Source organism: Pseudoalteromonas sp. RB2-MNA-CIBAN-0110 (assembly GCF_040309305.1).
GTDB classification, from domain to species: domain Bacteria; phylum Pseudomonadota; class Gammaproteobacteria; order Enterobacterales; family Alteromonadaceae; genus Pseudoalteromonas; species Pseudoalteromonas arctica.
Map to the genome: position 1 here is coordinate 115344 of NZ_JBEOOQ010000001.1, position 115343 is coordinate 230686.

At 38.4% G+C, this 115343-nt stretch carries 101 protein-coding genes and 1 pseudogene (2 of these 102 cut by a window edge); 24 read left to right on the top strand and 78 right to left on the bottom strand.

The window, feature by feature from the left end:
- Positions 1 to 210, top strand: partial view of a BCCT family transporter gene (locus AAEY68_RS00480; protein ID WP_024592192.1) — the end only. Its footprint begins 1008 nt before the window's first position; the window shows 210 of its 1218 coding nt (coding positions 1009-1218); its start codon lies off the left edge, out of view; the stop codon is at positions 208 to 210.
- Between the two features lie 9 nt (positions 211 to 219).
- Complete coding sequence (locus tag AAEY68_RS00485; protein WP_007580783.1) at positions 220 to 924, top strand: TorF family putative porin; 705 nt, start codon at positions 220 to 222, stop codon at positions 922 to 924.
- 111 nt (positions 925 to 1035) lie between these two features.
- On the opposite strand, the gene AAEY68_RS00490 is transcribed toward AAEY68_RS00485, so the two are convergent.
- The 4 genes from AAEY68_RS00490 to fdxA all read right to left on the bottom strand — a co-directional run bounded on the left by AAEY68_RS00490 (position 1036) and on the right by fdxA (position 6346).
- Positions 1036 to 2790 carry a putative bifunctional diguanylate cyclase/phosphodiesterase gene (locus tag AAEY68_RS00490; protein WP_425595331.1) on the bottom strand — a complete coding sequence of 585 codons (1755 nt, stop codon included), beginning with the start codon at positions 2788 to 2790 and terminating at the stop codon, positions 1036 to 1038.
- Positions 2791 to 3157: 367 nt separating this feature from the next.
- The gene (locus tag AAEY68_RS00495; protein ID WP_007580787.1) at positions 3158 to 3616 is read right to left on the bottom strand and encodes an Sbal_3080 family lipoprotein; all 459 of its coding nucleotides are present in this window, start codon (positions 3614 to 3616) and stop codon (positions 3158 to 3160) included.
- A 26-nt stretch (positions 3617 to 3642) separates the two neighbouring features.
- Positions 3643 to 5886, bottom strand: a complete 2244-nt coding sequence (locus AAEY68_RS00500) for a carbohydrate binding family 9 domain-containing protein (protein ID WP_350585330.1) — start codon at positions 5884 to 5886, stop codon at positions 3643 to 3645.
- 136 nt (positions 5887 to 6022) lie between these two features.
- Positions 6023 to 6346, bottom strand: a complete 324-nt coding sequence (fdxA, locus tag AAEY68_RS00505) for a ferredoxin FdxA (protein WP_002958626.1) — start codon at positions 6344 to 6346, stop codon at positions 6023 to 6025.
- A gap of 194 nt (positions 6347 to 6540) precedes the next feature.
- On the opposite strand from fdxA, the gene AAEY68_RS00510 reads away from it, so the two are divergent.
- The gene (locus AAEY68_RS00510) at positions 6541 to 8148 is read left to right on the top strand and encodes an NAD(P)/FAD-dependent oxidoreductase (protein ID WP_024593013.1); all 1608 of its coding nucleotides are present in this window, start codon (positions 6541 to 6543) and stop codon (positions 8146 to 8148) included.
- Between the two features lie 95 nt (positions 8149 to 8243).
- The gene (locus AAEY68_RS00515) at positions 8244 to 9743 is read left to right on the top strand and encodes an amidase family protein (protein WP_350585331.1); all 1500 of its coding nucleotides are present in this window, start codon (positions 8244 to 8246) and stop codon (positions 9741 to 9743) included.
- 31 nt (positions 9744 to 9774) lie between these two features.
- Here AAEY68_RS00515 and AAEY68_RS00520 read toward each other — a convergent pair whose 3' ends face one another.
- The 21 genes from AAEY68_RS00520 to dapA all read right to left on the bottom strand — a co-directional run bounded on the left by AAEY68_RS00520 (position 9775) and on the right by dapA (position 28323).
- Positions 9775 to 11079, bottom strand: a complete 1305-nt coding sequence (locus tag AAEY68_RS00520) for a DEAD/DEAH box helicase (protein ID WP_002958629.1) — start codon at positions 11077 to 11079, stop codon at positions 9775 to 9777.
- A gap of 90 nt (positions 11080 to 11169) precedes the next feature.
- A complete protein-coding gene (locus tag AAEY68_RS00525; protein ID WP_197113120.1) occupies positions 11170 to 12399 on the bottom strand; it encodes a beta-ketoacyl-ACP synthase in 1230 nt (409 codons plus the stop codon).
- On the bottom strand, positions 12399 to 13124 hold the full coding sequence (fabG, locus tag AAEY68_RS00530; RefSeq protein WP_007580797.1) for a 3-oxoacyl-ACP reductase FabG: 726 nt from the start codon (positions 13122 to 13124) through the stop codon (positions 12399 to 12401). The genes AAEY68_RS00525 and fabG overlap by 1 nt, the downstream gene beginning before the upstream one ends.
- Positions 13121 to 13576: a hotdog family protein gene (locus AAEY68_RS00535; protein WP_350585332.1), complete on the bottom strand. Its 456-nt coding sequence runs from the start codon at positions 13574 to 13576 to the stop codon at positions 13121 to 13123. Before AAEY68_RS00535 ends, fabG begins: the two co-directional genes overlap by 4 nt.
- Complete coding sequence (locus AAEY68_RS00540) at positions 13569 to 14738, bottom strand: beta-ketoacyl-ACP synthase (protein ID WP_350585333.1); 1170 nt, start codon at positions 14736 to 14738, stop codon at positions 13569 to 13571. Before AAEY68_RS00540 ends, AAEY68_RS00535 begins: the two co-directional genes overlap by 8 nt.
- A complete protein-coding gene (locus tag AAEY68_RS00545; protein WP_121954592.1) occupies positions 14735 to 15295 on the bottom strand; it encodes a DUF3261 domain-containing protein in 561 nt (186 codons plus the stop codon). Before AAEY68_RS00545 ends, AAEY68_RS00540 begins: the two co-directional genes overlap by 4 nt.
- Positions 15283 to 16521, bottom strand: coding sequence for an NAD(P)/FAD-dependent oxidoreductase (locus tag AAEY68_RS00550; RefSeq protein WP_350585334.1), 1239 nt, complete (start codon positions 16519 to 16521; stop codon positions 15283 to 15285). Before AAEY68_RS00550 ends, AAEY68_RS00545 begins: the two co-directional genes overlap by 13 nt.
- Before the next feature lies 1 nt (position 16522).
- On the bottom strand, positions 16523 to 18763 hold the full coding sequence (locus AAEY68_RS00555; protein WP_350585335.1) for an MMPL family transporter: 2241 nt from the start codon (positions 18761 to 18763) through the stop codon (positions 16523 to 16525).
- Positions 18764 to 18809: 46 nt separating this feature from the next.
- Entirely contained in the window at positions 18810 to 19319 is a 510-nt protein-coding gene (locus AAEY68_RS00560; protein WP_024593019.1) for an outer membrane lipoprotein carrier protein LolA, read from the bottom strand.
- Between the two features lie 23 nt (positions 19320 to 19342).
- Positions 19343 to 19771 carry an acyl-CoA thioesterase gene (locus AAEY68_RS00565; protein WP_007580812.1) on the bottom strand — a complete coding sequence of 143 codons (429 nt, stop codon included), beginning with the start codon at positions 19769 to 19771 and terminating at the stop codon, positions 19343 to 19345.
- Positions 19764 to 21308, bottom strand: a complete 1545-nt coding sequence (locus tag AAEY68_RS00570; RefSeq protein ID WP_024593020.1) for an HAL/PAL/TAL family ammonia-lyase — start codon at positions 21306 to 21308, stop codon at positions 19764 to 19766. Before AAEY68_RS00570 ends, AAEY68_RS00565 begins: the two co-directional genes overlap by 8 nt.
- Positions 21301 to 22269, bottom strand: coding sequence for a lysophospholipid acyltransferase family protein (locus AAEY68_RS00575; protein ID WP_024593021.1), 969 nt, complete (start codon positions 22267 to 22269; stop codon positions 21301 to 21303). The genes AAEY68_RS00570 and AAEY68_RS00575 overlap by 8 nt, the downstream gene beginning before the upstream one ends.
- A complete protein-coding gene (locus AAEY68_RS00580; protein WP_024593022.1) occupies positions 22259 to 23008 on the bottom strand; it encodes a glycosyltransferase family 2 protein in 750 nt (249 codons plus the stop codon). The genes AAEY68_RS00575 and AAEY68_RS00580 overlap by 11 nt, the downstream gene beginning before the upstream one ends.
- Positions 23001 to 23366, bottom strand: coding sequence for an ApeI family dehydratase (locus AAEY68_RS00585; protein ID WP_024593023.1), 366 nt, complete (start codon positions 23364 to 23366; stop codon positions 23001 to 23003). Before AAEY68_RS00585 ends, AAEY68_RS00580 begins: the two co-directional genes overlap by 8 nt.
- The gene (locus AAEY68_RS00590; RefSeq protein WP_024593024.1) at positions 23350 to 24714 is read right to left on the bottom strand and encodes an AMP-binding protein; all 1365 of its coding nucleotides are present in this window, start codon (positions 24712 to 24714) and stop codon (positions 23350 to 23352) included. Before AAEY68_RS00590 ends, AAEY68_RS00585 begins: the two co-directional genes overlap by 17 nt.
- The gene (locus AAEY68_RS00595; protein ID WP_350585336.1) at positions 24707 to 25123 is read right to left on the bottom strand and encodes a COG4648 family protein; all 417 of its coding nucleotides are present in this window, start codon (positions 25121 to 25123) and stop codon (positions 24707 to 24709) included. The genes AAEY68_RS00590 and AAEY68_RS00595 overlap by 8 nt, the downstream gene beginning before the upstream one ends.
- Positions 25124 to 25277: 154 nt before the next feature.
- Entirely contained in the window at positions 25278 to 25523 is a 246-nt protein-coding gene (locus AAEY68_RS00600; protein WP_002958648.1) for an acyl carrier protein, read from the bottom strand.
- Positions 25524 to 25544: 21 nt separating this feature from the next.
- On the bottom strand, positions 25545 to 25802 hold the full coding sequence (locus AAEY68_RS00605) for a phosphopantetheine-binding protein (protein ID WP_007580830.1): 258 nt from the start codon (positions 25800 to 25802) through the stop codon (positions 25545 to 25547).
- Positions 25799 to 26581 carry a lysophospholipid acyltransferase family protein gene (locus AAEY68_RS00610; protein ID WP_024593026.1) on the bottom strand — a complete coding sequence of 261 codons (783 nt, stop codon included), beginning with the start codon at positions 26579 to 26581 and terminating at the stop codon, positions 25799 to 25801. Before AAEY68_RS00610 ends, AAEY68_RS00605 begins: the two co-directional genes overlap by 4 nt.
- Entirely contained in the window at positions 26574 to 27287 is a 714-nt protein-coding gene (locus AAEY68_RS00615) for a beta-ketoacyl synthase chain length factor (protein WP_173585785.1), read from the bottom strand. The genes AAEY68_RS00610 and AAEY68_RS00615 overlap by 8 nt, the downstream gene beginning before the upstream one ends.
- A 118-nt stretch (positions 27288 to 27405) precedes the next feature.
- On the bottom strand, positions 27406 to 28323 hold the full coding sequence (gene dapA, locus AAEY68_RS00620; RefSeq protein WP_024593027.1) for a 4-hydroxy-tetrahydrodipicolinate synthase: 918 nt from the start codon (positions 28321 to 28323) through the stop codon (positions 27406 to 27408).
- 171 nt (positions 28324 to 28494) lie between these two features.
- Here dapA and AAEY68_RS00625 point away from each other — a divergent pair, with 171 nt between their 5' ends.
- Both AAEY68_RS00625 and AAEY68_RS00630 read left to right on the top strand, forming a co-directional pair.
- Complete coding sequence (locus AAEY68_RS00625) at positions 28495 to 29148, top strand: DUF6058 family natural product biosynthesis protein (protein WP_024591738.1); 654 nt, start codon at positions 28495 to 28497, stop codon at positions 29146 to 29148.
- A gap of 103 nt (positions 29149 to 29251) precedes the next feature.
- Positions 29252 to 30112 carry a delta-class carbonic anhydrase gene (locus AAEY68_RS00630; RefSeq protein WP_081707857.1) on the top strand — a complete coding sequence of 287 codons (861 nt, stop codon included), beginning with the start codon at positions 29252 to 29254 and terminating at the stop codon, positions 30110 to 30112.
- Positions 30113 to 30188: 76 nt separating this feature from the next.
- Here the strand turns inward: AAEY68_RS00630 and AAEY68_RS00635 are convergent, their stop codons facing one another.
- The 7 genes from AAEY68_RS00635 to AAEY68_RS00665 all read right to left on the bottom strand — a co-directional run bounded on the left by AAEY68_RS00635 (position 30189) and on the right by AAEY68_RS00665 (position 35419).
- Entirely contained in the window at positions 30189 to 30953 is a 765-nt protein-coding gene (locus tag AAEY68_RS00635; protein ID WP_024593029.1) for a 2-keto-4-pentenoate hydratase, read from the bottom strand.
- Between the two features lie 138 nt (positions 30954 to 31091).
- Entirely contained in the window at positions 31092 to 31496 is a 405-nt protein-coding gene (locus tag AAEY68_RS00640; RefSeq protein ID WP_002958658.1) for a hypothetical protein, read from the bottom strand.
- A gap of 109 nt (positions 31497 to 31605) precedes the next feature.
- Complete coding sequence (locus AAEY68_RS00645) at positions 31606 to 31764, bottom strand: hypothetical protein (RefSeq protein ID WP_007378675.1); 159 nt, start codon at positions 31762 to 31764, stop codon at positions 31606 to 31608.
- 26 nt (positions 31765 to 31790) lie between these two features.
- Positions 31791 to 32135, bottom strand: a complete 345-nt coding sequence (locus AAEY68_RS00650) for a hypothetical protein (RefSeq protein WP_024593030.1) — start codon at positions 32133 to 32135, stop codon at positions 31791 to 31793.
- A 770-nt stretch (positions 32136 to 32905) separates the two neighbouring features.
- Complete coding sequence (locus tag AAEY68_RS00655) at positions 32906 to 33193, bottom strand: putative quinol monooxygenase (protein ID WP_002958660.1); 288 nt, start codon at positions 33191 to 33193, stop codon at positions 32906 to 32908.
- Positions 33194 to 33272: 79 nt separating this feature from the next.
- Complete coding sequence (gene dkgB / locus AAEY68_RS00660; RefSeq protein ID WP_024593032.1) at positions 33273 to 34088, bottom strand: 2,5-didehydrogluconate reductase DkgB; 816 nt, start codon at positions 34086 to 34088, stop codon at positions 33273 to 33275.
- 158 nt (positions 34089 to 34246) lie between these two features.
- Positions 34247 to 35419, bottom strand: coding sequence for an MFS transporter (locus tag AAEY68_RS00665; protein WP_024593033.1), 1173 nt, complete (start codon positions 35417 to 35419; stop codon positions 34247 to 34249).
- Positions 35420 to 35535: 116 nt separating this feature from the next.
- On the opposite strand from AAEY68_RS00665, the gene AAEY68_RS00670 reads away from it, so the two are divergent.
- The gene (locus AAEY68_RS00670) at positions 35536 to 36423 is read left to right on the top strand and encodes a LysR family transcriptional regulator (RefSeq protein ID WP_222714732.1); all 888 of its coding nucleotides are present in this window, start codon (positions 35536 to 35538) and stop codon (positions 36421 to 36423) included.
- Between the two features lie 22 nt (positions 36424 to 36445).
- Here AAEY68_RS00670 and AAEY68_RS00675 read toward each other — a convergent pair whose 3' ends face one another.
- Positions 36446 to 36925: a hypothetical protein gene (locus tag AAEY68_RS00675; RefSeq protein WP_024593035.1), complete on the bottom strand. Its 480-nt coding sequence runs from the start codon at positions 36923 to 36925 to the stop codon at positions 36446 to 36448.
- A gap of 169 nt (positions 36926 to 37094) precedes the next feature.
- On the opposite strand from AAEY68_RS00675, the pseudogene AAEY68_RS00680 reads away from it, so the two are divergent.
- Positions 37095 to 37342: pseudogene (locus tag AAEY68_RS00680) on the top strand (LysR family transcriptional regulator); the annotation flags it as partial.
- Between the two features lie 264 nt (positions 37343 to 37606).
- Positions 37607 to 38647 carry a metal-dependent hydrolase gene (locus AAEY68_RS00685; protein WP_024593036.1) on the top strand — a complete coding sequence of 347 codons (1041 nt, stop codon included), beginning with the start codon at positions 37607 to 37609 and terminating at the stop codon, positions 38645 to 38647.
- A gap of 74 nt (positions 38648 to 38721) precedes the next feature.
- Here the strand turns inward: AAEY68_RS00685 and AAEY68_RS00690 are convergent, their stop codons facing one another.
- Positions 38722 to 39684: a sensor domain-containing diguanylate cyclase gene (locus tag AAEY68_RS00690; RefSeq protein ID WP_024593037.1), complete on the bottom strand. Its 963-nt coding sequence runs from the start codon at positions 39682 to 39684 to the stop codon at positions 38722 to 38724.
- A 325-nt stretch (positions 39685 to 40009) separates the two neighbouring features.
- Positions 40010 to 40279 (bottom strand): hypothetical protein, encoded by a 270-nt coding sequence (locus AAEY68_RS00695; protein ID WP_007580861.1) that lies wholly within the window; start codon positions 40277 to 40279, stop codon positions 40010 to 40012.
- Positions 40280 to 40520: 241 nt separating this feature from the next.
- Here AAEY68_RS00695 and AAEY68_RS00700 point away from each other — a divergent pair, with 241 nt between their 5' ends.
- Together AAEY68_RS00700 and ykgO are read left to right on the top strand one after the other, a co-directional pair.
- Entirely contained in the window at positions 40521 to 40787 is a 267-nt protein-coding gene (locus AAEY68_RS00700; protein WP_007580864.1) for a type B 50S ribosomal protein L31, read from the top strand.
- Positions 40784 to 40918: a type B 50S ribosomal protein L36 gene (gene ykgO, locus AAEY68_RS00705; protein WP_002958669.1), complete on the top strand. Its 135-nt coding sequence runs from the start codon at positions 40784 to 40786 to the stop codon at positions 40916 to 40918. The genes AAEY68_RS00700 and ykgO overlap by 4 nt, the downstream gene beginning before the upstream one ends.
- Before the next feature lie 63 nt (positions 40919 to 40981).
- On the opposite strand, the gene AAEY68_RS00710 is transcribed toward ykgO, so the two are convergent.
- Together AAEY68_RS00710 and AAEY68_RS00715 are read right to left on the bottom strand one after the other, a co-directional pair.
- Positions 40982 to 41368 carry an OsmC family protein gene (locus tag AAEY68_RS00710; protein ID WP_024591728.1) on the bottom strand — a complete coding sequence of 129 codons (387 nt, stop codon included), beginning with the start codon at positions 41366 to 41368 and terminating at the stop codon, positions 40982 to 40984.
- A gap of 82 nt (positions 41369 to 41450) precedes the next feature.
- Entirely contained in the window at positions 41451 to 41840 is a 390-nt protein-coding gene (locus AAEY68_RS00715; RefSeq protein WP_007580869.1) for a cytochrome b562, read from the bottom strand.
- 613 nt (positions 41841 to 42453) lie between these two features.
- Between AAEY68_RS00715 and AAEY68_RS00720 the strand changes: the two genes are divergently transcribed.
- Positions 42454 to 45294, top strand: a complete 2841-nt coding sequence (locus AAEY68_RS00720; protein WP_350585337.1) for a TonB-dependent receptor domain-containing protein — start codon at positions 42454 to 42456, stop codon at positions 45292 to 45294.
- A gap of 326 nt (positions 45295 to 45620) precedes the next feature.
- On the opposite strand, the gene AAEY68_RS00725 is transcribed toward AAEY68_RS00720, so the two are convergent.
- The 15 genes from AAEY68_RS00725 to AAEY68_RS00795 form a co-directional block, all read right to left on the bottom strand.
- Positions 45621 to 47399 carry a sugar phosphorylase gene (locus tag AAEY68_RS00725; protein WP_350585338.1) on the bottom strand — a complete coding sequence of 593 codons (1779 nt, stop codon included), beginning with the start codon at positions 47397 to 47399 and terminating at the stop codon, positions 45621 to 45623.
- Positions 47400 to 47454: 55 nt separating this feature from the next.
- Entirely contained in the window at positions 47455 to 48675 is a 1221-nt protein-coding gene (locus tag AAEY68_RS00730; RefSeq protein WP_002958673.1) for a glycosyltransferase family protein, read from the bottom strand.
- Complete coding sequence (locus tag AAEY68_RS00735; RefSeq protein ID WP_350585339.1) at positions 48668 to 50413, bottom strand: HAD-IIB family hydrolase; 1746 nt, start codon at positions 50411 to 50413, stop codon at positions 48668 to 48670. Before AAEY68_RS00735 ends, AAEY68_RS00730 begins: the two co-directional genes overlap by 8 nt.
- A gap of 145 nt (positions 50414 to 50558) precedes the next feature.
- On the bottom strand, positions 50559 to 51797 hold the full coding sequence (locus AAEY68_RS00740; RefSeq protein WP_007580880.1) for a uracil-xanthine permease family protein: 1239 nt from the start codon (positions 51795 to 51797) through the stop codon (positions 50559 to 50561).
- A gap of 9 nt (positions 51798 to 51806) precedes the next feature.
- Positions 51807 to 52436 carry a uracil phosphoribosyltransferase gene (gene upp, locus AAEY68_RS00745; RefSeq protein ID WP_007580883.1) on the bottom strand — a complete coding sequence of 210 codons (630 nt, stop codon included), beginning with the start codon at positions 52434 to 52436 and terminating at the stop codon, positions 51807 to 51809.
- A gap of 203 nt (positions 52437 to 52639) precedes the next feature.
- Positions 52640 to 53539 carry a phosphotransferase gene (locus AAEY68_RS00750; RefSeq protein WP_350585340.1) on the bottom strand — a complete coding sequence of 300 codons (900 nt, stop codon included), beginning with the start codon at positions 53537 to 53539 and terminating at the stop codon, positions 52640 to 52642.
- Between the two features lie 263 nt (positions 53540 to 53802).
- Complete coding sequence (locus tag AAEY68_RS00755; RefSeq protein WP_350585341.1) at positions 53803 to 54777, bottom strand: transposase; 975 nt, start codon at positions 54775 to 54777, stop codon at positions 53803 to 53805.
- Positions 54778 to 55350: 573 nt separating this feature from the next.
- On the bottom strand, positions 55351 to 55740 hold the full coding sequence (locus AAEY68_RS00760; RefSeq protein ID WP_350585342.1) for a hypothetical protein: 390 nt from the start codon (positions 55738 to 55740) through the stop codon (positions 55351 to 55353).
- A gap of 14 nt (positions 55741 to 55754) precedes the next feature.
- Positions 55755 to 60521, bottom strand: coding sequence for an RHS repeat domain-containing protein (locus AAEY68_RS00765; protein ID WP_350585343.1), 4767 nt, complete (start codon positions 60519 to 60521; stop codon positions 55755 to 55757).
- Positions 60521 to 61327: a hypothetical protein gene (locus AAEY68_RS00770; protein ID WP_350585344.1), complete on the bottom strand. Its 807-nt coding sequence runs from the start codon at positions 61325 to 61327 to the stop codon at positions 60521 to 60523. Before AAEY68_RS00770 ends, AAEY68_RS00765 begins: the two co-directional genes overlap by 1 nt.
- 458 nt (positions 61328 to 61785) lie before the next feature.
- Complete coding sequence (locus tag AAEY68_RS00775) at positions 61786 to 64041, bottom strand: acyl-CoA dehydrogenase (protein WP_024592148.1); 2256 nt, start codon at positions 64039 to 64041, stop codon at positions 61786 to 61788.
- Positions 64042 to 64380: 339 nt separating this feature from the next.
- Positions 64381 to 65409 (bottom strand): zinc-binding dehydrogenase, encoded by a 1029-nt coding sequence (locus AAEY68_RS00780; protein ID WP_197188520.1) that lies wholly within the window; start codon positions 65407 to 65409, stop codon positions 64381 to 64383.
- A 10-nt stretch (positions 65410 to 65419) separates the two neighbouring features.
- On the bottom strand, positions 65420 to 66832 hold the full coding sequence (locus tag AAEY68_RS00785; protein WP_101217022.1) for a TolC family protein: 1413 nt from the start codon (positions 66830 to 66832) through the stop codon (positions 65420 to 65422).
- Positions 66825 to 69977, bottom strand: coding sequence for an efflux RND transporter permease subunit (locus AAEY68_RS00790; RefSeq protein ID WP_007582022.1), 3153 nt, complete (start codon positions 69975 to 69977; stop codon positions 66825 to 66827). Before AAEY68_RS00790 ends, AAEY68_RS00785 begins: the two co-directional genes overlap by 8 nt.
- Before the next feature lie 9 nt (positions 69978 to 69986).
- Positions 69987 to 71156 carry an efflux RND transporter periplasmic adaptor subunit gene (locus tag AAEY68_RS00795; protein ID WP_350585346.1) on the bottom strand — a complete coding sequence of 390 codons (1170 nt, stop codon included), beginning with the start codon at positions 71154 to 71156 and terminating at the stop codon, positions 69987 to 69989.
- Positions 71157 to 71275: 119 nt separating this feature from the next.
- Between AAEY68_RS00795 and AAEY68_RS00800 the strand changes: the two genes are divergently transcribed.
- Positions 71276 to 72214 (top strand): LysR family transcriptional regulator, encoded by a 939-nt coding sequence (locus AAEY68_RS00800; protein ID WP_350585347.1) that lies wholly within the window; start codon positions 71276 to 71278, stop codon positions 72212 to 72214.
- A gap of 10 nt (positions 72215 to 72224) precedes the next feature.
- On the opposite strand, the gene AAEY68_RS00805 is transcribed toward AAEY68_RS00800, so the two are convergent.
- The 7 genes from AAEY68_RS00805 to AAEY68_RS00835 form a co-directional block, all read right to left on the bottom strand.
- The gene (locus AAEY68_RS00805; RefSeq protein WP_350585348.1) at positions 72225 to 73262 is read right to left on the bottom strand and encodes a GGDEF domain-containing protein; all 1038 of its coding nucleotides are present in this window, start codon (positions 73260 to 73262) and stop codon (positions 72225 to 72227) included.
- 169 nt (positions 73263 to 73431) lie between these two features.
- Positions 73432 to 74403 carry a GTP 3',8-cyclase MoaA gene (moaA, locus tag AAEY68_RS00810; RefSeq protein ID WP_024593165.1) on the bottom strand — a complete coding sequence of 324 codons (972 nt, stop codon included), beginning with the start codon at positions 74401 to 74403 and terminating at the stop codon, positions 73432 to 73434.
- A 186-nt stretch (positions 74404 to 74589) separates the two neighbouring features.
- Positions 74590 to 76881 carry a xanthine dehydrogenase family protein molybdopterin-binding subunit gene (locus tag AAEY68_RS00815; RefSeq protein WP_024593164.1) on the bottom strand — a complete coding sequence of 764 codons (2292 nt, stop codon included), beginning with the start codon at positions 76879 to 76881 and terminating at the stop codon, positions 74590 to 74592.
- A 12-nt stretch (positions 76882 to 76893) separates the two neighbouring features.
- Positions 76894 to 77382, bottom strand: coding sequence for a (2Fe-2S)-binding protein (locus AAEY68_RS00820; RefSeq protein WP_007582016.1), 489 nt, complete (start codon positions 77380 to 77382; stop codon positions 76894 to 76896).
- A gap of 199 nt (positions 77383 to 77581) precedes the next feature.
- On the bottom strand, positions 77582 to 78175 hold the full coding sequence (locus AAEY68_RS00825; protein ID WP_024593163.1) for a nucleotidyltransferase family protein: 594 nt from the start codon (positions 78173 to 78175) through the stop codon (positions 77582 to 77584).
- Positions 78169 to 79197: an XdhC family protein gene (locus AAEY68_RS00830; RefSeq protein WP_024593162.1), complete on the bottom strand. Its 1029-nt coding sequence runs from the start codon at positions 79195 to 79197 to the stop codon at positions 78169 to 78171. The genes AAEY68_RS00825 and AAEY68_RS00830 overlap by 7 nt, the downstream gene beginning before the upstream one ends.
- 85 nt (positions 79198 to 79282) lie before the next feature.
- Positions 79283 to 80146, bottom strand: coding sequence for a DUF6279 family lipoprotein (locus tag AAEY68_RS00835; protein WP_024593161.1), 864 nt, complete (start codon positions 80144 to 80146; stop codon positions 79283 to 79285).
- A gap of 688 nt (positions 80147 to 80834) precedes the next feature.
- Between AAEY68_RS00835 and AAEY68_RS00840 the strand changes: the two genes are divergently transcribed.
- A complete protein-coding gene (locus AAEY68_RS00840; RefSeq protein WP_007582012.1) occupies positions 80835 to 81560 on the top strand; it encodes a tetratricopeptide repeat protein in 726 nt (241 codons plus the stop codon).
- 130 nt (positions 81561 to 81690) lie between these two features.
- On the opposite strand, the gene AAEY68_RS00845 is transcribed toward AAEY68_RS00840, so the two are convergent.
- From AAEY68_RS00845 to dnaK, 12 genes are all read right to left on the bottom strand, one after another.
- Positions 81691 to 83109 (bottom strand): coniferyl aldehyde dehydrogenase, encoded by a 1419-nt coding sequence (locus tag AAEY68_RS00845; protein WP_024593160.1) that lies wholly within the window; start codon positions 83107 to 83109, stop codon positions 81691 to 81693.
- 256 nt (positions 83110 to 83365) lie between these two features.
- Positions 83366 to 84841 carry an SLC13 family permease gene (locus AAEY68_RS00850; protein ID WP_024593159.1) on the bottom strand — a complete coding sequence of 492 codons (1476 nt, stop codon included), beginning with the start codon at positions 84839 to 84841 and terminating at the stop codon, positions 83366 to 83368.
- An 8-nt stretch (positions 84842 to 84849) separates the two neighbouring features.
- Positions 84850 to 85806 carry a porin gene (locus tag AAEY68_RS00855; protein WP_024593158.1) on the bottom strand — a complete coding sequence of 319 codons (957 nt, stop codon included), beginning with the start codon at positions 85804 to 85806 and terminating at the stop codon, positions 84850 to 84852.
- A 174-nt stretch (positions 85807 to 85980) separates the two neighbouring features.
- Positions 85981 to 87345: a sigma-54-dependent transcriptional regulator gene (locus tag AAEY68_RS00860; RefSeq protein ID WP_350585349.1), complete on the bottom strand. Its 1365-nt coding sequence runs from the start codon at positions 87343 to 87345 to the stop codon at positions 85981 to 85983.
- Positions 87338 to 89068: a sensor histidine kinase gene (locus AAEY68_RS00865; protein WP_010553936.1), complete on the bottom strand. Its 1731-nt coding sequence runs from the start codon at positions 89066 to 89068 to the stop codon at positions 87338 to 87340. The genes AAEY68_RS00860 and AAEY68_RS00865 overlap by 8 nt, the downstream gene beginning before the upstream one ends.
- 170 nt (positions 89069 to 89238) lie before the next feature.
- Positions 89239 to 89502, bottom strand: a complete 264-nt coding sequence (locus AAEY68_RS00870; RefSeq protein ID WP_010553937.1) for a CBU_0592 family membrane protein — start codon at positions 89500 to 89502, stop codon at positions 89239 to 89241.
- 203 nt (positions 89503 to 89705) lie between these two features.
- Positions 89706 to 89957, bottom strand: a complete 252-nt coding sequence (locus AAEY68_RS00875; RefSeq protein ID WP_350585350.1) for a hypothetical protein — start codon at positions 89955 to 89957, stop codon at positions 89706 to 89708.
- 146 nt (positions 89958 to 90103) lie between these two features.
- Complete coding sequence (locus AAEY68_RS00880) at positions 90104 to 90472, bottom strand: response regulator (RefSeq protein WP_010553939.1); 369 nt, start codon at positions 90470 to 90472, stop codon at positions 90104 to 90106.
- A 91-nt stretch (positions 90473 to 90563) separates the two neighbouring features.
- Positions 90564 to 90968, bottom strand: coding sequence for a DUF1761 domain-containing protein (locus AAEY68_RS00885; RefSeq protein ID WP_024591801.1), 405 nt, complete (start codon positions 90966 to 90968; stop codon positions 90564 to 90566).
- Between the two features lie 150 nt (positions 90969 to 91118).
- Complete coding sequence (gene ybaK, locus AAEY68_RS00890; RefSeq protein WP_350585351.1) at positions 91119 to 91580, bottom strand: Cys-tRNA(Pro) deacylase; 462 nt, start codon at positions 91578 to 91580, stop codon at positions 91119 to 91121.
- 98 nt (positions 91581 to 91678) lie between these two features.
- A complete protein-coding gene (gene dnaJ, locus AAEY68_RS00895; RefSeq protein ID WP_010553942.1) occupies positions 91679 to 92818 on the bottom strand; it encodes a molecular chaperone DnaJ in 1140 nt (379 codons plus the stop codon).
- Positions 92819 to 93020: 202 nt separating this feature from the next.
- Positions 93021 to 94934, bottom strand: coding sequence for a molecular chaperone DnaK (gene dnaK / locus AAEY68_RS00900; RefSeq protein ID WP_008171317.1), 1914 nt, complete (start codon positions 94932 to 94934; stop codon positions 93021 to 93023).
- Between the two features lie 242 nt (positions 94935 to 95176).
- Here dnaK and AAEY68_RS00905 point away from each other — a divergent pair, with 242 nt between their 5' ends.
- Positions 95177 to 95992: a thioesterase family protein gene (locus AAEY68_RS00905; protein WP_165724924.1), complete on the top strand. Its 816-nt coding sequence runs from the start codon at positions 95177 to 95179 to the stop codon at positions 95990 to 95992.
- Here AAEY68_RS00905 and AAEY68_RS00910 read toward each other — a convergent pair.
- The gene (locus AAEY68_RS00910; protein ID WP_350585352.1) at positions 95981 to 96727 is read right to left on the bottom strand and encodes a substrate-binding periplasmic protein; all 747 of its coding nucleotides are present in this window, start codon (positions 96725 to 96727) and stop codon (positions 95981 to 95983) included. The two genes, AAEY68_RS00905 and AAEY68_RS00910, sit on opposite strands and share 12 nt — an antisense overlap.
- A 164-nt stretch (positions 96728 to 96891) precedes the next feature.
- Between AAEY68_RS00910 and AAEY68_RS00915 the strand changes: the two genes are divergently transcribed.
- Genes AAEY68_RS00915 through AAEY68_RS00925 form a run of 3 tightly spaced genes read left to right on the top strand, consistent with a single transcriptional unit; the run spans position 96892 to position 100318 of the window.
- A complete protein-coding gene (locus AAEY68_RS00915; protein ID WP_024593151.1) occupies positions 96892 to 98058 on the top strand; it encodes a paraquat-inducible protein A in 1167 nt (388 codons plus the stop codon).
- Entirely contained in the window at positions 98055 to 99710 is a 1656-nt protein-coding gene (gene pqiB / locus AAEY68_RS00920; protein WP_350585354.1) for an intermembrane transport protein PqiB, read from the top strand. Before AAEY68_RS00915 ends, pqiB begins: the two co-directional genes overlap by 4 nt.
- Complete coding sequence (locus tag AAEY68_RS00925) at positions 99710 to 100318, top strand: PqiC family protein (protein ID WP_007582431.1); 609 nt, start codon at positions 99710 to 99712, stop codon at positions 100316 to 100318. Before pqiB ends, AAEY68_RS00925 begins: the two co-directional genes overlap by 1 nt.
- Here AAEY68_RS00925 and AAEY68_RS00930 read toward each other — a convergent pair.
- Positions 100315 to 100656, bottom strand: coding sequence for a GNAT family N-acetyltransferase (locus AAEY68_RS00930; RefSeq protein ID WP_350585389.1), 342 nt, complete (start codon positions 100654 to 100656; stop codon positions 100315 to 100317). The two genes, AAEY68_RS00925 and AAEY68_RS00930, sit on opposite strands and share 4 nt — an antisense overlap.
- Positions 100657 to 100857: 201 nt before the next feature.
- Positions 100858 to 101085, bottom strand: a complete 228-nt coding sequence (locus AAEY68_RS00935) for a hypothetical protein (protein WP_502935704.1) — start codon at positions 101083 to 101085, stop codon at positions 100858 to 100860.
- 317 nt (positions 101086 to 101402) lie between these two features.
- Between AAEY68_RS00935 and AAEY68_RS00940 the strand changes: the two genes are divergently transcribed.
- The gene (locus AAEY68_RS00940) at positions 101403 to 102785 is read left to right on the top strand and encodes a Na+/H+ antiporter NhaC family protein (protein ID WP_350585355.1); all 1383 of its coding nucleotides are present in this window, start codon (positions 101403 to 101405) and stop codon (positions 102783 to 102785) included.
- A 239-nt stretch (positions 102786 to 103024) separates the two neighbouring features.
- Here the strand turns inward: AAEY68_RS00940 and AAEY68_RS00945 are convergent, their stop codons facing one another.
- Positions 103025 to 105907 (bottom strand): insulinase family protein, encoded by a 2883-nt coding sequence (locus AAEY68_RS00945; protein WP_024593148.1) that lies wholly within the window; start codon positions 105905 to 105907, stop codon positions 103025 to 103027.
- 238 nt (positions 105908 to 106145) lie between these two features.
- Here AAEY68_RS00945 and AAEY68_RS00950 point away from each other — a divergent pair, with 238 nt between their 5' ends.
- Positions 106146 to 106562: an MAPEG family protein gene (locus AAEY68_RS00950; RefSeq protein WP_024593147.1), complete on the top strand. Its 417-nt coding sequence runs from the start codon at positions 106146 to 106148 to the stop codon at positions 106560 to 106562.
- Positions 106563 to 106626: 64 nt separating this feature from the next.
- Here the strand turns inward: AAEY68_RS00950 and AAEY68_RS00955 are convergent, their stop codons facing one another.
- On the bottom strand, positions 106627 to 107367 hold the full coding sequence (locus AAEY68_RS00955; RefSeq protein ID WP_024593146.1) for a peptidylprolyl isomerase: 741 nt from the start codon (positions 107365 to 107367) through the stop codon (positions 106627 to 106629).
- A gap of 248 nt (positions 107368 to 107615) precedes the next feature.
- Here AAEY68_RS00955 and AAEY68_RS00960 point away from each other — a divergent pair, with 248 nt between their 5' ends.
- Together AAEY68_RS00960 and ushA are read left to right on the top strand one after the other, a co-directional pair.
- The gene (locus AAEY68_RS00960) at positions 107616 to 107801 is read left to right on the top strand and encodes a hypothetical protein (RefSeq protein WP_024591811.1); all 186 of its coding nucleotides are present in this window, start codon (positions 107616 to 107618) and stop codon (positions 107799 to 107801) included.
- A gap of 87 nt (positions 107802 to 107888) precedes the next feature.
- A complete protein-coding gene (ushA, locus tag AAEY68_RS00965; RefSeq protein WP_350585357.1) occupies positions 107889 to 109520 on the top strand; it encodes a bifunctional UDP-sugar hydrolase/5'-nucleotidase UshA in 1632 nt (543 codons plus the stop codon).
- 26 nt (positions 109521 to 109546) lie between these two features.
- Here the strand turns inward: ushA and AAEY68_RS00970 are convergent, their stop codons facing one another.
- Together AAEY68_RS00970 and AAEY68_RS00975 are read right to left on the bottom strand one after the other, a co-directional pair.
- Entirely contained in the window at positions 109547 to 110491 is a 945-nt protein-coding gene (locus AAEY68_RS00970; protein WP_350585358.1) for a hypothetical protein, read from the bottom strand.
- Positions 110484 to 111350, bottom strand: coding sequence for a type 2 periplasmic-binding domain-containing protein (locus AAEY68_RS00975; RefSeq protein WP_350585360.1), 867 nt, complete (start codon positions 111348 to 111350; stop codon positions 110484 to 110486). The genes AAEY68_RS00970 and AAEY68_RS00975 overlap by 8 nt, the downstream gene beginning before the upstream one ends.
- 251 nt (positions 111351 to 111601) lie before the next feature.
- Here AAEY68_RS00975 and AAEY68_RS00980 point away from each other — a divergent pair, with 251 nt between their 5' ends.
- Positions 111602 to 112456, top strand: coding sequence for a S1/P1 nuclease (locus AAEY68_RS00980; RefSeq protein ID WP_350585361.1), 855 nt, complete (start codon positions 111602 to 111604; stop codon positions 112454 to 112456).
- Positions 112457 to 112499: 43 nt separating this feature from the next.
- A protein-coding gene (locus AAEY68_RS00985; protein WP_350585362.1) for a TonB-dependent receptor crosses the window boundary here: on the top strand, positions 112500 to 115343 show its 5' portion. It continues 384 nt past the right edge of the window; only the first 2844 of its 3228 coding nucleotides appear in the window; its start codon is at positions 112500 to 112502; its stop codon lies beyond the right edge, outside the window.

A 115343-nucleotide genomic window follows, 5' to 3' on the forward strand; every position in this document is an offset into this window, starting at 1 on the left:
ATGATCGGAAATGTTGTCGCTTTATCGTTACTTACACTATTGTTTAAATTAGAATTTTTACAAATTCAGTGGGTAGGCGCATTGGTTATTGGATTGTTCTTTATCTGTGCTGGTTTTATCGGATACAGCAAGTTTAAAACAGTTACAAACATAGACAGCTCACCAAAAGCAAACGAAATTGATTACACAAAAATAGACACAGTACACTAGGGATTAATAATGAATAACAAACTAAAACAACTTGTAGTAGCACTACCATTTGCAGTTTTATCAACAACCGCAGCTGCTGATTGGTCAACAACAATCACTGCAGCGTCTGACTACACTTTTAATGGTGTAACACAAACTGATAGCGATCCTGCAATTCAAGGCAGCTTAGACTATGCCTTTGATAGCGGTGTTTACGCCGGTGCATGGGCTTCAAACGTAGATTTTGGTGACGACACTGATTTTGAACTTGATGCTTACGTAGGTAAATATGTACAACTTGATGAGCAATTTAGCGTTGATTACGGTATCGCTTATTACACTTATCAAGGTAATAACAGCGATGGTAACTACGCTGAAGCTTACACTAAATTTGGTTATGCAAGTGAATACGGCCAAACTGAGCTTAACTTTTGGTACAGCTGGGATTACTTTGGTTACGATACAGGCCACGTTATTTCGATGATCGCTCACACTTATGAGCTAGCTCCTAATCATGCACTACGTGCAAGCTTTGATATTTCAAACTCACTTGATGGTGATAAGTTTGAGTGGGATCAAGCTAAGGGAGACAAATCGTATTATCACTACCGTCTAGCATATCAAACAAGCTACGAAGGTTTTGGTATTGAAGTAGCTGCTGAAAACACAAGCTTAGATTACGATTATGCTGATGAGCGTATTGTACTTGCTGTTTCACGCACATTTGATCTTTAATACAATAATTACTGATTAAACAAAAAATGCCACTCTACTTAGAGTGGCATTTTTATTTGTAAACTAACTAACTAACTAACTAACTAACTAACTAACTAACTAACTAACTAACTAACTAACAATATCCCAAGCACTTGTACCCGATGCTGAAAGGTTACTGGTGTTATTGCGTAATACTTTATTACCTACATTAGCTGATGACTCAGGTCGACTTACTAAATAACCCTGAACAGAACTCACACCCATTTTTTTAACAAGTTCAAACTGCCCTATTTCTTCAACGCCTTCAGCTACAATTTTAAGGCCAAGCTTTTGTCCAAGCTCACTAATTGTATTTAATATATCATTATATTTTTGGCTTTTATTAGCTTGAGCTATAAACGAGCGATCAATTTTAATAACATCTATTGGTAAATCCGCTAATGTACTTAAAGAACTAAAACCTGTACCAAAGTCATCAATAGCAATAGTGATACCCTCTTCTCTTAGCCTACTTAGCTCTTTAATAATTCTTGGACTGGCTTTAATGAATGTTGATTCTGTAATTTCAAGCATTAAAGACGTAGCGGGTAAACCGGTTTTTTTGAGCTTCTTCATTATCCAATCATAAATGTCACGGTGCTTTAATTGAATGCCCGAAACATTTACTGATATTTTTACTTTACGCATACCTGCATTGTGCCATGCAGCCATTTGCCTACATGATTCAAGCATAATCCAATCGCCAAGTTCTAATATTAAATTAGACTCCTCTGCTATTGGAATAAATTCTGAAGGGGGGATCATGCCCTCAACTGGGTGGTCCCATCGGGTAAGTGCTTCAAAATAATCAATCATACAATCTTCAACATGCACAATTGGCTGAAAAGATAAGTAAAAATCTTTACACGCGACTGCTAAACGCAGCTCTTCAAGTAAATAATGGTAACGGCGCATTTTGTTACCCATTTCTGGCGAGTAAACTTTAAATATTCCCTTACCATCACTTTTAGCTCTATACATAGCTACATCGGCTAATTGTAAAAGCGCTTGAGGCGTTGATGCACTTTCTGGGTAAGCCGCAATACCAATACTGGCACTAATTTTTACTATTTTATTGCCAAGCACAAAGTCTTTTTCAAGCTCACTTAGCACATGCTTAGCAATTTCAACGACTCTGTCGCTATCATCAAGTAATTCTATAAAAATGGAGAACTCATCCCCTCCTAACCTTGATAAGTTTTGCTCTAATTGGTTAGCACTATTTATGTTACTTAATTTATGGTGGCGTAATACATTCGCAAGTCGGCTAGCAACTTGAACTAATATTTCATCACCAAAACTGTGACCAAACGAGTCGTTTACTTGTTTAAAGCCATCAAGGTCTATAAACAGGAGCGCACACTTGAGATCTTCTTGATTAGCATGATTAATTTGTCTGTCGATATGTTCAATATATGCATGACGGTCAATTAATAACGTCAGTTTATCTTGGCATATACTGGTTTGAGTTTGTTTTACATAATTAGCCACATGCGTATTTAAACTATTTATTGATTGGCTTAAGCTGCTTACACCCAAAGGGTTCTCTGCCGATTTTACTTGCAAATTAAATGCAGTGAGTAAGCTATTGGCTTGAAGATTAAGCTCCGCTATTTGATTTTTATAATGACGCTTTCTACGCTCTCTGCGTAAGTACAGGCCAGAACCAAATATTAAGATACATAAAAGTAAAAAATTAATAGGTGATGCAAGTGTCATTATAATTAACTTACTTGAATCAGCAGCTACAAACTGGGTGTCAGTGGTTTTAATAAGCAAAAAGTCAGCAGTGGGCTGCTCAATTATATAGTGGCCATTTAAGATCGGATTATACCAAGGAGCCATATCAAGAGTGGTATTCGTTATTTCGAAATTTCGTATATCAATACTGGTACTAAATAAATTTATACGATTAATCTGATTCGTTAACTCTATGTTTATGCAAAAACAAAATAGAATTATGATTAGGAAAATAAAACCGAGCGGCTTAAGTTTACTCATAAAAAAAATCCATCTACTTTGCTTCTCCTATCAAACCTATTACCAAAAACGGATTATATCGCTTGCATTTAGTACTACGCAAGCATTGATATAATCCTAAGCCATTAGAATAACAAAAAATTGTAACAATAACGGATTAACTAATTATATTTGATATATAGTATAGGTGGGATTAACAAAAATAAACAAAAAGGTTCTAATTGTTTAAAATTTAATACATACCGTCAATAAGCTCTATAATTTTTTCTTCAGCGTCTATAAACTTATCCAATCCACCACCGGTGCGATAAGATGCTTGTGCTATTTTTTCATTCGTTTCAACGTCTTTAATCCAAATATTTGCGTATGCCATATAGAGCGCGATATCCCAACGCCAATTTGCTACGTAGTAAGCCACTGCATTACATCCTGTCGTATCTGCACCTGGTAATTCGGTCTGGTAGTCTTGGTGTTTCAATACATAATTGGCTGGAATTACCCGAGTTTCAACATCATGCTTTGCAAAACCTTTTTTCATTGCATCTATAACACCAGCTTTAACAGCCTTATGTTCAGCAATACATACTGTTTTAGGTATGTTTGTTTCAAATCGAGTAATGTCTTGCTTTGCAGCACAACCGGCCAAGGTGGCAACCATTGCTGCTGCAACTGTTATTTTTAACGTATTCATATTTATTCCTTTTTTATTTTTAATATTTAAAGCTGCCATGCATAGCTAACTTTTGTAAAAAATGTACGCTGATCTCGCTCAATATTTTTAAGAGAATCGTCTTGGTAACCTCTATCTGAGTAACCCAAATAAAACAGTGTTTGCGCATTAATTTTATATGAGTAAACAAGCTGGCTGCCATAGTCTTTATTAATTTGACTAACTTGGTAAAAGTAGGCGTTTTCGTCTCTATCAATGTCTTCAAATTGTAAAATTAATTTAAGAATTGAACGCATGCTAAATTTATAATGAAGTCTAAAATCGACCAAGTTAGCAGTAAAAACCCGCTTCCCTTGCGGGTTATCTAATTGACTGTAGTTATGCTTTACATCGAGCTGCCAGTGGTCGTTAATATCCCATATAACTTGTGTTTGAGCGTTAAACACATCACCAAGCTGTTCATTTGTATAGTCAATACGGCTTGCATATTCGGTATATAAGGTGAGCTTTAAATCTTTAGTCGGTTTGAACCCTGTGTAAATATAACCAATATTTTGATTGTAAAAATTGCCATTAAAGTTTTCATAACGGTGCACTAAACCAATTTCAAAAATAGATTGTTTTTGGCCTTTAAAGCTTAAAAAGCCTTCGTATTCTTCTTCAAGTAAGTCGCCGTTTTGCGCCCACGTTTTATCCCAGTCAGCTTCGTATGACCATGAGGTAAGTAAATCAGATTCATCTCTGTACCATGTTTGTCCGCCACCAAAGCCTACTTTTTCATAATCAACTTTAGCTTGATAACCTAAATCGGTGCGGTAGTCCTGCCCAATATTTTCATAAGATGCAAATAATTTGTAATCACGTTTATCGCGGGTAAGTTCCAGGGCATATGCTTCATCTGACTGAGTTTCAGATAAGTTATAATTTTGAATTAAAAATTCAGAGTTACGTGTATCAGCAGATGATACTTGATACAAAAGAGTATCCGATTGATTAAACCAGTAGCTACCATCCACTGATAATACAGTGTTGTGATAGTCATCACTTTCTCTGTGCGTGCTTGAAAGGCCAATAGTACCCTGCTGACCTAGGTCATATTGATAACGCCCTGCGGCCGCATTCGTTTTTTCGTTTAAGCTTGCAAAGCCAGAGCCCTGATTCGTTGGCAGTAAAATATTACTATTGTCGTCATCAGCGAGCATTAACGCATAACTATGATCACCCGTTTTACCCGTTAATTTTGCACCTAAAGTAGGCTCTGCAATTGTACGTGTATATAAAAGCTCAAATAAGCTGCTTTTAAAGTAAGAAGCTCCATCTAAAAAGAAAGGACGTTTTTCAGCATAATAAATAGAAAAGGTTGTATTTACATCGAGCTCTAAAGAGTCTGTTTCTACTTGCGAAAAATCTGGGTTGATAGTCGCATTTAAAACAGCGTCCTTGGTTAAACCCCAGCGCAAATCTAAGCCCACTTCGGTATCTATATCGCCATTATCCCAGTTACCCGGTAATTCAGATTTATTATCGTTACGAAGTGCTGTCAATGTAGGTGTTAATTGAATATTTTTACTCGATTCAATATCGCTAAAACCCACTAACTTATCAAACTGACAAAGGCTACATTTTATATTTCTATCAAATCCCATATTTGATAGCTGATATAAAACATCACGTTGGTAGTTTCTCATTACTGAAAAACCCCACGTTAGCTCTTTTTTATTTTCAGGAAAGCGCAGTGCCTTAAAAGGAATACGCATTTCAACAACGTAACCTTTCTCGTTAATTTGTCCCGCGCTATCCCAAATAGCATTCCATGAGGTATCTGAGCTCCATCCATCAGTATCGGTCATTCTTATATCGCCTTGTGCACCAAGGGGATTCACATGAAATTCATAACCACTGCGTTCATCATTAAATGTATCAATAACAAGAATGACTACGTCGTCTTCCCATAGCGTATCGCGGTCACGAAGTGATGCACGAATTTGTTCAGGGTTTGGATCCTCTGCAATGAAGGCAACATATAAGTTTGTGCCATCTTCGTAAATAAAGGCATCAGTTTTTACAGGAGGTGTGCCTTTTTCGTTAGGCTCATCTTGGTAGAGTAGAGGTATACGTGTCGCATTTTGCCAGTGCGCTTCATCCATAACACCATCAATAGTGATATTTGAATCAATACGAGATAAGGATACTTGCTGTTTACTAGCCGCTACATCAAGGCTTGAGAGTAATAAAACGAAACTTAAAAATAGGAAGGTAAATTTTTTTATTATAGTTATAAAGTACTGCATAAACATCCATTTAGACTGTAATTACTCATAGGGAGTAACTTAAGCTGGGGATTGTAATTTATCCAGGTACATTTGTTAATACTTTGAAATAAAAAATTAACTATTTAATGATAAAGGAGTAACTAATTGTTACGTATTATGTTTCGAGTAGTTTAAGTTTATCGTCTATGCCATTCCATACATCAGCGTCCTCTGGTGCAGGTTTAACCTCTGTAATGCGCGGCCAGACCAGTGCAAGTTCAGCATTCAATTCAGTAAACTCTTTTTGAGATTCTGGTAATTCATCTTCTTGGTATATAGCATCAGCTGAACACTCAGGGACACATAAACCACAATCGATACAATCAATCGGGCTAATTGCTAAAAAATTAGGGCCTTCAAAAAATGCATCTGCTGGGCACACTGATACGCAATCGGTGTACTTACATTTTATACAATTTTCGGTGACTACAAACGCCATACTATTTTAATACCTAAGATTTTAAACAACAGTTGTGGATCATACCCATCCACTCCAAAAATACAATAAATAAGTGCCATATCACCCTATTTTAACGTAAAATACGCGCCTTATGTTTGCACACCCGTTGTGCCCTGCATCCCCTTATTGTGAGCGGTAATAATACCCCGCTATGACACCTAAAAGAGATATAAATGATACGTTTAACCGAAATAAAGCTGCCACTTGATCATGACGAAGATGCAATTGGTCAAGCAATTGTAAATAAACTAAAAATCCAACCAGAACAATTGCACAGTTTTAATGTGTTTAAGCGTGGTTATGATGCACGTAAAAAATCAGCTATTTTACTGATTTATACACTCGATATAGAAGTTGATAACGAAGCCGAGCTACTCGCGGCATTTGAAAAAGACCAACATGTAAAAGTAGCGCCAGACACAAACTATAAATTTGTAGCCCAAGCCAGCGAAAATATAACAGAGCGCCCTGTTGTGATTGGTTTTGGCCCTTGTGGTTTATTTGCAGGCTTATTACTTGCTCAAATGGGCTTTAACCCCATTATATTAGAGCGCGGTAAAGAGGTACGTGAACGTACAAAAGACACGTTTGGCTTTTGGCGTAAACGCACACTTAATACCGAATCAAATGTACAATTTGGTGAAGGTGGCGCAGGTACATTCTCAGACGGTAAGTTATATAGCCAAGTAAAGGATCCAAAACATTACGGTCGTAAAGTCATTACTGAATTTGTAGAAGCAGGCGCACCCGATGAAATTTTATACGTAAGTAAGCCACACATTGGTACGTTTAAACTTGTCACCATGATTGAAAAAATGCGCGCTCGTATAATAGAACTAGGCGGCGAAATTCGCTTTAGCACACGTGTTGACGATATTCATTTAGACGACGGGCAAGTAACAGGTTTAACGCTTTCAAATGGCGAGCAACTAAACACTCGCCATGTTGTATTAGCCGTTGGTCACAGCGCACGTGACACGTTTGATATGATCCACAAAAAAGGGATTTATGTTGAAGCAAAGCCATTCTCAGTCGGTTTTAGAATCGAACATAAACAATCAATGATCGATGAATGTCGTTTTGGTACAAATGCAGGAAACCCAATTTTAGGCTCTGCCGATTATAAACTTGTTCATCATTGCGACAATGGCCGCACAGTTTACAGCTTTTGTATGTGCCCAGGCGGCACAGTAGTCGCTGCAACCTCTGAAAAGGGCCGCGTTGTTACCAACGGTATGAGCCAATATTCACGAAGTGAGCGCAACGCTAACAGCGCTATTGTGGTAGGCATATCACCAGAGCAAGATTTCCCAGGTAATCCACTTGCTGGAATAGACTTACAACGTAAACTTGAAGAGCAAGCGTATGAGCTTGGTGGTAGCAACTACGATGCACCAGCCCAGTTAATTGGCGACTTTTTGAAAGGTAAATCATCAGAAAACTTAGGTGAAGTACAACCCTCTTACACACCCGGTATTAAGTTAACTGACTTGAGTAAAGTGTTACCACAATTTGCTATTGATGCCCTTCGCGAAGCGATACCAGCGTTTAATAAACAAATTCGTGGCTTTTCAACTAACGACGGTTTACTAACCGGCGTTGAAACACGTACTTCGTCGCCTATTAGTATTAAGCGTGATAAAACATTCCAAAGTATTAACACCAAAGGGCTTTACCCTGCAGGTGAAGGCGCAGGCTACGCTGGCGGTATTTTATCAGCGGGTATTGATGGTATTAAAGCGGCTGAAGCGGTCGCACTGTCTATGTTAGAAAACGCTTAAACCTCTTTTTTAAGCTGTTTATCGAAAAGCCTCACTTTGTGAGGCTTTTTTGTGCTAAATGTATAGAAAATAATAACACCTTAAGCACCTCAATAATGATCAAAACATTTACCTTTTCGTTGCTTAGTGTATTGGCAATTTTTAACGCTAAAGCACAAGAACTAAAAACCATCGATGAAATTCACAGTGCATATAAAAATAATTCTATTAATGCACAGCAACTCACCCAAAATTATATAGACCGAATTAATAAACTTAATCCACACTATAATGCGGTTATTAGTTTAGAGCCTACAGCGATTGCTCAAGCTAAAACGTTAGATGAACTTGCCGTCAAAGGAACTTGGGCTGGGCCATTACATGGAATACCTGTACTTCTTAAAGATAATATAGAAACTAAAGGCACACTTCCCACAACGGCTGGCTCTTTAGCACTTAAAAATAACGTTACTGATAATGATGCTTTTGTTGTTAAACAACTGCGTAATGCGGGCGCTATAATTTTAGGCAAAGCTAATTTAAGTGAATGGGCAAATTTTCGTTCATCCTATTCATCTTCAGGCTGGAGTGCCGTAGGCGGACAAACACATAATGCGCACGATGTAACACGTAATCCATGTGGTTCTAGCGCAGGTTCTGCTGTTGCGGTAGCACTTAACTTTGCGCCTATAGCATTAGGGACTGAAACAGACGGTTCAATTACGTGCCCTGCCTCAGTAAATGGAGTTTATGCAATAAAACCGAGTATGGGCCAAGTATCACGCTCAGGTGTTGTGCCTCTTTCAAGTAGCCAAGATTCAGTAGGGCCGATGGCGCATTCACTTAAAGATTCGCTACTGGTTTTATCTGTTTTGCAAGGTGAGGACTCTCTTGATACGACAACTACAGGGTTTGAATTAAAAACAGGTAATCTAAAATCAAAATCATCACTTATTATTGGTGCGCTACCTAGCGATAAATTTACAATTGAAACGCAGCGCCTTTATGCCAAGCAGTTACAAGCATTAAAACAGGCTGGGCATACTGTTATTAATGTAGATATTACTGATAACTTAGATACGCTATTTGCTGATGAATACTATATTTTACTCTACGACTTTAAAGCCGAAATTAATCACTACCTCGCAAGCACTCCAACACAAGTGGCTGTTAAAAGCCTAAAAGCACTTATTAATTTTAATATTCAAAATAAAAAAACAGAAATGCCCCACTTTGAGCAAGATATCCTTGTTCAATCGCAGGCTATTGATTTAACTAACAAACAAAAATATCAGGAGACTAAAGAACGCTATCGCACTTTAGCAACGACAGCCATTGTTAATGTATATAAAAACAACAAGCTTGATATTGTTATAGCGCCTACAGTATCCCCCGCCTGGAAAACTGACTTAGTTAATGGTGATAATTTTAATGGAAGTAGTAGTTCGTTATCTGCTATTGCTGGCACAACGCACATAACCCTACCAGTCGGAAAAGTAAGTGGTTTACCGGTTGGTTTGTCCATAATAGCAAATAAAGAGGACGAGCAAGCGGCTTATTTATACGCAAATATTATTGATGAGGTGTTATCACCAGGCACAAAAAAACCTAAGTAAACTCAGGTTTTTTTAAACTAAACGGCGTTAACTATGACTTTTTAAGTGACAGTTTTTCGCCTTTTAAGCTTTTACGAACGCTTGAAATACGTGAGCGATTTACTGCTCTCGCTTCACCGGTTGCTTGTCCTGATAACTTGTTAGAACGTGTACGGCGTAAATGCGCTGGTTTTTTACCAATTTTATCAATTAGTACTTCACGGTTACTTACTTCATAACCTTCTAAATATACACGTTTGATTTTTTGGCCGATTAGCGTTTCAATTTCAAACAAAGTGTTTTCTTCTTCGCGGCTAACAAATGAGATTGCTTGGCCTTGGCGACCAGCACGACCTGTACGGCCAATACGGTGAACGTAATCTTCTGCAAGCCATGGTAAATCAATATTAATTACACGAGGTAAACCATCAATATCAATACCACGAGCAGCCACTTCTGTAGCCACTAATACGCGTACCTTGCCTTCTTTAAATTCACGTAAAGCACGACGACGGTTACCTTGAGATTTATCACCGTGGCAAACGCCTGCCGGAATACCATCAAGGTTAAGCTCTTTAACAAGCTCATCAGCTGTTTCTTTCATGTTTACGAAGACAAGCACTTGTTGCCAGTTTTTCTTACCAATCAATTCAGAAAGTAGCTCTTGCTTACGACGTTCTTCAACTGGGTAAACAACATGCTCAACGGTGCTTGCTGTACTGTTAGTTTGATCAACACGCACTATTTCAGCTTGTTTCAATACTTTAGATGCAAATTGTTTAATTGCTGCAGGGAATGTAGCAGAGAAAAGTAAAATCTGGCGCTCTTCTGCACAGCTTTTAATAACGTTTTGCATATCTTCAATAAAGCCCATATCAAGCATACGGTCAGCTTCGTCAAGAACAAGGTGCTTAACACTTGCAAGGCTTAAGTTACCTAAACGAATATGATCAAATAAACGACCTGGCGTTGCAACAACAATATCTACACCTTCTTTTAAAGCATTTGCTTGGCCGGCAGTGCTAACACCACCAAATAAGCTAACGACTTTAAGCGATGTATGCTTTGCAAAATCTCTAAAATTATTTGCAATTTGTTCTGCAAGTTCACGCGTTGGAGCAAGTACTAATGCATGAGGTGCATTAGTTGTGCTGAGTTCAGACTCAACCAATTTTTGGATGATAGGTAAAGCAAACGCGGCAGTTTTGCCGGTACCAGTTTGTGCACTGGCTAAAACGTCTTTACCTTTACGAACAGCAGGAATTGCTGCGCGCTGAATGGGCGTAAGGGTGTGATAGTTAAGTTCGTCCAACGCCTGGATGATTTCAGGAGCGAAACTAAAAGATTTAAAATTCATGCTGTATAACCTACGGCCACATTATCAAGGGTCGCAAATTATACAGTAAAAACGAGCTAACAGTTAGTCATAACTTATCTTTTAACGTGTTTAATCTACTTTATAGCGTTTAAATATTAAAGAGGTGTTAATACCACCAAACGCAAAGTTATTACTCATCACGTAATCGGTATTAATCTCACGCCCTTGATGCCTTATGTAATCAAGCTGAGCACATTCGTCATCAACGTTATCTAAATTAATTGTTGGTGCAAACCAGTTATCTGCCATCATATTAATGCTTGCCCATGCTTCTATTGCACCACAAGCACCTAATGTATGCCCCAAATAACTTTTTAACGAGCTAATAGGTTTGCTGCCCAATGCTTTAAACGTTGCGTGAGACTCGGCAATATCACCTTTATCTGTTGATGTACCATGAGCATTAACGTAACCAATTTTTTCTGGTTCTAAATTGGCATCTTGCAGTGCCATTTCTATCGCTAGTTGCATTGTTTTTGATGTTGGTTGAGTAACGTGCTGTCCATCAGAATTACAACCAAAACCAACCACCTCGGCTAATATTGTTGCTCCGCGCGCTTTTGCATGTTCGTATTCTTCTAAAATAAGTGTACCCGCGCCTTCGCCTATCACTAAGCCATCGCGATTTTTATCAAAAGGTCTTGGTGTTTGTTTTGGTGTTTCATTTTTTGTAGATGTTGCATAAAGCGTATCAAATACTGCAGCCTCTGTGATGCATAATTCCTCTGCTCCACCAGCCACCATTATTTTTTGTCGGCCAAACTTAATCGCTTCATAGGCGAAGCCTATTCCTTGAGATCCCGATGTACAAGCAGAGCTTGTTGTTATAACACGCCCTTTTAAACCAAAAAACACACCAACATTTACAGGGGCAGTATGCGCCATCATTTTAATGTAACTCGTGGCTGTTACACCTGACATCGACCCCGTTTCCATCATATTTGCAAAGGCGAGTAGTGGCTCAGTAGAGCCCGTAGATGAGCCATACGCTATGCCCGTAGAGCCATCTGTTAGACTGTCGTGTTCTAGTAGTTTGGCTTGTTCAAGTGCGCATTCAGTAGCACGAGTTGACATAAGTGACACTCGCCCCATTGAACGGATTTGTTTTCGTTTGTAATGACTTGGTCGCTCAAAGTGTTTAACTGGCGCGGCTAAACGAGTATTGAGGTCGTCAGCTATATCCCACTCTGGCATAGTAACAACCGCATTTTCGCCTTTAATTAAGGCTTGTTTGAATTCAGACCAATCATCACCCAATGCAGTGACCACCGACATCCCTGTTACAACAACGCGTTTAATCAAACCATGCCACCATTAACCGAAATCACTTGGCGTGTTATGTAAGCTGCATCATCAGACATTAAAAAAGCGACTGTTCCCGCAACTTCTTTAACGCTCCCCATGCGTTTAAGGGGTATCATTTTCATCATTTCATCAATAGGTAATTCATCAGTCATCGCGGTTTCTATTAAACCAGGTGCCACACAATTAACTGTGATTTTGCGTTTTGCCAATTCTAATGCAAGTGCTTTAGTGGCCCCAATAATACCGGCTTTTGCTGCACTATAATTTACTTGTCCTCGGTTACCTGCAATACCTGACACCGATGACATTGTAATTATTCGCCCACCTTTACGGCTTTGTACCATAGGCATTACAGTTGGGTGTACTACATTATAAAACCCATCAAGGCCTGTACGTATTACACAATCCCAGTCTTCCCCTTGCATAGCAGGAAATGCCATATCGTTAGTAATACCTGCATTACACACCACGCCATAATAAGCGCCATGCTGAGCTATATCTTCTATTATTTGTGCTTTGGCCTGCTCTCTGTCACATACATCAAATTGTAATAAACTGGTGGCTCTACCTAATGCATTAATTTCATCGCATGTTGCTTGAGCTTGCTCAACACCCGCTCTGCAATGTACGGCAATATCAAACCCTTGCTCAGCAAGTTTTAACGCAATAGCTTTACCAATACCACGGCTTGAACCCGTAACTAAAATTCTTTTTGTCATTGATTTTCTCTTATAAATTCCAACGGGTTTTCAGGCTGAAATACATTAATTTTTGCTTGGCAAAGTAGAGTTTCACACACGAGTATTTGGCATTCAAATACACTTAAACCTGACTCTTCTTGATATAGCTTTTTCACTTCAATAGTCAGCTTACTGCCGTTTTTAAAACACGGTTGATAAGTTTCATATTTTCGCGTGCCAATTAAAAAACCAATTTTTACAGGTTTATTTTCATCATTCGCTAACGCACCAGCGTAAGCGGCAATAGACTGCGCCATGTACTCAACACCAATATAGCTAGGTACGCCGTTAAATGCAGGACTAAAAAAAGGGCTTTGCTCAGAGATAGTAACGCCGCATTGAGCTTCATCTTCGCTGTGTGTTAAAAGGCTATCTATTAAAATCATAGGCGCATCATGCGGGACTACTTGCTCTATAGGGTAATTAGTCAACGTTAACTCCCAATATTAAGCTGGCATTATTACCGCCAAACGCAAATGAATTAGATAAGCAGTATTTAAGAGCGGGCTTAAACGCTTGTTTTATTATTTTTATATCAGCCAAATCACTGCCTTCTTTAATCGCGTTATACGGCAGCATATGTTGGCCGCTGTCTTTTAATAATAACCAACATATACCGGCTTCAATGGCGCCTGCAGCACCAAGTGTATGCCCTGTTAAATGCTTACTTGAGCTAAGCGGGGTATTGTTGCCAAACACGCGATTAATTGCAAGTGCTTCCATTTCGTCATTTTTTACAGTAGCCGTACCGTGAGCGTTAATATAATCAATATCACCACAGGATAATTTTGCGCTTTTTAGTGCTTTTTCCATTGAGGCTTGGGCGCCCATCCCATTAGGATCGGGGGCTGACATATGATGCGCATCTGAGCTTTCGCCACTGCCTAGTAACGTAACGCCGTTATTTGTTATTGGCTTATTATTAGTCATTACAAATAAAGCGGCCCCTTCACCAATATTAATGCCGTCTCTGGTGCTAGAAAAAGGCTGGCATAAACCCGAGCTTAAAGAAGCGAGCGAGTCAAAGCCATTAATTGTTAATTGGCACAAACTATCCGCACCACCACAAATTACCACATCGGCTAAATCAGCATTTAGCAAAGCTCGAGCGCTAATTAACGCTTTGCTACTCGACGTGCACGCAGTAGAAATACTGTAACAAGGCCCTAGAGCCCCTATTTTATGTGCAATGTAATGAGCGGGTGTTGCTAACTCTTGATCACTGTAACTAAAGTCATCAGGCCAGAGTTTTGTACTTTCATAGCTTTTACGTGCTCTTTCGCCATCATGAATACCTGATGTACTAGTACCCATTACAATTGCGATACGCGACTTATCAATATGCGAAAGTTTATCTAAGGTTGGCTTAATCTGCTCTAAAGCTAGATCAATAAATGTATTGATACGTTTATTATTTGATAAAGCAATAGACTGAACTTGCCCGACATACAGCGGGGTTTGCTCAGCACTTAAACTTTTATTTAAAGTTAATAAAGGAGTTGCAGGGTTATATTTATTTAAGCTTGTTGTGGTTGCATCTTGGCCTATGCCCATCGCACTCACAATGCCTAAATCATTCAGCCAATATGTCACTGTTCTACCTTTTTAAATGTTATTTGATACTGATGTAAAATATTGTTCAACGTTGTCGACTCATCACTATAGTCAATGGTAATAAATGTACCCTCATCGTTAAATACTTCCCGATTAGAGCCAACCTGCTCTATTAAAGCACCCTCTAACTGCTTTTGTAAAAATGCTACTGGCCAATGTACTAATGCAATATCCGCCAAGATATAATGAGGGTCTATCCCTTCTACCGCCAGCATATTTCGTGTTTTTACCGGGCCATTTAAAGGTTTTTCAAGCTCCATAATTGGAAAGCCTTGTACTGTCATTAACAATAACTTAATTGCACCTTTGTCATTTATAGCTAATTGGGCAAATACAGTATGTGTTTTTTGCTGATTCGTAATATACAAAACATGCTGCCAAGACTTATCAAACATTTGTGCTGGCACGCTATTAATATTTAATTGAATATTAGGTGATAGATACACTCTATTTTTAGATGCTGTAAAACTCGTACAGGCGCTCAATACAGCAAATATGAATACACTACACACCGCATACTTAATTAATTTTGACATAACTGAGCCAACACATTTAAACGGCGTTCACTTTGTGCAACAAATGGGTTATTTGTATCCCATGCGTAGCCCGCTAAAATAGCACTAATCATTTCTCGTACCTGAGTATTTTGCTCAGAGTAAAATATTACATCCTGAAAACGCGTATCGTACCATCCTGTTACAAATGTTCTAAAACAATCGACTCCAGCTTGTAATGGCTGTGCATAGTGAGCGTCAAAATCGACGACTTCGTTTTTTAAATAGCTATCAACAAGTGGGGCAATTAAATTTGCAGATTTGAGTGCAATTGTTACACCTGATGAAAATACCGGGTCTAAAAATTCCCCCGCATTACCCAATAAAGCAAAGTGCTTACCATATAACTTACTCACATTTGCCGAGTAGCCTTTTATATTTTTTGCTGGAGTTAATAACTCACGCTGTGCTAACAGTGTTTTTAAATAAGGGTCTTGCTCTATAAATTGATTTAGTAAATCGCTAGATTCATCATCATTAAAACGCTCTGACTGCGCCACAACCCCAATACTCGCAGTACCATCACTAAAGGGAATAAGCCAATACCACACGTCTGAATATTGTGGGTGTACGGTAATCAAAATTTTATTTCGATCGAAGCTTGTATCACTAATATTGTCTTTAAAGTGACTAAAATAAGCGCTTCGAACAGGAAAGTTAGAAGGAAGCTCTAAATCTAACAGTTTTGGTAATACACGCCCAAAGCCACTTGCGTCCAATACAAATCGGGCATTAACGCGATAAGCTTGCTGCTGCTCATTGTGTACCACTAATGATGCACCATTTGGCTCATCACAGTAGTCAACCAACGTGTGCTTATATCTGATTTCTACGCCTTGTCCTTGTGCTTTGTCTGCTAATAATTTGTCAAAGTCGGCTCTTTTCACTTGATACGTAGTGCCTGGGCCTTTAGTAAATTTTTCAGTGAAATTTATAGTTGTATTTTGCCCTGCCCGATGAAAAGCAGCGCCATCTTTAAACTGAAAACCTAAAGCCGCTGCATTGTTATGTAGTGTATCGATTAAGCCCGCGTCTTCTAAGTACGCCATACATTGCGGCAGTAAGCTTTCACCAATTGAAAAACGTGGAAACGCCTGCTGTTCAAGTACCAGTACCCGCCATCCCTTTTGAACTAAAAGACTACTAGCCAATGCACCAGAAGGCCCAGCGCCAATAACAACAACATCGTACTGCTCAAGGTTATTCAAATTATTGTTCCTTTTGAGGCTTTAAAACACTCAGCGGTGATAAAAAGTAAATAGCTAAAATCCCTACCATTACACTCAGCCCAAAGCTAAAAATAGCCGGTGTATCAGATGCACTCAACATGCCAAATACCCACATTGATGACGCAGCCGATAAGCTAATCGCTAACACATTTTTGGGCTCTAACTTATTTATTTGATAAAAAACGAGGTAATCAATTGCTAAGGCAATAACAAGTAACGCACCGAGTAAATTAAATAACGACAAGCTACCTTGAATCGCATTACATACCCAAAGCATGTTCAACACCACAACAGATAAAATGGTCACCTGCAGCAGCGCTATCTTAATCGTAAATCGCCAACTAAAAAGCAGCCAACTAATAAAACCCGCAAGCACTAGGCTTAATAGTAAATATTCACGGTAATCACTTAATAAAGCACTAATTTGTTTAGGTTTATTATAAAGGTAAATTCCATTGTTTTTTTCAACCTCATTAATTAGTTGATCAGATGAAATACCCGAAATAGACACCCACGTTATCGATTGTTCTGACTCAACAACCATTTGAGAAAGCAGTAATGGTTTAAATGTACTCGTGGCGAGTGTTTCATAAGTTAATAACGGTGCCTTTGTACTTACTAACGCTTGCCCTGTAACGCGCTCTGCAATATCCAAAGTCCCTTTGTTTTTAGCCTGTTCAAACAAGGCTTGGTTATCGCTCTGCTTTTGTAAACTAGGCAACCAATGGCTAATGCTATTATGTTTAAAATTAGGGTTTAGTTGGGTTAAGCGTTTTAAAAATTGTTCTTGTTTTTGTAAAAGCGCTTCGTCGCTATCTGCAAACATAAAAACAATTTGGCTATCCCATTGCCCAAGTAATAACAAATGCTTTTTTTCGTTTAGCATTAAATGTTCGGAGCTTGCATTTAATAGCTTTACATCGTCATTAAAACTAATAGGTTTTATTAAAAATAACGCACTTATAAGGACTAATAACGTAATGAGTATTGGTTTTTTTAAACTATTGCAGTATAAAAAAACCTTAATGAGCTTTTGACTCATCAATAAACTCGAAGGCGATAATGTGAGTGTAGATTGCCACAATGGCAAAACTAAAACTGTAAATAGCCAAGCACTCACTAAACCCGCAATAACAAACACGCCAACTTGAGATAATAACGTTAGTGGCGCACCTAGTAAGCAGCAATAACCCAACGTAGTCGTAATAAGAGACAGTAAAAGCGAAGATTGAGTCCCTTTGCTGTAGCCTTTTTCATGCTCTTTTTTGGCTAAGTCAGTCATACCATGAAATGCATAATCAATGGCAATACCAATCAAGGTAACTGCAAAAACAAGCGTTAATAAATGAATAGTCTTAAACAGCAACACCATAGCGATAGCGCCGCCAATAAGTGCACTCAGTACGGTAAAGCTTGCTAATAAAATACTGTTTAAACGCCTAAATACCCAAAATACCATAGCAATAAGGGCTAATAAGCTAATGCCACCAAACAGGCTCATCTCGTATTTAGCTTGTTTAGCATTTTCAGCCGTATGAAATAGCACACCAGAGTAAGTAATGCTTAAATCAGGGTAGGTTTTATTAAGTATATTGATCTGTTTAATTATCGCGCCAGCTAAATCAATTGATTTATTAACCCCTAAATTTTCAGGCGCTAAGTTTGCCAAAATGACACGGTATTCAACGCCTTTTAAACGTCGAGTTAAACGACCTTGTTCAAGCGTAAACAATTGACTTTGTTTTAAGTTATCTTCTATAAATGCCGCTAAGCTCAAACTTATATCTTTGCTTAAGGTAGCACTTACAAATGGGTTGCCTAACTGATTTAATTGCTCAAGGTAATAATGTTCAAACGTTGTTTTTTTGCTTAATGTTTGCTTGTAAGTATCACTTAATAACGCATGTTTGAAAGGTGAGAATGTTTGCGCTAAATCGTTAACGGACGGAAAGTTAAATGTGCTTTTAATTGCATTATCGTCAAGCCATTTTTGGAAATCATCAAATGCTTTATTTTTATTATTTCCTGCAAACGAGAACATAATACGGTTAGCATTTTGCTGAAAAAAAACATCTTCCGCATGTGCAATTTGGGAATGCGACTTTGGCAATAAGCTAAACATATCGGCGCTAAACGTTGGTTTAGACAGCCAAAAAGCTGCAGCAAAAAGTAAAATTAAACTGCTAAACCACCCTACAATAACGGTAATTCGTTTTGTCACTGCACTATTCCCTTAATTAACCACTGCATTATTTAAAAACATAATTTTATTTGGAATAAGTAAACTCAATTTTTGTGTTATTTCCTGAGTGCTCATTTAGTGTAATACTGCTCACTTGCTTAGCAGTTTCACATAAAATAAAATCACTAAATAATTGCTTTAGCATAGCTTCTTTTGGTATTAACTGTGTGCAACTGTCTTGCATTTTAGCAATGTCAAAACGTGTTTCCAGAGCACTCATATTTACGCTAAGTAAGTCACTCAGTAATCCTACAAATTGCTCGCTACCGGGTTGTGGTATTAACTCACCATTGGCATTTTGTGCAAGCACTTTGCCGTTTTCTATTATGAGCATACTCTCAACAGGCATTTTCACTTGCCAAATTAGCTTTTCGTCAATTAACGAAAAAACACCCGACGAAATAAAAGGCTTAGCAAATCCATTAAATTGCTTATATTGCTTAAACTCACCTTTAATAACTGCTGCATTTACTACAGAGCAAAACAGTAAAAAGCTAATGGCTATGCTCAATGTAAAACATTTTAAAAAATTCATTTAATCGCCTATAAAATAAAAATTTAATTCAAAACCGCTTTTAACTTATTAAATAAAATAGCGGGTGATTCAAATTGCATTTCTTTGGAGCTAACCTCAACCGCAACTTGCGTGGTTGAGGCTTTAGTAAGGCGCTTATTAGTTAGCGAGTCAGTGATTACGTAATCAATCCGTAGTCTATTCTCGTATTCTTTTAAATAAGCCGCTACTTTAATTTTTTGAGTAAATACTGCCGAGGCGACATACTTTATTTGCATATCAACAATAGGCCACGCGTAGCCCGATTCATGCATTTGTGGGTAATCATAATCAAATAAACGCAGTAACTCGCAGCGCGCTACTTCTAAGTAACGTGGGTAGTTACCATGCCATACAACATTCATTGGATCGCAGTCATGAAATGGAATTTCAATTTCTACAACATGCGTTAATAATGCACCTTTACTATTCATACAACGCCCAACGTTTAGTTTGAATATACCCTATTGTTTGCCTTAGCACGGCTTCCATTGGTCTATCCTCAGTGAGGTTTTCAAAGTAATCAGTTATATCGGTATACATGTTTTGCATATCTTGCGTTAAAGTCGAAAACTCAAGATCGCCTTGTTTTATACGCAATCTAACACCTTGAATACTTGCTAATAACGTACTTGCTAACACTTGTTCTGTTAGCTGTAAAATACGTAAACAATCGCGAGACGCAATAGTCCCCATACTCACTTTATCTTGATTATGACACTCTGTAGAGCGAGAAAAAACGCTGGCCGGCATGGTTAGCTTTAATGCTTCAGCAGTGTAAGCACTACAGCCAATTTGAACCGCTTTAAAACCATGATTAATATAACGGCGCTCTGGTGCACTATCAGACAAGTTTGAAGGTAACCCATTGTTGTACTTAGTATCAACCAAAGAAGCGATTTGTCTGTCTGCTAAATCAGCAAGGTTTGCAACGGCTGTTTTCATGCTATCCATTGCCATTGCAATGTGGCCTCCGTAAAAATGCCCGCCGTGTAATACATGCTCACCTTGGCCGTCAATTATTGGGTTATCGTTTGCTGAATTAAGCTCGTTTTCTATCATGTGCCTAAAAAACGGCAGACTGTCTTGCAGAACACCAATAACATGGGGTGCACAACGGATTGAATACCTATCTTGAAGTCTGTCTGCATTACGAGGGTGATCGTGATGGTTTAAATCGTCTCTTATCCAACGTGCAATTTGCTGCTGCCCAGGATGTGGCTTAACTGAAAATAATATCTCATCAAAATGATGGCTATTTCCTTTAAGCGCTAAGCTTGATAATGCAGTAATACGGCTCGCCAGTTTAGCTAAGTAATTAGCCCTATCAAACGCTAAACACGCTAATGCAGTCATTACCGCTGTGCCATTCATAACGGCAAGACCTTCTTTTGGCCTTAGTGTTAGTGGTTCTAAGCCAACTTCTTTCATAACTTCTGCACTGTTACGTACTTGGTCTTTGTAAAACACATCACGCTCACCTACCATCGCACCTGCAACGTAAGATAACGGTGTTAAATCGCCACTGGCACCTACGGACCCTTCTTGCGGGATCACAGGCACTATATCGTTATTTAAGTAATCTTTAAGTAGGTGCAGCATTTCCCAGCTAATACCAGAGTAGCCCTGTGAAAGTGATGTTAAGCGGGTCGCTAAAATTGCACGCCCTTGCACTTTATTAAATACATCCCCGAGTCCACAGCCGTGAAAGCGAGTTAAATGCAGAGGTAATTCATCAACTAAATCAAGGGGTACAGCCACCGTTACAGAATCACCGTAACCAGTAGTAACGCCGTAAATCACGCCATCTTCTTTTAAAAGTGTGTCTAAAAAACGCAAAGCGCTATTAATTTTAACGCTAAAAGTTTCACAGCTATTTAATTGCACTTGTGTTTCATTAAAGGCAACTCGAACAATATCTTCAATTGATAATCGCTGATTGCCAAAAAGCTGTATATTTTGTTCAGTCACACTTGTTCTCCATTGATTGATCGCGCACTACCTGCTGATCACTTTTCCAAAAATCGTAAAAATTAAACCACTGATAAGGATATAAAGCTGCGTAATAACTCAAACGCTGTGCATAGTCAGTAATAATAAGTGTTAGCGCCTGCTGTCGCTCTCGTCGAGGCATTTTTAATGATTGGCTGTAATGTTCAAATATCACTTGATACTTTTTGCTTTTTTTATCTTTTAAACAAAACAAAAAGTAAACAGGGCAATCAAGCAGCGCGGCTAATATAAAAGGCCCCTGTGAAAATGGGGCATTTTTGCCTAAAAATGGTACCTGTACCGACCGAGAAGCCGTTGTTGTGCTTGTTCTGTCGCCAACAATAACGATTATTTCTCCCTGCTCTACTTTTTCTTTTAGTAAAATAGCTAAGTCAGGCCCCATATCAGTCACTTGTATTAAATTAACCGACACATCTGAATTAATCTTTTTAAGCATTTTATTAAATTCAACAGCGTGATGGGTAAACACTAGTACATTTATTTTTTTACTGCTGCGGTGCTGGCTAAGTGCCCTGCACACTTCTAAATTCCCCAAGTGGGAACCTATAAAAATAGCCCCTTGGTTTTGCTCATCTAACTCAGCAAATAAATGCTCATTAGTGTATTTAATATCACGTTGGGTTATTCGCCCAAGCCAAGCATCAATTTTATCTAATGCGCTATCTGCAAAACTACAAAAGTGCGTTAATTGCATTTTAAACGTAACAGGTTGTTTGCGGCCTTGGTAAACATTAACTTGATCTAAAAACGCTTTAGATGCTACACGCGCTACTTTTCCTGTTAAAAAAAGATAAAAAACGACAGGAAACAAAACAATCCACAGCCCTTTTCTACCCAGTAATTTATGAGCAAATAACAGTATTTGAATACCTAAGAAATTACCGCGCTCTTGCATTTTAGACCAGTGTTTAGCGGCCATAACGCCTCTTTAATTTATGCCAAATTAACACAGGAGAGCGAATCAACATTCCAAAAAACAAGCGGGTGTGTAACCACGAAATACGCACGTTGTCGTGTAATGGCTGAAAATGAGAAAGCCCATTTTCGGGGTAAATTACTTGGCTAGGTAAAAATACAAAAGGCACATTGCGCCAATATAAACGCACTAAAATTTCGGGGTCAAAATCCATGCGTTTTCCAAGCGATACCTCATCAATTAGCTTTGTACTTTGCTCAAGTGGATACACTCTAAAGCCACACATCGAATCTACAATTGTAAAACTTAACGTTTCAATCCATACCCACACATGCGTTAAATAACGTGCTAAATAACGGTGTTTAGGCACTGAATCGTCATATATTGGGCAACAGCTTATAAGCGCTTTAGGCTGAGCGTTTGAAAGCGCTATTAGTTTTTTAATATCAGATAAGTCATGCTGCCCATCTGCATCAATCTGTATCGCATGCGAAAAACCTAGCTTATGTGCCTGCTTTAAGCCTGTTTGTACCGCGCCGCCTTTGCCTTGATTATCGTCGTGGGCAACTACACTCAACTGCGCGTGTTTTGCATCAAGCTTACTGAACACATTTTTAGCTTCGGCGTTGCTTGCGTCATCAACCATAATAATAGGAAGATTAAATGACGATAATTGGCTCAGTACATCATCAATAACCGTAACGTGATTATAATTTGGGATAACAATACAAAAGTTATTCATTTATCAGGCTATCAAAAACAACACGGCCAGATGCATGCTGTCCTTTGTTTGAATTATACGAAAAGGTATATTTATTCTCTGCTTTTTGCTCAAGCAATAATTCGATTGTTATACCTGGGGTAATCACTACCTGAAATTTTAATACTTCAACATTTTTAACAGGTTGCAGAACATTATAATATTTACAAATTGCAGCCACAGCCCAGTCTAATTGCACAACACCTGCGAGTATTGGGCCATCCGTAAAATGTCCTTTGAAATAATCTAAATCATGAGGAACTAGTAAGCTTAATTTATACTTTTGCTCTGCTTTTTCACAAGACAGTAAATCAGGCTGTGTTTTAGTCAACTTTTGCAAAAAGACTCTCCAATGCTTTTAAATTTAACTTTGCCTGTGAGTTGTATGGTAATTGCTCTACAAAACGCCACTTTTTAGGGATACAAATTCGCTCAAAGCGCGCTAATGCATGCGCTTTTAATAAATTATTTGTAGCTAACTTACCGTCACCATTAAAAAACATCTGCCCTTTATGCGTAAGCACAACAATAGCGCCTACAATTAATCGCTCACCAGGCAAGGCGATTACTTTAGCTTCACTTACCCACTCACTAGTACACAAATGTTGTTCTAGCTCATCTAAACTTAATCGCTTTTCTTCTAATTTTATAATTCGGTCGAATCGGCCTAATAGTCTAAATTGACCATTTTTAAGTACTTCGCCTCTATCATCTAAAGGGTAATTTTTGTCGCGAACGAGCGGTGAGTTTAAAATTAAACGCTGATCGTCCAAAGCCCGTACTTTAATACCCGAAAAAGGTTGCCAAAGGCTAACCTTTTCAAGTGAAGTAACTTGTCGATATGCAATACCACCGGTTTCGGTACTACCAAAAACTTGTGTAACTGGTTTATTTAATTGCGTAAACAACGATACAGCATCTTCGTTTAATAGCGGTCCACCTGATGAAAAAATCCATTGTAAATGAGACTTATCATCCACTAAAACATTATCAATACATAACCGTTTTAACTGCGCTGGGCTTGAAACAAACACTACTTTTTTAAATAACTTGAGCTTTGTAGCTATATGTTCTGGGTAATGCAATAGCTCTGTATTTACAACCTTTCCTGCACGTAATGGCCACAATAATCTAAACAATAAGCCGTATATATGCTGATGCGAAACACTCGCTATAAAAATAGGATTATCAATCAGTGCGTAGCTATTAATTAATGTACTTAATTCTTTATTTATTACCTGCCACGTTTTTACAATTGGCTTTGCTTTACCCGACGAGCCCGACGTGTAAAAAACAATTGTGCCTTCTTGAGGCCATTTAATTGTTTCAATAGATACAAAGTGAGGTTGATTGACTAAGGTTCCTATATCTAAAAAATCAGCCTCTAAATCGGCTACTAATTCAGACTCACCAATAAAAAAAGGTGTTTGTTTAAGCAAGGAGTTTAACGTTGCAGGTTGCCCATTAGGCGGCAAAATCACTGTGTTTCCGTGTAGTGCCAAAGCAAATAAGTACACGGCAAATTTGTAGGTGTCTGTGGTGTATAAAACAACCGATGATTTAGCATTTAACGTTGATAGCTTTGCTAAAACTTCGTTTATATCACTAACAAACTGACGCTCCGAAATATCATTATCAGTATGATTAAAACATGTTCTTATCGCATTACTTTGAAAAGCATTAAACACCGGCGTTCCTTTTTACTTTTTGTCTGACTAGCCACTCTATAGCAAACAATGTGCCCATAGCTAAGTAAGCAATAAAACCATTATAAAAAGCCCAGGTTTCTAGGCTACTAAAAATACTGGTGTACAGGGCAATGCCACCGTTTAATACAAAAAAAACACACCACACTAGCGTTACTTTTTTTGTATAAATTACACCGTTTTCATCAAGTGAGGGCTCAGTAATGCGCGCAAAGGTTTCAATAATAGAAGGCCCTTTATACAAAGAATACGCAAACACAACTAACATAACTAAATTAATGATTACAGGATACAAACGCAGCCCTAAGTTGCTATCCATTACCTTGGAAATCAAAATAGTAATCGCTGCTAAAAATGTAGCGGGCTTTAACCACGGCATTTTATCAAACAAGGCTCTGCTTAACCAAAGTCTAAGCCCGAGTAAAAATAGCAGTAATACTGTAATAATCTGACTATTAAAACGCGTAAGGCCTACGTACACAATAATAGGGTAGCAAGCCAAGCAAATCATAATTAACGTTGTTAAAACTGCTTTTAACATCGTATTAGTTAACTAACTTTTCTATTTCGGTGACTATGTCTTGCACTGTGCGCACAAGTTTAAAGGCATCAGGCTCAATTTTTTTACCTGTGATTTCTCTTAATTTCACAACTAAGTCAACTGCATCAATACTGTCTAAATCAAGATCTTGGTACAGGTTAGCCTCTAAGCTAATATCTTCTGGGTCTATTTCAAATTCGTTTTCTAAAATGCCGTGTAATACATCATAAATTTCAGCAGCGGTTTTCATCTTTCTTCCTACTTTTATATATTAAGAACGTGCTTGTTCAATAAATTTTGCTAAAGAATTAACTGAGGCAAAGTGCGCTTTAGTTTGATCAGAGTTTGCATCTATTTTCACATCAAATTGCTTCTTTATCGCAAGTCCAAGCTCTAATGCATCTATGCTGTCTAGCCCTAGGCCATCTACAAATAAAGCGTCATCATCTTGAATGTCAGCAGTGGTCATGTCTTCAAGGTCAAGGCTTGAGATAATCAGTTGTTTTATTTGTTCTTTTAATTCGCTCATATATTTTTTAGCTCTTGTGTAAAATAATGTTGTAAATCTTTAGTCAATTGGCGTGATTGCATCGCAGGCATATCGCTGTCGTACGTTGCACAATTAAACTGCTGGCTCGCAAGCCCCATTGTAAAATGCGCCTGATATGGCGCGACCTTATACCAAGGTGTGCCTTTGGTTAAAGTGTTTGGCTTCATTTTAATTAAAAAAGTAGTAATGGGCGCATGACATCTAATTGCAATATTTGCAGCGCCTCGTTTAAACTTTAATGTTTTGTGAGGCTCTGTCCGTGTCCCTTCAGGAAATACAATTAAGTTATTACCCTTTTGCAAACTGCGCTCGCACTCTCGTAATAGCTCCTGCGGATCGTCATTACTTATATAGCCGGTGCTTTTAATAACGCCGCGCATAAAAGGATTTTTAAATAAATGTGCCTTTACTACGCAATCTGCATTTTTTACTACCGAAATTAAAACAACAACATCAATTAAAGAAGGATGGTTTGCTAATATCAGTTGCCCTTTTAAGCCTTCAATTTTTGCTTTATCGTTAATATGAAATCGAATAACGCCCGTTACATGCATTAAACTAACAAACAATTTGAAGCTGTAATGTACTGTTTTTCGAGCCTTAATCTTTTGTTTAACTGAGTCACTTTGAAATAGGCGCTGAGCAGGAAAAACAATAAAGGCTAATACTAAACCACCCATTCCAAAAACTGAAAAGCAAAATGCAGTAGCAATAATCCGCCAAATCAACCCACATAGCCTTTGTATATTTTTAAGCATGGTATGTAAGCTGCCAGTCGTGCTCAAGCGTGTTATGAACAAGTAATGTATTGCTTCGCTCATACAAAGCTTTAGCGCATTGAATACTCATTGGTAAGTCGCTTTTTTCCATGCCCGTATTAAATACTTTGTTTAAACTAAAATGGGGTTCGCCTTTTTGCGGCGCTCTTATTATTAAACCAATAGAGTGTGCTATTTGCTGTTCATCGGCGTACTGAGCGTAAATATCGGGGAGAGTCTCATCGGTATGAACTATTAACATGTGTTGCTGATCGTTATCAGCAAGTCTTACAAAGCCATCTACGAGTGCATAAATAAAGCTTTCGGCTCCTGCAGCAATAGCATTTGTAGCACTTGTATTACCCTGTATTATCCCAAAAAGTCCCGATGCGGCATTATGCACACTTAACCCAAAACCAGTGGGCGACAGTGGCTGATCATTTACTACATCAATAAGTAAGTTAGACGTTTTGTGAAAATCACCGTGGCGAGAAGAAAAAACACTCGGTAAATTAACATAGTTACCTTGAGTGCTTACTTGATGAGCACTAAAGAGTGCCATTTTAATAAAGGAAGTCATTCGGCGTCGCTGCATAGCAGGCACCCAACTAAGATTTAATACGGAGGAATCAAACCAATTACTCTCTTTTATTTGTCGCTGTTCGGGCTTTATCCATATAGCGAGTTCTTCAACAACAAATTTCACAGCTCTGCATATTTTATAAGATATAAGGGAAGGAATTTTACCGATTTTAGCAATAGAAGTAAATAATCATTAACAAAAAGCACTGAACTAACACTTTGTTCAGTGCTTGCTCATATTGCTAGGAAAGGAGGGCTATATCGTCCTGCTTTATACACTTAGCTGTGCCGCCAACAACATCGTTGTTATTTAACTCATTAATTAACACTTCGCCTTGGGCTTGCTGCTCATCACTAAGCGGTAAATACGGTAATCTAAATACTGGGTTTACTGCGCCAGTCATCATCAATGCGGTATTAATAGCAATCGGGTTTGGTTCACAGAACAACCAGTTCATCAATGGTTGTAACGACGCATTTAGCTCGCTACTTGGCGTATCCATTAACTGACGGAACAAACCAGGTATAAGGTTAGAAGTAACCGAAATAACACCGTGCGCTTTATGTGTGTGGCGCGCATCATGACTTTCGTCATCGTTACCCGACCAACATGCAATACCTTGTTGTTCATAATGGGCAATACGTTCATTACCGCCACACTCTTTTACACCAATAAAATATTCATGTTTAGCGAGTGGCTCAATAATATCAGGTGTTAGGTCTTGACCTGTTCGCCCTGCTACGTTGTAAATAAAGGCAGGTCCAATATCTAACACGCGTTTAAAGTGCTCTTTAACACCCGCAATAGACGTACGTCCGTAGTATGGATTAATTTGCAGTGCTGCATCCATACCGCTGGCAAAGCCATATTTAGTTGCTTTAATCGCTTCACGGGTGTTGTTACTACCGGTATTACCAACAATAACCAGTTTGTCACCATACTTGTTTGCACTGTGCGCTATAAGCATTAAATGCTCTTCCCAGTTCATTAACTGGCCTTCGCCTGTTGTGCCACCAACTACAATGCCGTCAACGCCTGCTGCAATTTGTATTTCTACGAGTTCATCGTACTTTGCTAGGTCTATTTCACCGTTTGCTAAGTATGGCGTTTTAATAGCTGTAATAAGGCTTGCTTGTTTAATTTGGTCTAGGGTGCGCATAAAAAATCATTATTTATAAAACTTGCGCTATTTGTAACATAATTGCCGGTACTTTTGGAGGTGTAAGCCCACATTTAATTATAAAATCTCTTGTGTTATTAAGTTTGGTAATACAAAATGAACAACTGTATATATGAACAGTATTTTATTTTTAACGATACCAGAGGCTTTATGCGTTTATCTGACTACTTAGCAACTCATTTTTATAACACCGATGAACTGTGCCAAGCATTAAATATAGATGCAGATACACTTTTAGCTTGGCAAGAGCGAAGTGTTTTCCCAAAACCAAGTTACTGTATTAAAAGTCAACTTAGCTGCAGCTCATATTCAGGTTTGTATGAATGCGAAGAGTATGACGACTATTACCCGCGCGGCTGTGTTAATTGGGGTCAAGGTCTTTTAAAACAAAAAATAGAATCATCAAGCCATGCTTTTAATTATTTTGCACAGCAATATACTGCAAGCCTAACTAAACTCGCTCAGCAAGGGTTTACGTTTAGCGAAGAGCTATTTGGCTGCGAAATAGACGAGCACTTGCAGCAAATTTGGCAACAGTTTTTATGCAGTAAGTACGGCGTGCTTACTCAAAATGGATTAATAGACGAAATAGTCTCGGTAGATATTGGCAGGCTATTAGTTGACGACATTACAGAACTGCGCAGTAAAGCGAGCTTAAACCAAGAAGAAAGAGCGCTACTGCACCCCGCCATGAAGCTTTTAAACAAAGCATTAGGGCATGGCGCCGATCATGAAAAACAACACACATTACGCACCCGCTATATAGATGCACTTATTTTAAAATACGACTTATCTATAAAATAGCTTTGCAATAGTTTGATTATTTATTATTTTAGGATTATTTTACGAAAAACAAGATCTGTTAACTTAATTGTTACGTAAAACATGATTTAAAGGCACTGACTCAATGACAATCAAAACAAAAATAAGTGTAATTTCTGCTGTAATCACTATCCTGTCTTTTAATACGCTAGCTAAAGCTAACCACGGAATAGTAAATGACGACATAATAAAAATACAGCGTGCAGCGCTTGCTAAAAACACTGCGAATAAAGGTTTTGGCCCACAATCTCCACGCAATATTGATAATTATAAAGGCAAAAACACCGTAGTTTTCTCTCATGCCCCAACTTCATCAAATATGAACTTATGTAATATACACTTTCATAAAAATGCTGAACATGCCGGTGGCGAGTTTAGTAAATATGCCGGAAATGGTAATGGAAAAGGCTTTAAAAGTGGCTACTTATATTCAGGCTCTTTAACTAAAAGTGAAAGTAAACCAGCAAAAATTGAAATTTGTCCGAGCGATCACGGCGCGCTTTTAGTTGGCGATACCATTGAGGTTCATAACGTTCATACGTCAGCAATTGTAAAACCAGGCCCTACCTTGGGTAGCTGTTTAAGCGATTCGATTAAAAATCCGCAACTACGTGTTGAAGCTCAAGTATATGTATTAGTAAACGATGCTAACGCACTTGATTTTGCTCAAATAAGCTCCGTGTCATCTGTTAATGGTTACTATCAAGCTATTGCTACACCTACAAATACGGGTAAATCGGTTGTTTATAGCGGTTCAACTACTGGTCCTAGTTACAACGAAGCAGGCTCTCCTTTTCAAGTAACATGGTCAGTTAAACCAAAAGTAGCAAAGGTTGATATAAACAGTGTTGGCAAATGGTGTGAAAGTAACACCTTTAACGAAGATCACGCTCACGGCGTACGAAATCTCGTAATAAATCCTGCACTACTCTCTAAAATCAAATAATTAAAATTTAGCCAAATAAAAACAACCCACTAATTAGTGGGTTGTTTTATTATGACCGTTAAAATGAGTACTTCGCTTAATGGGATAAAAATGTCACATTAAATGTATTTAAATCTTCATATGTAATACATGTTTGCTCATTGGTATTAAGCTCAACAACACCACAGTAAGAACCAGTTATAAACACTTGCCCTGCTTTTAAGTTAATTCCCTTTGCTGATAAGTAATTAACTGCCCAATAAAGTGGAAGCTGCGCAAGCTCTGCAGGATGCACACCCGCTAGGTTTAACTCCAGCTCAGTTTGCTTAACGTTAATATTTACAGTACTTGCGTTATACGCTTTGGCTTTATCTATTTGTGGGCCTAAATACACGCCTTGATTAGATAGGCCATCGGCCAGCTTTTCAATGTGCGTGTTTGGAGTGTCTTCATCAAACCTTTTTTGGATAAGCTCAAGTGCCAAGTGGGCGCTGGCAAATGCAGTATCCACGTCTTCATTTGTATAGGTCTTATTACTTGGTAAATCGCTTTGCAAAATAAATGCAATTTCTGGTTCAACAAGCGCTTTATTGTTTGTTGTATACAGTGGGCAATTTTCAGCTTGTTTTATAGGTGCATGTAAAAGAGGCGCTAATATAATTGAGCCATTATCTAAAGGCAGCATACACTTCCAGCCATATACCGTTTGATCATTTAAGTAAATCATCAACTTTTGTACTTCTATTGCATCGTCAGTCGAGTCTAGTACTAACTCTTTAGGAAAATTTGAACGTGCTGGGTTTTCTTCTCTTTGTGCTAATAAGTGAGTAGCAATTAGTTTTAGCTGTATTGAGTTGTTCACATAAATCTCTTTAAAATACGTTACTGGTTAAGCAGTAAATAGGAAGGGTTATATTATTAATGTATTAGCTTAGGCATTAGAACATCATGTTAAATGCCTATAATTAAAATTGTATTTAAAACAAAGCGTGGTAATTATTTAAGTATCAATAGATTTAAGCGAACGTAAAAATAGCCCTAAGCCGCCAAACGCTAAAATTATAATAACAATCAAATCAAACGACGTCATAGTTCGCATACTAAATCGCACACTCGATATAACGCCAAATATGAGTGCGGTTAACGAACCTAGAGATAGCACCCAGCCTAAAATATTTTTAGAATTGTAAAAAATCAGACCCACACCAAAAATAAATGGGATCATAACCATGCCGCCTGTAACGCCAAAGCCACCTAAAGCATTAACACTATAAATGCGAGAACTTAGTCCAAAATTAGAAGTCACCGAAATTGCGTTTAGCAGCATATAAAAGCCACCGCACATCATAATCAAACCAATAAAAAAATGCCCAATACCACCAGAGCTTCCACCCGCACCTTTCATTATTAATTATTCCTTTTATATTTTTAACTTAATCGTTTTAAATGGTAATTGCTCGGCTATTAACATTGACCGCAGTCTACATAATCAATCAGTGCACACGCGAAGACACTTATCGCGTAATTACATGCCAAATAACATAAAACCAAGATAAAAAACCGTGCAAAATTGCCCATAACACAGACTCATTAGCACTCCATGAAATAGCAATTGCTAGGGCTGTACCAAAAGAGACTCCATATTTTACTATTTCATTTCTTGAGTTTCTCATTAATTATATTCCTAATTTTTAACTTATTAGCTGCTTGATTTGCTTACTAAAACTGAAAGCTCTTTACCATCAATATTGATACTTGCTTCTTTGCCTAGTTCAACAACTAAAGAGGGTGCCATATGTTTTCCACCTAGCTTCAGGTCAGTTGCTAAACTAACAGTAGAATCATCAATTGGCGTTACTGTAAGAGCAAAACTATACGAATTATCAACTGAAATTGATGCCTCTTCATTTGAATTTACAACTAAATTAGTTGAGCCAATTAGGTTTTTATTATCATAAAATTTGGCATTCACTACAAAACTATCATTAGCTTGTGCAAATGAAGCAAAGCCTAACAACGCTACTATTGCGATTAATTTTTTCATTATTATTTCCATATAAATTGATACAGCTTAAAGCTATTAAAGCTTTATTGGCTGTGATTCTTCAGCTAGCAATTTACCAACTAATGATTAAAAAACTTATGTTTTAGCTCTGATGAAGTAACCAACACCCAGTGAACTAATATAGAACAACACTCCAAATACACTAATATCAATGAGTAGCTTTAGAATGTCAAAAGTATCTGTAAACACAAGATACTCAAAAGCAAATAAGTGAAATATAACTTTTGATCCGAAATACGCAGTTAATAAAGGGATTACAAAAATAAGAACAGATTGATTTGATTTATTAATTTCCATACCCAAGTCTCCATCATTGGTTTAATTAACTCAGCTGTAAAAATATAATACACAAAAAATATATAAATAGTTTGCTATTTTAAGCCTCATACTGAGTACCACTCGGGCTATTTACGGCTGACTAAAATGCCATATTATATTTCTATAATTTACACCAGAGAACTTTAATGTAAACAACAAATTAAATAGGCTATTTATCAGAGTGGGTTGTGATACCAAAACGACTTTTAATAGTGTTATGAACCTCTTTTGATTTCGACGCACTGTGCATTAACAAAAAAGAGTCCTAATAGGTTTCATTGGTATATTGGGGAAGTAGAGTATTTAGGCAGGTTGGAGTGTAAGAATAAAAGGTGATGTAAGTTAACAGCACCTATTTGAGTATTTACTTGGTTATATGTAATTTAGCTAAGTAGTTTAATACATACCATAATAGGCACTATAAAAAGAATTTAACCAATTGATTTATATACATCAATACTACTATTGGTTAAAAGCCCAGTAACTTGCGTACCAAACGCTTTAAAGTGTGGCTCGTTTTTATGCGCTTCAAAGTGCTCGTCAGACGCCCACTGTTCACTAACTACATAGTCGGTATGTTCATCATCACTTTTTACTGATAATTCATAACGTAAGCACCCTACTTCTTGGCGCGATGACTTTTGTAAGTTTTCAAGTGCTGTAAGCATTACATCTGCATCAATATTTTTGCACGACAGTGCAGCTATAACCGTTAACATGTGTATTCCTTTTTAAAAGTTAAGGTGTAGATAATCTACACCTTAAAATATTTAGTTTAACTTTGCATTTGGGGTACGTTTACTGATCCCACTGCGGCGCAAATTCTGGTGTTGCTTGGCGGTCGCCGCAATCAAGACCATCAATGCGGGCTATGTCTTCATCATCTAATTTAACGTGGTCGTTAAAGTTATCTTCTAAGTTTTTACGCTTAGTTGATGATGGAATTGTCGTCATGCCGTTGGCGTTAACCCATGCTAAAACAACTTGTGCTGGACTTGCATCGTGCTTTTTAGCAATGTCGATAATGGTTTGATCTTTTAGTACTTTACCTACTACAAATGGCATGTATGCTGTTACATGAATGTCGTGCTGAGCACAAAATGCGCGTAATTTAGTATTAGTTAAATATGGGTGCACCTCAACCTGATTGGTAAATATTTCACGCGAGTCAAGCGTTTGCATTGCTTCATTTAAGTTTGCAATGGTGAAGTTTGATACACCAATGTGCTTAGTTAAACCAAGCTGCTTCGCTTTCAGTAATTCAGTGAGGTATTCACTCATTGGCTCGTCGTTAGCAGGCGATGGCCAATGAATTAGCAGTAAGTCGACCGAATCAACTTGTAGCTTTTCAAGTGACTTTTTAACGCTTGGGATAAAGTCGCTTTTATTTAATTTGTTATTCCACACTTTGGTGGTTAAGAATATTTCACTGCGCGGAATATTACTATCTTTTATAGCTTGGCCTACTTGCTCTTCGTTGCCATAAATTTGTGCAGTATCAATATGGCGAAACCCAACTTCGAGTGCCATTTTTACTGAGTTATAGGCAGTGTCGCCCTCTAAGCGGAATGTTCCCATACCTAGTTCTGGCATTTCTATTACACGTTTTGTCATGGTTTATCCTTATAAAATAATCGGTTTGAAATACAAACTTCACTGAAGTTTTACGAAATACACCTTTTACTTCTTATTACGACTGTCACTTAAAAATCTATGACCTCATAACAGGTATGAGGTCATTAATTTTAGTTTCAAGGTTAACAGCTAAGGCTTTATGCTTGCTGAATTTCACGTTTATCAAGCATACCGCTGTAGCGTGTAACACCAAGTGCTAAAACAGAGATAACGGCGCCTATCCATGCTGTATCTTGCAGGGTCATGTTCTCTACTACGCTACCACCAATAATTGAGCCAAGTGCAATACCAATATTAAATGCGGCTATGTTTAAACCTGATGCAACATCTACCGCATTGGGCGTGTGCTTTTGTGCTTGCTTTACTACATAAAGTTGCAAGCCTGGCACATTACCAAAAGCAAATGCGCCCCAGACTAAAATAGTAAGTACAGCAGCAATTTTTGATTCCATCGTAAAAGTAAATATCAGTAAAATAATACTCAAAGCGCTGAATATAATGCTCAGTGCGCTAATTGGGCCGCGTTTGTCGGCCAACTTTCCACCCCAAATATTACCTATCGCTACCGATACACCGTAAACAAGCATTATTAAAGCAATAGCCGAAGGCGCAAAACCTGTTTGTTGCTCTAAAATAGGTGCTAAATAAGTAAACGCTGTAAACGTGCCGCCGTAGCCCAATATCGTCATTAAATATACGAGTAATAAACGCGGTTTCACAATTACTTGTAGTTGTTCTTTAAACGTGGCTGGTATTGATTGTTTTAAGTTTTTTGGCACTAAAATAGAGCTGCCGATTAATGCAATTAAACCTAATACCGACACAACTAAAAACGTTGCACGCCAACCAAAGTGTTGTCCAATCCATGTACCTAATGGCACACCGGTTACTAGTGCTACAGTAAGCCCGGTAAACATAATGGCAATTGCACTGGCTTCTTTGTCTTTGCTTACTAGACTTGTGGCAATCATCGATCCGATTGAAAAAAACACACCATGGGCAAGCCCCGTTAAAATGCGCGCAAGTATTAATGTTTCGTAACTTGGCGCTTGCCAAGCCAATAAGTTGCCCAATACAAACAAGCCCATTAAGCTTATTAAGACCACTTTACGATTCCAACGACCCGTTAAAGCTGTTAGCACCGGTGCACCAATAGCAACGCCAACCGCATATAAACTTACAAGCAAACCCGCTGAAGGTAGGCTTACGCCTAAGTCGTTTGCAATGGTGGGTACTAATCCCACTATTACAAACTCAGTTGTTCCTATTGCAAATGCGCTTAAGGTAAGCGCCCACAAAGCCAATGGCATAGTTATATCCTCATTAATATTTGAAAAATGTAGTTTGGCTAAAATATCGTTTGCAAAAAATAGCATTAGTGACAAAATACTTTTGTTAATAATGCAAAGATGGTGTTGGTATATTTATGGCTGTTCATTCAAAAACTGAAGATTTAGAAACATTTATAACGGTAGTAGATTGCGGAAGCTTTTCGGGGGCAGCTAATTTGCTCGATCAACAAGTGGCTAAAGTGTCGCGAGCTGTATCACGCCTTGAAAATACACTGCAATGCACTTTACTAAACAGGACAACACGCCGATTAGAACTTACCGAAGAGGGCCATACTTTTATAAAATATGCGCGCGAAGGGTTAAATACGCTTTATACCGGTGAAGAAGCCATAAAGCTTTTAAAACAAGCGCCAAGTGGCAAGCTGCGAATAGATGCTGCAAGCCCTTTTGTATTGCACCAACTTACGCCTTTAATTGGCGAATTTGCTAAGCAATACCCTCACATAACGCTTGATATAACCTCACACGACAGCATTATTGATTTACTTGAACATAAAACCGATTTAGCCATACGCATTGGTGATTTAAAAGACTCAAATTTACATGCTCGTAAACTCGGCAGCAGTCAGTTACGTATTGTAGCCAGCCCAGAATATATAAAAAACAACGCAGCAATTACACAAATAGATGACTTACAAAACCATAAGTTAATTGGTTTTAGTGACTCCCCTAAATTAAACACTTGGCCGTTAGTAAAGCCCGCTTTATTTACGTTTTCGCTTAGCGCAAGCAGCGGCGAAACAGTGCGCCAGCTGTGCATTGCAAACCAAGGTGTGGCGTTACTTTCTCACTTTATGATTGGCAATGACTTAAAAACAGGTAAATTAGTTGAAGTGTTACCCAGTGCAGTTAGCTCTCCTAATAACCGAGAGGTTGTACAAGCCGTGTATTATAAAAACAGTGCGGTATCGTCTCGAATTGTGGCTTTTTTAGACTTTATAAAGCCACGACTAAGCTTATAACTATATTAAAAAGCAAGTTAAATTATGCTTGGTTATTAAAAAGCAAACCTGAATTTTTATTATCTGAAGATGATGAAAACATTGAATCCATTAAAGTAGATACATTTTTTCGCACTGTTAATTGTATCGACGATAGCTCACTATCGAGTTGCTTTTTAAGTTCGCTTAGCTCTTCTACCGCTTCCCCTGTGGGCGTATCAGAACTATTGGTCATTTCTCTTATTTTACTCTGTAAATCTTTAATTGACTCGATCGCTTTGTTCATTTGAACTGCTGAATTGTCACTCGAATTTTCTGTTTCGCTGCTAATGATAGACTTTGCGTCTTCAGTAGCTGCAGTAGAGCTCGTAGTTTTTTCGGCGTCTTTATTTAAAGAAGAGTCTGCTTTAGCCTCTGGACTTTTACTAGGATCATCCGTTTTTACAGTGTTTTTATTTAAATTACTTAGATTCGAATAGCTATTGTCATTGTATAACTGTGAAGAAAGAGTTCCAAAATTCATTTTTGCCTCATGTGTCTAAAAATTGACGACTTTATTTTTATAATTAGAAGCAATTATCATTCCAAATATGGTAACAAATTGACCATCCTTATTTTAAACGGGAACAGGACTTATAAGTCGCCACGGGGTATTATTTTGCTTAATTTAAAATGCGAGGAAAGCTATACTTTTAAAATACGCCTGCGAAAGGCTAAATATTTTATGCACAGATGAAAACGCCATAAAGCTTTAAAACAAGCGCCAAATGGTAAGCAGCTAATAGATTCGGCAAACCCTTTTGTATTGCATCAACTTACGCCTTTAATTGGTGAATTCGCTAAGTAATACCCTCACATAACGCTTGATATAACCTCATACGGCAGTACTATTAATTTACTCGAGCATAAAACAGACTTAGCCATACGTATTGGTGATTTATAAGATTCGAACTTACATGCTCGTAAACTTGGCCGTTATTAAAACTCATTTCATTTACGTTTTCGCTTAGCGCAAGCAGCGGCGAAACAGTGCGGTATCATCGCGAATTGTGGCTTTTTTAGATTTCATAAAGCTTAGGCTTAGTTTATAAGCTCTGTATATTAATATTGATATGCTTATTAAATGTTTTAACCGATTTTTTGACGCTTTTTAATAATCAAAAAGTATAAATAATAAAAGTAGTAATTAAAGGTATTAATTAAAATGGATTCTTTAACGCAGGTAGCATTAGGTAGTGCTGTAGGTTATGCGGTATTAGGCAATAAAATAGGTCGAAAAGCCGTTTTATGGGGAGCAATTTTAGGCACGCTCCCTGATTTAGATGTATTTTTGCCATATGGCGGATCTGTAGAAGCATTTACTTATCACCGTGGCTTTAGCCATTCGTTATTAATACATTTATTAATTAGCCCGCTCATTGTATGGCTAATATTAAAAGTACACGCGGGAATGCAAATTTATAAAGTGCGCTGGTTTTGGCTAGTATTTTTAAGTTTATCTACACATGCCCTATTAGACAGCCTAACGGTATACGGTACACAACTACTCTGGCCTTTTACTGAGTACCCCTTTGCGGTTTCTAGTGTGTTTATTATTGACCCCGCTTACACGCTTCCTTTATTAATTGGCGTAATATGTACGCTAATACCCAAAATAAAAGCAGCAATGGCTTATCGTATAAATGCAGCAGCCTTAGTTTTAAGTAGTCTATATTTATTTTGCGCTTTAATTTTAAAAGTAAATATTGATGACAAAGTAAAAACGGCTCTCAACAACAGGCAAATACCAGTCAATGCGTATGTTAGTACGCCTGCTCCGCTAACTACTTTGCTGTGGCGTATTGTTGTGATGTCTGACGGACAATACTACGAAGGTTATGCATCAGTATTTGACGCGCCCAGCGATGTTACATTAACGGCTTATCAAACAACGCCTTCACTGTTAAATAATATTAGCGATGAATGGGCTATAAAACGCTTGCAGTGGTTTACTAAAGGGTTTTATTCGGTGCGCCAACAGCAAAGCAATATTGTACTTTCTGATTTACGTATGGGCATGGAGTGCAACTATGTGTTTAATTTTGTAGTGGGTCAAAAAAATGATTCAGAAGTGAGCATTGGTAACTTTGAAAAAATAAGTCAAGGACCAAACTTAAACAATCTTCATAAAATATGGAACAGGGTTTGGCAACCAAATGTGTCTTTAGCATCACCCGCGGCAAAAAATGACTGCAATAGCGAATAACGGCATATTATAAGGTTCATACTAGCATGAGGAAGTTAAGTGAAGTTCAAGCAGCAATTAAACTAAATAGTTCACTAAAGTGATTGCTGCTTTTTTTGCTGATACATTGCAACATCAGCATCTTGAATCATATCCTCAACTGATTTACCTGTATCGTGTTTAAAGTGTGTTACTCCTACACTGTAATCAATTTTGTATGGCTTGTTTAAGGTATTATTAGCATGCGCTATTGCATCCGCAAACCTTTGTAAAACAAACTCTGCTTTTGTCTCGTCTGAGTCGCTTAACATCGCAACAAATTCATCTCCGCCAAGTCGACCTATGACTTCACAATCACGAAATGAACTAAGCATAATTTGTGCAAATTTATTTAATACAAAATCGCCTTCGTGGTGTCCATAAATATCATTAATTTGTTTAAACTTATTGAGATCAAACAATATAAACGACATTGATACTTTGTTTCGCCTACATACATTTAGCGTATGTTCGGCAAGGTTTAAAAAGCCACGTCGATTAGAGATTCTTGTTAACTCATCAATTGTGGCTAGTTGAATTGATTGAATTTCTCGCTCGACTAACGTGCCTAAATCTCTTAGTAATTGTTTTTCTTCATCATTGAGTTGTCTAGGTTTATTATCGGCAAGGCACAAAGTGCCTATAATGACTCCTTCCCTTAATTTTAAAGGAAAGCCTGCATAAAAGCGTACTTTAGGATCGCCTGTAACAAAGGGGTTATCAAAAAACCTTTCGTCTTGAGCTGTATCTGGGATTATTAATAACTCGTCTTGATTTATGGTGTGGCCACAAAATGAGGTTTCGCGAGGAAGCTCAGGCGCATCGAGCCCCTGTCTTGATTTAAACCACTGGCGGTCTTCGTCAATCAAAGTAACCAATGAAATAGAAACATTAAACATACGCTTGGCAATACGAGTAACACGATCAAAGCGCTCTTCATGAGACGTATCTAGAATTTTTAATGCTCTAAGCGCGTGTAATCGCTCAGCTTCGTTATTTGGAATCTCAGGTTTAATCATTAAAGCTCTATTAATTTTAAATGTTTTATAAATTACGAAACTGGAGCGAATATTTTCGAGTATATAATCCGATAAACTTATTTAAACTATAAACAGTCTGCCTATTCAAACTAGAACATTACCTAAAAATAGCAATAAATAAATATTTATAAATATCAGTAAGTCGTGCCTAAATAAAGATAAGATTCAATCCGCAAAAAATTATGATTTAAACAGGCGGGAGTAGTAGTTGATACAACATAGCTACTCTTTAATGAAAAAGTAGTGGCTATTTAGTTTTATTTAAATAACCACTGGATTTGGCATACTTACAAAAATAAACACTTTAATTTTGGTGCTCATATTGTCCACGGTAAACTTCAAATACTTTTAAAACAGTATGTTGCTCTTTAGTTAGGTTATCAAACCAATCATCAAACAGCTCATCATCTTCTTGCTCGCTTAGTGCCATATACCTTGCTAGTAACTCTACAATATCATTGTGGTTGCAGGTTAAAGGATTTACTTGTTGCGCCAAGGTACTGTGGTCGCGCTCTCTTAGGGTTTCCATCACCCCTTGATCAATTTGTTCTTGTTGTTGTGTTGCGTCACTCATACATAACCTCTGTAATAACTTTATAACCGTATTTGTTAACGTTTTAACTCTTAAATATAGTTATAACAGCCTAAACGCCAATAGCCAGCATTTTTGATTCAAGTGCTTATTTTTTGATTTATTTGCGCAAATAGCCAGCAATTACGGCCTTTTTGAGGAACATTTAAATAATTTGCAATGGGAGAATAAATACGTTAAATTAAAATGATATACTATCACATATCATTTATTGAGGCGTATTATGAAACCAAATATTCATCCTGATTACCACGTGGTTGCTTTTCACGATACCGCTGCCGATTCTTACTTTATTATTGGCTCAACCATAAAAACGAGCCGCACAGTAGAAATAGACGGTAATACATATCCATACGTACCTATTGATGTATCAAGTGACTCGCACCCATTTTATACAGGCAAGCAAAAAACAACCGCTACAGATGGCCGCGTTGCGCAGTTTAATCGTCGTTTTAAAAGTTTATCGACTGTTAAAAAGGAAAAGGTATGAAAGTATTAAGCTCTCTTAAAAGTGCTAAGCAACGTCCGGGGTGTCAAATTGTAAAACGCAAAGGCCGCGTATTTGTAATTTGTAAAAACAACCCACGCTTTAAAGCAGTACAAGGAATGAAAAAGAAATAAGTTAAACGGGGATGCTCAACATATAATTAGGTAGCTTGCTTAAGCTACCTAATTTAGGGGGGACTATTTTACCACTACTGAAAACTCTGGCACTGCCTGAATTACTTTTTTTACCGTACAGGTATTAACGGCTGCAATAAGCGCCTTTTTATATTTATCAGGGAAACCTTCTGGTAAGTTAATCTCAATTGAAAATAGCTTTTTACCGTTGTCATCTACATTTTCGTTATTTTGAGTAAGCGTCATACCTTGCGTTGAAATATCACGCTGCTCGCAAAACTTACGCGCATAAAAACCTGCACATAAAACCATACTTACTAAAAAATAATCAAACGGTTCTGGATACTCTGCATTGCCACCAGCGTTTACGCTTTGATCGCTTATTACTTCTAGGTCGCCAAATTTAGCGCTTTGCTTTTGGCCTTCTAACATTGAAACTGAAATTTCCATTGTGTTTCCTTATATTTATTGCTGCAGATACCTTAACGCAATTAGCTTAAAAGTAGCTACTAAAGATACATATAGTCTAGGTTTATGAACCGAACAGTAATTCAAAGAACCCTGGAGGCTCGTGTAACTCATGATATTTTTTACGTAAATTATCTATATTTTTCAGTGGTTCTTTTGCCGCACTTAGCCCCTGCTCGTTTGCTGCTTTTTTTGCAAGTTCAGCTTGAGCAATCACTTTATCAAGGCCCTGCAATGACTGCTCAGGTTTTTTGTAAAACTTACCTGTTTTACTCACTTTAACCAGCTTTATAAATTCATCAATCGCAGTATTAAATTCACTAAGTTGAGTTGCCTGCACCGCTTGTTTATATGCAAGGCCCGTGTTTTTCATATTTACTTCAAGATCGACTTCTTGCTGCGCAAAAGACATTGAACTAAACGCAAAGGTAAAAATAATAACTAAATACTTCATGGTCAAACCTATTAATTAAAAACACCTAAATTGTATCAAGTTTACGTAGCAAAGTAACTTTACGAGCTGTTATGAGCACTTTGAGCTGTAAAGGGGGTTTACAAATTAATCATTTTAAAGCCGCAATAGTGAAAAATATTCAAATAACGATTTTTTTGAATAAAAAACACCTAATAAAAATCACTTTAAAAGAGTAATAACACACATAACCTTTACAAATAAGTACATATAACACTCGCTGGCAACTTCATATAAATAAAAATTTATATATGAATAATTATAAACTGCAAAAAATTGACTTAAAAAACAACTGAAAATTTAACAAATAAAAACCAATGTTAATAACTAAAGTACATAAGAAAAACTAAATGTAAAAACACCTCAGTAAATCATTTAAAGGGCCTTTGTAATTAATACCAAAAAACACAATAAAAGTTCTTCAGGTTATTTCAAGTTGCTTATTTTACAGTGAGTTAGCTGCTTTTAATAAAATAATCAGCATGCAATAATCGCCGCCCTCATAAAAAAGTTATAGGGCTTTATCCAAATACAAACTGTATTTGGATAAAACTACATTGTATTTAATTACTATAAAATGTTCTCTGGGAATCAAATGAAACGTCATAATTTACTTTCTACTAGCATTAAATGTGCATTAATTACTGCTGCTGCAACAGCAAGTAATTCTGTGCTTGCACAAGATGAGCAAGCAACAAAAATTGAACGTGTTGAAGTAACGGGTTCACGTATTTTACGTGAAGGTGCTATTGCGCCTGCACCGGTTACAGTTATCAGTGGCGAGCAGCTAATGAACACTGGCGCTGTAAACATTGGTGAAGCGCTAAATAACTTACCTGCACTTGGCAATACATATTCTATGGCTAACTCAGGCCGCTTTATTGGTACTGCGGGTTTAAATATTCTTGATTTACGTAACATGGGTACAGATCGTACTTTGGTACTTGTAAATGGCAAGCGTCATGTATCAAGCTCTGCAGGTTCTCAATCTGTAGATACCAACACTATTCCAAGTGTATGGGTTGAACGTGTAGAGATAATTACTGGTGGTGCATCTGCTGTATACGGTGCTGATGCGGTAACAGGTGTTGTTAACTTTATATTAAAAGACAACATTGAAGGCATGGACTTTAGCGTTACACGTGGTTTTGCCGATTTAAGCAGCTACAACAACGAAAAAGTGACGTTCTCATACGGCTCTAACTTTGATAACGATCGTGGTAATGCAGCTTTTGCTATTGAATACTCAGGCCAGGATTCATTAAACGCGCTTGATCACCCTTGGACTAGCACTTCGTTTAGTAGTTTACGTAATCAAGCCCAAACAGATGCAAACAAAGATAGCGCAGCTTTCCCTGATAAAATCTTAACACCTAATGCTGGTTATTACGCTATTAATAACGCCGGTGTTTATGCACTTGAAGATGGATATACTAATAGCTTTAACGCCGACAGCAGCGCTCGCGACTTATACATAGGTGATAATGTAGATGGCTTGTCGTGTGCAAACTGTGATTCGTTTAACCTTGGTCAATTTGAAGAGATTCAACCTGAGTTTGAGCGCTACAACGTAAACTTTAAAGTTAACTACGATGTTACCGACGACTTAAACATTTACTTTGATGCAAAATACGTAAACAGCCAAGGCGAAAGCATAGGTCAACCTGCGTTTTTCTTCTTTGACGATGAAAACAGCATCAAAATCGACAACCCTTACCTAGACCCAGCCATTAAAGCACGTATGGAAGAGGAAGGTGTTGATTCGATCATGGTTAACCGCATGATGACCGACCTTGGCCGCCGCATTGAAAACAATACGCGTGAAACAACGCGCTTTGTTACCGGCTTAAAAGGTACTGTATTTGAAGATTGGGAATTAGATACATCAGTTGTTTATGGCCAAACTGATCTAGAGCGTGAAAACGGCGCTAACATGATTGTAGCCAACTACTTTAATGCACTTGATGCAGTTGAAGATACAAATGGTAACGTAGTATGTCGTAGTGCTGCAGCCCAAGCTGATGGCTGTGTTCCTGTAAATATTATGGGGTTTGGTTCGCCATCTCAACAAGCCATTGATTACATTAATACGGTATCTGTTGGCACATCAACTATTAAGCAAACAGTTATTTCTGGCTCACTTGCTAATGGCGCTATTTTTGAATTACCAGCGGGCTATGTAGGTGTTGCATTTGGTGCTGAGTACCGTAAAGAAGAAAGCGAAACAAAAGAGCCAGATAATGCAGCAGGTACTTTCTTTAACGCACTGGGCGAAGATAAGGGCTCGTTTAATGTTCGCGAAGTATTCTTTGAAGCGACGATGCCAATTTTAACTGATTTGCCGCTGATTCAAGATTTAGTGTTTGATACTGCAGTACGTCATGCTGACTACAGTACGATTGGCGAAGCAACTAGCTGGAAACTTGGCCTTGATTGGACTGTAAATGATGAGCTACGTGTACGTGTAACTCAATCTGCAGCACTTCGTGCTCCAAACATTAGTGAAGTATTTGGTGCAGCAAGCCAAACTTTCTACAATGTAGACGACCCGTGTCGCGCTGAAAACTTAGGTGACTTATCAAACGGTGCAACACGTACTGCAAACTGTGCCGCATTAGGCGTAGCGAGTGACTTTAACTCAGATTACGATTCAGCGTCATTAGATGGTTTAAGCAGTGGTAACCGCGATGTAAAAGGCGAAGAGTCAACAAGTACAACTGTAGGCATTGTTTACCAACCAGAGTTTTTAGAAAACGCGCTACTTACTATTGATTACTGGGAAATTGAACTTGAAGATGCAATTGACACAATTAACGCGCAAGACATTCTTGATCGCTGTGTAGATAGCGCAACAGGTATAAACAATCAGTACTGTAACTTAATTACACGTAATGCTAATGGTGAAATTACTTTAATTCAAAACTCTGTATTAAATGTTGCTGGCCAAAAAGCATCAGGGATAGATTTTGAACTAGGTTACGATTTTGACGCGTTTGAAGGTAGCTTTAAAACACGCTTAATTGGTACTTACTTAATTGAACGTAAAGATTACCCGTTCCAAGACGACCCTAGTAACTACATTGAATACGCAGGTACTACAGGTGAAGCTAAGTGGCAAACTAACTTATCTGTAAGTTATGTTATGGACAACTTTTTCTCAACAGTTGAAACACGCTTTTTAAGTGAAGTCGATTTATACACAAATGTTGAACTTGAAAACAACCCAAATCCAAGTAATCAAATGTCTTACGGTAAATACTTTATTACCGATATGACTGTTGGTTATAACTTCGATAGCGGTTTAGGCGTTAAAGTAGGTGTTGATAACGTATTTAACCGTAAACTTCCGTACGGTTCACGTGGTACAAGCGCGGGTAGCGCAAGTTACGATAACATTGGCCGCTTTGGCTACATTAACTTAAGCTACAGCTTATAATTAATAAAATAATTTATTAGGGCGTGTTGATCATTGGTGGGTGAATTTGCAGCAGTATGTTTGGTTTTTAGGCAAAGCAGAGCCTATGTAGTGTGGTTATTCCCCATAAATAGGCGATAACGCAGCATAAATACCAAACATGCGCTGCCCGAAGGGTTCTTTCTAGGGACTATTAACTCTTTGTTGCTCGGTTTTTACTTAGCCCACTAGGTTACAAACCTCGCGTCGCGATTTAATCGCCCCTAGATTGAACAAATTTCAATCCACAAAGATCAACACGCCCTAGTTAAAACAAAGGCTCGCAGTGCGAGCCTTTTTTATACACTTTATTTAATATTACTCAGCCACACGCTTTGGTATGGTTCTAGCTCTATCGTTAATTGGCTTTCTTCAATCGTTTTATCTGCCACCAAATCAAACCACTTTTGGGTGTTAATTAAGTTTAAGTCGGCCAATGTGAGTGTTTGTGGTTTATCGCTAATGTTATAAACACAAAATATGCTTTGGCGCCTGTCAATGCTTTGTCTCCAAAAACCAAATAATCCCCCCGCTAAATGCAGCGTAAACTGTGTAGCATTTGGGTGAAAGGCACTTTGCTTTTTGCGTACTGCCAATAAGCTTTTTATGCCGTTAAACACTTTATGATGATGACTATACTTTTCACCAATCGCCGCCAATAGCTTTGACTCTTGCCAACGATGGCGGTTTATAGCGCGATTATGCTGTGAATTTTCAAATCGGTCATAGTCGTTAGTTGTACCCAACAAACTATGAATATAAAGCCCTGGGATACCTTCAAGCGCAAACATAATTGCGTGAGCACACATAAATCGCTCAAGGCCAAACTTATCGGGGCCATTGTGCGTCCCTTGCAGTGCATCAAATAAAGCAATATTTAGCTCGTACGGTGTATGTGTGCCATCGTTACTTGTACGCATAGATACACGACCACCAAACTGCATGGTTGTACTTACTAGTGATGCCACTTCGCTAGTTTGTAGTAAACCTTCAATTGGTCTGAGCCCTACTCCATCGTGCGAGGCTATAAAGTTAAAGTATGCCGTACCATTTTGCGCAGGCGGCATACTCATCATCCAGTGTTTAATTGCGGTGCTATCGCCACTAAGCAATGTGTGTAGCAACAATGGCGGCAATGCAAAGTTATAAATACTGTGCGCTTCGTTGGCGTTACCAAAGTACGATAGGTTTTCTTGGTTTGGAATATTGGTTTCGGTAATTATAACTACGCTGGGCTCTGCGTGCTCAATAAGTGTTCGCATGAGCCTTACGGCTTCATGTGTTTGCGGCAAGTTAATGCAACTTGTATTAAGCTGTTTCCACAAAAATGCAACCGCATCGAGTCTAAATAAACGTACGCCATTGTCTAAATAATGCCTAATTATTCCCACAAATTCTTTAAGTACATCGGGATTGCCAAAGTCAAAATCAACCTGATCGTGACTAAACGTACACCATACGTGCTTTTCGCCGCTTGGCGTTGTTACAGTATTTAATAACGATGACGTACGCGGGCGTACAACTTGGCTTAAATCATCCGTTAAGCTGGCCGTTTTAAAGTAGTCTTTACCAGGGTGTAAATCGTTTAAAAAGTTCTCAAACCATACGCTTCTGCTTGAGCAATGGTTAATAACTAAATCTGCCATTAACTTTACGTCTTTAGCGATGTTTTGAATATCTCCCCAATCACCTAACGATTCATTCACTTGCACGTAGTTCATTACGGCAAAGCCTTCATCTGAGCTATACGGGTAAAATGGCAATATATGCAGCGCATTTAACTGCATATCACATTGCTCTTTTATAAACCGGTGTAGTGTTTTAAGCGGTGCCTCCATTGGGCTCGATACAGCAAATTCACTATCATCGTGTTTAATAATAGAGTCGCCATAAGCAATCAATACTATATCTTGTTCATCCCATCGGTTTGTATGGGGTGTCGGGTCGCGCAGTGCATTGCTACCTAATATAATTTTAATGAGTTGCTGAGCAAGCTCAGTAACCGATAAAGGCAGCTCAACACCCTCATAAATAATATGAAGATGTTGCTCTACTCGTTGTAAAAATAATTCGCTAACTGTGCTCACATGCGCCCCTAATATTTATTGTTTAGACTTATAGGCTAGTTTACCTGCACGCAGGTTAACTATATTCTTCGTTATCTAGCTCTACGGCTTCTTTTAAGCGCTCAAGTACATCTGGCATTGCTGATACAACACGGTTCCAACTTGGCACAAATGGCGCTTCCATTGGGTTTTCTAAAAAGTGTTGCCCTGCTTCCATAATATTTTGTGCAAACATTTCTACTGCTTTTTCTTCTTGGTGTACATCAAGCGTTAGCCCGTTCATTAACGCATCGTTGTGATAGGTTTCAATAAAATCTAGCCCGATACGGTAGTAAGTCGCTTTTAATGAACGAATTGTTTCGCTGGTAAAAGTAACACCTTGTGTTGCCAGCTTTCTAAACAATGCCTTAGTAATATCAATCGACATTTTAGACAAGCCTGCGCTTTGGTCATCAAGTGAAAGTTCTTGGTGCTTATGATCGTAATTATCTGCAATATCTACTTGGCATAAGCGGTTATGGGAGTAATTACGATACATTTCACTCAGTACGCCTATTTCAAGGCCCCAGTCACTTGGAATGCGAATATCGTTTAAAACATCGCGTCTAAACGAAAACTCACCTGCAAGTGGGTATCTAAATGAGTCCATATATTCAAGGTAGTCGGTATTGCCTAAAATTGTTTTAAACGAGCGAAGCAGTGGCGTTACTAATAAGCGCGATACACGGCCATTAATTTTGCCATTAGCAGTACGCGGGTAAAATCCTTTACAAAATTCATAGTTAAAACGCGGATGCGCAACGGGGTAAATTAAGCGAGCAAGTAAGCTTCTGTCGTAGGTTAAAATATCGCAATCATGCAGCGCGATAGATTCCACTTCCGCTGTTGCTAATTTATAGCCCATGCAGTACCACACGTTACGGCCTTTACCCAGCTCACGCGGTGCAACGCCTAGCTCTTGTAATTCTTTATCAAGTGCTTGTAAGCGTGGGCCGTCGTTCCATAATACTTTATGGTTTTGGTTTAGCTCTTTAAAAAAACCAAGTGCATGGCGGTACTGTGCTTCGTCGGCTCTATCTAAACCTATGGTAATTTGCGATAAATACGGTACTTCGCGTAATTCGCTAACTATATTTTGCAGTGCAGGGCCTTCGAGTTCACTAAATAACGAAGGAAGTATTAATCCCATTGGGCGCTGCTTGCTAAAAGTAAGTAGCTCTTTTTCTAGATCTTCTATTGGTCTGTCGGCAATATTATGTAATGTTGTAATAATGCCATTTTGATAAAAATCAGCCATGAGATGTTTGCTCCTCAGAAATACTTAAAATACTGCTAATGCACGGCAACGATGTTATTTCTTCAATCCAGCCCAGCGGTGCTGGCGATTGAGAGTATCGTGCTTTGTTGTGCGACAATTTAACCGGTTTTTTACTCGCCGGATTAGCGATAATAATGGCGATATTTGCATGCTCTAACATTTGCTTATCGTTATCGCTATCACCCAATGCAATGACCGTGAGAGGCTTTCTGAAATGATGAGTAAACTGTTTAACTAACCACTGCTGTCCAGCGCTTTTATCGGTATTTTTGGCAATATGAATGAAGCGCCCGCCAATTTTTATATCGTAACCGAGTGCTTCAACATCGTTTACAAAGGCTGTGAGTAATTCGTCATTGCCATACCAATAAAGAGGGTCTGAATAATCGCGGGTTTGTGCGCGTCTTGCTTGCGCATCATCGAGGCCAGTAAGTTCTGATATTTGCTCACTCGATAAGTCACTAAACAATTTGTAATGTGCTTTGTAATCTGCCTTTAAAGTATTTAGATCATCTAATAAACTCGATAGCGGCTTTGCCATTGCGTAGCACCAGTAAGCGCCTATTTTTTTGCAACCAATAGGCTTAAGTTCAAAATAATCTTCTGGAATAAATACCGCTGCACCGTTTTCAACAATAAAAGGCTGTTGAATATTTAAATCGTTTTTAAGCTCTATAACTTCGCAAAAAGTTTTGCTGGTATTAAACACCACAGGAATATGCGCATTTTGCAGCTGCTGTAATAACTCACTGATATTATTTGTATTGTAATCGGCGTGATCGAGTAATGTACCGTCCAAATCTGTAAAAATAATGGGTTGAAGTGTGTCATCACTTGTTAGGTGCATACCGCTAATATCTCGGTTGCTATCAAGTTCAATTAAAGCATTTGCTTTAGCGCTCAGTGTGTTTAAGTTCTCACGCGTAATGCGCTCAAAATGAGAAATAAAATACACCAATTGCTCGTTAGTCATGGTGCCTGAGCCTTCACCTTTTTTGGCTATTAGCTTTTGTTCTTGCTCTTGTCGCCATGTAAAAACATCACTAAAACTCGGTGCTTTTAGCATAACGGTATAATCAATTAGGTTAAAAACGGCTTTATATTCGTTTGCCAAACAGCTGTTTACACAGCGGCGCCAAACGCCTTCTTTATCAAATTGTTGCTCTAACTCGTTAAGCGGCTCACTCAATGAAAACAACGGTTGTGGCTCACTGCCCACACACCACCCTTCTAAAATAACAATATCAACTGGCTTTTCGTTTGTTAGCCAATCACTTGCTGGCACGCAGTCGTCTTCGTGTTTATTAAAACGTGGAAGCGGTACGTTTACCTCTCCTGCCAGTAAGTTAGTTATTGTGCTATTCATTAACGCTACATCGTGAGTACCCGGTACTCCGCGAGTAGTAAAAAGAGGATGTACGTCTTTGGCAAGTTCACTACGTGCTTGTTTTGCTAAATAAAAGTCATCAATCGACAATGCAACACTGTTAAGTGGTGTGTTTTTAGAAAACCAGGTAACTAAAAAATCAGCGAGTGTTGTTTTTCCTGAGCCTTGGCATCCATTTATGGCAACAAAAATAGGAGTATTTGTTTTTTTAGATTCGAGGATGTCATGCGCGAGTGGAACAAAATATTGCTCACTCAAATATTGATACTTTAAAGGCAGTTGGTGTTTTGCTAAAAACGGGGTTATATCCACAATATTGGCCTCTGACATAGTAACTCCTTTGCATACAATGCGTTCTGGAAGTTAAATGCAGATACTAGACCATTATTATTTTTGTATATTTATTAACAAGTTAAAAAAATAGCGCATTAAAAATGCGCTATTATGGTGCAATCTATTTAGCTAATGTGCAAAATTAAACTTTTTCAGGTTCTGCTTTTGGTAATACTAAGTTAAGTACTATTCCTAAAATAGCGCAGAGGCTTACGCCCTCTAAACTAAATTGGCTACCACCAATATGCATACCACCAATACCACACACCAAAATAAGCGCAACAATACTTAAGTTACGCGGCGCGGTTAAATCATCGCCCGACTTAACCAGTGTATTTAAACCCACTACAGCAATAGAGCCAAAAAGTAGGATCATAATTCCGCCCATTACTGGCACAGGAATAGTTTGCAAACCAGATCCCATTTTAGCTACAAACGCTAAAATAATGGCAATAACAGCTGTCCACATCATTACTTTAGGATTGAAGTTTTTGGTAAGCATAACTGCCCCCGTTACTTCTGAGTAAGTAGTGTTAGGCGGGCCACCAAATAATGATGCCGCAGAAGTCGCAAGGCCATCACCAAACAAAGTACGGTGAAGCCCAGGCTTTTTCAAAAAGTCTTTATTGGTTACTTGGCTAATAGCCATCATATCGCCAATATGCTCAATTGCAGGTGCTATTGCTACAGGTACCATAAACAAAATAGCCTGCCATTTAAACTCAGGCCAAGTAAAGTTTGGTACAGCAAACCACTGTGCGTTAGTCACTGCGTCAAATTGCACAACGCCCATACCAAGCGATAAACAATAACCCGCTACAACTCCTGCTAATATAGGTATAAGCTTAAATACGCCTTTTCCCCATACTGCAAAAATAAGCGTAACCACTAACGAGAACAACGAAATATAAATAGCGCTGGTGTAATCAATAATTTGAATACTGCCGTCGCCACTTTTACCCATCGCCATATTTACAGCAACAGGTGCAAGCGCTAAACCAATAACCATAATTACAGGGCCTACAACCACAGGCGGTAAAATTTTATGAAGCGTTGCAACCCCTTTAAATTTTACTAATAAACTTAAAAGCATATAAGCAAAGCCCGCCACCATTAAGCCGCCCATAGTGGCCGGCACTCCCCACATTTGCACAGCGGCAATAATAGGAGCAATAAAGGCAAACGATGAAGCTAAAAATATAGGCACTTGGCCTTTAGTCACTACCTGAAACAGCAAAGTACCAATGCCTGCGGTAAAAAGCGCAACATTAGGATCCAAGCCCGTTAAAAGCGGCACTAATACCAATGCACCAAATGCTACAAACAGCATTTGCGCGCCCGTTAAAATAGTTTTTATTGAAAAGGTGTCATTATTTTGCACTTAAGACTCCTAAACAGTACCGAATATTTTGTCGCCTGCATCGCCTAAACCAGGGATAATATAGCCCTTTTCGTTTAAGTGGCTATCTACTGAGGCTGTAAATATTTCTACATCTGGATGTGCTGTAAGTGTTCTTTCAACACCTTCTGGTGCTGCAACGAGTACAATTACTTTGATTTCTTTACAGCCTGCTTTTTTAAGCATATCGATTGTGGCAATCATTGAGCCACCCGTTGCAAGCATAGGGTCAATAACTAAGCTTAAGCGCTCATCAATATTACCTACTAGCTTTTCAAAATATGGTACTGGTTCTAGTGTTTCTTCGTTACGTTCAAGACCAACCACACTTACTTTAGCGGCTGGTAATAACTGCATAACACCATCCATCATGCCAAGACCAGCACGCAAAATAGGCACTACGGTAATTTTTTTACCCTTAATATGCTCTACTTTTAATTTATTGCCATCCCAGCCTGTAATTTCGTTATCTTCTAACTGTAGGTTTTTAGTTGCTTCGTAGGTTAATAAGGTTCCAACTTCAGAACATAATTCACGAAAGCTTTTAGTACTAATACCATGCGCTCGCATTAGGCCTAGTTTATGTTGAACAAGAGGGTGAGAAATAACGTGAATTGCCATGATATAAACCTACTGATACAAGAATTTGCAGTATTTTATATTAAAAAAGGTCATTTGACCTGTAGTTTTAAAGAGATTTTCATACATCGTGCCAAAATGTATTGTTTTGCTTGATATTTATGCAAGCAATCAACCCGTTGTGTTTATTAAATGTTACTCGCTAACCAGCTGTTTACTTGCTGTTGCATATAACTATTTATTTTTTAATGCTCAGGGCTCCAGCCAGCTAAAAATCGATAAAAGTCAGCCCATGCAGCAGGCCATAAAGCGAGCCAATCGTCAGCTATTTTACTTGCTGGTGCTGTAGGATGATAAGTAGTAATAGCAGCCTTTAAATTATCAAAATAAAACGCAAGATACTCATCAGCGCACTCGTGTAATTGTGCATCACTTAAGCAACTGGTCATAAAATACATTACATCAATTATCCCAGAACCTGCACCTATATACTGAAAATCATAACCGAGTATTTCATCGCGCTCATTAGCTGCAAAGTTAGCAAGTTTTGCATCGCCATGAATCAGCGTTTTATACGCACAACTTTGTAGCTGCTCATCTATTTTATGTGCAGCATTTTTAATATCGGACTTTTTATCAAGGTTATCTTTTAGTTTATTAAACTCATCTGGGCGCGTGCTTAAATGCCAGTAGTTGCCTTGCTGCCATAACCCATCAGCGGGTTTACTTAAGTTAAACGCATGAAAGTGTGCAAGCCACCTTAATATAGCTTTAACATGTTGTGGCCCTGCTTGAGTAAACCCATGTTTGGTAAAGTTTTTAAACACCAGCGCGTATTCATCGTCTTTATTAATTGCACCTATACATTCAATACTTTGCGCATGTACTGGTAAATGTTGGCTATAAAGCTTATAAAATGTGTATTCAACACTATAGGAATGCTGCTTTCTTTTAAGCGCAAATTCGCTTTGTTTAATTTTAGGATGGTGTATATAACTGGGTATTTTAATAGCTTTAATAACACATGGCTCATCATCAAGCTGGCACTGCACAATACTGCCACATCCACTCCAAAGTGATGTAAGCGTATCGCCAATTTCAATGTGCTTAAAGTGAGGTTGTAATAAAGGAATATAAAATGCCATAGCTATATTAAGTAATTAAGTTTTTTGTAGTTTAACATTAGTGGACGTTTTTAATAAAACTAAGGCATAAAAAAGCCCCGCTTTGTTTTATACAAGTTTGTATGTAAATAGTGGCCAAAATCACTATGTCAGTACACCAGGTTATTTCCATTTCATCCATTAAATAAGTCATTAGCCTATTAAATCTAAATTGCACGCGTGAAAATGGCTGCATGGTGCAGTTGTGATTTATTACTGAATAGTTTTACTGAGTAGTTTAAGTTTTATGCTAGTAGCTTTTCGCAGTTACTGATATTCGCTCGGCGCTTTCGGTTTAAGTTTTCACAATAACCTTCTTGTGAGGCTGGCCTGCCCACTGCGCCATGAAATACGCGCGTAAATTGGGTTGTAAGCTTTAACCAGTTTTCTGGAGATATATTCACCCTTTCTAGTAACGGCAAGTGTGTACTTTCAATATGCCCTCGCTTGTCTTCTCGTATACAACGTCCTGTTAATTCAACAAGTTCAAGGTACGATTTAAGCTCAAACGGCAGCCCTTTTGGCATTATTTGACGTGACATGCCTGCAAAGCGAAGGAGTTGTTTTGGTTGTTTACCATCCTTTGCATATGTTAGTCGCTGTTTGATGCTGGTATGGCCTGAATCCTCTGGAGTGTTAGCTATTTTAGCTCTAATGGGGTTTAAGTCTACATATGCCATACAAGCTGCAAGTGCTGCTTCATCTAGTAATGCTTGCGATTTGAATCTCCCCTCCCAGAACCGTCCAGTGCAGTTATCTTCTTTATTTGCTCTGCGAGCAATGTCTTCATTTAATAGCCGCATAAACCAACTGATACTTGATAAGCGCTCTCGGTATTGCTTAACCGTTTGATTGAAAAAGATGAGTTCAACTTTACTTAGCTTTTCACCTTGTACATATTTTTGCGTTAGCAATGTGCCTTTACAGAGTTTATGCCAGCGAATAATAATCGCTTTATCATTTAGACTATTCGCTTTCTTATCATCAACATACAATACTAAATGGGTATGATTACTCATGACGGCATAAGCACATACATCAATACAAAATATTTTTGCTAATACGAGCAACTTATCTTCAACCCAGCCTCGTCGATGCTCATAAGACTTGCCTGTAAAACGGTCTTCGCCACATAAAAAAGCACGACGCACGCAACGTGAAATACAGTGATAGTATTTTGTATCAACCAAACTTACTTGACGCTTTCTTGCGATTGCCATAAGACACCCTGCTTGTTTTTTACACTAAACAAAGGCTAGCCTTTAATTTTAAAAAGTGCAAAATTTAGGATGGGTGTCTTGTTTATTCTAAGTCGTAACATACACTTATCCTGTATGTACTTCACTTATAATGAAATAAAAAGCGCACGCTAACCAAGGTTAACCAGATAAAGACACGAGATTTAATCTCGCTTGGGTGAATATTTTTTAGGTCCCTTGGTACAAAGCTCATTAGGAGCATGGCGCATGGCGCATGATAACCATGACACCATAGCTCGAATATATGTCAGTACCTTTGCTTTTTAGCAAGCTTGTGACGCATCATTACTGTGATATGAGATACATGATAATAAAATAAAGGCATCAATTTTGATGTTTATACATTAGCTCGTCTTGACTTCAAGGGAGCGTCCATATATGTCTAGTTTATTTTAGTTAGGATGGGTGTCTTGTTTATTTGGTCTGAAAACAAACTCAAAGTCACATAAGCCAGATAAAACAAAGCCCCGCGAGTGCGAGGCTTTGAATTCAAAAATTAAAGGCAGAATGATATAAACCTTAGCTTTCGCATACTCATTTACTTAATGTATAAGAAACTATTTCATTCGATAATCTATTAATTATAAATTCGCCACCACCACCTTTTATCCTTTTATTCAGATCCTGCATTATTAGGTTGCTGTTGTGGCTAACTCTGATAATTATATGTTTTTCATCCTCTTTAAATGAAAATTTATAATAACGCATGGAATGCAACTCACTTTCAGCTAGGGGCGAAGCAACATCAACATATTTATTAAAAACATCAAGGATTTTTTGAGCATCTTCTCCTGTTATGGTTTTATCTGCCTGAAAAGGTTGCCATTCCACTCTCCCCCTCTCTTTTGCTTTACTGTTGGTACTTAGAACACAAAAAACAATAAAACATACATATAAACTACAAAATAATGTTTTCTTTTGCATATCACACTCCTTTTTTACTTCTTAGATGTTGGATCATTCTTATCGCTTGGCAAAGAAACCCCTTGAACTTTCCCATAACCCGGAGTGGTATAACCATCTTTCTTACCATTGTTATACCATATGAGGGAACCATTAGGCGTAGTAGTATACTCATCATTATCCCCAAGTAATGTATCAATATCAGCGTCAGAAGGTTTGTTATCACTCGGCCTTTTATAAGCAGCATGGGAATGCACGGTTGATATTATCTTTTGACCATTTTCAACTTTAGTATTGGGGTTAACACCTATTTTCCCGCCTTCAGATGGCTCATTGTAGGAATACTTTTTATCTCCATTCTCATCGGTATAAATATAAATAGATGAACCTAACTCAACATCTCTATCTATAGAATCTTGGTTATGTGTTTGACCGAAATCTTCTGCTGCATCCTTTAGAGTATCAAACGGGTCCCCGGCTTTCATTCCATCTGGATCGATGTACCTATAAGGATTATTATTAGCGTATGTATACCTATTAAATCCATGAATCCCATTTAAAGTGCTCAAGTGGCTAACAGCATCAACCGGATCATTCGAATAAAAACGCCCGATAACTGGATCATAGTATCGTGCCTGCATATAACTCAACCCTAAGTCGGTGTCGAATTTATGCCCTGTGTACCCTACATCATCTTTGGGGGCTTCTATCGATTCACCAAATGGACGAGCATGCTGACGGCTTTCATTCACTGTTTGCGGTGTTACATTACCATATTTGGCAATCAGTTTTTTACCTAAGTAAATATAGTTAGTGCCGCTGCCGGTTATGGTGTCGCCTTTTTCTCTGTACAGCAATGTACCATCTTGGCTGTACATTGAATAACTTGTACCGTTAGCATCTGCCTGTTTTACGCGGCGGTTATGACCATCATATAAATAGCTGTTGCCTTTGGCTGAAGTAAGCTGATTAGCGCGGTTAAAACTCAGCGTGTATGCGCCATTATTAGTGATGTTACCTCGGGTATCGTAACCTATTGAGCCATATCGACCACTTACGCCGGTTACTTTAGATAAACGATTTTTAGCGTAATCATAGGTATAATTAAGTGTTTTATTCTTATTTTTATAGTACGTAATGTTACCGAGCCCATCGTAGTGCATTTCACTCGACCCAATACCTGCCGCCCCAGTGGTACTGGTTAAGCGGTCAAGATCGTCATACTGTAAATTAGTTAAACTATAGGCGCTGTTTTGGCTATCAATAATCGACGTTACATTTGCATTATTGTCGTAATCATATGTTAAAGCCATAACAGTACTAGGTATATTACTGCCAGCTGGGCCTGTGTCTTTAAGTTGTTTTGGTAGTAGGCTATCTGCATATAGTGTTGTTTGATGCTTAACACCATTACCATACGTAAACGAACTCAGTGTACCATTAGTATAATAGCTTGCACTTTTCGCAAAACTTAAATCAACATTTCCACTTTTATACACTTGTGCTTCTGTTGGCTCACCAAAGCCATTGGGTTTGAAGTTTACAATAGTTCCATCTGGGTAACCTAACTGTTCACGCTGTTGCAAAGCATTGTATTTATAATTAAGCATTAGAGGTAGTTCATTACCCACAAATAGCTGCTCTTCTTCGAGGCGATTTTGGTTGTTGTACTCATAACGATGAATTACATTACCAGCTGTTAAGGTTTTAACGTTCCCGTTGTTATCGCGCTCGTAGCTAACATCGCCTGAAGCATCTGGGTAGTTAACTTGTTTAAGACTGCCTAAGTTTTCATATGTATAAAAAGTACTCCCACTCGGCGCTGTAGTTGTACACTGTGTATTAGCAACGCCACTTTGGCTCCAGATGAGTTCACCTATTACATTGTGCTTATAAAGGGTATTGCCTACATCCGGTCGTGTAGTTAAACATAACTGTTTACTATTGTCGTAATAACGACGTTCAGTAACACTCGTTGAATTTCCATACTGATTAGCACCAGCTTGTGTAATAGAATGTGTTAAACCAAATATATCAATATCTAATGCGGTGGTTACATTCTCAGGCGATTCTATTTTTATTGCGCGCGAGTAACTTGGTGAACCAAAGGCTTGATAGGTTGTGGTTGTTACGTGACCTTTTGCATCCGTTATTTCTATACGGTTACCAGATAAATAGGCGTAATTAATGGTGCCTAATCCACTTGTTGTAACACTTTGCTGTCGACCTAGTGAGTCATAGACGGTTGTAGTGCCTTTATTTTCACTTATATTTGCGCTTGCATAAGATTGGAACGTTGGTTGATTCAAATAGTTATATTCGAAACGCTGATAACGGGTACTATTTGCTGCTGAGCTATTGGCTAAATCTTGGCTTTTTGTTTTCGTCAGTCGCAATAAATTGTCATAGTACTCTGTGGTTTTAAATACAGCGTTACCTGTACATGCTGTCCGTGAACTATTTAACGTACATGTTGACGCAGTGCGGGTATTGGTATCGTTATCCCAAGTATATAACGTGTCGTACCAGTTGCCATTAGCCGCATCATTTGTTAAATCTACGGATTTAATACGACCCATGTCATCATAGGTGTAATTAGTTGATACGCCATTATAATCGGTTGTACGAGTTACCCACCCGTTATTATCAACTACCCTACCCGCACTCATGCTTCCTGTGGTTGACCTATTTGGCACCGTTATTACCTGCGGTAAACCGCGCTTGTAGTTTGCATATTCAATAAAACGCTTACCAGTGCCTACTGAACGATTTGAATTAAACTCTATTCGCTCAACATTGCCTTGTGCGCTGTAATCAGTGAAAGTACGTTGTAGTTGACCAAATAGGTACTCTTTTGACGGTAATTGTTGGTTTGAAAAGTAACTATTCGAAAAAGCATTGTACTGAATGCGTTTAGTTTCTATATAGTTTTGATCATCGCTTGATACTTGGGTGATGGTAGGTAAATTTAAAATCCAATTTAAAGTGTCATGCTGGTAAAACTGCTTTTTATAAAAAGTACCCGATGGCCCTGCTAGAACAACTTGCTCAGGTGCATCATAAATATTATAGATATAACTTTTAGTAAAGCTGTCACTGTTAACATGTTTAGTAACTCTTTTATCCTTTACGATATAAGATAAAGTGTCTGTATTCGTGGTTAAAATTGGATCGACAATACCACTGTTACCTTTAAAACTACTCTTCCAATATTGAGTCAATGTTTTTTGATTTATTTCTCCATTTGGGCCATGTTCGACCTGAGCTATAACCTGCCCTTCAGTTTCATCCCAGCGTTTACTAATATAGCTGTTAATATAACTATTATTCGGCGCTGTGACCTTGAGTACCCTTAAGTCATAAGCAGATAGCCCCAAACCACTTGGGATAGAGGAACAATCACTTTTAGTATTACAAGTAACTTCTTTAGTGTTTCCAATAATTGCAATACCACGTCTGAAACTACTAACTTCTGAACTACTTAAACCTGCAGAACTAAAGTGTGAATAATTATTACTGTAGGCATATGTCCAAACATATTGTTCATCATTAATATCTATTGATTTACTTGAAATTGCTAAATTAGCATAGCAAGCATTATAGTTTATAGGCTTGCCTTGACGAGTATGACGCTGACTTTTTGCCGGGACTTCCGTTCGTCCATGTACGGTCAATTTGTAGTTAAAACTTATGTTGGCGCCGTTAGGATGTTTTACTTTAAGGGAGCTTTCTGGGCCATATAGCGGAGTAGTGTGGCTATATATACAGCTTTCTACATTAAAATTTGGTTTTACATATATCTTGCTCGCGTAGTTTATAAACTCAGGAAAATCATACTCCCAACTTTGGCCTGTTGGAAGTATGACGTCTGTTAAGTTATGGTTTTGATTTGCATACTTTTCTTCATATAAATACTCCCAAACCTGCTCTTGGCTTGTTATTTTATTTATGCGTCCCGATGATTCATATGAAAACGAAACGAGGTCTTCGCTATGGGCTGAGCCAGAAGGTTGGTATGTGATTTTTTCCAATTTACTACCATCAAATATATAATGCAGCGTATTGCCAAACTTATCTTCAACTTTTGTTGCAACGTAAGCAAGTTTACTACGTTGTGCAGGTTTTGTTTTTACAAGTGGTAACCCCAATTTTTCGATACGATGACCTAAAGTATAAATTAAGCCTTCACTCGTTTTTACAATAAAATACTCATTACCATTTTCACTACTACAGTTTATTGATGCATTGAGCTTGGTTCGGTAACGATGCTGGCCAGAACCACCTAATAATTTCCCACTAGCACCAGGTATAATCACATCGGCTCCGTTCCAATATTCATGCTGCTCATAAACATCACCATAAAATGAAATGGGGCCAGGAGATAAAGCACTTGAACAAGCTGTACTAGAATAATAATTATTGCTATAGCGAGTGCTGCCTTTTAAGTAAGTAGCTTCTATTTTTGGTAACTCGAGCTCCCAATCACCGAACTGTGCTGGGGATTTATCATTTTTACCTGTAAGCCGATTATATGTCCGTGTAATATTTAGAGGGATCTGTGAGTTCGTTTTAATACTTAAGTCAGTGACAGTAAATGAGAGTGAACCATCAGCTAGTGAAATACTTTCACCAGCTAAATTACTTGTAAGCGCCTCAACCTCTCGCTTGACGGCAAAACGCTCTAAATTATACTCAGATGGAGGCGCTATTAACTCAACATCACCTCCACCCGGAGGCTGTGCCGCTAAAGTAAACAGCGGAGCTAATAACATTGTTGATAAATAATAAGTAAAATTTTTCATTATTGCTCTCCCTGAGATTCAGCCACTGGACTACCAAGTAAATCCGTATGTATAAATATAATTTGTTTTGTATTTGCTGGTGAACTAACCGTATAAACGGCCTCTTTTATATCACTAGATAATGAGCCGATCTTAGTTGCAAACACACATAACTGGCGACTAGAGTTAATAGAAAGAGGTGCAACATAGGTAAGCCAGTTATTTACACTGGAACAATCAGACTCGAGAGGTATCAAAGCGTATTTCATTACTGCTTGCTGAGCATTCGTAATAATTATGTTATCTGTTGGAATTACATTACCCCCATCCGGTGATATAGAAGGAGCGGATAACTTAACTTGACGATTGATTAGAGGGCTATATAAATAAGCGGAATAAACAGAACTATCAGTAAAGGTATCTGTTCTTTTAGCTCTCACCCTAAATTTAACTGCTGAAAAAACAGCCATGTTGTATAAGTAACTATTGCTAATTGTACTGCCTAGTAATCTATAGTCATTACTAAGCATACTGTATATATTATTATTGCTAAGCTCTGCAATCTCAACGTCTATACTATATTTATAGTTACCCTCTCTTGGAACAGAGAATAACTCAGCCGGTGGTGGAAGTTTAGGCGGTAGTGTAATTACGCCATCATTGGGATACCAATTCCACATAATGCGCAACGAACCATTATTTTCTTCATACCTAAAGTTGCTTGGCGTTGGAACCAACGAAGGGGCTGGTATTGCAGGATCGATAATAGCTCCTTTCGAATCAAATACACAAGAAAGCATTAACAAAAAAACTACTAAGAACCTCATTTTAATTTCTTTTTATATACAATAATTAAACATACAGTACACCTTTATAGGTACATAGTAAATTAAATTTTTAGTATGAAATGTGCTCACTTATTCAGAATAGTTACAAAAATTAAATACTTGTTTTTAGTTAATTTTATATCAACTAACTTTATTAATGGGCTACTTTGAGGTAAGACAGCTTTGTGGATAACGAGAAAAATATCTCGTTATATTATTGTCTTCGACAATTGATTTTCCTCCAGATCTTATTCAACCATAAATCAGGAAAAGCCACCGTAGTTGATATCAAGAATAATCTCAAAAGTTGAATAAATATTATTGAAAACTGATATTTAAAAAACACAAAAAAGCCCCGCTTGTTTTTACACAAACGAGGCTCCACACTAATTATTTACTCAAAAATAAAAGCGCCGATACTGCAGGCGCTTTGCATCATTGAATTTAATTACTTTAAATTACTGATTAACTACACTTTTAAGCGGATTAATCGGCTGTGCGTTATCGTCTAGTAGATTCATATCAAAATCGAACTCATCTACACGAATCGCTTTTTCACGTTTGATGTTGTAATCAATTAACTGAACGTGTTCAGCTTGCGTGATTACGTTTGCCGCTAGTGCGTTATCAAGCGTGATGTTAAAGCGTATACCTGGTTTAATTACTTTAGCACGTAGTGCTTTTTTAACTTTAGCCAGCTCGCCAAGTGATGCCATTTTAGCTTTGTAAGCTTGCTCATTAATATGATGACCATCGCCTACTACTGGTTTAACTAAATGCGTAATTTGCGCTTTAAATGCGGTATCTAGCTGAGCTTGCTTAGCTAGTTCGCGGATTAAATCATCGCTAATTTTTGGCATTTTAGTTGAGTAGTTCATTGTAATGAAACGAATAAACTTACGTGTACCACTTGCAGGGAAGTTATCTAAAAACTTATGCAATGCTTCTTCAGCACTTTGTAGTGCAAAACGAGTCGCGTAATGGAAATACGGCGCTGCTTGCTCACGGTCACTACTTGATACTTTTTGCTCGTAGTATTTAATTGATGCCATAGCTGCATATAAGAAGCTCATTACATCGCCTAAACGTGCCGATAGCATTTCTGCTTGTTTTAACTTACCGCCAAGTACAAGTAACGAAAAGTCTGCGTACACTGCAAGTTTTGCAGATAATTTATGTACTGCTTTTTCATAGTCGCGTACTTCTGGTAATTCAGAATTAGCACTTGCTGTAAATGGTAAAACCCCCAGGCGGAAAGCACGTAAGCTGTTTGCTGTGCTGTAACCAATTGTTTTACGCAAAATGCCGTTAAATTCTTTATCTGCGCCTTTGTCTTCGCTGTGAATTGACTCAACCATAGATTGTAAATATGGGTGACAACGCATAACACCTTGACCAAATATCATCAGGTTACGTGTAAGAATGTTCGCGCCTTCTACCGTAATGGCAATCGGCTGAGCAACATAACCACTTGCTAATGTATTTTGTGGACCATTTTGAATCGCTTTACCCGCTTGAATATCCATTGCTGAATCAAGCACGTCGCGACCAAGCTCTGTCATGTGGTATTTAGCGATTGCAGTTACTACTGATGGTTTTAAGCCCATGCCTAAGCCTTCAGTTGTAAGTACGCGCATTGCTTCTTGTAGGTATGTTTTACCTGCAATGTCAGCTAGTTTTTCTTGAATACCTTCAAACTGGCCAATGGCTAAACCAAACTGTTCACGCACTGCTGCGTATTCAGATGCTGATTTAAATGCAACTTGTGCTGTACTAACACCTAGCGCAGGTAATGAAATACCACGGCCAGCACCTAAACAGCTAACCAGCATTTGCCAACCACGGCCGATATTTTTCTGTCCACCAATAACAAAATCCATTGGTACAAATACTTTGTTACCACGTGTAGTACCGTTGTAAAAACGAATACCCATTGGGTCGTGACGATTACCAAGCTCTACACCTGGGTGCTCTTTTGGAATAAGTGCACAGGTAATACCTAAGCTTTCTTTACCACCTAATAAACCATCAGGGTCCATTACTTTAAAAGCTAAACCAAGTACGGTAGCAATAGGTGCAAGCGTTATGTAGCGCTTGTCCCATGTGATCTCAAGGCCAAGTACTTCTTCGCCTTTATACATGCCTTTAGTAACTGTACCAATGTCTGGAATGCCACCTGCATCAGAACCCGCTTCTGGGCTTGTTAATGCAAAACATGGAATGTCTGTACCATTTGCTAGGCGTGGTAAGTAATGTGCTTGTTGCTCTTGCGTACCAAAGTGAAGTAATAATTCACCTGGGCCTAACGAGTTAGGAACCATTACGGTTACCGCAACTGCTGAGCTTTTAGTCGCAATTGTGCCAACAATAGTAGAGTTTGCATAAGGGCTAAACTCTAAACCACCAAATGACTTAGGAATGATAAGCGAGAAAAAACGCTCTTTTTTCAAAAATTCTAAGATGTCATTTGGTAAATGAATGCCGTTTTGAATCACTGAATCGTCAATCATGCCCAGTAGTTCTTTTACTGGACCGTCTAAGAATGCTTGCTCGTCTGCGCTTAATGTAGCAGCAGGTACGTCGCGAAGTGCACTGAAATCAGGTTTACCTTGGTAGATAGAACCTTCAAGCCATACATCACCCGCGTCTAGCGCTTCTTGTTCTGTGATAGAAATACTTGGTAATACTTTTTTTAGTTTTGTACGTAAACTCATGATTGAACTCATCCGACCAGCTAAATAATAACTACATTACGTCATAAAAAATCGTTTAGATCAATTACTCTATTCAATTAATTAACAGTTTTTTCAATTTATTTTCTTTACCTGAACGTAAACTGTTGAAACACAAAGGCTTACAGTTGTACGCTGAAAAAAAGTATTTTAACTAAAATGATGAATAAAACAGCAAAAGCTCTAGCGCTGTATCTATTTTTTGATGGGCATAAAAAAACGCAGCACAAATAGGCTACGTTTTTATTCAATTTGTAGAGGCTACATTATCAGTTAATCTAGCTAAAACTACCTAAATTTAAATCGAATTGTATAAGCGCTTCACTTAGCAACTTTAACAACTTGCTTGCCGGTAAAACCACCAGCAAGTTGTTTATTAAGTGCTTGCGATACTGACTCAGCACTAAAATCTACGGGCGTTATTTCTGGGTGTTTAATATCGCCACTAACAGCTCCTTCAAGTAACAGGTTGCCCATAAAACTCAAACGTTGTTGTGCACATAAACTATTAGCAAGCCATGCACCACCAATCGATACAACGCTAATATTGGGCGCTCGGTGATACATTAAGTCTTGATCAAAACAAGGTAGCGGATTTAAGCAGGCAATACGTCCGCAAAAACGCATTAACTCAATATTGCGCTGAGTACACTCACCACCAATCGTATCAATAACCGCATCAAAGCCTTGTGGGCCAAGTTCTCTGCGGATTTTTTCGCATAGCTTTTTATCGCTATAGTCAAAAACCACATCAGCGCCTAACTGCTTAACCAACTTATGATTACGCTTTGATGCTGTGGTAAATACGTCTGCACCGCGCTGTTTTGCATATTGAATAGCAAACTGACCTACCGCTCCGGCTCCGCCTTCAATAAAAATAGTATCGCCTTCACTAATGCCTATTTTATCTAAGCTAATAAGTGCTGCCATACCGGCGCATGGAAGTGTTGCTGCAATGGCCGCATTTAAACCGCTTGGCACAACCGACACTGCAAAGTTAGGTACCTTGGTGTATTCGCTCAAAGCACCTTGCTCACCAATGTTGGCATGCCACATAACGCGCTGGCCAACATTTGGAAACACACCTTTATTAGCTTTAACCACAACACCTACGGCATCTAAGCCTAAAATGTGTGGATACTGCCATTTACAAAAGCCTGTTTTAGCAAATTGACCATCAACTGGATTTAAACCAACGTACTCTACTTTTACAAGCAGCTCGTTATCTGCACAAATAGGAACAGGCAGCTCAGCATCCGCTAAGTCAATTGCTTCATTTGGTTCTGGCAGTACAATAGCGCGCATTGTTTGCGGGATAATGTATTCATGTAAATTTTCAGTATTTGGCATCAATATAACTCTACTTATTAGTGTCGTTTAACGCATAACTCCATTGGCCATTAAATGACTGGTAAGCATTTACTTTGGCAAGCAGTGAAGAAATTGTTGTTTCAACAGCATTTTCTTGTGCTATTAAAACATCCTGGCGCGCATCTAACAACTCAAGGTAAGGAATTTGACCTTCTTCGTACATTGCTTGTGCTTGTAAAAATGCTTTATTAGCAAAGTCATAGCGCTCATCGGCAAAGCGTTTTTGCTGTGCTTGATTGACCAACAATTGCAGTGAAAGTTCACTTTCACTTAGTGCAGTTAATACTACTTGTTGATAATCGCTGTAAGCGGCTTCACTTAAAAACTGCTGCGCGTCGCGCTGTGCTAATAATGCTGGGTAGCTTAATAACGACCATTGCAACTGCGGCGCTACTTGCCACTGTTGGTCGGTATTTTTTAAGCCTGTGCTATCTATACTCACAACCCCTGCAAATGCAGATAAGCTAATATCGGGTAATAACGCTTTACTAGCTGCAACGCTTAAACTATTTGCTTGGCTAAAGTCAAACAGTGCACGGCTAATATCTGGACGTAAGGCAATGGCATTATTAGCGTTTTTTAGTGCTACGCTAAAGTCACGTTCAAGCACGCCTTGCTCGTTTTCAATAGCAATATTTTGCGCTAACTTACCGCTTAGTACTGCAAGAGCAGATAAATCGCTGTATTTTGCATACTCAATAGCAGGCATTAATGCTTGTTGCTGCCTAAGCTGCGCCATCGTACGGTTTAAATCAAGCTCGTTTGCTACGCCTTCGTCAACACGGGCTTGAAGAACGTCAATACTTTGCTCAAGCGCTTCAATTTGAAGTGTAACAATGTGTTGTTTTTCAACATTACCTTGATAACTTACAAAGCCTTTAACAACTGACGAAACTACTTCAATTTGTAATAAGCGTACTTGCTCTGCTTGGCTCATGGCCGATGCATTTGCAGCATCAACCAACGCTGTTATGCGACCAAATAAATCTAGCTGCCAATCAAGTGCAACGTTTGCACTTGATTGGCGGTCAAACACGCTTGGTGCATCGCTTCGAGCTGCGCCAACATTTACGCCACCTTGCGGTAGGTATTGGGCTTTTTGCTCTCCTAGTCGCGCTAATGCACTTTTAAGTGTTAGCTGGCTTGTTTGCAAATTATAGTTATTTGCAAGCGCACCAGTAACAAGCTCATTTAGTTGATCAGAATTAAGCTTTTTCCACCAGTTTGTTTCATCAGCAACGCTAACGTTACTAGCAATATTAGCTTTGGCAACAAATTCGTTAACGGCTTTTTGCTCACTCATGGTGTCAATTTTACTCGCACACCCGGCTAAAAACGCAGCGACTAATACTGCACTGGCAGTCAGACTTGTTTTAAGTCTTTTTTGCATTAATTTAGTCATGAGTATTCTCCTGCGCTTTCTCTTTTTTGTTAGTCACTAACATATAAAATACCGGCGTAAACAATAGGCCAAACACGGTTACACCTATCATCCCTGAGAATACTGCGTTACCCATTGCGTGTCGCATTTCGGCGCCCGCACCGGTGGCAAGTACTAACGGTACAACACCTGCTGTAAATGCAATTGAGGTCATTAATATTGGGCGCAAGCGCATACGACATGCCTCAAGTATTGCCTCTAAGTGCGATAAGCCTGAGTCGTGTCTATCTTTTGCAAACTCAACCATCAATATTGCATTTTTAGAGGCCAACGCGACCAGAACTATTAACGCTATTTGGGTGAATATGTTGTTGTCAGAGCCGACAAACCACACACCTAACAAGGCTGAGAAAATAGTCATTGGTACAATTAATATAATTGCCAGTGGTAAACGTAAGCTCTCGTACTGCGCTGCAAGTACCATAAATACAAGTAATACAACTAACGGGAATACATAAACCATGGTGTTACCGGCAAGTACTTGTTGGTACGTTACTTCAGTCCACTCATATTCAATACCTGTTGGTAGTGTGTCTGCAAGTACTTTTTCAATAGCAACTTGTGCTTGATCAGAACTATAACCTGGCGCTGGGCTACCATTTAGCTCTGCACTTGGGTAACCGTTGTAATGCATAACACGGTCAGGACCAATTGTTGGTGTTACTGTTAATACAGAGCCTAGTGGCACCATATTACCTGAGCGGTTACGTACTTTTAAATTAAGTATTTGATCAGGGTCTAAGCGGTAGTCAGCATCAGCCTGTGCATTTACTTGGTACGTACGGCCAAACATATTAAAGTCATTTACGTACACAGAGCCTAAGTAAATTTGCAGTGCATTAAATACTTCATCAAGTGGAATACCTTGAATAAGCGCTTGCTCACGGTCAATATCAATATCCATTTGTGGAACTTGGATACGGAAACTTGAGTACAGGCCCATTAATGCAGGGTCTTGTTGCGCTTTAGTAATTACGGCTTGCAGACTATTAAATAGTGCTTCAAATCCTTTATTAGCTCTGTCTTCTATTTGCAGTTTAAAACCACCGGTAGTCCCTAAACCTTGAATTGGCGGCGGTGGAAATACCGCTACAAATGCCTCATCAATGGCGGCAAAACGTTTATTCAACTGCGCCGCTATCGCCATCGCTGATTGGCTTGGGTCGGTACGTTTATCAAAGCTTTCAAGTGGTGTAAATACAATGCCGCTGTTAGGGCTATTCGTAAAACCGTTCACTGATAAGCCAGGAAAAGCAACAGTATGTGCAACGCCTGGTACTTCTAGTGCAATTTGCTGCATTTGAGCAAGTACATCTTCAGTACGATCAAGGCTTGATGCGTCAGGTAACTGCGCAATAGCCACTAAATACTGTTTATCTTGCTGTGGAATAAAGCCACCTGGTACGGTATCAAATAACTTAATTGTGCCGCCAACAAGTGCAATGTAAGCCACCATTACAACAACGGTCATACGAATTAGTTTTTGTACCAGCTTTTCGTAACCTTTAGCACCACGATTAAATACGCGGTTAAATGGTTTAAACAACCAACGACCAAACAATTTATTAAGTAAACGCGTGAACGCATCTGGTTTTGCATCATGCGATTTTAATAACAATGCAGCAAGTGCAGGCGATAACGTTAATGAGTTAAACGCTGAGATAATCGTCGAAATTGTAATTGTAAGTGCAAATTGCTTATAAAACTGACCTGATAAACCGGTAATAAACGCAGTAGGAATAAATACAGCACTTAGTACTAGCGCAATGGCAATAATAGGGCCTGTTACTTCACTCATTGCAACGCGGGTTGCTTCAAGTGGCGATAAGCCTTTTTCAATATTACGCTCTACGTTTTCAACAACTACAATCGCATCATCTACAACAATACCTATGGCCAATACTAAACCAAACAACGACAAGGTATTAATTGAGACACCTAACCACTGCATTACGGCAAACGTACCAATGAGCGAAATAGGCACAGCAATTAGCGGAATAATTGATGCACGCCAGGTTTGTAAAAATACAATAACAACAATAACTACCAGCACAATTGCTTCAAGCAACGTTGCAATTACCGCGTCAATTGAGCCGCGAACAAATACCGTAGGGTCGTACACAATGTCGTATTCAACACCAGTAGGAAAATCTTTAGATAAGCGCGCCATTGTTTCGCGTACTTGATCGGAAAGCTCAATAGCGTTTGAACCTGGGCGTTGGAATATTGGCATTGCAAGAGCTGGTTGGTTATCAAGCTCTGCACGCAGTGCGTAAGTGTCTTGGCCTAAATCAACACGGGCTATATCAGATAAACGCGTTAACTGACCTTCGTCGCCTACTTTAATAATAACTTGTTCAAATTCTTCAATACTGTTTAAACGACCTTTAACGTTTAACAATATTTGAAATTGACTGTCGTTTGAAATTGGTTGCGCGCCTAAGCTACCTGCAGCAACTTGCTGGTTTTGCGAGCGAAGTGCTGTTACTACATCTGTTGCTGTTAATTCGCGTGCAGCAAGTGCATCTGGGTTTAGCCATACTCGCATTGAGTATTTGCCAGCACCAAACATACGAATATCACCTACTCCAGGTAAACGCGCAATTTCATCTTTAATGTTTAAATCGGCATAGTTAGATAAGTACGCTGTGTCGTGCGTTTTTTCAGGTGAATATAAATGCACTACCATGGTTAAATCTGGTGATGATTTTTCGGCTACAACACCTAAACGTTGTACTTCTTCTGGCAAACGCGGAAGTGCGCTGTTTACACGGTTTTGTACTTGTACTTGAGCACGGTCTAAATCGGTACCTAACGCAAAGGTTACCGTTAGTGTCATGCGGCCATCACTGGTACCTTGCGAAAACATATATAGCATGTTTTCAGTGCCGTTAATTTCTTGCTCCAGCGGTGTTGCCACTGTTTGCGCAATAACGGTAGGGTTAGCACCTGGGTAGTTGGCAGTAACAACAACAGTTGGAGGAACTACTTCTGGGTATTCACTTACTGGTAATTGGAATAGTGATATACCACCAGCAATTAAAATAACCAATGACAGCATGGCCGCAAATATTGGGCGCTGTATAAAGAAATGCGAAAATTTCATCAATAAACCTTAGTGCTTAGCCACAAGTTGTGCGTTGTCATTTAACAATGTAAATGCCACACCACTTGTATCAATTGTTACTGTTTGCGGAGAGATTGGCATACCAGGGCCTACGCGAGCTGGGCCATTTACAGCAATAACATCACCTTCGTTAAGGCCCGATGTAACCGCACGTAATGCACCGTAACGCTCACCAGTAGTGATAAGTTTGTATTCAAGTACGTTGTTTTCGCCAACCGTTAATACAAAACGATTTTTTAAGTCGGTACCAATTGCACGTTCTGGGATAATAATCGCGTCGCTAATAGAGTTGGCTGCAAGCTTAATACGTGCAAACGAGCCTGCGCGTAATTGGTTACTGTCTTCATTAAATACTGCACGTACACGTAATGTGCCCGTTGATGAATTAATTTGGTTATCAATAAAGTTAATATAGCCTTTGTATGCAAAATCGCTTTGACCCACTTTTTGCATTACAACAGTTTGGTGGCTCGCAGCAGTAACATCATTAAAGGAGCTATTCCATGTACGTTCATCAACATCAAAATAAGCATACATAGATTGGTTTGAAACAATTGACGTTAATACGCTTTGACCCGCAAGTATGTTATTACCTTTAGTAATATTTGCGCGAGAAATAATGCCATCAATTGGTGATACTACTGATGTAAACTCTAAATCAAGCTCTGCTGAAGTAAGTTGTGCTTGCAGTGCAGAAAGCTGTGCTTCGCGTTGGCGCAGTGTTGAAGTACGCGCTTGTGCTTGCTCAGTTGAGATTGCCTTACGGTCTAATAAGCGTACCGCACGTTTGTCTTCACTTTTAGCTTGTTCAAGTGCGGCTTCTGCGCTATTGATTTGTGCTTTTAAACTTGCAACAACCGCTGCAAATGGGCGATCATCTAATTGAAATAAAACATCGCCTTGCTTAACCACGTCGCCTTCTTTAAATTCAATGCTATCGATGATTCCCGATACACGCGGCATTAAAGCAACTTCTTGTGGAGACTCTAAACGAGTTGTATATGTGTGCCAGCTTTGTACCGGCTTAACAAGCACCTGTGCTACATCAATTGGTTGAAGTTGCTGTGCAGGTGCTGATTGAGCTGTGCTCTCATCAGCACAACCCGCAAGTGTTAAAGATGCCGCAGTAAGTGCAGCAGCAATTAGATGTTTGTTCATGAAGACGCTCCATTGTTGATTAGCCTCGCATAATACGGATTAAACCCGTGTGTAAAAACCATAGATTTTTAAATTCATTAATGCCAAAATGGCATCAATAGATTAGTTAAGGTGTAATAATGGATACAACAAGTCGACTTTTAATGTTACTTGAAGTGGTTGAGCAAGGCTCTTTTGCTAAAGCTGCAGAAATACGCAACATAGATCGCTCTGTTATATCTAAACAAATTAGCCGTTTAGAGGATGAGTTAGGCGTTAGGTTACTTAACCGAACCACGCGTTCATTTTCGCTTACAGCGGCGGGTGCCGAAATGATCAAAAAAGCCGCTGAGCTTAGAGAGCTGCTCGGCGAAACCGTACGCATGGCTGAAAACTACCATTTAGAACCGCGTGGCGTATTAAAAATCACTTCATCAACACTTATTGGTCGTCGTTATTTACAACCTGTACTTAATGATTTTCAAAAACGCTTTCCTCAAGTAGAAGTTGAACTGCGTTTAGACGATAGGTTAGTAGATATAGTCTCTGAAGGATTTGATTTGGCTTTTCGTGTAGGTGAGCCTAAAGATTCGTCACTTATTGCACGTAAAATTGCGCGTAACCGATTATTAATTTTAGCTGCACCGCAGTTTATTGAAACTTACGGTATGCCAAAAACAATCGAAGAGTTAGCGCAATTACCAGCAGCAAGCTATGCCAGTAATTCTATTCGAGTAGAAACAATAGATTATTACGATAGTAAGGGTGAACGCTGCGAGCAAAAAATAAAAAGTGTGTTTCGTGCTAATGATGCCGAGTCATTGTTAATGAAAACATTATCGGGTACAACTTACTTTGTCGCCCCTGCATTTATTATTGGTGATGAAATAATACAAGGTAAGCTAGTGCCTTTATTGACCGATGTAAAACTGATGGAGTTTAGTGCGATGTATGCCGTATATCCGCACCGAGATTTACCAGTGAGGACCCGGTTGTTTTTTGATGCTGTACGCGAGCATTTAGGAAAAGATAAACCGATTTGGGAAAACGGGATCCCCAATTTTGAGAAAATGTATTAAGTAACCCTGCTTAAGCAACTACCGTTTCGTAGTCATGTTCTTTTTTAAACTTACAATACACTTTATTGCGGCCAAATTGTTTTGCTTTATATAACTGTTTATCTGCTTGGTTTACAAAGCTTTCCAATGAATTAGTACTTTTAAATTTTGCAACACCAATACTGGTTGTAACATTAATTGCAAGGCCGTCAATGTCAAATGTGGTATTTTCAAAGCGTGCTCTTATTTGTTCAGCGGTATTAAGTGCAGCCTCTTCATTTGCAAAAGAGCTAAATAAAGCAAACTCTTCACCGCCTACTCTAAATACATACCCTCTACCAAGCACAACTCTTAGTAAAGTGGCCACTTCGATAAGTACTTGGTCACCGACACCATGGCCATGCCCATCATTTATCTGCTTAAAAAAGTCTAAATCGAGTAAAAACAAATATAACTGTGACTTATCTTGTAGTTCAACTTCAAAATAGTGGTTCATTGAAAGGCGATTACCTGCACCCGTTAACGGATCAAGTAACGCTAAATTTTTAAGGCGCTTTGAAAAATGTGAGCGGCTCCCTTCAAAAACATGAGAAATCGCCCAAATACTTAAATAAGCACAGAGTAGATTAAGGGATAAGTTAAAAGTTTCAAAGGGGGCAAGTGTAGACTTACTCCCTAAAATAAACACTTGGATAACTAATAAATTTGCAGAGAAAATTACACCATATTGTTTACCTAATAACAGGTAGTACAAAATAGGTAATGCAAATGACCATACAAATACACCATTACGAGGCGATGCTAAGGATGTACCTAAAATAACAATTAACGTTATAAGTACACACATTATTAAGGATTGCCAAAACTGTAGTGGACGGCGTATAAGTGAAATATAAGTAAATATACAATAAATAGAAAAACAGATTTCGATGTAGCCAAGCAATGGAAAGTTATTTACGGTTAAATTAAATCCCGCAAATCCTACCGATAAAAAACCAAAACAAAGACACATCCCTCTCAGAACGTCCTTTCTTAATGATTTAGTGCTATTAAGAGCAGCGATATCCATTCTAATCACTTAATAAAAATAAAAAGTAAGTTTAACGTGAAAATACAATTTAACAAGCCTTGTTGATATAAAACCATGTAGATACAACTAGTTATTTACATTTTAGGGATAATGTAGTGTATTTTAGAAACACGTTTGATGCTTTAGTATCACTAAGTGCCTTTAACAACTAGCCACCTAACATGGATAAATTAGTAGTAATACCAGTATTACCTTGGTGTAAAAGGTGAGTTGGCTTTTTGGTTTTAATATAACGAGATAACAATGCCATTAATTCACTGTTTGAACTGTCGTTCATATATTCTCTTAGCGAAATACCCTCTTCAGAAAACAGACACAAGTGCAGATTTCCTTTAGCTGTAACCCTTAATCGATTACAGGTACTACAAAAGTCGTTGCTGTAAGGCATGATCAAACCAATTCTGCCTTGATAATCAGGATGAGCAAACTCTTGAGCAGGACCTGCTGATGCACTACGCGCAACTTGCTGCCAACCCGTTTGTAATAACTGAGTTTTTAAAACTTGCCCAGAAACATGGTTAGCATCAAAAAAGGCTTTGTTGTCGTTTGTTTGCATCAATTCTATAAAGCGGATGGTAACGGGACGGTGTTTAACCCAATTTAAAAATGTATCAAACTCTTTTGCGTTGTATTGCTTCATCAACACGCTATTTATTTTTACCGAATCAATACCCGTTTCAAGCGCAGTATCAATACCTTTCATTACTGAGGTAAATTTGTCATGCCCAGTAATGGTGTTAAACATGCGCGAATCTAAACTATCAATGCTTACATTAATGGCGTTTAAGCCTGCATCTACCCAGTCATGAATATTCTTATGAAGGGAAAAACCATTGGTAGTCATTGCAATTTTTTTTATGCCCGCGACATCTTTTGCCGCGCGAACAACATCTATAAAATCTTTTCTAAGGGTTGGCTCTCCGCCGGTGATCCTTACTTTTTCGATACCATGGTGTGCAAACGCTTTAAGCGTGTTGCTAATTTCATCAATTGTGAGAAAGCCACGGTCTGGCCCGCCCTGATAACCATCTGGTAAACAATAAACACACTTAAAATTACATACATCAGTAATAGACAAACGTAAGTAACTAAACTCTCGCCCTGTTGGGTCGATTAGCATAAATAAACCTTAACTAATATCAACAAGTAATAACAACCTAATACCAATTTGCAATAATACTTAATCATTTAATTAAGAAAATTGGTATAAACAACACTACTTATTGATACATAAATAATAATTACATAAATATATTTAATAACTTAAAGGGGCAGCATAAAGCATACCCCTTTAGTTATTTTTGTTTTACGCTTCTAAGCCTTTTTTAAGTTCGCTTGGCTTCATTGGTAGGTCACGTAAACGCACGCCTACTGCATTAAATACAGCATTACCAATCGCAGGAGCAACCCCTATAACGCCAGGTTCGCCTAAACCAACTGGAAACTCATCGCTTTGTAAAAATTCAATGTCAATATCTGGCACATCTTGCATTCTTAGCGGTAAATAAGTATTAAAGTTAGTCGCTGATACTTGCCCATCTTTATACGTATTTGATTCATGCAATGCAAGGCTGCTGCCCCATAGTAACGACCCTTCAATTTGCGCCAGTGCGCCATCTGGGTGAACTATTAAGCCAGCATCTACAACAACATAGAGCTTTTTGAGCGTTATTTTACCACTATCACGGTTAACATGAACATGCGCTGCGGTTGCAAGCCATGCTGGCATGGTACGCTCTTGCCCTGAACTTACAGAAAAACCAATGCCTTCATCTTTTGCTAATTTAACAGAAGCTACTTTATCAGACACCGTTTTAAGCACATTACGTAAGCGCAGTGCTCCGCCAACGCTCTCAGGTGCTTTACCCGCTTGCTTGCCTTTACCGTCTAACATTTCAATTCTAAATTGAACTGGATCTTTACCTTGCTTATGGGCAATTTCATCAATAAACGACTCAAGGCTCCATGCAATCCAGCCAGGCCCTACTGAACGTAACCAACCAGGAGTAAAGGTGCTTTGTGCAACTTCGTTATTAATAGCGCGGGCACGATGACTGCTCATGCTGTACCAATGATCAGCGCCTGATGCCGAAAATGCATCAAATTTACCTTTGCCATCAACACCCGGTGATAAAAACCCTGGTGCCATTGCTTTAGTAGGCCAACCTGCAGCAAATGCATGCTCTAAACCAGTAAATGTACCATTTTTATCAAACGACGCTGTCATTTTTGCAGCAGATGCAGAACGAGACTGATCGAATAAACTATCGTCTGCTCGTGTAAATACCAGCTTTACTGGTTTACCTACTGCTTTTGCGGTTAGAGCTGCAGGTACAGTCCAATCACCAAATAATCGACGACCAAAACCACCACCTAAATAGTAAGGACGAATAATTACTTTGTTTTGTTCTATTTCGAGTGCTTTAGCAAGCGCAGGTAACGTAAGTGACTGCCATTGGTTACCAGTATGAATAATCCAATTTCCGTCTTTAAATTCTGCAACCGCATTTAATGGCTCTAGCTGATAATGACTTGCTGTCGCTGTGGTATACATTGATTCTAACGACTCACTGGCGTCTGCTTGGGTTTTCTTTATATCGCCTTCATCAACAAACAAAGTGCCCGAGTCGCGTTGCTCGCATAATCGCTTACCTTCTTTTTGAATATCAGCTTCAGATATATTTGCTGACTCACCCTTTTTATAACTCACCTTTAAAGCATCTACTGCTTTAATGGCACTTGGGTAACTATCAGCTAATACAACAACCCAGCCTTGCACTGTGTTACTAGGGTCATTTAAAATTTCATAGCCTTTGTAACCTTTAATTGCTTTTGCTGCACTATCGTCAACGTTTGTTACTGTACTGCCATAACGGGTTGGTGGAATAACTGGTCGCGCGTACAGCATGCCTTCAACTTCTACATCTATCCCGTATACTGCGGTGCCATTTGTTTTGGCTGGTATATCAAGCGCTTTAAAGTCTTGTTTAAGCCCAGTTAAATGACGTTTATTAGCAGGTTTTAGTGGAAGGTTTGCAACTTCATCGCTGGTAAATGTACGATTAAACTCGCCTTTTTTAACTATGTCAGCGTAACTAACCGATTTTTCGCCTGCAATAATATAGCCCTTTTCAGCACGACATTTATCTGCAGGCACGCCGAGCATTTTAGCTCCAGCTTCTATTAATGCAATTCGACCCGCAGCGCCGGCTTGAGATAATGGCTTAAAGCTTTGAAATACAGACCACGAACCACCCGTTACCATAAAGCCCCATTTTTCATGGGTATCTACGTAGGTAATTGATACTTTATCCCAATCACATTCAAGCTCATCAGCCACAATGCGCGCAAGAGCAGTACCAATATGTTGACCCATTTCAGCTTTTGCAATACTTACTTCTACGGCGCCGTCGGTGCTCATAGTCCACCAAATGGTGGGTGAGAAAGCCTGTTGCGCAATTGATTCTTTTGCACTGACCGAACCCGAAAATAACGCAGGGGCAAACGCCATGACTAAACCTGCGCTAGCAGTGCCAATCATAAACGAGCGACGATTTAAATTAACGGTTTCGCTATTTTTTTGAAATAATTTTTTCATTATCGGCTCCAGTTAAGCGTCTTGTGCATTTGGATCAAATATATTTACTACACTTTGTGACTCATCTGCAGCGCGTTGAATAGCAGTTTTAATACGTTTATAAGCCATACAGCGACAGTAGTTACCATTCATATGGCTTACTATTTCTTCATCTGAAGGACTTGGATTAGCTGCCAGTAATGTAGCAGCTTGCATTATTTGTCCCGACTGACAGTAACCGCACTGTGGTACTTGCTCTTCAACCCATGCTTTTTGAAGTGGGTGTTCGTTATTAAGTCCTTCAATTGTGGTAATGTTTTTTCCTGCAATTGCGCCAATTGGTAAAACACATGAGCGAGTTGCTTGCCCATCTAAATGCACCGTACACGCACCACACATTGCAATACCGCAACCAAACTTCGTACCTTTTAATCCAATTTCATCGCGAATAACCCATAACAATGGTGTATCTTCACTTGCGTGTGATTCAACCACCTTGCCATTAATTGTAAACGTCACCATAGCTTGCCCCTTGATTAAGCTTTATAACCCGTGTTTAAATTATTTAATTTAAACACGGGTTATAACAGTTAAGATTGTTGTAACTACTAATCCATAACACATATAGTTACCGCATCAGCTACATTAACAGCTAAATACCATAACCACTGCACTAAAGCGTTAGCGCAGCTAAAACTTATTTTGCCCTACTACTATTTTTTCACTCATTTTTAGCTATAAAATTACTTAGCTGCTTTTGAGTATCTATGTCTAAACTCGCACTACGTAAACTAATTGTATTGACGACCTCACTGCTGGAGCGCAGTAATTGCTGTGCACCTCTATCTGAAGTTAAGCTTGCAAGCTGAGATAAATCAACCACTGGGAATATAGCGGGTACACCTAAACGCTCGCCATAGTTTGCGCACCAGCGCGATGGATTACGTGTAAAACCAGTAACTAGCTCACTTAAGTGCGCTACTTTTAGCTCAACCTGATCCGCGAGCATAAATAAAATCCCATCAAAGGACTTATTTTTAAACACTGTTTGAGAAGCTATCGCGATTGAATTACCTAAACCTTGGCTCCATTGCTTGTTCTCAATGAGCTCTATGTTTTTATAACCTGCCAGTGCTTGTGATACTTCTTTATGCCATGCCCCGGTAACTACATATACAGGTGTGTCATCAAGTTCTTGAAGTGTATTTACTGCATGCTCAATCATTGTTTTGCCAAACCCGATATCAGCCGTTAATTTACAGCCGTTAAAGCGAGATGATTGACCTGCGGCTAAAACAACTTTTGCAATTAGCACGCCTCTTGCCCCCAATGGCTTAGCGATTGGGCGTTTTTGTCACACAGCACTGCATGTATTTCACTGATCAGCGATAGTGCAATACTCTCTGGCGAGTCGCCGCCTAAATTTAAACCGACAGGCCCAAAAACAGGAGACTTTATTTGTGAAACACGCGTATTTGCGTGCTCTAAAACTTGTTCACGTCTGTGCTTAGGACCCAATAACCCTATGTATTTAAACGGAACATCTTTAAATTGAGCCAACGTACTGGCGTCAAGTTCAACGCTGTGAGCCATTAAAATAGCAGCATCTACTTTATTAGTTATGCAATATTCTTTTAACTCACTCGGTGTGATGCGCAAAATAGCATCTGCATTTTTAAAATATTGCCTTTTTGCATTGGCAGCGCGTGTATCCCATACAGTTACACTCCAACCAAGTTGTTTGGCAAATTTATAAACCGGAACTGCATCGGCCCCACCACCCACTATTAATAAATGAGGCGGCGGATAAATAGAAGTTTGCAAGCACGTAGCGCCTTGTAATTCTACCAACTGCGCTTTGCGGTTCATTGATAAACCATGTAACTCATCATTTTGCGTAAATACACCACTACCGGCTGGCAAAATGGGGCTTACTTGTTGAAGGTATCGCCCTGGTTTATTCTCATTAAGTGCTTTAGATACAAGCTCTAGCTGTAAATAGTCATTAGCTTTGTGAATGGGCTGCAGTAAAATGTGTACTATGCCCCCACAACCAATGCCAAGTTGAAATGTTAAATCGTCTTCATCGGTGGCATCATAACTAATGGTTTTACTGGTTAAAGTACTCATTACTTGTTTAGCGTGGCGCTGTATGTCAGCTTCTAAACAGCCTCCCGAAAGCATCCCCAAGCGCTCGCCTAGGCTCGAAATAAGCATCATAGCCCCTAGTTTTCTGTAGCTAGAGCCTTCAATTTTGTACAAAGTAGCTAAAACCCATTCTTGGTTATCCCTATTGAGATACCAAGTGTTTAAGATACTTTTTAAATCTGTAACCATATATTGCCCTTTAAAAAGCATTTTTTGCGTTTAAAAACAAACCAGCCTAAACAGCTAATTTAAAACTTAATAATTCACGCACAATTTAGTTTTCTATTATATCGTTTAAGGTCTCAATTAACTCATCAAATTGATCATTAACGCTTTGGCGTTGTTTATCATTTAGAGTTAGGTTTAATTCGTAGAGTAAATTTATATATAAATTTAAGTTTGCTTCATTGCTTTTCAATAGTGCGTCGCTCATATAAAGTTCGCGCTCTTCAATAACTGTACTTAACTGATTTATAAATTCTTTTTTTGTAATTTCAGCATTTGTAAATACCTGTTTGGCTGCATTCAAACGGTTTTTCTTGTACTCTAACCACAGCGCTCCTGAGTCTCGATGTTGTTCATTAGTTGATTTAATCAGCGCTTTTTGTTGTTTATTAAGCTTGCCTATCCACTGCTCGTAGTATTCAAATTGCTCTTCCAAACGCTCACTTTTTCGCTCAAGCGGGGTTTGTTCGTTAAACTCTTCGCGTTCGTCGTTAATTTTTATTTGGATATTGTTTAAAAGCTCACCTCTTTGCTCACTTGATAAGGTTGCTCCAAGCTCAGCTAAAGGCAGTTTTGCGTACCCAAGTAGGTTCTGCCAATGTTGTTTTGCAAGCACAACCTGTGTTTTTAATTGTTTAGCCTCCAATGTTTGGTTAAACAATACTTTTATATTTTGTATGTCTTGTCTGTAGGCGGGTAACTGGGTAGTTCGGTGCCAATTTTGTGTTGTTGTAATTATGTTTTTTAGCTGTGTATTTTGCTTTTTATTTAAATCAACATAATCGTCAACCCAAAACGATGAAAGCCAACTCAAATTATTGTAAGTAAAAGATGCCGAACAACTACATAAAAACAACATACTTACAGCAAGGCATATCTGTTTTAGTTTTTTTGCTTTGAAATTATTAAGCATAACCTTCTCTATTATTTAGATTGTGGCAAAGCTTCAAAACTTATTTGATAATAATTATCATTTAAGCATTGACTTGCATTTAGATCTAACTGATAATCGTTCGCACAAACACAGTATAACGACCTCAGTGCCTACGGAAGAATATTCAGCAAGGATGCTGACACATTAAAAGAAGAGCGTGCCGCTTCGTGTTATTACTTACTCGACCCAAGTAATAACATCAAATATCACATTTACTTGCTACATTGCTCATATTAGTGACGGTTAATATGACTCAAAAAAGCCCTAACGGGCTTTTTTTATTTCTTTAAATTTTCTATAAAATCTGTATCTTACACTTCTTAAACTCGTTTACTTACCTTAAAAGTCCACCGCGCTATTATTTACATTTTATACGCACGATCTGATAAGGTATCGCCTTGCGTTTGCGCTAAAGCTGGCGTAAAACATAACAGTAGACACCCTTTTTTGCATCTATTTATAATAACCGATTTAGTCTCTGCTTAAATGCATTGAGTATTAAACGTTTAAAATGCGCAAATAGTGCAAAAATTTAATAATTTAGCATTTAACTAAAGTCTGTTTACCTTTCGGGATTAAAACTTGTTCTATTTAGGCGCTATTTAATCGCGGCAAGATATACTGGCCCTAAAACCTATCGTAACTATTACTAATTGGAGACATTAATATGTCACAGTTTAATTTGAAAGCACTCGTTCTTGCTGGCGTTTTACTTGCCAGCCCTTTCGCTCATGCAACATTAGAAGATGGCATAAGAGCAGCTAACGAAGGTGAATTTGCAGTCGCCCTAAAAGAGTTTCAATACCTTGCCGATAAAGGTTTTGCACCAGGAATTTACGAACTAGCTAAATTATACGAAGGTGGATACGGTGTAACACGCGATTACCGCAAAGCAGCTGCGCTTTATCAACAAGGCGTTAAAAAGAACCATCCGGATTCAATGTTTGCGTTAGCTGTTTTATACGACGAAGGTAAAGGCGTAAAGCTTGATCACCAAATGGCTGTTACCTTATTTGAAAAAGCAGCCAATAAAAACCTGCCTGCAGCTCAGTTTAATTTAGGTGTAATGTATTCCAATGGCGTGGGCGTTACGCGAGATTATGAAGCGGCACGCAACTGGTACGAAAAAGCAGCTGCAAACAATTACTCTTTAGCACAATTCAATTTAGCCCTCATGTATTTTGAAGGGCTAGGTATGCCAAAAGATTTAGAAAAGTCATACATTTGGAATACTATCGCTGAGTACAACGGCAATATGCAAGCGAGTCATAGCCGCAAACTTGATGAGCGTAAAATGCTGCCTAAAGAAATTGAAGAAGCTAAAGAAAAGGCCGATGCCATTTATGCAAAAATACAAGTGGGTACTTATGCTGGCGAAGGTCGCTTATTTTAAAGTTTAAGAGTTTAAGACCTTAGTTTGAAACTAATCTAAAAAGGCTGAATTACATAACGTAATTCAGCCTTTTTAATATCTTGATTTAGCAAGTTCAAAATCTATTCAACTTTACAAAATCAACATACTCTTATTTTATGTAAAGCCACTTTAGTAGCTTAATAAGAAGTTTGCTTTGTTTTAGCAGCATAACAATACGAGGATTAAACGAGCCCGATACTAACGTGTTTTTAGCATGGCTAAACGTTAAAAACCCTTCTATGCCATGATAATGCCCCATTCCTGAATGCCCTACACCACCGAAAGGGGCATCGTCAGCAGTTACTTGCACTAACGTATCGTTTATCGCCACAGTGCCACTGATTGTTTGCTTCATAATATATTCTTGAGCGTGCTTATCTTGCCCTAAAATATAAAGCGCTAACGGGTGATGATGTGCTTTAATGTAATCAATTACAGTGTCGAGCTTTTCATAACTCATTATTGGTAATATTGGACCAAACAACTCGTCTTGCATAAGCTGCATGTCGTCAGTAACTTGAGTAACGATATGAAGCCCCATACGATGCTTTTCTGCATCTTGTTGATTTTGTTCAAGTGGCTTGATGATGCTTGCGCCAAGCTCTTGTGCTTGCTCTAAGTAACTTGCTAAACGTTGATAGTGTGCATCACTAATAATAGAGGTTAAGTTTTTACCTTCAACACCCTCTTTAAAATGCTTTTTATATAGCTCACATAACTGCTGAATAAGTTGATGCTCAAGCGCTTTGGGTACAAATACGTAATCGGGTGCTACACATATTTGCCCTGCGTTGGCCATCTTGCCAAATAGTAAAGCTTGCGCCGCTTTTTTAATATCGGCATTTTGAGTAATAATAACTGGCGATTTACCACCGAGCTCAAGCGTTACGGGTGTTAAATTACGACTAGCCGAAGCCATTACTAATTTACCTACGGCCGTTGAGCCCGTAAATAATAAATGAGCAAATGGGAGAGATGAAAACTGCGCGGCTACGTCGCTACCGCCTTGTATTATTTTGCAATGCGTTTGCATGTCGTCTTTAAATATTTTTTCGATAACGACGTTTGTGTGAGGTGTAAACTCGCTTAATTTGAGCATGACTCTATTACCGGCAGCTATGGCGGTAAGCACAGGTACTAACGCTAGCTGAATTGGGTAATTCCACGGTGCAATAATACCGACTACACCCTTGGGCTGGTAATTAACACTGACTTTTGAAGGCCACAAACTTAAACCCACAGAGCGATTACTTGGCTTTGCCCATTTTGGTAGCTTTTTGATAATGTGCGCGAGTGTTTGAACCGTAGGTAATATATCGCCAAGTAGAGTATCGAAAGCGGTTCTGTAACCAAAGTCTTTTGAAGCAGCATCCACTAGCTCTTGCTCAAGTTCAACAATACGTACACGGAGTTTTTTTAATAAAACGAGACGTTTATCAATTGGCAAGTAAGGTGTTTCGAGAAAGCTTTTTTGCAATTCATCAAATTGAGGAATTAAAGGCATTGCCTGTGATGTGTCGGTGCTCAAAATAGATTACTCAATTTTTAAAGTTACCGCAGACTATAACCTTGTTCTGTTTTTCGAGCAATAACACTAATTTGCTTGAAAGCGTAATATATAACTTGAGTTTTTAAGGGTAAATCTACCCTAAGCAACTCTTTTGAACACTAATGGCGTGAATTTAACTGAAATAGATTAGATATAAAGAGTAGCTTTGCTTTAAGTTATAACTTTAAACAAAACTACTCTGATATAGGTTGGTTGGAACTAATTTAGTACAGTTTTAAAAGCCAAATACTTGCGCTGCGATAGTCATTGTCACTAGCGTAATTAATACAATGGCGACAATATTTAGCACAAAGCCGGCTCTTATCATGTCGCGCATTTGAATTTGCCCTGAGCCAAACACAATAGCGTTTGGTGGTGTCGCTACCGGCATCATAAACGCACAACTACACGCTATAGCTGCAGGAATAACCCAAACTAAAGGCGAACCTGTTATAGACTCTGCAACGGGTCCTAACAAAGGAAGAAAGCCAGCTGCAGTCGCTGTATTGCTAGTGATCTCAGTTAAAAATGTAATTAATGCCACAACAACAAGTACACTCATAACAAGTGGAATGGCACTAGCGCCTTCAATTAGGTGAGCAATAAATTCAGCAAGCCCTGATGACTTAATTTGAGATGCAAGTGTAAGCCCGCCACCAAATAATAATAAAACGCCCCACGGCACTTTAGCTGCGCTTTCCCAATCAAGAATACGTTCGTCACTGCCTTTGTTTGCAGGCAAAACAAATAGTAATAATGCAGCGGCAATCGCAATACCCGTATCAGAAATTTTAAGCCCTGTTATGTCGCCAAGTATAGGTCTAAATATCCAACACAGTGCTGCTAAAACAAACACAAATAACACGCCTTTTTCGGCACGTTGCATTATACCTAGGCTTTTTAGCTGCGTTGAAAACACCGCTTTTGTATCAATTTTTTGATCGTTTTTAACATTAGCATCTACTTTATACGCAAATTTGGTAAGCCAAACCCAACTAATAATAAGCATACTTAAAGACAGTGGTACGCCTACAATCATCCACTGAGCAAAGCCTATTTCAATTTGGTAACTGTCAGATAGGTATGCAGCCATTAATGCATTAGGCGGTGTACCAATTAAAGTAGCAATACCACCAATGCTTGCACCATAAGCAATTGATAGTAGCAATGCTTTGCCAAACCCTTCATTACTTGGGTCTGATTGCTTAACCAAATTGGTAATTGAAAGTGCAATAGGTAGCATCATTACGGCTGTTGCGGTATTAGACATCCACATCGACAAAAATGCAGTTACAAGCATCATTGCTAAAATTTGCAAACTTGGCTTTTTACCCGCATATAACATGGTGCTAAGCGCTATACGTTTATGTAACCCCCATCGCTCCATAGCGATAGAGATTAAAAATCCGCCTAAAAATAAAAATATTAGTGGGTGCGCATACGGTGCAGCCACACTTTTTATGGCTTCTATATCAGCAAGTGGTGATATTACCAAAGGGAGCAAAGCTGTAGCAGGAATTGGCACTACTTCACTTACCCACCACGATGCCATCCAAAATGCTAAGCCTGCTGTTTTAAATGCAGCAACCGACATACCCTCAGGTGGGTTTACTAGACAGGTAAGCAACATAACGCTTGGGCCCAGTAATAGCCAAAACCATTGCATACTCTGTTTTTTAGGAGAATTGTTTTTTAAAATTTGTTGAGTCATTACTTTTCCTAAAATTTATATTTAAGGCCAAGAGCAACACTGCTGTCGTCTTGTTCTTCTAAATTAAGATCGGTATATAAAAGATAAGCTGTAGTTTGCTTATCAAATACATAATCAAGGCCTGTGCTCCATTGCGTTGCCTCAGATGCTTGACGAAGAGTTGAGTCATCTTTAGCAAATTGAATTTTTGGCACCCACTTATCAAGTGTATAACTGGCACTTAATACGTAACCATTGCCCGACTTACTGCCATCTACTGATTCTGAATGCTGGTACAGCGCACCTAACTGTAATTGTTCGAACTTATAAACACCAACAAGGCGGCTTGCTTTTACATTGTTAAGTGAATCTACATGACTGAACGACACATAATATGAAGTACTTTTTAAATTACGGTCGCCATAAATAAGCGTAGCAGCAAAGCCTGCTTTATCGTCTTTATTGTCATCTTTTGGCGCATAAGTAAATGAAAACTGCGTATTATGCCAATAGTTTGAGGTGTAAGTTATAGTATCACCGAGGCGGTCTTGGCCTGCAATAACCTGTGCCATATCGGCTTGAGTTTCGTTAAAGTTATCGAGTTTACCTTCAGAATATTTAAAACGAGTGTCGTTACGACCTACAACAACTTCACCAAACGCGCCTTTTAAACCTAAGTAAGTATTACGTGCTGTGAAAGGCTCTTGCGTATCATCTTCTTCAAAACCTTTAACTTGTACCTCATATTTAAAAACAGCACTTAAATATTCGTTAAGTTTATGATCGCCCTTAATACCAATACGCGAGTATGGCGCTTCAATTTGAGTACCCTCTTCGGCATAACGCATTATGCCCGTATCAGTACTGGCAATTTGTACTTCAGCTTTACCGTATACAGCGTACTCTGCAGCAAAAGATGTGTGTGAAAACGTAGCTAAGCAACCATAGGATAGAAATAAAATACAGGTGTGTGTAGTTTTTGTCATCGTGTGCCCTAATTATTAGAATCTACTTGTTGTAGCGCTAATAAGGCAACTTTACTGCCAAGTGTATAAAAGCAATCTATTTCAATACCTTACTAAAATAAGTCGTTTAATTTAAATAAAAGGGTGTGAATTACCACACATAAGAAAGTAGGTCCTGTCACCAAACCCACACATTTAGTCAGTAAACATATCTCTATTAAGATTGTATTTACTCATTTTATCGTAAAGTGTTTTACGGGCAATTTGCAGTGTTTCCATGGTGTTTTTAATACTGCCGTGGTTTTGCTCAAGCGCGTACTCAATAAGTGACTGCTCATAAAAAGAGACTTTTTCAGATAAGCTTAAATCGGGAGATAAGCCACCTAATTGTTGTGTTTTAACTTCAGCAAAGGCAAGTTCGGCACCAAGTAATACAGCTCGCTCTGCTTGATTTCTTAGCTCTCTCACATTGCCCGGCCAGTCATAGGCAACTAACCGCTGTTGTATTTCGTAATTTACTGCCGCCGGCGGCTTATGATAGCGAGTTGCAGCAATAGAGCTAAAGTGTTTAAACAAAAGTAATATGTCAGCTTTTCGCTCTCGTAATGGCGGAATATTAACGTTAACCAAACTAAGTCTGTAGTATAAATCAGCTCTAAAATCACCCTTTTCAACTAACGCAAGTAAGTCTACTTTAGTAGCTGCAACAATTCTGATGTCTAAATCAATTGCTTTGTTATCGCCTACAGGTGTTACTTTTCGCTCTTCTAATACGCGTAATAACTTAACTTGCAGTGCCATTGGAGTGCTTTCTATTTCATCTAAAAAGACCGTACCACCTTGTGCATATTCAAACTTACCTTTTCGACTTTGAGTAGCCCCTGTATAGGCACCACTTGCTGCACCAAACAATTCGCTTTCTATTAACTGCTCTGGTACTGCGCCACAATTAATAGCAACAAAATTACAGCTAGAGCGATTACTTTGATCGTGTAGATACCGCGCTACAAGTTCTTTACCTGTGCCAGTTTCACCTTCAATCATTACATCGGTTGGGGTATCTATAATTGTGTTTAATAAGTGCATCATGTTTTGCATTTTAGGTGTGTCACCTAGTATGCGTACACCTGGAGCTGAGGTTTTCTGTACAGCCACTTTTAATGCGCGGTTCTCCATAACAAGGCTTCGTTTGTCGCACGCTCGTGCTATGCAATCAAGAAGATGTTCGTTAACTGGTTTTTCAAATAAATCATACGCACCTAATTGCATCGCTTTAACTGCTATCGATACATCAGCGTAACCAGTTAAAAATATTACAGGGAGCTCACTATCAAAAGCCGTTATTTGCTCTAAAAGCGTTAAGCCATCCATGTTCGGCATATTTATATCGCTCAGCACAACTCCAGCAAAGCGCCTATTGAGTTTGCTAAGAGCAGTACTTGCGTCATTAAAGCACTCAACGGTGTATCCTTCGAGAGTGAGCAATTGCTTTAAAGAGTCTCTGATCATTGCTTCATCATCAATGACTATTATGTGATTACATGGGGAGCTATCAATCATCTTTATTTTCCTGCCTGTTAGAGAGGCTAATTATAAATTCAGCCCCGCCTTCAACTCGATTGTGCGCGCTCAAACAACCATTAAACGAATCTATTATTTGTTTTGATATAGATAAACCAAGGCCTAAACCTTTACTTGATTTAGTACTATAAAAAGGTTCAAATAAATTACCAAATGCATGTTGCTCAATACCAGAGCCAGTATCTAAAATCGACAGTTTTACTCGCTCTTCAAAACACTCCAGCTGAAAACTTAAGTTACGAATAATTGCGCCATTCATAGCTTGGCTAGCATTAGTAATTAAATTAACGAGTACTTGTTCAAATTTAAGCGAATCGACCCACACAACGACTGTTTCATCAAACTGAGGTGGCTCTACTTGTACGTTATCTTGCTTTAACTGCGCGCTAGAAATCATTAATGCGTTATTAACAAGCCCTGCAAGAGGGTAAGGTCTGAGCTGCATTTTTGAAGGTTTACTAAAATGCTTTAACTGACCTACAATTTGGTGCACTCGATTAACTAATCCCTCAATCACTACTAAGCTTTCACCAAGTGCTGAAGTATTTCCTTTAGCTAATAAACGCTTTGCTGAAGCTAAATAAGTATTAATAGCACTGAGCGGCTGGTTTATTTCGTGGTTGATTCCTGCACTTAGCTGTCCTATTGTCGCAAGCTTTGCAGATTGAACTAAAGCCGTTTGTACTTTTTCCAAAGCCTGAGTGCGCTCAAGGACTTCAAGTTCAAGGCTATGTCTGGAGTACACCAGCTTTTTATAACCCGCAAACCGAGTTAATAAAATATAACTAATAATAATAACTAAGCTACAGATAATAAATACCCAAAATAAGCGAGGCAGTTGAGCTGAATTAACTTTTGTTATATCAACGAGTACGTTCATTGTGGCATTAAAATATCGTAAAGGTCTTTGCGACATTACGTAAAGTTTTTTATCTATTTTTAAATGTTTAATACCTTCATTAGAAAATTGAAACTGCTTTATATACAAAGGCTGATGATCTAAATAAGCCCGACGTGATTTAATATCTCTGCGCATAGTTATATCAAGTTCAGTGAAGCTGTTTAATCGCCACGTTTGCATATCTGACATTGCAATTACCTCATCTGCAAGCTGCAAAAAAAAGTGACTACCCTTTGAAGTATTTAGAAGCTCTCTGTCATCCTCAAATTTACTTACATTCACTTTTAACACAACAACACCAATGGCTTTATTGTCGCGATATACTGCTTGTGAAAAGTAAATACCACGCTCTTTAGAGCGCATGCCTAATGCAAAGTACGCTACTTTTTCGCCTGCAAATGCACGTTTGAAATAAGGTCTAAACGCAAAGTTGCTACCTAAAAAAGTATAATCTGCTTGCCAATTACTACTGGCAATAACTTCGCCTTGAGTATTTAGAACAAAAATATCTGAGGCACCGCTAGCTTGTTGAATATCAGCAAGGTAGTTATTAATAGCGTTATAGTGCTGTGGCTGCGCATCTACAAAGTCTATCATTAACGAGTTATAGGTAAGTAACTGGGGAATAGCAGAAAAACGAGCAAGCTCAGTATCAATATAGTTATTTAATTGCGTAACTTGGCGCTCAGCCTGGTAGGTTGCTTGCTCAACATCATGAGAACGACCAAGCCAAAACGTAACAACTAATATAAGTACGAGTAACACACAAACAGTAATGATTTTTTTAGAAAAAGAAAACATGAAGAACTCGCAAAAAATAGCCAAGAAAATTTTAGGGCGCTAGTGTAACGGCTAATCTCTAGCAGAGATATAAACTTTTTGTTAACAACAGTTTTAAAGTGTTTAAAAACAAAAATCGCCGTAAACAACTATGTTTACAGCGATCTGTTTAGCATTAAATTAAAAAACAATTAATTTGTAGCTAATGTTGATCTATTTTTAACATATTTATATAAGCCAATTAACGACGCTGCAATCCAAAATATTTCGATTACAAAGCTCGCTAAATTAAAGTTATAACAAAGGCTAATTAACAGTAAAATTGCCCCTGTTAAATTCATCATATTATACGTTAAGCTAGCTGGAGATGTTTTACCTAGCTGCAGTAAAAAAAATGAACCAACTACTAAAAAAGTACCTGTCATGCCTATGATGTCAAATAAGAGTGCTATCACGAAACTATCCTTTATCCATTTTTAAATAACCCAATAAACTGGCCCGATCCATGGGGAGGGTATTTTTTCATTCATTGAAACAGCAAACCGGGCGATTCTATCAATATGGTAAATTCTAACAAGGCCATATGTCCGCATGCACAAGGCTTTATACTTATTCGCTTAATTAAGTATTATTGCAGTTTAATATTACTTCATATACCTTATTTAAAGGTTACTTTGCCGCCAATTATTTTATAGGCAGGCGCACCGCGAATAATCGCTTCTCGGGCAAATGGCCGGCTACAGTTAGGGCAAATACAAGCCTCTGTTGTAAAGTCTTGGCTAATACGCTCTTTAAAGCACTTAACTAATGCTCCTTTCCCCCCTTTTCGATATTTAAATAAAGAGCCTTTACAAGCAGAGCAAAAAATATCAACCGTTTTAGTAGGGCCTTTTTTGTTGGGTTTTGCCATTACGTCCTGCGGTATTATATAAAGAGTAATTAGCAATTATATCAGTTTAGATGGGTAAAGGTTACCACCTCTGACTTAGAATTTAGATACGGCAAACTTAATCTATAAAACCCCATTACATATAACCTTTATAAAATAAACACATCCTAATCTTTAAAAAAGAAGCGGTTTAACTGAGATGACAATACATTCATATTAAAAGGTTTGACTATAAACCCTGATACCTTAGCTGCAATAACTTGCTTAACTTTATCTGTACTGTCTTCACAAGTAACCATTAAAACGGGAATATCAGCGAGTTCTTTATCTTTTCGAATGTTAGTAAGTAAACTAACGCCATCCATTTTTGGCATATGAAGGTCAGTAATAACCAAATCGAAATGTTGATTACGCAGAAATACCAAAGCTTGCAATCCATCAGTTGCTTCAACGATATTGCTATACTCTAGTTTTCTAAGCATATTAATTAATACGTGTCGCATGAGTGGCATATCATCAACAACTAATATTTTCATTAGTTTCTTTACCAAATTGTATAATGGGATTATATAAAACTACTCTACTCGTAGATAAGGATCAAATTTGGATTTGCTGATTATTTAAATCTTACGGCCATATCCCTAAAATGAGCCCCATTAACGAAAATTGTAAAATATGGTACCCCCCGTTAATTAAAAAAAGCTTTAGAGGGCGTTGCTCAAATATATAACTCAATCCAAATGAACTACTGATCCAAAAAAAGCCGATCACGAAGCCGGTTCCTATACTTTCACCTACGCTTGCATCCTTACCTAAAAAAAGAGATAGCATTAAAGCCGCTATAAAAACTAAAAAAAAACTGCCACCAAATATCAACTTAGGGTTAGCCGATTGTAAATCCAGATCAGTTAAGCCAATACTTTCTAGCCATGCATTTTTAAAGAGAGCTTTTGAATACCATATACCGCCAAGCATAAAAGAAGACAGTGCAGCCACTAGTATCGCAAAATAATCTACATCTAAAAGGTTCATACAAACAGCCGTATACAAAAAGTGTAATACCGTTTGGTATTAAATATTAACGGTATAAAGATACTCCCAATGTAGTTATAAATAGGGGATTGAGCAAATGGCCTTACTTAAATTAATTTTTGGTATAGAAGGTAATTATAAAAATAAAATTTATAAATCGCCAAATTTTGCATTGGTCAATAAGGCTAAATCAGTTGGCGAGAGTGCTATTTCTAAGCCTCTTTTTCCGGCGCTCACATAAATAGTGTCAAAGAGAGAAGCACTGCTATGAATAAACGTAGCTAGACGTTTTTTTTGTCCAAGCGGACTCACCCCTCCTAAAATATAACCGGTACTAACTTGTACTTTTTGTGGGGCAGCCATAATTACTTTTTTAGCACCACATAGTTTAGCTAACTGTTTTAAATTGACTTGTTGAGATACTGGCGTAACAGCAACAATCAGTTGCCCTTCATGTGTTTCAAGTACTAAGGTTTTAAATACATGTGCACTGTCTAAATTTAACTTTTCAACGGCTTCAAGCCCGTAATGACTATTATTCTTATCGTGCTCATAACTGAGTACTTCAAAGGTTTTTTTTTGCTTTTTAAGTAGATCTATTGCTGGTGTCATGCTGTTTCATCTTTTTTATTCACAGTAACAAAAATTAAGTTTAAAGCAAAAAAAAACGACGCTAAAAGCGTCGTTTTTTTGTTCATAATAATTTAAATTTATTTAGTTAAATCATCAAAAAACTTTTTAACACCGTCAAAAAAGCCTTGCTCTTTAGGACGGTTTTTAGAGCTATCTGTGCCCATGCTTTCATCTAACTCTTGAAGTAGTTCACGTTGACGCTCGTTAAGATTAACTGGCGTTTCGATTACCACTTTACAAATTAGATCGCCTTGTGCACCACTGCGTACAGACTTAACACCTTTGCCACGCATACGGAACATTTTGCCCGTTTGAGTTTCAGACGGTATTTTAAGTTTTGCACGACCATCAAGTGTTGGCACCTGAATTTCGCCACCAAGGCCTGCTGTAGTAAAGCTAATTGGTACTTCACAATATAAATTATTCGCTTCACGTACAAATATTTCATGTTCACGAACCGATACTTGCACGTACAAGTCGCCCGACGGCGCGCCATGCATTCCGGCTTCGCCTTCACCCGTTAAGCGAATACGGTCGCCTGTATCAACGCCAGCTGGAATTTTAACTGAAAGCGTTTTAGTTTTTTCTACGCGGCCTTGTCCATGACAACTGTTACAAGGGTCTGAAATAATTTGACCTTGTCCCTGACACGTTGGACACGTTTGCTGAACAGCAAAGAAACCTTGGCGCATTTGCACCTGGCCAGCACCATGACATGTAGTACATGTTTTAGGCTTAGAACCCGCTTTAGCACCACTGCCATCACATGGCTCACAACCAACCCATGTAGGTACTTTAATTTCAACTTCTTTACCACGAACAGCTTCTTCTAAGCTTAAGTCCATGTTGTAACGTAAATCAGATCCACGTTGTTGACGAGATTGACGTCGACCACCGCCGCCACCAAAAATATCGCCAAATACATCGCCAAATACATCACCAAAGTCGCCATGTCCGCCACCAAAACCACCGTGACCACCGCCACCACCTTGTTCAAAGGCTGCGTGACCATGTTGGTCATACATTTGACGTTTTTGATCATCGGTTAGTATTTCGTACGCTTCTTTAACTTCTTTAAATTTTATTTCGAGATCTTTATCGCCTGCGGTACGATCTGGATGATATTTCATCGCTAAGCGTTTATACGCTTTTTTTATGTCTCGCTCACTCGCATCTTTGCTTACGCCGAGGACTTCGTAATAATCGCGTTTTGACATATCTATCACACTACTCTTTTCTGTTTACAGCGTAAGCTGCTGGATAAACCGATAAATCGCATCGATTTATCATTGAATTTTTAAACCTTGAATACATGCAAAAGGCGCGACAAGCTATTGCTCGCGCGCCTCAATTGTTCATCCTAACCTAAACACCTAACTGAGTTAAGTGTTTTTGGCTAGCGAGAAGCGGTAGCAACAATTACTTGTCGTCTTTCACTTCTTCGAACTCTGCATCAACAACGTCGTCGTCTTGCTTAGTTGACTGTTGTTCGCCAGCGTCTGCTGAACCTTGCTGTGCTTTCGCTTGAGCAATTTCCATTAGTTTTTGAGACTTTTCAGCAAGAGCTTGAGTTTTAGCTTCAATCTCTTCTTTATTGTCGCTCTTAATTGCAGCTTCTAAATCTACAACAGCCGCTTCAATTGCTTCTTTGTCTTCGTTTGGTAATGCATCGCCAGCTTCTTCAATTTGCTTACGTGTACCGTGAACTAAAGCGTCAGCTTGGTTACGAGCAGCTACAAGTTCTTCAAACTTTTTATCGTCTTCAGCATGTGCTTCTGCATCACGAACCATCGCTTCAATTTCGTCATCGCTTAAGCCTGAAGATGCTTGAATCGTAATCTTTTGCTCTTTACCTGTATCTTTATCTTTCGCAGATACATGTAAGATACCATCGGCATCAACATCAAATGTTACTTCGATTTGTGGTGTACCACGTTGTGCTGGACGAATACCTTCTAGGTTAAATTGACCTAGAGATTTATTGTCGCTTGAACGTTTACGCTCACCTTGAAGTACATGAATTGTTACAGCAGATTGATTATCTTCAGCTGTTGAGAACGTTTGCGATTTCTTAGTAGGAATCGTCGTGTTTTTCTCAATCAATGCAGTCATTACTGAACCCATTGTCTCAATACCTAGAGATAATGGAGAAACGTCTAGTAATAGTACATCTTTAACGTCACCAGCAAGTACACCACCTTGAATCGCTGCGCCTACGGCTACTGCTTCATCAGGGTTAACATCTTTACGAGGTTCTTTACCGAAGAACTCTGCAACGATTTTTTGTACTAAAGGCATACGTGTTTGACCACCAACAAGAATAATGTCGTTGATGTCGCTTACTGATAAATCAGCATCAGCAAGTGCACGTTTAAGTGGCTCAATTGTTTTAGTTACTAAATCTTCAACTAGTGACTCAAGCTTAGCACGTGTTAGTTTCACGTTCATGTGCTTAGGACCAGATGCATCAGCAGTTACATACGGAAGGTTTACTTCTGTAGACTGTGCAGATGAAAGTTCAATTTTTGCTTTTTCAGCAGCTTCTTTAACACGTTGCATTGCAAGCGGATCATTTTTAAGGTCTAAGCCTTGATCTTTCTTGAATTCAGCTACTAAGTAGTTGATTACGCGGTTATCGAAATCTTCACCACCTAAGTGAGTGTCGCCGTTTGTAGCAAGTACTTCAAAAGTGTGCTCGCCTTCAACTTCATCAATTTCAATGATTGATAAATCGAAAGTACCGCCACCTAAGTCATATACTGCAACTACGTTTTCGCCACGGTTTTTATCCATACCGTAAGCAAGTGCCGCAGCCGTTGGCTCATTGATAATACGTTTAACTTCAAGACCCGCAATACGACCAGCATCTTTCGTAGCTTGACGTTGTGAATCATTAAAGTATGCAGGTACTGTGATTACGGCTTCAGTTACTTCTTCACCTAAGAAGTCTTCAGCTGTTTTCTTCATTTTTTTCAGTACTTCAGCAGAAATTTGTGGTGCAGCGCGTTTTTCGCCGCCCGCTTCTACCCATGCATCGCCGTTATCAGCTTTAACAATTTTAAACGGCATGATGCCGATATCGCGTTGTACTTCTTCGTCTTCAAAACGACGACCAATTAAACGCTTAATTGCAAATAATGTGTTTGTCGGGTTAGTAACCGCTTGACGCTTAGCAGATTGACCTACTAATGTTTCGCCGTCTTGCGTGTAAGCAATAATAGACGGGGTTGTGCGATCGCCTTCCGCGTTTTCAATAACACGTGCTTTGCCACCATCAAGTACTGCAACACAAGAGTTTGTAGTACCTAAATCGATTCCAATAATTTTACCCATGAAACTTCTCCAACTTCAATATTCGTTAATACGTTCGATGACATAGTAAATAGGGATGCGCCAAACTTATTTCAACTGTAAAAATGAAAAAAAATTCATTTTTTATGATTTATTTACAAAATAACCCTAATAATTGTAAGGAATGGTGATTTTTACACCGCCAGGGACGCTTTTAATTACTGGTCTGACTAGTTTGATTGTGTTATAAATTTATTAAATCGCACTACAAAAGGATATCTTCTATGCATTTTGAACAATTACTTCAGCAAGCTTCAAAAATTGGAAATTTAGACAATACCGAACAATCAACTAGCACAATGCAATTCCCAGAAAACTGGTGTCAGGGCAGAACTGCTTTTGGTGGGCTTTCGGCTGCTCTGTTATATCAAGCAATCAGAGGCAAGGTAACGGATGATCGTCGCTTACTTTCACTCAGTACTAATTTTGTAGGGCCATTACTTGCCGATACCTCTTTTTCATTGTCTGTTGAAATACTGCGCCAAGGTAAAAGCAGTACACAGGTACTTGCCAAAGCGATTCAAAATGAACAAGTGTGCGTAATTGTACAAGCGTGTTTTGCTAAAAGTAGAGAGTCGGGTATTAATGTGCCTGTTTCGAAGTCTTTGGGTTTAAAGCCAGTAGATGAGCGCCACACGTTACCTTTTATAAAAGGTCAGATGCCTGAATTTTTCCAACATGTTGATTTATGCCCCCAACAAGGTGCTATGCCATTTAGTAGTGCAGAAACTTCTCACTTAGGTGGCTGGATGCGGTTTAAACATACGCCCGAACAAATAACTGAAGCCCATGTGATTGCACTTACCGATGCATGGCCGCCAACACTTTTACAAATGTTTAAACAACCCGCTCCTGCAAGTAGCATGTCGTGGTATTTAGAATTTGTGCAAGAGCCAAACTTAACACCTGGAGAATGGCTTGGCTTTGAAGCAATTACTCATCATTCAAAAGATGGTTACGGTTTAGAGGATGGCTGTATATGGTCGCAGTCGGGTGAGCTAATAGCGCTTACACGTCAAACAGTGGCTTTATTTGATTGATGAATGGGTTTGGCCTTCATCAACAATCCTTTTATAAGTACCATTTTGCTTGATGAGCGCCAAACCAATATCAAACTCAGTAGCTAAAACGAGGTTATTAAAATAAGCAGGTCGATCTGCTTTTGGAAATAAAGTGTAAATTTGCACAGTTTCGGGGGATTTATGTTGATTGTAGTAATAGTAAAAAATACGCTTATCTAACACAATTACATCAACCCAACCTTTTAACAGCTTATCTACCTGCGCTTTTTGATTAATAACCTCTTGATATGAGCTAAAGTGTTTAACATTCCTTTTAAATATAGGAGGCAGATATGCCGTTGCATTTTGAAAAGCAAGAACGTTTTTATTAAACATGCCTTCTATTTTATCGATGTTATATTTATTTCGCTTGAGTGTAATGGCCACATTTTCGTAACTAAGTACCGTTTTACTTGGATAAATACCCGCACTAATTCCTCCAGCATAATTTAAAAGTATATCTACTCCATTATTATGTAATTGATGCTCAGCGCGTTTATTCGACATATATTGCACATTAATATTGGCAAATCCATTGGCCTTTAACGCGGCTTTTATTAAATTTAGGTGTATACCCGAGTCCGTTTTTACAAAAACATAGGGTGGAATTGATGCGCTCGCAGCGATCATTACCTCTCGCTCTTTATTAATAGCCACAGCATTTTGCGAGCAAATAAAGAGCCACATTAATATGTAGTAAAAATAATATTTCACACGCTTCCTTTATATAACGAACAGCTTGATAGCAGAACGCGTTGTATTAATGTATTAAATATAGCAAAATTAAAGAAATATTCTTCTTGCTTGGTATTAAATTGCAAACTGTATGCCCCTGCTGCGATCTGATCATAGATATACCTCGCATAATCGCAAAACAAATGGCGATATGCCCACATTGCCACCATAAACTTTGCGAAGCCGATGTTAATCACGATAGTCGTATAGTTGCACTAAGCTTTAGCGCACTATTAATGCTGCTGAGCAGTATGTTTTACCCTTTTATTTCTTTTAGCAGTAGTGGTATTACTCAAACTATTACTCTGCCCGACGCGGCTCGAATTTTATTTAATTACGATAGTGAACTGCTTGGCTTATTTATTGATTTGAGCATTATTGCTCTGCCTATGGGTTTGCTTCTTATTTTAATTCCTTTGCATCTTGGGCTTTTAAAAACATTACCAGAGGGCATAGCAAGGCGACTACTAAAGTTCACCCTTGCGTTAGAGCCCTGGATTATGTCGGAAATATTTTTAATTGGCGTACTTGTTAGTATGGTTAAAATCATGTCGCTGGCTGATATTAGCTTTGGCACGAGTTTTTGGGCTTATGTGGGGTTTGTTATTTTATACATAGCCGCGCTTGTTCACTTAAATCGCCCACGCTTATGGGCTCAAATAAAGCCTGTAAAAGTACTCGAAGGCGCAGAGCATGCTAAACGTGCAATAGATGAAAATATTAAAGCTTGCCATGTGTGCCATCAACTTTGTACAGGTAATGTATGCCAGCGTTGCCATACTAAAACACATGTCAGAAACCCTTACAGCGTACAAAAAGCAGCAGCTTGGCTAATTACCTCTGTTGTTTGTTATATTCCAGCTAATGTTTTGCCTATTATGCATACCACTAGTCTTGGGGATGAATCCCCTTCAACTTTAATTGGTGGCGTAATTACACTTTGGAAAAGTGGCTCCTACCCTATTGCCGCTATTATATTTTTAGCCAGCGTTGTGGTGCCACTTGCTAAAGCTTTTGTATTGAGCTTTTTATGCTTTATGGTAACGAGACCTGCCAATAGACATACAAAAAGTTACACCCGAATTTATCAACTGACTGAGTTTATTGGAAAATGGTCGATGATAGATGTATTCGTGGTTGCTATTTTAGTTGCCTTAGTTCAACTGGGTAATTTAATGTCAGTAACACCAGGATTAGGCATTGTATTTTTTACAGTTATGGTAATATGCCAAATGATGGCTGCCCATGCCTTTGACCCACGCTTGTTGTGGGATTCCCCTAAAAACAAAAAATCAGAGAACAAAGCATGACCGAAACTGCCGAAATAACAAAAGAACCGAAAATTTCCGCTATCTGGATCATTCCGGCAATTGCGCTGTTAGTGGGCATGTGGATGTTATACCAATACCAAGCTAATAAAGGCCCTACAATTTTTATCGAAATGCCACAAGCTGAAGGCATTATTGCAGGTAAAACTGAAATAAAAGTGCGCAGTGTAAAAATAGGTCAAATTGATCATGTTCGACTATCAGACACCCAAGACAGCGTTATTGCCCGTGCGCAAATAGACAAAAACTACAATAACTTATTAACTGATGATGCCAAAATTTGGGTTGTAAAACCACGCATTGATGAAACGGGTATTAGCGGAATGAGTACGCTATTGTCTGGTGTATATTTAGAGTTTTCACCCGGTGAAAGTAAAGAGCTAAAAGAGCGTTTTAAATTACAAGACGAACCCGCCCTCATTGGTAAAGATGTGAAAGGTGGCCGTTTTAAATTAATGAGTTACAACGCTGAAGTGCTTGATGTGAGTACCGGTATATTTTTCAAAAATTACAAAATAGGTCAAATAGAAACCGCCACTTTTGATTGGGAAAACCAGGCAATGAAGTACGGCGTATTTATTAAAGAACCTTATCAAAATCTCATCACCATGAACTCTATTTTTTGGGTGAACGCAGGGATTGAAATTGACCTATCTGCCGATGGCATCAATATTAATACGGGCTCTTTAAGTAAACTTTTAAAAGGCGGCATTTCGGTTGGCTTACCTGAACAACAGGCCCCGGGTGAAATAGCACAAGATGGGCATAGCTTTTCGTTAAGCCAAAGCTATAAAGAAGCGCTAGAAGAGCGCTTTTACGATTTTGATTACTACCTCATTGAATTTGAACAATCAGTTCGAGGACTACGCACAGGTGCTCCTGTCGAATATAGAGGTATGCGTGTAGGTACTGTTGTTGAAACCCCTGCCAATGTAATTATTGACGGTAAACCTGCCCACTTTAGAAACCATAATACGGCGGTTCCAGTACTTATAAAAGTAGAATACGGACGCTTGTATCACGACAGTGCCTCAGCTAAAGAGTATTGGCAAGGTAGTTTAAAAGGCTGGATTGAAAGTGGTATGCGCGCCTCGTTAAAGCCTGGTAATTTATTAACGGGTGCAGTATACGTTGATTTTGATATATACCCAGATGCACCGCAAGCACACCTAGGTAAACTTGTGCAGTATGATGTTTTTCCGAGTATTTCTAGCGGCATAACCGTATTAGCAGACCAAGTCTCTGACGTACTTAATAAAGTAAATAACTTAAAAGTTGAAGGTAGCTTAGAACAAATGCAAGCCACATTTACCGATTACCGAGCGCTTGCTAATGAAATGCGAGAGTTACTAAGCCAAAAAGATACACAAAACTTACCAGGCGACTTTAATCGTAATTTCGAAAAGATGACAAAAAGTATGGAGCAGTTTGAAGTAACTATGCGCCAATTTGATAAAACCATGGCCAGTTACCAAGCAGGTTCTGAACTCCATCATCAAATACAGCAAACATTAAAAGAGTTTAAACGTTTAAGCGAGGGCCTACAGCCTCTAACTCGCGGATTAAACGAGCAACCTAATATGCTAATTTTTGATAAATCATTACCAGCAGATCCAAAACCAAGGAAGCAATAATGAAATCGTTATTTTTAACTGCAAGTTTATTATTACTATTGGCAGGTTGTAGTTCATCAATACAAACTGCGACACAGTATTACCAGTTTGAGCAGCCTATTGGTGCCTCTTCTCGAAATGTGACAGACACAGACGCGCAACTAAGAATACAAACAGTTGTACTTAGAGGTGCTTTAAATAATTTAGGTATTGCTATGAAAATAGATAGCAACCAAATTCATGCCGCAAATTACAACCTGTGGGGCGAATCGCCGGATGTAATGCTCACTGCAACAGCCCAGCAAACTCTTTTTAATGCTATGCCAAATTGGATGGTAATAAAGGGCTTGCCGGTAATTACTGAACTCGATCAACAAACGTTTTATGAGCTTGAATACGAAATTCACCACTTTAATGGCGACATGGAAGGTAACGCTGATATTTCAGGGCTTTGGCGTTTATATTACACACACCCTGAAACAGGCCGACGTCTTATAAGTATTCATAATTTTTCAAACCTAGTGCCTATAGATGATGATGGATACGACGGTTTAGTTTCAACGCTTGAAGCAACATGGCTAAATATAAACCTAAATGTTGCAAAACAAATAGAACAAGCAAGACTTTAATCATTAAGTGAAAATATAATTACGGCGGTTTTATCATTATTGATAACCGCCTTGCCCTCTATTTTAAAGCCCAATTTTAACAACACACTCTGCGATGCCCTATTATCAGGTGATGTTATTGCACACAGTTTTGTAATTCCAAATTCATGCTTATGGTGCAAAAGTGCGCTGGCCGCTTCAAAAACATGGCCTTTTTTTTCAAAACCACTTACAAGAGCAAAACCTAAATCAGGTTGTTGTAACGCTGCTCGTTTATAAAACCCAACAACGCCAACCACTACAGCATTATGCAAAGTAATAATGTAAGGCCCAAAGCCTTGGCGTACATGAGAAGCAATAAATGACTAGGGCCTGTTGACCTTTCAGGATTAAAATTTGTTCAATCTAGGGGCGATTTAATCGCGGCGTGAGGTTTGTAACCTAGTGGGCTAAGTAAAAACCGAGCAACAAAGAGTTAATTGCCCCTAGGTAGAACCCTTCGGGCAGCGCATGTTTGGCATTTATGCTGTGTTATCGCCTATTTATGGGGAATAACCACACTACATAGGCTCTGCCTTGCCTAAATACCAAACATACTGCTGCAAATTTAACCTCGAAAGATAAACAGGCCCTATAATATACGACTTGGCATCATCAAGGGTATAAATTGCTTTATCGCCAATGTGCTTTATAAAACTAGCCTGATTAACTAGCTTAAGTAAAACAGCTGCATCAAACTCATTTGCATGGCGCAACAACAGTCGATTTGTTTTAAATACTGCGTTCAATGTAAGTTCCTCTAAAAAACTTTGTTTTGCATGTAACTTTTTGTTGACTGAAATTAAAAAGCGGATTATTTTTGCGCCGATGTTTTTACAGGCACAACAATAGCGGTTTGCACTCCTTGCACCGTCTGGCGCCAAAGCCAACGCGTTTCATTTAAACAGCTATTTAACATAACTGTTTATGTGTCCCTCCCTCGCGTACAAAAGCAGTGACTTGGAAAATGATTTAACAACAAACTTATCATCTTCTTTGTTTTTGTATAAGCAGCTTGAAAATTAATTTAATTTTGATGCATGCTTTTAATTTTGTGAATACTTAAATGCTTGAACCTTCTGCGTTGAGTTTACTACCACCGTTAGTGGTGGTTGTATTGGCTGTTGTATTACGCCGCCCTATTTTATCTTTACTTATTGGTGCTTTAGTTGGTTTAGTTATAGCCGATCCTGCACAGGTACTTACTAACTTTGCGAGTACATCGCTAAAAGTAATGACAGACGAAACCATCGGCTGGCTAATACTTGTATGTGGTGGTTTTGGCGCTTTAATCGCACTGTTAGTGCGCACAGGTGGCGCATCAGCTTTTGGCAAGCTAGCCCTTAAATACACTAAAGGTAAGCGTTCATCGTTGTTTATGACCTTTTGTTTAGGTCTGGTTATTTTTATTGATGACTACTTAAATGCGCTTACTGTGGGTGAGACCATGAAACGCATTACCGATAAATTTAAAGTTAGCCGTGAGATGCTTGCCTATGTTGTAGACTCTACTGCTGCACCAATTTGTGTGCTTGTCCCTTTATCTACCTGGGCGGTATTTTTTAGTGGCTTATTGGTAGATAACGGTATTGCTGAAGAAGGCAAAGGTATTGCTGTTTATATTCAAGCTATTCCGTACATGTTTTACGCGTGGTTTGCAGTGCTTGTTGTTTTACTTGTTGTGTTGGGTGTTATTCCTGCGATTGGTCCAATGAAAAAAGCAGAACAAATGGCGCAAATTGAGCAAGCTCAAGTCGATCCAGCTCAATACAATAACGTTCAAACAGCAGATGAATACGCAGTAAAAGCAGCTGAAGAAAACTTTGAAGACGCTGATCCTAAAGGTAAATTACGTAACTTTTTGGTGCCGATTATTTTACTGGTTGCATTTACTGTTTACTTTGAAATTGACGTATACAAAGGCTTATTAGCAACAATGGCGGTCACTCTCCCATTTTATGCACTACAAAAATTAATCAGCGTAAGTGAAATGATTGAGCGCATGCTTGATGGCTTTAAAAGTATGATCCCCGCGATTGGTACTGTTATAGCGGCGTTTATATTTAAAGACGTATGCGACTTAATTGGTTTGCCTCAGTTTGTTATTGGTAGTTTAAGCCCTTATATGACCGCAGCATATTTACCAGCCGTGGTATTTATTTCAATGGCTATTTTAGCGTTTGCAACAGGGTCGAGTTGGGGTATTTTTGCTGTATCAATTCCGATTGTTATGCCACTGGCAAATGCGGTTGATGCAAACATACCACTGGTCATTGGAGCGCTATTATCGGCTTCTTCTTTTGGTAGCCAAGCGTGTTTTTACTCAGATTCAACGGTGCTCGCAGCGCAAGGCTCTGGTTGTAATTTAATGAGCCATGCCGTTACACAATTGCCTTACACGCTAATTGCTGCGGCATTAGCTGTTATAGGCTTTTTAATAATGGCTTAAATATTATACCAATCCGCAATAATACTTAATCATTTTGCGGGGCTAAACGAGTCGCTACCTGCGTTAAAAAATTTTCATTTAGAACAACTAAATAGCGAATTTTTTGCCTAGCTATCAACACGTTTTTCCATCCTCAAAATAGATCACTTAATTAAGCGAATTGGTATTATTAGTAAGATAAATAATAAACCCCAATGTAGCAATACATTGGGGTTTATTTTTAGCTGTATAAATAAAGCTTATTTTTGTAGTTTAATACCATTGTAATAGGCATCAAGCGTTGTGATTTTAGTTTGATTTGGTAAATCGGCAAAGTCACTTTCTATAAACTTAGTACCACGTAATTGCACATTTAAACGTGCCGCATTAGGATTAAGCATTGTTTGCTTGTAGTAGTCTTTTATATCTGCAAGCGTTACTTTTTCAACTTCATCAATCAGCTTTTGCTTAGAATCAAAGGTAAAGTTTTCACGGTACCAATCGTTTATAAGTGGGCTCATTTCGTCACTTAAATTTTTAGGCTGCTCTTTAAGCGATACTAGGGTTGAATTTTTAAGCTGCTCAAAAGTCTCTTCGCTCATGTTATCAAGTTCAACTGCGTATTCTTTTTTAAATTTATCAAAACGAGCTTGTATTTCTTTTGGTCCTTTAACTGGTGTTTGAATATACAAACCAATTGCTGAGTAATCTTCAATTGGGCGAGCTAAGGCACCTACTGCGTATGCAAGTTGCTCCTCAGTACGCATTTTATCAAACGCAACTGTTCTAAAGTGGCTTTGTAATACAGCCGCTTCTGCTTTTTGTTTGTAACCCGCAACAGGGTGAACGGTCATATCAACCACCGCTACATCAGCTACATCTATATCTTTTTGCAGTACCAGCGTTTCGCCCGGTTGAGGCAACCACGCTTTGCTGCGCGCAAATTCACTGCGTTTATGGTTGCTTGGTAGCGTTGCACTTAATTCGTCTGCAATCGCGTCTATATCTTGCTGATTGTAGTTACCGTAACTAAATACGCGTAAATCGTTTTGTGCAAACGTAGCTGTTTTTAATTGTGCTAAGTCGGCAACACTCACTGAGTCAGCGGCTTTAATAAGCGCGTCTGTATCAAAACCACCTGTACGCGTTAGTTTTGAATACTCGCCAAATGCTTGTGCATACGGAAACTGTTTTTGTTGGTTTAGTAAATTACGTTTAAAGCGATCAACTGCTTGGCTAAATGCTTGTGCTGTTTCATCGGCTTTTAATCCGGTTAAAGCTTGTTTAAGCAATACATCTTGTTTATCTGTAAAACCACTCATAGATAAAACAAGACCATTACTCGGCGCAAGGCTTACACTCATACCAGCGATTGCTGCTTCGGTACTTAACTGACTTTGTTGAATATTGTATAAATCAGCCCAAACAGAATAAAGTACTTCTGCTTTAATATCGTTCAAACCTGGTTGAGTATTTATATAAACTTCGACAAGCCCTTTTGGCTGTTCTGCAAATTTTTGACTTGCTTGGCGCCATACTTTTACACCATTTTTATCGTAAGCAAGTTCTGGGTGTTTTTGCTCTTTAAATGCTTGAGTTTTTATTGCAAAATTTTCAGGCAATAAATTGTTTACAGTTGGTAGTGCTAACTTAAATTCGCTTGGTTTTTTCCAGCTGGCAATTTCATCATCGCCAATATCACTAATGCGGTATTTGCCGTCGTAAAAGTGTAGTTGCGAGTCAGTCTCTTCTTGCTGCGATACATACCAAATACGAAGAGTATCGGCATTTAACTGCTCAAGTACTTTATTTACCGCATTAGCATCAAATTTTGCATAATAGTAAGGTGCATTAATAGCGTGATTTAACGGATAGTCTTGCATGCTTTGTGTAAGTGAGCTTACATAATTAAACTCATCACCTTTTTCTAAAAACTTAAACTGGTTATTTAGTGATGTACGAATTTCGTTGAAGTACTTGCTATCAACGCCCTCTTTTTTAATTAAATCGATGTACTGCATAATAGTCGCAACTATTTCGTCACGATTTTTCATGCCTTCATCTGTAAGCTCTGCGTTTACGTTTAATGACCCGTAATTACCATATTGATTTGGTGCAGCTGAAGCTGACAACTGAGATACCCACCCTTTGTCACGAAGCAGTTGCGCTGGGCTGCCCGGCATTTCATTACTTAGTAAATACGCTACAAATCGGTTTGGTTTAAGCGCGAATTCGCTATTATTATTAGCAATGGTGAAATCAAGTTGTAGCTGTTTTACATCTTCATTTGGTGCATAAAACACGCGTTTACCGCCAGCGTTATCAAAATCAAGCTTTGCAGTTACTGCTGGTTTTTCTATGTTTTTATTTTTTATATCAGCAAAGTATTTTTGTGCTTTTTGCTCCATTTCAGCAATAGATAAATTAGAAATAAGCGCTACTTTCATAACATTTGAAGAATAATATTTATTATAAAAATCAACCGTTTCTTTATGAAGCGAACTGTTTTCTTTATCACCAAGTGTTTCTAGATTACCAATTAAAAAGCGATTAGCTGGGTGATCGCCCATCATTTTACGCGCTAGTTTAAATTGACCAAAAAAGTCCATTTCGCGACGCATTGACCACTCTGCGTTTACTGCATTTTTTTCTTTGTCTGTGTATTCAGGGTATAACTTAGGTGCCTTAAAAAAGTCGGCAAAACGGTCTAGCCCTTCATCAAACGCGTCGTTATTAATTTTAAACATGTAATTAGTAATATCGAGCCAAGTATACGCATTGTGCGCGCCACCATTTTTGGTCATAAAATCAGAATACCCTTTTGTATCTGGGTAACGATCTGTGCCTAAAAACAGCATGTGTTCTAAATAATGCGCCATACCCTGTTGCGACATCGGGTCGTGTAGTAAACCTACACCTACACTTAGTGCCGCTGCTGACTTTTCAGCACCAGGATCAGACACTAAAATAACTTCAATGTCGTTTGCTAATTTAAGTGTTTTATATTCGCGGTTATCGTTAGGACTTACAACTAACGTGTCTGATAATAAAGAGGCCGGAGGCGCCACAGAAACCGAAGCTGTATTTGAACAACCACTTAAAACTGCAAGTGCGATAGCACTAAAACCAATAATCTTTTTCATTTTTGTTTTCCATTAAAAAGTATTGCGCAAAATAGCATGCGCCAATTCAAAGCAATATAGTTAAGCTAAACTAACATTTTCAATTAATAACTTTCTACAAAATAACGCTATTTTGTGTAACACATTGTGAAAAATGTCTTCATAATCGGCTATTAGTTGCGAGTCTGCCAACTTTCGAGATTAAAAATCATTCAATATCAAAAGATACACAAACTCTAAATAATAATAAGGAAAAACAATGGAAAAAATCATCATACTTGCCATGTTTGCACAAGTTACGCTTTCACTGGTTGTCATGCTCATTATGGGTAAAAGGCGCTTTGCAGCAGCTAAAAACAAACAATTAGATTTAAGCGATTTTAAAACAATGCAATTAGATAAGGCTGGCGACACTATTAGGGTTGCAGATAGAAACTTTTCAAATCAGTTTGAAATACCTGTGCTTTTTTACGCGGGGTGTTTACTTGCACTACAGCTAAATAGCGCCAGTACACTTGTGGCTATACTGGCCTGTTTATTTGTAGCAACACGTATTGTGCATAGTGTTATTCATTTAGGTGAAAATAACGTACGAGCACGTTTTAAAGTGTTTTTACTAGGTTGTGCTTGTGTGTTTTCAATTTGGCTTGCGATGGTTTGGCGAGTATTACTTTAAACAGCAAAGTTTAATAATAATGTGGGCGGCTGGTTTACGCCATCCACATTACCGTTAATTTTAATTATTTAGCACGTTTTAAACGAGGAACCGCAAGTAAAAAAGCACCTAAAAGCCAAATTAATCCGCCGCCAGAACTGCTACCTGAATCTGTTGATGTGTCAGAATCAATTAGCGTATTTTCAGTAACAGTAAGACCTGCGGCTGAATTAGGATCATCATCCATTACCGCCACGTTTTGAATAGTCACTAAATTAGCACTGCTAATTGTTACATCAGTGCTTGCACATTGTTCAGCAGTAATACCAACAACGGGTGTTTCACCACAGTGTACTAATGCTGCAATTTTATCTAACGTTGATTGGCTTGCTGCAGTAATTTGTCCAAACACAGTAAAGCCACTGTTTTGCGTATCAAGTGCTGCACTATTGTCTGTAATATTAAAAAACCACTGGCTTGTTGCGCTATTAGCATCACCCGATAGTTTAGCCATCGCAATGGTGCCCTTAACATTAGAAAAAACAGGCTCATTTTCTACAGCAGGCTTTGTGGTAATCGCATCTAGCGAGTCAGAAAATGTAAATCCTCCCCCTTGAATAACAAAGTTACTAACAGAGCGGTGAATTACTGTTTCGTTATATGAATCGTCTTGAACGTAACTTAAAAAATTTGCAACTGTTTTAGGTGTTTGTTGATCAAACAAGTTAATTTCTATGACACCTTGGCTCGTGTTCATTTCGACAATAGTGGCAGCACTTGTAAAGCTTGCTGCGGCGAGTACTGAGCCAAGTAAAAGTTTTTTCATGTTGTATTCCTGTTGTTATATTTTTAGATAATTGTTAATGCGTTAACACATTAATGCCATAGGCGATTAAAATCGATTCTAAAGTGCGAGTTGATACAAATTAGACCGTGTTGATAACAAATTAATTACATATACCATTACTTATATTCTTTTTAGCTATATAAATCTAATTATTTAAAATTAAATCATCTTAAGAGTATGGCTACTTTTTGTTACCTTTAAAAAACACAAAACAACAGGATCTTATAATGCCACACACTAAACATGCAATTTGCGACTTTGGTTTACACAAAGGCGAACCCTATACAAAACTGCCAGCAAGCTTTTTAACCTGGATGATAGGTACTAATCACCACAAGCGAGAGTATGCGAATACGGAGTTGAAGCGTCGTGAACGTGCTGCCACAAACCAATTAACAGCCCCTTCCAAATAAAATGTAAATAAGTACGTTTTTTTAGCATAGAACTAGTTTAAACTAGCTGCCTGATAAATTAAGTAGACCTTAATCCATAGGTATTTTATGCGTATAATTATTTTATTTTCGGTTATTTTTAGTGTACTCGGATGCACATCTCCTGCTCCTGAATCCGTGTTTAGCGCTACCCCGACTAAATATTTAACTGTTCTTCATACTAATGATAACCACGGGCGTTTTTGGCAAAACGAAAAAGGCGAATACGGTATGGCCGCTCGCAAAACGTTAATTGACTCTTTACGCAATAAAGCTCAAAAGCAAGGTCATGCAGTATTACTACTCTCTGGTGGTGATATAAATACAGGTATTCCTGAGTCAGACTTACAAAAAGCAGAGCCTGACTTTAAAGGAATGTCGCTGATTGGTTACGATGCAATGGCATTAGGTAATCACGAATTCGACAACCCTATTGATGTTTTAAAGCAACAGCAAAAATGGGTGAATTTCCCTTTCCTATCAGCCAATATATTTGAAAAAGAGTCAGGCGAGCATGCGTTTGATAGTTACAAAATATTCAAAAAAAATGAATTAACTATTGCTGTTATTGGTTTAACAACAACCGACACAGCTAAAATTGGTAATCCTCAATATATTGGGCATTTAGAGTTTAAAGACCCTGTTGACGTTACCGCAAAGCTAGCTAAAGAAATAAAAGCTAAATATAACCCAGACATTACCATTGCGCTGACTCATATGGGTCATTATGTTGATGCTAGCTTTGGTATTAACGCACCCGGTGATGTAACACTTGCTCGCTCACTTCCTGCAAACACGCTTGATATGATCATTGGCGGTCACTCACAAGAACCTGTGTGTATGAGTGATACAAATGTAAATGATGATAACTTTAAACCTGGCCTTGCCTGTAAACCAGACCAGCAAAACGGTACTTACATTATGCAAGCCCATGAATGGGGTAAGTATGTTGGTAAAGCTGAGTTTAAGCTTGAAGACGGAAAATTGACGTTACTAGACTACAAACTTATGCCTGTTAATTTGTATGTAGATAAAGTACAAGCTGATGGCTCTACTAAAGAAGTATTAGCAAACGAGTACATTAAACCAGACCCTAAACTTGAATCTTATTTAGCGGTATACCAAGCTAAAGGCGCTAAACAAATTGAAGGTACCATTGGTGAAGTAGATGCTCGCTTAGAAGGTGACAGAAACAAAGTTCGTTACCAACAAACAAACCTTGCACGTGTAATTATTCAAGCTCAAATGGATGTAGTAAATGCAGACTTTGGATTAATAAGTGGCGGTGGTATTCGCAGCTCAATAGAGGCAGGTAAAGTAAGCTATAAAGATATTTTAAAAGTACATCCCTTCAAAAATCGTATTACTTATATGGATTGGCAAGGGAGTGATTTATGGGACTATTTAAATACAGTAACGAGCTTCCCACCGGATGCAGGTGCTTATTTGCAGTATCATAAACTATCGTTTGAACGTAAAAATGGCCAGCTAGTTAATGTGGTTATTAATGGACAACCTTTGAATAAAAATAAAACGTACCGTATGAGTCTAAATAGCTATAACGCATCAGGCGGCGATGGCTATCCTACGCTTACAAATAAAAAAGGCTTTGTTAGTACAGACGAAACAGATGCTCAAGCACTTCAAGACTTTATATCAAAAAACAGCCCTCTTAAAACGGCTGAATTTACTCCCAAATAGCCTCTAATAATAGGAAAGTAACCTTGTTACTTTCCTATTATTTCAATACTGCCCTTTTTAATATTTGCCAGCCCATAACTATGCAGACGAGAGCGAGAACCCTCCCCGTATGCTTTAGGTGGGTAATATAACTCTTTTTCTTCAGGATACTCGCTGAGTACTTCATCTAATGCCGCACGTATTTCGCTCAGGGTTTTTTCTAGGCTATTATTAAAGTTAGGCCTTTTTCTAACCGTATGGCCGAGTTCGATCAACCTATAAAAATACTTGTTAGCAAGTTCTAGCAGTTCCCCTGGAACATCTTTATTATGACTAAGCGCTACATCATCGTTATTTGTACAATACTCTACAAGTGCTAAATAAAAGCACAATGGTTTATTGGCTAAACACATTTTTTGTTCTGTATTACAACTACTTGATAATGTTTTATCGTTAAGGTTAACAATAAGTATCAGCGGCGTAGGCTCTGCAATTGATTGATGCTGTGCATTATTAAACTGCTTATTGCTTTGTTTAATAAACGCAAATTTCACCCAAAAGCTAATCAACACACTTAATACTAAAAATATAAAATAGTAAATAAAATGGCTCAATGAAAAGTGGGTGTGCTTAACGCTAAATACAACTAGTACAAACCCGCTGTTTGTACTCAAACTACGTATTATTTGGCTGGGCTTTAGAGGTGTTACCATTTCGCTCTTGGGTGCAATAGTAACAACCCTAAGATCATTCGTATTAATGTGGCTATTTAAGGTTTTAATGTAGCTGTTAACCGCGTCTTTATTACCTGAGTGTTTAAGCAGCTCATTTGATAAATCAAGTAAGGGTAAATCTAGTGCTATTTGCCTTTCTATCTGCGTAACTTTTTGTTTAGCTACTTGCTGGCTTTTTTGAGTTACAGAAACATAAAAGACAGACGATAAAATAAAAAACAAACTTATAATAACAAGTAATTGCTTATACTTACTCATCACCAACCTCCTCTTTTAAGCCTACTAAGCTGGCGCCACAGCGCCAAAATGGCTGGACGTTTTGATAGTAATGCAAACTTTGATCTTTAGACATATCAAGTAAGTTTTCCTGAACTGCACACAACAAATCAGTATTGTTTTGCCGCATTTTTAAATACCATCTTGTTCCAGAAATATTATTACTCAATGGCGTAATATAGTTTTTTGAAAAACGTTTTTCGTCGCTCTCTTTCCAAAAAGAGGCAATAATATCTACTTTTCCGTCGGCGAGTAAATCACGTAATTCGTTATGAGAGCTAGCATAAGTGATTTTTAAATTGGCTAAATTAATATCCAACTCTTTAAACGTTTGCTTTGGTAAAATATGCCCTGATCGGCTGGTTGGATAATCAAGTAAACCTATGCGCTTATCTAAAAAGTATTGTTTGGTGATCCGTGGTTTTTCTTTAGAAGATATAAAAAAAGCCGTGTAGTCAGAAAAACCAACAACGGGCTGGTAGTTATATGTAGACTCTGCTTTAAAGGCTGCCATAATATTATTTTTAGCCAAAATTAAGTCAGCAATTCCTTTACCAACAAACTCAAAGCTGTCTGCCGTTCTATATCCCCAATACCCTTTTACAGAGCCATATTGCTTAGTCACTACGTTGTCAAAGCATAACTTTTTTGTTAATAACTTGGCTATTTTTTTTGATTGTGTAAAAACAATTAATTGCCCTTTGTTACTTGTTGCAGTTGTTTGACACTCTGTTGAGGTTTCAATCATAACTGGAAAATGCAAATCATCGTTGTATACACTAACTTGACCGCAAATCCACGTAACGACCAACAATAGAAACAAAAATGTAACAATTAACATTTTGTGCAACACGATATTTTTAAAATTCAAAGCAATGCTACTCAAAAAAAGATTATATAGTGCATTTGAACAATTTCGCTTACTTATTACAACAAGTAATTTTACCTGTTAAACATAAACTATTGATTTATATCAAATCTAAATAAGAAACTATGAATTTTAATAAGTCCTTCCTATCAACACGAAAAGTGAGGACAATTGACCGCATTAGCTTATAGCAACCCCATGAAATATTCATTTAGGAAGTTCTAATGCATAACAGTATAAAGTACTCGATATCCTCTGCACTTTTGGTTAGTGCGATATTCACAAGCACCGACTCACATGCTTGGGGTCAAAATGGCCATCGTATTGTAGGGCAGATTGCACAATCTCATATAAGCGAAACAACTAAAGCAGCAATTAAGCCTTATTTAGATGGCGAGTCACTAGCTCAAATATCAACGTGGCCTGATGAAATGCGATCTGCTCCTGGTGAATTTTGGCAAAAGAAGTCATCTCGTTGGCATTATATAAATGCAGCACCGGGTAAGTCTTTCAGCTTCAACCACGAACATACTAAAAACAAAGAATCTGTAAGTAATATCCTTGAAGGTATTCACTACTCAATGCAGACACTTACAGATACCAATAGCACGTTAGACGCTAAGCAATTCAGTTTACGTTTTTTAGTGCATTTAGTAGGTGATAGCCATCAGCCATTTCATGCAGGCAGAGGTGAAGACAGAGGTGGTAATCGTATAAAGGTTTCATTTTTTAATGAAGAAACAAATCTTCATAGCCTTTGGGATACAAAGCTAGTTGAAAACGAAAACTTGTCGTTCACTGAATACGCGCAATTTATTGATACAAATAACAGCGAGTTAATTGCTGAGTACTTACAAAGCTCACCTAAAACTTGGGTTGAAGAATCGCACAACTTAGCAACAAAAATTTATAAGTACACCAACGACGAAGTTGGATACAGCTACATTTATAACAATACGCCTATCGTAAAAACGCGCTTACAACAGGCGGGTATTCGATTAGCTGGATTATTAAATGCTTTATTTGACCCTTCTGCAAAAGAGTTAAAAACAGCACTAAAAATGACGACTGACAAATAAACTGTATTAAATTTATATAACCTACACACGGGAAATCAACATTATGACTAAGCTTCGCCTTTCGAAATTAACTGGAGCGGTAATTTTAGCGCTAGGTGTTTCTACAAGCGCAATGGCTGCTGATACTTCATCTGCAATGCGTGGTAAAATTACAACGCCTTCAGGTGGCAGTGCTGCAAACGTTAAAATTAAAGTAGTTCACCAACCAACGGGAACTATTAGCGAATTAACTACAAACGAAAGTGGTACGTTTATCGCTAATGGTTTACGTGTAGGTGGCCCTTACATGGTTATCATTGATTCTGATACGTTTAACGATACCACTGTTGAAAATATCTACTTGAACCTGGGTGAAACTTACCGTTTAAGCTCACAGCTTGCTCCGCGAAACATCGAAAAAATTGAAGTGTCTGGTTATAAAATTGTTCAACAATCAGGTGGCTCTAGCAGTACATTTGGCTCTGATACAATTGAAAACATGCCAAGCTTTAATCGTGACATTAAAGATATTGCGCGTTTAAACCCACTTGCGAGTATTAACGGTAATGGCGAGCTAACGTTTGCAGGTAGTAACCCTCGTTCAAATGGTTTAACTGTTGATGGCATCGGCCAAAACGATGATTTTGGTTTAAGTTACGGTGGTTACCCGACTTCACAGCCTCCAGTTGCACTTGATGCTATTGAACAAATTTCTGTTGATGTATCTCCTTTTTCAGCTTCTAAAGGTAACTTTGGCGGCGGTACTATTAATGCGGTAACAAAATCAGGTACGAACGAATTTAAGTTTTCTGGTTTTTATGAAACATCAACTCCTGATATTGCAGGCGATGTAGACAGTATTTCTCAAGTTTATACTGATGGCCGACCGGCTTTAGATGAAGATGGTCATCGTACATATGTTATTGAAAAAGTTGAGCCAATCCAAACTGAAAAACGCTATGGTTTTAACGTTGGCGGACCATTGATCGACGACACTTTGTTTTATTTTGTAAACTACAATAAATGGACAAGCGAACTTGATTTGGATTATGGTTTTGAAGGTTCAGGCGCAACGAATGAGTACGACGTAACAGAAGATAATTACAATAATTTTCTTAATATTTTAAGTAATGAATATGGATTAACTGACTCTTTAGGTGGAGATCCTAAAGATACAAACGAGTCACTACTTGTTAAGTTAAGCTGGAATATTAATGATGCCCACCGTCTAGATTTCACTTACCAATGGCAAGATGACAAAGACGAAACAAATGTTGGTACTGGCGGAAGCACTGTAAATTTAGCGTCAAGCCGTTACACTTACGCCACTAAATTTAATAATTTCGCGACTAAATTATACTCAGACTGGAATGAAAACTTCTCAACTGAAATTGGTATAGCTTATAAAGATGTTTCATCTAGAAGCTTAACAAATTCTGATATCGGTTACGTTAAAGTTGAAGAATACTATCGTGGTCCTGCTTACGAGTTTGGTACCGACGAATTCCGCCATGCAAATAGCGCATCAACTGAAAACTTAACACTCACGTTTGATGCAACTTATTTAATGGATGACCATGAGATTAACTTTGGTATGCAGTATGAGTCGTTAAACTTATACAACTTATTCGCTTCCAATTCATTAGGCTCTTGGGAGTTTGATAACTTTGAAGGCTTCGAAAACCGTGAAGTTGGTAACTACGACGGCACTTACGATTTTTCTTACAGTAACGCATTTACAAACAATCCAAATGACACTGCATACGATGCAACACGTAATCAATTAGCGCTTTACATTGAGGATACGTTTTACGTTGGTGACGATTTAGAAGTCACTGCAGGTATTCGCTATGAGCGTTTATCATCAGATGATAAACCAACACGTAATGAAAATTTTGTTAATGCTTACAGCGCATTATATGGAGTTGATGACTTCAATAACCAAGAAAACCTTGATGGCTTAGATATTTTCCTACCACGTATAGGCTTTAAATATTATGCAACTGAAGCATTAACCATCAACGGTGGCATAGGTCGCTTCCAAGGTGGCATTCCAAATGTTTGGTATAACAACTCATTCCAAAATGATGGTATTACAATTGTTGAACCGACAGAAAACTTCGTTAACAACTATTATGCAAACAACCAAGCTGATATTACACAAGTGCCTGACGCAATTAAAAATTCGTTAGTGCAAGGTACTGGTAGTACAAACTACATTGACCCTGACTTTAAATTACCTTCAAGTATTCGTGCTCAAGTTGGTTTTGAATATGAGTTTGACTCAGAATTGCTTGGCGATGGATTTAAATGGCAAGCTGAAATTGCTTACCATAAGAAAGAGAACGAAGCTGTATGGCATAACACGGCTATCCAACCTGTTGGTTTAGCTGCCGATGGTGAGCGTGTAATCAACGAAAGTATTTATAGCGGTGACATTGCTCAAAACTTTGATATTGCAATGACTAACTCATCTAACGATGGCCGTTCAATTATTATCTCAACGGGTCTTGCAAAAGAGTTCGAAAATGGTCTTTACGTTTCAGCAAGCTACGCACACCAAGACGTAACTGAAGCATCTTCTGGTTCATCTTCACGTGCACAAAGTAATTATCAGTACAACATAACACGTAATCGCAATGAAGATTTTGCTGACCGTGGCTCTTATGAAGTAGAGCACAGCTTTAAAGTTAATTTAGCGTATAACACTGAATTCTTTAGTGGCTACGCAACTAAGTTTAACGTATTTTTTGAACGTCGTTCGGGTCGCCCTTTTAGCTACACTATGGGTATGTACCAAGAGCGCGGCCTAGGTGATACTAAAGATTTTGATAGTAGCTCAGCTTACTTAGCTTATATACCTACAGGTGCTGATGATCCAAATGTAAACTGGGATGAGTCTGGTTTA

Coding starts and splice junctions, on each gene's coding strand:
- AAEY68_RS00485 (WP_007580783.1), top strand. CDS start 220: ATGAATAACAAACTAAAACAACTTGTAGTAGCACTACCATTTGCAGTT.
- AAEY68_RS00490 (WP_425595331.1), bottom strand. CDS start 2,790: ATGGCTCCTTGGTATAATCCGATCTTAAATGGCCACTATATAATTGAG.
- AAEY68_RS00495 (WP_007580787.1), bottom strand. CDS start 3,616: ATGAATACGTTAAAAATAACAGTTGCAGCAGCAATGGTTGCCACCTTG.
- AAEY68_RS00500 (WP_350585330.1), bottom strand. CDS start 5,886: ATGCAGTACTTTATAACTATAATAAAAAAATTTACCTTCCTATTTTTA.
- fdxA (WP_002958626.1), bottom strand. CDS start 6,346: ATGGCGTTTGTAGTCACCGAAAATTGTATAAAATGTAAGTACACCGAT.
- AAEY68_RS00510 (WP_024593013.1), top strand. CDS start 6,541: ATGATACGTTTAACCGAAATAAAGCTGCCACTTGATCATGACGAAGAT.
- AAEY68_RS00515 (WP_350585331.1), top strand. CDS start 8,244: ATGATCAAAACATTTACCTTTTCGTTGCTTAGTGTATTGGCAATTTTT.
- AAEY68_RS00520 (WP_002958629.1), bottom strand. CDS start 11,079: ATGAATTTTAAATCTTTTAGTTTCGCTCCTGAAATCATCCAGGCGTTG.
- fabG (WP_007580797.1), bottom strand. CDS start 13,124: ATGACAAAAAGAATTTTAGTTACGGGTTCAAGCCGTGGTATTGGTAAA.
- AAEY68_RS00545 (WP_121954592.1), bottom strand. CDS start 15,295: ATGTCAAAATTAATTAAGTATGCGGTGTGTAGTGTATTCATATTTGCT.
- AAEY68_RS00560 (WP_024593019.1), bottom strand. CDS start 19,319: ATGAATTTTTTAAAATGTTTTACATTGAGCATAGCCATTAGCTTTTTA.
- AAEY68_RS00565 (WP_007580812.1), bottom strand. CDS start 19,771: ATGAATAGTAAAGGTGCATTATTAACGCATGTTGTAGAAATTGAAATT.
- AAEY68_RS00575 (WP_024593021.1), bottom strand. CDS start 22,269: ATGGCCGCTAAACACTGGTCTAAAATGCAAGAGCGCGGTAATTTCTTA.
- AAEY68_RS00580 (WP_024593022.1), bottom strand. CDS start 23,008: ATGAATAACTTTTGTATTGTTATCCCAAATTATAATCACGTTACGGTT.
- AAEY68_RS00600 (WP_002958648.1), bottom strand. CDS start 25,523: ATGAAAACCGCTGCTGAAATTTATGATGTATTACACGGCATTTTAGAA.
- AAEY68_RS00605 (WP_007580830.1), bottom strand. CDS start 25,802: ATGAGCGAATTAAAAGAACAAATAAAACAACTGATTATCTCAAGCCTT.
- AAEY68_RS00610 (WP_024593026.1), bottom strand. CDS start 26,581: ATGCTTAAAAATATACAAAGGCTATGTGGGTTGATTTGGCGGATTATT.
- dapA (WP_024593027.1), bottom strand. CDS start 28,323: ATGCGCACCCTAGACCAAATTAAACAAGCAAGCCTTATTACAGCTATT.
- AAEY68_RS00625 (WP_024591738.1), top strand. CDS start 28,495: ATGCGTTTATCTGACTACTTAGCAACTCATTTTTATAACACCGATGAA.
- AAEY68_RS00630 (WP_081707857.1), top strand. CDS start 29,252: ATGACAATCAAAACAAAAATAAGTGTAATTTCTGCTGTAATCACTATC.
- AAEY68_RS00640 (WP_002958658.1), bottom strand. CDS start 31,496: ATGAAAGGTGCGGGTGGAAGCTCTGGTGGTATTGGGCATTTTTTTATT.
- AAEY68_RS00645 (WP_007378675.1), bottom strand. CDS start 31,764: ATGAGAAACTCAAGAAATGAAATAGTAAAATATGGAGTCTCTTTTGGT.
- AAEY68_RS00650 (WP_024593030.1), bottom strand. CDS start 32,135: ATGAAAAAATTAATCGCAATAGTAGCGTTGTTAGGCTTTGCTTCATTT.
- AAEY68_RS00655 (WP_002958660.1), bottom strand. CDS start 33,193: ATGTTAACGGTTATAGCTGCACTGTCGTGCAAAAATATTGATGCAGAT.
- dkgB (WP_024593032.1), bottom strand. CDS start 34,088: ATGACAAAACGTGTAATAGAAATGCCAGAACTAGGTATGGGAACATTC.
- AAEY68_RS00665 (WP_024593033.1), bottom strand. CDS start 35,419: ATGCCATTGGCTTTGTGGGCGCTTACCTTAAGCGCATTTGCAATAGGA.
- AAEY68_RS00670 (WP_222714732.1), top strand. CDS start 35,536: ATGGCTGTTCATTCAAAAACTGAAGATTTAGAAACATTTATAACGGTA.
- AAEY68_RS00675 (WP_024593035.1), bottom strand. CDS start 36,925: ATGAATTTTGGAACTCTTTCTTCACAGTTATACAATGACAATAGCTAT.
- AAEY68_RS00685 (WP_024593036.1), top strand. CDS start 37,607: ATGGATTCTTTAACGCAGGTAGCATTAGGTAGTGCTGTAGGTTATGCG.
- AAEY68_RS00690 (WP_024593037.1), bottom strand. CDS start 39,684: ATGATTAAACCTGAGATTCCAAATAACGAAGCTGAGCGATTACACGCG.
- AAEY68_RS00695 (WP_007580861.1), bottom strand. CDS start 40,279: ATGAGTGACGCAACACAACAACAAGAACAAATTGATCAAGGGGTGATG.
- AAEY68_RS00700 (WP_007580864.1), top strand. CDS start 40,521: ATGAAACCAAATATTCATCCTGATTACCACGTGGTTGCTTTTCACGAT.
- ykgO (WP_002958669.1), top strand. CDS start 40,784: ATGAAAGTATTAAGCTCTCTTAAAAGTGCTAAGCAACGTCCGGGGTGT.
- AAEY68_RS00710 (WP_024591728.1), bottom strand. CDS start 41,368: ATGGAAATTTCAGTTTCAATGTTAGAAGGCCAAAAGCAAAGCGCTAAA.
- AAEY68_RS00715 (WP_007580869.1), bottom strand. CDS start 41,840: ATGAAGTATTTAGTTATTATTTTTACCTTTGCGTTTAGTTCAATGTCT.
- AAEY68_RS00720 (WP_350585337.1), top strand. CDS start 42,454: ATGAAACGTCATAATTTACTTTCTACTAGCATTAAATGTGCATTAATT.
- AAEY68_RS00730 (WP_002958673.1), bottom strand. CDS start 48,675: ATGGCTGATTTTTATCAAAATGGCATTATTACAACATTACATAATATT.
- AAEY68_RS00735 (WP_350585339.1), bottom strand. CDS start 50,413: ATGTCAGAGGCCAATATTGTGGATATAACCCCGTTTTTAGCAAAACAC.
- upp (WP_007580883.1), bottom strand. CDS start 52,436: ATGGCAATTCACGTTATTTCTCACCCTCTTGTTCAACATAAACTAGGC.
- AAEY68_RS00750 (WP_350585340.1), bottom strand. CDS start 53,539: ATGGCATTTTATATTCCTTTATTACAACCTCACTTTAAGCACATTGAA.
- AAEY68_RS00755 (WP_350585341.1), bottom strand. CDS start 54,777: ATGGCAATCGCAAGAAAGCGTCAAGTAAGTTTGGTTGATACAAAATAC.
- AAEY68_RS00760 (WP_350585342.1), bottom strand. CDS start 55,740: ATGCAAAAGAAAACATTATTTTGTAGTTTATATGTATGTTTTATTGTT.
- AAEY68_RS00765 (WP_350585343.1), bottom strand. CDS start 60,521: ATGAAAAATTTTACTTATTATTTATCAACAATGTTATTAGCTCCGCTG.
- AAEY68_RS00770 (WP_350585344.1), bottom strand. CDS start 61,327: ATGAGGTTCTTAGTAGTTTTTTTGTTAATGCTTTCTTGTGTATTTGAT.
- AAEY68_RS00775 (WP_024592148.1), bottom strand. CDS start 64,041: ATGAGTTTACGTACAAAACTAAAAAAAGTATTACCAAGTATTTCTATC.
- AAEY68_RS00780 (WP_197188520.1), bottom strand. CDS start 65,409: ATGCCAAATACTGAAAATTTACATGAATACATTATCCCGCAAACAATG.
- AAEY68_RS00785 (WP_101217022.1), bottom strand. CDS start 66,832: ATGACTAAATTAATGCAAAAAAGACTTAAAACAAGTCTGACTGCCAGT.
- AAEY68_RS00790 (WP_007582022.1), bottom strand. CDS start 69,977: ATGAAATTTTCGCATTTCTTTATACAGCGCCCAATATTTGCGGCCATG.
- AAEY68_RS00795 (WP_350585346.1), bottom strand. CDS start 71,156: ATGAACAAACATCTAATTGCTGCTGCACTTACTGCGGCATCTTTAACA.
- AAEY68_RS00800 (WP_350585347.1), top strand. CDS start 71,276: ATGGATACAACAAGTCGACTTTTAATGTTACTTGAAGTGGTTGAGCAA.
- AAEY68_RS00805 (WP_350585348.1), bottom strand. CDS start 73,262: ATGGATATCGCTGCTCTTAATAGCACTAAATCATTAAGAAAGGACGTT.
- moaA (WP_024593165.1), bottom strand. CDS start 74,403: ATGCTAATCGACCCAACAGGGCGAGAGTTTAGTTACTTACGTTTGTCT.
- AAEY68_RS00815 (WP_024593164.1), bottom strand. CDS start 76,881: ATGAAAAAATTATTTCAAAAAAATAGCGAAACCGTTAATTTAAATCGT.
- AAEY68_RS00820 (WP_007582016.1), bottom strand. CDS start 77,382: ATGGTGACGTTTACAATTAATGGCAAGGTGGTTGAATCACACGCAAGT.
- AAEY68_RS00830 (WP_024593162.1), bottom strand. CDS start 79,197: ATGGTTACAGATTTAAAAAGTATCTTAAACACTTGGTATCTCAATAGG.
- AAEY68_RS00835 (WP_024593161.1), bottom strand. CDS start 80,146: ATGCTTAATAATTTCAAAGCAAAAAAACTAAAACAGATATGCCTTGCT.
- AAEY68_RS00840 (WP_007582012.1), top strand. CDS start 80,835: ATGTCACAGTTTAATTTGAAAGCACTCGTTCTTGCTGGCGTTTTACTT.
- AAEY68_RS00850 (WP_024593159.1), bottom strand. CDS start 84,841: ATGACTCAACAAATTTTAAAAAACAATTCTCCTAAAAAACAGAGTATG.
- AAEY68_RS00855 (WP_024593158.1), bottom strand. CDS start 85,806: ATGACAAAAACTACACACACCTGTATTTTATTTCTATCCTATGGTTGC.
- AAEY68_RS00860 (WP_350585349.1), bottom strand. CDS start 87,345: ATGATTGATAGCTCCCCATGTAATCACATAATAGTCATTGATGATGAA.
- AAEY68_RS00865 (WP_010553936.1), bottom strand. CDS start 89,068: ATGTTTTCTTTTTCTAAAAAAATCATTACTGTTTGTGTGTTACTCGTA.
- AAEY68_RS00875 (WP_350585350.1), bottom strand. CDS start 89,957: ATGGCAAAACCCAACAAAAAAGGCCCTACTAAAACGGTTGATATTTTT.
- AAEY68_RS00880 (WP_010553939.1), bottom strand. CDS start 90,472: ATGAAAATATTAGTTGTTGATGATATGCCACTCATGCGACACGTATTA.
- AAEY68_RS00885 (WP_024591801.1), bottom strand. CDS start 90,968: ATGAACCTTTTAGATGTAGATTATTTTGCGATACTAGTGGCTGCACTG.
- ybaK (WP_350585351.1), bottom strand. CDS start 91,580: ATGACACCAGCAATAGATCTACTTAAAAAGCAAAAAAAAACCTTTGAA.
- dnaJ (WP_010553942.1), bottom strand. CDS start 92,818: ATGTCAAAACGCGATTATTACGAAGTCCTCGGCGTAAGCAAAGATGCG.
- dnaK (WP_008171317.1), bottom strand. CDS start 94,934: ATGGGTAAAATTATTGGAATCGATTTAGGTACTACAAACTCTTGTGTT.
- AAEY68_RS00905 (WP_165724924.1), top strand. CDS start 95,177: ATGCATTTTGAACAATTACTTCAGCAAGCTTCAAAAATTGGAAATTTA.
- AAEY68_RS00915 (WP_024593151.1), top strand. CDS start 96,892: ATGGCGATATGCCCACATTGCCACCATAAACTTTGCGAAGCCGATGTT.
- pqiB (WP_350585354.1), top strand. CDS start 98,055: ATGACCGAAACTGCCGAAATAACAAAAGAACCGAAAATTTCCGCTATC.
- AAEY68_RS00925 (WP_007582431.1), top strand. CDS start 99,710: ATGAAATCGTTATTTTTAACTGCAAGTTTATTATTACTATTGGCAGGT.
- AAEY68_RS00940 (WP_350585355.1), top strand. CDS start 101,403: ATGCTTGAACCTTCTGCGTTGAGTTTACTACCACCGTTAGTGGTGGTT.
- AAEY68_RS00945 (WP_024593148.1), bottom strand. CDS start 105,907: ATGAAAAAGATTATTGGTTTTAGTGCTATCGCACTTGCAGTTTTAAGT.
- AAEY68_RS00950 (WP_024593147.1), top strand. CDS start 106,146: ATGGAAAAAATCATCATACTTGCCATGTTTGCACAAGTTACGCTTTCA.
- AAEY68_RS00955 (WP_024593146.1), bottom strand. CDS start 107,367: ATGAAAAAACTTTTACTTGGCTCAGTACTCGCCGCAGCAAGCTTTACA.
- AAEY68_RS00960 (WP_024591811.1), top strand. CDS start 107,616: ATGCCACACACTAAACATGCAATTTGCGACTTTGGTTTACACAAAGGC.
- ushA (WP_350585357.1), top strand. CDS start 107,889: ATGCGTATAATTATTTTATTTTCGGTTATTTTTAGTGTACTCGGATGC.
- AAEY68_RS00970 (WP_350585358.1), bottom strand. CDS start 110,491: ATGAGTAAGTATAAGCAATTACTTGTTATTATAAGTTTGTTTTTTATT.
- AAEY68_RS00975 (WP_350585360.1), bottom strand. CDS start 111,350: ATGTTAATTGTTACATTTTTGTTTCTATTGTTGGTCGTTACGTGGATT.
- AAEY68_RS00980 (WP_350585361.1), top strand. CDS start 111,602: ATGCATAACAGTATAAAGTACTCGATATCCTCTGCACTTTTGGTTAGT.